Raw genomic sequence first — 114,980 nt, 5'->3', positions numbered from 1 at the left:
CACAGCGAGGTGAGCTCGCGGGTCAGCGCATCGGTGTCGTCGACGTGGGATTTCGCAATGACGACGGCCACCGGGGTCTCGCCCCATTCCGGATCCGGCACGCCTACCACCGCAACCATGTCCACGTCGGTGTGCTGCGCGATGACCCGCTCGATCTCGGCGGGGTAGACGTTGAAACCGCCGGAGATGATGAGGTCTGTGCGGCGGCCGGTGATGTGGAGGTAGCCGTCGGCGTCCAGGTAGCCCAGATCGCCGGTACGCAGCCCGTCGGATTGGAACGTCTCGGCAGTCTTCTCGGGTAGCTTCCAATAGCCGACGGAGTTGGCGGGACTGACGATGACGATCTCGCCGACTTCGCCGGTGGGGGCGTCGCTGCCGTCGGCGTCGATGACGCGAATCGCGCACATTGGTGTCTCCTGGCCGCACGACGTGGCAATGGACGTCCTGCCCGCAACGATGTCGCGGTGGTCCTGCGGCGTGAGAATGGTTGCCTGCCCGCCGCATTCGGTCAGTCCGTACCGCTGCTGTAGGTCGCAGCCGAGCAGGTCCATTGCCTTGCGTGCCAGGCCTGGCGGCACGGGCGCCGAACCGTAGGAGATTCGCCGCAGGCTCGACATGTCCCGTGGGGGACCGTCTTCCAGGATCGCCAACGTGCGGTGCAGCATCGTCGGGATGAACGTGGTGAAGGTGATCGCGCTGCGTTCGATCTCGTCGATGACCGCCTGCGGATCGAAGCGTTGGTGGATCACCATGGTCTGACCCAGGTAGAGCCAGGATACGGTGCGCACCATGCCACCCGCGGTGAAGAACGGGGTGGTGGCCAGCATGACGTCGGACCGGTTGGCCTCGGTCACCAGGTTGGTGTCCGCCGCCTGATAAAGCAGCCCGCGGTGGGTGTGCATTACACCCTTGGCGCGACCGGTGGTGCCGCTGGTGTAGAGGATGACGGCGATGTCGTCCGGCGAGATGTCGCCGCGCCCAGCGCTCGGCTGGGCCTGCGCCAGTGCAGACTCGTAGTCGGTGACCAACTCGCTGAGGCCTTTTTGCGATTGGGCGCCGATGCCCAAAACCAGCCCCAGCCCGCTCAGTTCGCCGAGGAATTTGTCGAGGTGATCGGTGTGGATGATCACAGCGCTCGCGCCGCAGTCGTCGCGGGCGTGGGCCACTTCGTCGGGTGCCAGCCGGATGTTCACCGGCACGGCGATCAACCCGGCCTTGGCGAGCCCGAACGAGATCTCCGGCCATTCGATGCAGTTGCGCGCGATCACCATTACGCGGTCGCCGGGTTCCAGCCCACGCTCGGCGAGGAAGCCGGCCAGCCGCCGGGCCCGCTCGTCGACCTGGGTCCAGGTGTGCACCCGGTCGCCGTCGACCAGGGCGCGCTTGTCCGGGTAGCGGCGGGCGTTGTTGGTGGCGATGTCACCGATCAGCATCAGATGCAAAACCTCATCGGGTACTTGCGACGCGGGGACCCCTGGCTTTAGCCGGGGGAGGAAGCGTCGCGTCTCCTTTCGGTGTTTTGTCGGTGGTGGTGGCTAGGTTGCTGGTGTGGCGCGCTTCCGGTTGGTTCCAACCGCTGAGCAGGAGGTGGTGCTGGCTGAGCATTGTCGTCATGCCCGGTTTGTGTGGAATTTGGCGGTTGAGCAGCAGCAGCATTGGCAGCCGGGTCGTCGCGCGCCGGGTTATAACGAGCAGTGCGCTCAGTTGACCGCCGTCCGCGCCGAGTACGAATGGTTGGCGGCGGGCTCCCAAACTGTGCAGCAGCAGGCGCTGCGGGACTTCGCCCAGGCGATGGGCAACTTTTTCGCCGGGACGCATCGCCGCCCGCGGTGGCGCAAAGCCGGTGTGCACGAGGGATTCCGCCAGGTCGGCGTCAAACCGCACCACATTGAGCGGGTGAATCGCCGGTTCGGGCGGGTGTGGGTGCCCAAGGTCGGCTGGGTGCGCTTCCGGCTCTCGCGGCCGGTCCCTGAGGGGGTGAAGTCCTACCGCGTCACCCGCGACCGCGCAGGGCGTTGGCATATCGCGTTCGCCCACATCCCTGACCCCATCACCGGTCCCCGCGATGGGACTGTGGTGGGCATTGACCGGGGTGTGGTGGTGTCGGCGGCGTTGTCGACCGGGGACCTGCTGCACGCCCCCAGTCTCACTCCGGGTGAGGCGAAACGGTTGACGAAGTTGCAGCAGCGGCTGGCCCGCGCCCAGCGCGGCTCGCACCGTCGGGCCCGCACCAAACGGGCGATCGCCACGCTCAACGCGCGCGAGACTGACCGGCGTAAGGACTGGGTCGAAAAGACCAGCACCGATATCGCGCGACGCTTCGATACCATCCGCGTCGAGGCCCTCGACGTGTCGGCGATGACCCGCAGCGCGCGCGGCACCGTCGAGCAACCCGGCCGGCGCGTCGCGCAAAAGCGCGGCCTGAACCGCGGCGTCCGCCGGAGCGGTTGGGGTCTGCTCGCCGCCCGTTTGCAGCACAAGGCTTGTGGTCGGGTCGAGCAGATTCCGGCCGCGTACACGTCGCAACGATGCTCGGCCTGTGGGCACGTGGCACCGGAGAACCGCAAGAGCCAAGCGGTCTTCCAGTGCCAGGCCTGCACCGCCGGGCCCGTCAATGCCGACGTGAACGCTGCACGCAATATCGCCGCCGGACGGGCGGTGACAGCACGGGGAGACCTCGGCACCAGCCGGTCTGCGAACCGTGAACCTCAACCCTGTTCTCCTGCCGCTTAGGTAGATGGATGGAGTTGGAATCCCCTAGCTTCAGCCAGGGGAGGACGTCAAATCAGGAATGCCAACGTCTCGACGGCTCCGCCCGCGTCGACCAGGTGCACGACCTTGCGGACCAGCCGTGGGCCGCCCGGTGTTCGCCTGACCGTGTGGCGGACGCGGCCGGCCCAGAAACGTTGGCGGATACGGTATTCAAACAGCGAGAAGTTGGATTCGACCGTAATCAGACCGTCGGCATCCTCAATCACCTCACTGTTGGAGATGATGCGCCGCATTACCGACGGCGGCGTTTGGGAGTGCCGGTTGCCGGTGTTGAGCTGAGCGACGCGGCTCTTGATGCGCCGCCGGTTGTCGTTGATGTAGGCCAGCGTGGTCCGCGGGTCGTCATCGGGGTGCATGGGCACCCGATACTCGACGGTGTCGTCATCGTCCGCCCACAGTGCTTCCCACTCGGAGTACCGGCCTTCGTCGGCGAGTCGAGCCTCCAGATACAAGAAGGACAGGATGTCGGCATCGGGCAGTGGCCGCAGCGTGGGGCGGGTCTGGGGCGCCGGCTGTTCCGACTGAGCGTTGACTGTCACGCTCCCGCCCTTCCACCGACGACGGCCGCCCACTGGGAATAGAACCCGCGCTGTGGCGTCTCAGCGCTCTTGTCCCGGTTGATGATTCCGGTCTTGTCGTGCACGTCGTTTTCGCTACCGCGCGCCAGAACAAGCCATTCCGGCAGTTCGGCGGCCAGGCCGGCCTGGTTGCGCATGCCGATCTCGCCGTCGTCGGCGATGAGGAACCCCGCCGGACCCATCGCCCCCTCGGAGCGCCGCAGCGTGCGTTCGTTTAACGCGTCCTGACCAGGTATCAATACCGCGGTGGTGTAGGCCACGGTGCGGTCGGGGGCCTGTGGCTCGACGAACATGACGTTCATCTCCGCCAAGAACAGGTTGGGCCAGATCAGCGTGTGGGGTGGACCCACCACGAGGGCGTCGTGTGCCTGCTCGGGACCGTAGGCCTGCTCCAATGTCTCGACGTAGGAGGCCAGCTTCGCCCGCGGGATCCGGCCGTACCAGACGAATTCCTCGTCGAGCTTGCGGTATTCGTCGCTGTAGTCGATCTCAGAGTGGCCGTTTCCGAGGTCGCGGACCAGCACGTCGACCTTGGTCGGTACGTGTGACACCTTGGCGGGCTTGATGGCGTCGTATACCGAGGCATGCGTGAAGAGCGCGTGGTAGCCGTCGACATTGTTCTCCACCACCATCTTCCAGTTGGCGTGGTGCAGGTGCTTCATCCAGTTGGCCCGCAAGTCGATCTCACGGTTCGGGGACAGGTTGAGCAGTCGATCGATGGCATGTGTCGCGTTGCCGAGGTGCTCGCGCAGCGAGATGCCCTCAGCCGCAAGCGAGGCGAAGACGAAGCCGCCGTAACTGTCGACCCGTGGAGCCTGGGCAAGACCAAGTTCGGAGCGGATCTCGTTGAAGGCCTTCCCATACCCTTCCCGCATCGGAACACCTTGCAGCGCACCAGTGTTGTTGAATGTCCAGCCGTGGTACGGGCACCGGAACGAGTTGGCGTTGCCCTTTTCCGCGTTGCACAGCTTGTTGGCGCGGTGCGTGCATCGGTTGAGCACCACCCGCACGACGCCGTCCTTGCCGCGCACCACGACGACGGGGTCATACCCGATCATCCGGGTGAGGTAGTCGCCCCGTTCACTCACCTCGCTTTCGTGCGCAACGAAGACCCAGCCGGTCTTGAAGATGGTGTCCATTTCCCGGCGGAAGATTTCGGCCGAGGTGTACACCGACCCGTGTACTCGGTCACTCCGGATGATCTTGCTGACGTCGAATTCGTCAAGGGGCGGGGCTGATTCGAGTGTCGTCACTCGTCCTCCAAAATGTCAATGGCTGGAATTGCAATGTCGCCGAGCCGGCGAAAGCCGATGTGAACCACGGTGCCGATGGTCGGAGCCGTGTCCGCGGGGAGTGCGGTGGTCATCACCAAGCGGTGGCCACTCGAAAGTTCGACGTCGACGATGGGGTAGGGCCGTTGCGCACGCACCAAGCCGGGCTCGCGCCGGTGCATCAAGGTGGCCGAATGAACAGTGCCATGCAATTCCACTGTGCGCCAGCCACATTCGGCGGATCCGCAGGAGTCGCAGACTTCCTGTTCAAGGTCGAGCGGCTGAGCACATCCCGCGCAGAAGGGCAGGGCGAGCACGCCGCGGGCTGCCGCTTCGTAGAGCGGTGCCAACCGGACGCCGGCGGTCTGCGGCGCCAGCGAAGGGTCGAGCAGCCAGTCGTGGACTACTTGCGCGGCGGGCTTGACGGCAGCACTCATGTCGCCCGCTCCAATACCAGCGCAGCGTGGTGGTCGACACGGCCGCCGATGCCGCCGACCAGTGCGACCGTTGCGGCCGGAATCTGGCGGTCGCCGCCTGTACCGCGCAGCTGGATCACCGCTTCGGCCAGCGGCGTCATGCCCTGCAGATAGAAGCCGGAGAGCTGCCCGCCACCCGTATTCGTGGGCAGCGTGCCACCCCGGCCGGTGTGGCCGTCGCGCACGAAGGCGCCGGCCGGTACCTCGCCGGTGAGCCGGTACTCATCGAGCAGCATCAAGGTCACGATCGAGAACGGGTCGTAGAGCTCGGCGACGTCGAGGTCCGACCGTTGCATGCCGGCTTGCTCGAGCGCGTCGTCCACGGCCCGGCCGCCGCCCCCGAACCACGACTCGGCGCCTGCACGCCGTCGCCGTACCGGATGGTGGCGGCCAGTGCCGCGGATGCGAAGTCGTTGCGTGCCAACCGAACTGCGGCCGGTCAGCACCACCGCGACCGCGCCGTTCACCGGCCGGGCGCAGTCCAACAGCCGCAACGGCTCCGAGATCATCGGACTCGCGTCGTAACCGGCGTCGTCGAGCGGTTCGCGGTTGACGGCATCGGGATTGCCCCGCGCCCATCCGCGCGCCGTGGTGGCCACGGAGCGCAGTGCATCGGGGGTGGTGCCCGTCACGTGCAGCCACCGTTGCGCCATCAGCGCGTACGTCGGCACCGACCCGAGCAGACCTGACGCACGCTCAAGCCCGCGCACGCCTGAGTTGCCCCCACTGTGGGCGTAGGTCGATCCCGCACCCCGGTCGGCGACCAGCGGCGCGTCGGCGAAGACGCACAGCACGGTGGACGCCTCACCCGTGGTGATCGCGTGGCGCGCACGCTGGATCATGGCGATGGTCGTCGCGCCCTTGATCTCGACGTGCTCGAGGAGGCGCAGGTCCGAGAAGCCGCCCTGCGCGGCGAATCCGACACCCAGCCGGTCCGGCCGAATGCCCTGCGAGGAGCCGACCAGCAGACCGTCGACATCGGCACGCCCGATTCCGGCGTCGGCCAGTGCGGCCGTGCTTGCCCTTGCGGCCAATTCGAGGGGCGCGGCGCCGGGGCGAAGCGACATCTCGGTCATGCCCAAGCCGACCAGGTCGACGGCCGAGGCGCTCACGGCGCTTCCCTGGGTCGACGTTCACCCCGGTAGTTGCCGACGCGCAGCCACTCCTCGCGGTCTTCGGGCGTAGCCAAGGTGAAGCTGGCCAGCTCCAGCGGACACAGAAACACGTGCTCGCCGCCCTCGAGATCCTCGACGAGCAGGCGCGGACCGTTGCCGCTGACGTCCAGCGACACCCGCACGGCCGCGAACTCGTTCACCAGCTCGGCGAGCACGCGACGTCCCGACGGAGTGTCCACCTGCCCAGTTTTACCGCATATGACTGTCAGAATCAATGGAAGATCACAAAGCGCCCGACCCGCGATCGATCATCTTCAGGCTGGCGTAAGTGTTTCTCTACATGCGAACATGTTCTCTGTGGGACCATTATGGAATGTGGAAACAAGGACGACATAAGTTGACAATGCTGTCAGAAACATGATGAGAAGGGCGACATGACCCAATCGCAGGCAACGGAGACCGACGCCGACGGCGTCACCCGGCTGGACACCGAGAACTACCGGAGCCTCTGGATGTATCTCAAGGAGCTGGAATTTCGGCAGGGATTCGTCGACGTGCCGGTCAACGGCGCAATGGTTCGCACGCGATATGTCGAGGCCGGCAGCCCGGACAAGCCGCATGCGATCCTCCTGCACGGCACGGGCGGCCACTGGGAGACGTTCGCACCCAACCTGGCCGCGCTCTCCGAGCACTTCCATTGCGTGGCCATCGACATGGTCGGAAACGGATTTTCCGGCAAGCCGGACTACGACTACGAGATCGCCGTCTACGTGGAACACGTGTTGGGTGTGATGGACCACTTCGGCATGACATCGGCCAACTTCGTCGCCATGTCCCTCGGGGCGTTCGTCGCGTCTGCAGTGACCGTCGGTCATCCCGATCGGGTGGACAAGGTGATCCTGATGTCGCCGGCCGGCCGCGAGGCGTCGGCGTCGAACATGGCGCGCATCCGGGCGGAACGGACCAAGGCGGTCAACGAGCCGACGTGGGAGTCGTTGCACGCCGTGTTCGCACATCTAATTGCTGACGAGAGCAATCGACTGCCCGACCTGATCGGCTTACGCCAAGCGGTATATCGGCGCGAGGACACTCGCAACACCATCGATCGGCTGCTGATCCTTCAGGACGAGAAGGTGCGCAACCGCAACCTGATTCCCGACGACAAGTGGCGCAGCATCACCGCGCCTGTGATGATCGTGGCCTCCGGCAAGGATCACGGCGTGTATCAGGACACCGCACGCACCATCGCCGATTTGATTCCGAACTCCGAGGTGTTCGAGATGGCTACAGTGCGGCACTGGCCGCACTTCGAGGACCCCGAGTCGTTCAATGCCGCAGCCGTCGAGTTCCTGACGCGATGATGAGCGCTCGCGCGAAGCGCATCCGATCATGACCAGGCCGGCCGAGAATGAGCTCGCGGACATCGCACGTCGGCTGTATGAGGCCGAGCAGAACCGCGCGCCGATCCGGCAGCTGTCGCTGGACTATCCCGACATGACGATCGAGGACGCCTACGCGGTCCAGCGGGCGCTCGTCGCGCTCAAGGTCGCCGACGGGCGAGAGGTCAAGGGCCGCAAGATCGGGCTGACGTCAAAGGTGATGCAACGTGCCGTGTCGATCGACGAACCCGACTACGGCGCGCTGTTCGACGACATGTTCGTCGAGGATGGCGGCCGTGTTCCGGTCGGACGCTTCATCCGGCCGCGCATCGAGGTCGAGCTGGCGTTCGTCCTCGGTGAGGAGCTCCGCGGGCCGGGCGTCACTCTCTTCGACGCGCTGCGGGCTACCGAGTTCGTCACCCCGGCGCTGGAGATCCTCGACGCCAGGGTGCAGATGTCGGACCCCGAGACCGGTCACCTGCGCACCATCGTCGACACCATCGCCGACAACGCGGCCGACGCCGGTCTGGTCCTGGGCGGGCGGGTGGTGCGGCCGCTGGACGTGGATCTGCGCTGGGTTGCGGCGTTACTGCTGCGCAACGGCGTGATCGAGGAGTCCGGGGTGGCGGCGGCCGTACTCAACCACCCCGGCAACGGCGTCGCGTGGCTTGTGAACCGGCTTGCCCCACATGGGGTTTCGCTGCACCCCGGCGAGGTGATCCTGTCGGGCTCGTTCACCAAACCGGTGTTCGCCGAGCCGGGGGACACCTTCGTCGCGGACTACGGACCGCTCGGCACGGTGACGGTCTCCTTTGATCGCGAGGCTTCGTGACAAACCGATGGACGGAGCGCATCGCAGCCGGAGCGCCGCGAATCGGCATGTGGCTGGCCTCGGGCAGCGGTTATGTCACCGAGGTCTGCGCGGGATCCGGAATCGACTGGGTGCTCCTGGATCAGGAACACGCGCCCAACGAGCTGAGCACCACACTCGAACAATTGCAAGTGCTCGCGGGATACCCCGACGTCGACGTGCTGGTGCGCCCGCCATCCGCCGACCCGGTATCCATCAAGCGACTGCTCGACATCGGCGCGCAGAATCTCATCGTCCCGATGGTCGATGATGCGGGCGCGGCCGCTGCGGCGGTGGCCGCCACCCGCTACCCGCCGGCGGGCATCCGCGGCGTCGGGAGCGCGCTCGCCCGGGCATCCCGGTGGAACCGCATCTCCGACTATCTGGCCACCGCCGATGCATCGGTGTCGCTGACGGTTCAGGTGGAGTCGCTGTCCGGTCTGGCGCATCTGGGTGACATCGCCGACGTCGACGGCGTGGACGCCGTGTTCATCGGGCCCGCAGACCTGGCGGCCTCGATGGGCAAGCTCGGGCAGCCGGAGCATTCCGACGTGGTGAGCACCATCGAGACCGCGCTGGCGACCATCGTGAAGCACGGAAAGAGCGCAGGAGTCAACGCCTTCAACAAGACGATCGCGCAGCGATACCTCGCAGCGGGGGCCAGTTTCGTTCTGGTCGGCGCCGACGTGGCCCTGCTGGCCCGCGGCGCCGAGAAGCTGGTGGACGAGTACAAGCAGTCACGTTCATGATCGAGCTCGCCACCGAAGTTCGCTGGCACGACCGCCGGTTCAACGTTCCCCTGGAACGCATTCGGTACTCCGAGGAACTCGGTCCGCTTATGGACCCGAAATGACGCCTGAACCGGTCCCTGAGAACTTGGAGGTGTTCGCGGCGATCGCCGAAGCTGCAGGCAAACGCCCGATGGCGCGAACGTAGATAATTCTGACTTGAGTGTCACTCGTGTGGGCGTCTATCGACTGCAGTTCCAACGCGCATGCTGATCGCATTGATCGAGTGCAAGACCTTTGTTTCTGACTGTTGTGTCACCTATAGTTGGGTACCATGGATCTCGACTTCACGGCTGACCAGCTCGAGTTCCGCGATCGGGTCCGAACGTGGCTCGACGAGCACAAGCCGACCGAGCCCCGGCCCCGCGACGACGCAGGCATCCGCGAGTACGACCTGGCTTGGCAGCACACTCAGTGGCAGGGCGGCTGGGCGGGCATTGCCTGGCCGGAGGCGTACGGCGGCCAGGGCCTGTCTCTGATGCAGCAGCTGATCTGGTACGAGGAGTACGCGGGTCGGGGTTTTCCGGGAATCGATGCATGCTTCGTGGGGAACTCGCATGCCGGACCGACTCTGATCACCAGGGCGACCGACGAGCAGAAGTCGTTCCACTTACCGAAGATCCTTCGCGGCGAGGTGATCTGGTGTCAGGGGTTCTCCGAGCCCGATGCCGGATCGGATCTGGCGGCTCTGCGGACCAAAGCCGTCATCGACGGAGAGCACCTGGTGGTGTCGGGCCAGAAGCTGTGGACCAGCTTCGCGACCGTCGCCGACTACCAGGAGTTGTTGGTGCGCACCGACAACACCGGCAGTAAGCACAAGGGCATCACCTGGGTGATCTGTGACATGAGCACACCGGGCATCGACATCCGACCCATCGAGACGATCGAGGGCGGTTCTGAGTTCTGCGAGGTGTTCTACGACGACGTCCGCATCCCGCTGTCCAACGTCGTCGGCGACGTCGGGGAGGGTTGGTCGGTGGCGATGGCCACGCTGTCCTTCGAACGCGGCACCGCGTTCACCGCCAACCAGGTTCGGCTGGCGAAGATCATCGAGGACCTCATCGACTACGCCCGTGACCACGTCGGCCCTGACGGGCGCAGACCCGCCATTGCCGATGATGAGATTGCGCGTCGGCTGGCCAGGGCGCGCGCCTCGGTTGCGTCGCTGCGGGCACTTACCTACACCAACATCTGCGAGGCGATGAAAACGGAGACGCCGGGGCCGCGCGGGTCGATCGTCAAGCTGATGTACGCCGAATTAGCCAAGGAGATCGGCAAGTTGGCGTTGGACATCGTCGGTCCCGAATCCCTTCGGCACTCTTCGCGGTGGGACGTCGACGGGTGGGTCGGTTACTACTACTACAGCTTCTCGCAGGCCATCGGGGGCGGCACGTCTGAGATTCAGCGCAATATCGTCGGCGAACGTGTGCTGGGGCTGCCCAGGTGACCCAGACAGGAGATGACCGTGGATCTGCTTCCAGGACCTGAGCAACTCGAAATCGTGGCGGCGGCGGGAGAATTCCTTGCCGAGCGGCTGCCCGTGGAACAAATCCGCACCAACCGTCACACTGAAGCGGCTGTGCCCGAAGCGCTTTGGCGAGAATGCGCCGAGCTCGGACTGCTCACGCTCGGACTCGATGAGGAGTCGGGCGGCTCGGGGAGGCCCATCGACGACGAAGTATTGCTGTTCATCGAACTCGGCAGGCGGCTGGCACCCGGTCCGTTCCTCGCGGGCACACTCGCCGCCCGGGTCGCGGCCCGCTGCGAGGACGCAGCGCTGGCGGAGCGGATCGGGGCAGGCAATGCGACGGTGGCGCTTGCGGTCCTTCGTGGCGACGGCGGGGCGCAACCTGTTAAGGGCACCTTCGACCTGTTCGAGCCGGCGGGGGCCTCGTACGCGCTGATTGTGGCCCGCGACGGCGCTGCATTGGTAAACATCGAGTCGTTTGGCGCGCTGACGCCGGTGGTCGCGGCGGATCCGGGAACTCGAATGGCCTCCGCCACAGTCGAGTCCGCGGAACCCCTACACTGGTTGCCCGCACAGGACGAATGGATCTGGGCGCGTGCCACGGTGCTTGCGGCTGCCTATCTCACGGGCTTGGCGGCGGCCGCGGCTGCCGCCGCGACGGAGCACGCCAAGACCCGCGAGCAGTTCGGTAAGCCCATCGGCGTGCACCAGGCCATCAAGCATGCGTGCGTCGACATGGAGATCGCCGCGGAGGCGGCGCAGGCGCAGACGTTCTTCGCGGGGATCGCCCTGGCCGAGGGACGCACGGATGCGCTGCTGCAGGTGCTGTCCGCCGCGACGGTGGCCGGCTCGGCCGCAGTCGACAACGCGGCTGCGGGCATTCAGGTGTTCGGCGGGATGGGCTACACCTTCGAGAACAACATGCACCTCTATCTCAAGCGTGCCCACGTAATTCGGCACCTCTTCGCCGAGCCCACCGAGGTGCTTGCCGAGCTGCTCGCCCAGGACCGCGCTCAGTGAGCGGCGCCTCAAGAAACACCGCCATCGCGGGTGTCGCCCTGTCGGACGTTGGGCGGGTCGACGACAAGGGACCCTACGAGCTCATCGCTCAGGCCAGCCGCCGGGCATTGGCCGACGCCGGGCTGACGCCGGCGGACATTGACGGCCTGGCGTCCACCAGTCAGGGCACGCTGCCCCCGGTCGATATCGGTGAGTATCTCGGCCTGCGGCCACGTTGGATCGACTCGACGGCGGTCGGCGGCGCATCATGGGAGGTGATGGCCGCGCACGCGGCGGACGCGATTGCCGCCGGGCATGCCGATGTGGTGCTCCTGACGTACGGATCGACTGCGCGGGCTGATCTGCGAAAGGGCTTGCGGGGCGCCAACATCAACTGGGGTGCGCGCGGACCACTGCAATGGGAGGCGCCATACGGGCACACCCTGATTTCCAAGTACGCGATGGCCGCGCGCCGGCACATGCACGTCTATGGCACCACCATCGAGCAACTCGCCGAGGTCGCGGTGTCGGCGCGGTTCAACGCGGCTGACAACCCCGAGGCGTATTACCGGGACCCCATCACCGTCGACGACGTGCTCGCGGGCCCGATGATCGCCGACCCGTTCACGAAGCTGCACTGCTGCATCCGCAGCGACGGGGGAGCGGCCGTCGTGCTGGTCAGCGCGGAACGCGCCAAAGACCTACGAAACAAACCGGTCTGGGTGCTTGGCTCGGGCGAGACCACCTCGCACATGCTCACCTCCCAGTGGGACGACCTGACCGTCGGCCCGGCGTCGGTCAGCGGACCGCTGGCCTTCGCGCGGGCAGGCGTCTCACCCTCGGACGTTGACGTCGCCGAACTCTACGATGCGTTCACCTACATGCTGCTGCTCACACTCGAGGATCTCGGCTTCTGTCAGAAGGGGGAGGGCGGCGCGTTCGTCGAGCAGGGCGCATTGCGTCTCGGCGGCCAGCTCCCCACGAACACCGATGGTGGCGGGCTCTCGGCCTGCCACCCAGGCCAGCGAGGTCTCTTCCTGTTGGTCGAGGCGGCACGCCAGCTGCGTGGTGAATGCGGACCGCGCCAGGTCCCCGACGCCCGCATTGCCTGCGTCAGCGGAACCGGCGGATGGTTCTGTTCCAGTGCCACAATGATTCTCGGCGCCGAGGAGCCGTAGGTGGCACGCGCACCGCTGAGTTCCGACGTCGCCGACATACGGTCGATGTTGGAGTTCGCGGCCGCCGCTCACGCGGATCTCGAGGCCTACGTCGAGCCGGGAGCGCGAATCACGTTCGCGGAGTGGATCGATCGGGCAAGAGCCATTGCCGCCCAGTTCGTCGAAATTGGAGTGGCCAAGGGCGACGTGGTGGCGCTGTGGCTGCCCTCGGGCATCGACTATGCGACGTGCTACGCCGCGGCGGCGATGATCGGTGCGATCACCACCGGACTGAATCCGCGGCTGGGTCGGCGCGAGCTTGAATCCATTCTGCAGCAAGCTGATCCCACGTTGATCGTCGCTGACGACAGTTGCGGTGCACTACCCGATGGGGGGCGCCGGGTGCTGTCAAGGGCGTCGCTGGATACAGCCACCTCGCGATCGGCACCCCCTGCTGTGGACTTGAACAGACGGGATCCGGTCGCCCTCGTCTTCACCAGCGGGACTACGGGGACGCCGAAGGGTGCGGTGTACGACGCCGACCGGCTGGCAGCGGGTGCGGCGGCGGCCGGCGTCATGAGCGCGCCATACGACCGTCGCCTGACATCCACCCCGTTCGCCCACGCCGGTTACATGTTCAAGCTCTGGGACCAGCTGGTGTGGGGCAGCACCCTGGTGGTACCGCCGACGCCGTGGTCGGCGCAGGGCATGTTCGACGTCCTGCGCGCTGAACGGGTCACCGTGGCAGGTGCCGTTCCAACGCAGTGGGCCAAACTGCTCGAGGTCGACGGTGTGAGCCCAGATACGTTGCCGCACTTACGGATAGGGATCGCAGCCACGGCGCCGGCGCCCCCCGACTTGGTACGCCGGGTCGCCGAGCGCGTCGGAGTTCCGCTCGTGGTGCGATATGCGATGACCGAGTGTCCGACCATCTGCGGCACCGAACCGACCGATCCCCCCGAAGTGCAGTTCCGTACCGTGGGGCGGCCCGCCACAGGAATGGATGTCCGCATCGGCCCCGATGGAGTGGTCGAGGTGAACGGACCCTGCGTGATGCGCGGCTACTGGCGCAACCCGGAGCTAACCGCCGAAGTGCTGCGGGACGGATGGCTGCGCACCGGTGACGTCGGCGTGCTCGGCGAGGACGGGAACCTCACCCTCGTCGGACGCAGTGGCGACATGTATATCCGGGGCGGATACAACATCCATCCCGGCGAGGTCGAGCGGACGATCGCCGGGCATCCCGGCGTGAAACAGGTTGCTGTGGTTGGCCGTTCCGCACCGGTGATCGGCGAGATCGGCGTCGCGTGCGTGGTCCCCGCGGACGGCGCCGCTCCACCGACCCTGTCCGAGCTTCGCGCACACGTCACCAGCGAACTGGCGGACTATAAGGCGCCCGACGAACTGCTCATCGTCGACGAGCTGCCCTTGACGGCGATGCTCAAGCCGGACCGGATAGCTCTGAGGGAACTGATCATTCAGCACGACAGCGACATTCAACGTCGGCAACCGACAAGAGGATAGGACCGTCAATGGGTAGACACGACGGACGGGTGGCGTTCATCACCGGCGCGGCGCGGGGTCAGGGCCGCGCACACGCGGTTCGGCTCGCCTCCGAAGGCGCCGACATCGTTGCGGTGGACATCTGCCGCGACATCGATTCGATGGACTACCCCAACGCCACGCCCCACGAGCTCGACGAAACCATCAAGCTCGTCGAGAACGAGGGCAGACGAATCGTCGCTCACCAGGCCGATGTCCGCGACGCCGACGCGCTGCAGCAGGCCGTCGACGACGGCGTTCGTGAATTCGGCAGGCTGGACATCGTGATCGCCAACGCGGGCATCATCCGCCTCGGCGGCGACGGGGACCGCCGCCAGATCTTCCGAGACATCGTCGACGTGAACCTGGTCGGGGTGTGGAACACGGTCGAGGCGGCGCTGCCCGCGCTTATCGACGGCGGCCGCGGCGGGTCCATAGTCCTGACGAGTTCCAGCGCAGGCCTCAAGGGCATTGGCACCGACCGGGTCGGCGGGCGGGCGTACACCGCCGCCAAGCGCGGTCTCGTCGGACTCATGCAGGTGTGGGCGAACGAGTTCGCGCAGCACTGGATCCGGGTGAACACCATCCACCCCACCGGCGTCGCGACCGGCATGGTGATGAACGAAACCATGGGCAGACTGCTGGAGTCTGGCGACACCGTTATCGAGGCCATGCAGAACGCGTTGCCCATTCAGATCTTGATGCCCGAGGATATTGCCGGTGCGGTGGCCTGGCTGGTCTCCGACGAGGCGAAGTTCATCACCGGGGTGGCCTGGCCGCTGGACGCCGGATTCGCGGTCCGCTGAAACAGGTGCTCAGGGTTGATCAGGGCGCAGCACGATGAACAATCCCTCGGCTTCGGCGCAGAGGGTGTCGCCGTGACGCAGCTCCGCGCGCAGAATCCGTTTGCGTCCCTGCTCGCTGACGAACCAGGCGCGTACTACGAGTTCCTCGCCGATGGGCGTGATCGAGCGGTAGTCGGTGTGCAGATACGCGGTTCGTGCGGGGGCCCGATCACCGCTGCTGGCCAGGCGCCCGAGCACTTCATCGAAGAGCAGCGGAATCGCGCCACCGTGCACCGCACCACCACCGCCGAGAAAGTACCGGCCGAACGTGACGGTGCCCTGCACGCTTTCGTGATCGCCTGCGACGGGAATGAAATTGGGGGACATGGTCTGCCCGCGACCGGGGAGGTCGAGTCTTCTGGCGAATATCTGCCTACGCTCCGGAACGGCGTCGGGGGACAGTCTGTCGGCCCAACTCTTCAGGTCTTTGGCCAAAGCCTCGATGGTCGCTGTGTCCGGAGCGGCGGCGGCCACGTCGTCGAGGAAGTCCCGCAACGCGGCGATCATGTCGCCGTACTCCGGGCCACCGCCCGGGCTGCGGACAGTCGGTTCCTGCCAGGACCGCATCTGCGGGAAACCACCACGCTCGACGGGCTGCTCGGTCACGGTGCTCCTCGGTTTGTCATTTTTCAAGACTAATGCATTGACATTAATCTTAGGCGCTGCGATGCTGGCGTGGCGTGCGTCACAACACGTCGCGAACGAAACTGCCCGCACACCGTAGGAGCGAAAATGCCGGAAGTCGGAACGGGATCGGCTGGTCCACTGGCCGGCCTAGTGGTGGTCGACCTGTCCACGACACTGCCCGGTGCGCAGGCGACGCAGTTCCTCGCCGACTGCGGCGCCGAGGTGATCATGGTCGAGCCGCCCGACGGCAGTCCGCTGCGCGGCCTCGCGAGCTGGCCCGCTCTGCTGCGTGGCAAGCGCAGCGTGACACTGGACGTGCATGACGACGCCGATCTCGACCGGCTGCGGGCGCTGCTGCAGCGCGCCGACGTCATGGTGAACACTATGCGGCCCACAACCGCCGAGCGGTTGGGTCTCACCCACGACGCGCTGTCGCGGCGGTACCCGCGACTCGTGGTGGCAACGATCACCGGATGGGGCTCGACAGGTCCGTTCCGGGATTACAAGGGCTGGGAGGCGCTGGTGATGGCCAAGACCGGCGTCATGCACGAGAAGCGCGGCCTCACCCCGCGACCGGGTCCGGCCTTCGTCACCTTCTCCTATGCGTCCTGGGGCGCGGCGCACGCCGCCGTTCAGGGGGTGCTCGCGGCGTTGATCGAGCGGGAGACCAGCGGGCTGGGTCAGGTCGTCGAGACCAACCTGGTGACCGGAATGGGTTCGATGGATCCGTACAACTGGTTCTACGAGATGGTGCTCGAACGCTATCCGGGCGCCTACGAGCCGATGGATGCCGCCTATGACGACCAGGGCAGGCCGCAGGCGTACCTCATTTACGCGCTGCTGGTGTGTCCGACCAAGGACGGCCGATGGCTGCAGTTCGCCCAGGTGTCACCCAAGCTGATCGGTGCGTGGCTCAAGGAACTGGATCTGCTGGGAGAACTCGCGGATCCGAAGTGGCAGGGCTTCCCCATGCTCCCAACTCCCGAACTCCGCACCGAGTGGTGGGACATGATGATCGAGCGGGTGCGGGGCCGCACGCTCGCCGAGTGGCAGCAGGCCATGGCGGAGAACCTCGACCTCAGCGGGGAGCTGTTCCGGACTCCTGAGGAGTCGCTGGACCATCCTCAAACCGCGCACGAAGGCCGTGCCGTCACCGTGACCGACCCCGAGTTCGGGCCGGTGCGGCAGCCGTCGACCCTCATTCACGCAGAGGGCAGGCCGCTGACCGAGCTGCGGCCCGCCCCACGACTCGGTGAGCACAACGATGCACCGATCGTCGCGGATCCGGTGGAAGCCACGACGATCAACGGCGTCGCTGCGGATCGCCCGCCGCTTAACGGTGTGACGGTGCTGGAGTTCGGCAGCATGTTCGCGGGCCCGTACGGCGCCACGCTGTTGGCCGACCTGGGTGCGCGCGTGATCAAGGTCGAGCCGCTCGAAGGGGACAACATAAGGAGTCTGGTCGCGTTCCCGGAGGCCGGCGGGGGAAAGGTACTGCAGGGCAAGGAGAGTGTCGCCATCGACTTCACCAAGCCGGAGGGGCTCGACCTGGTGTACGAACTCGCGAAGCGGTCCGACATCGTGCTCCAGTGCTTCCGCGGGAAGGCTGCCGAGCGGGCGAAGATCGACGAGGCGTCGCTGCGGGCGGTCAACCCCGACCTGGCCTTTGTGACTACCTCCGGCTACGGGCTCGACGGCCCGTTCGCGCACCGCGCGGCTTACGCACCGTCGGTCGGCGCGGCGTCGGGCCTTTCGCTGATCGACAGCCACGATTCGGGTGACCCACCTGCTGACGTGGACGACCTTCACCGACGGGCAGTCCAGCTTCACGCGGGCGGCACCGTCCCCGCGGTGCAGTCCGACGGCATCGCGGCGCACGGCGTCGGTTCAGCGCTACTCGTCGCGTTGTACGCCAAGCGCCGCGGCATGAAGCTGACGAACGTGGTCACCACCATGCTCGGCACCGTCCAGCAGGCGATGATTCCGTACAACGCGAGCTACGCGTCGCGTCCGGCGGAACGTGCCGCCGATGACCAGTTCTTCGGAATGAATGCGCTCTACCGGATGTACCGCGCGGCCGACGGCTACGTCTTCCTCGCCGCACCGCTGCCGCGCGAATGGCCTGCGTTGGCCAAGGCCATGTCACCCTACGTCGAGCTGCACACCGACGAGCGATTCGCCGACGCCGACGCCCGCGCGGCTCACGACGACGACCTGATCGCTGCGCTGACACCGGTGTTCGCCACCAAGACCAAGTTGGAGTGGGAACACGAACTGACCGCGCAGGACGTCGGATGCGTCGAGGTGGTGGAGGCGAACTCAGAACTGGTGCTTCAGACTGACCCGTACTTCGAGGCCGGCTACGCGGTGGAGGCGGTCAGCCCCATCTTCGAGGAGCACCGTCGTCTAGCGCCGTTGTGTCGGTTCTCGCGATCGCGGACACGGGCGGATGCGGGCTGCACGATCGGTCAGCACACGGACGCAGTACTGCGCGAACTCGGACTCGACGAGAACGCGATCGGCGCCCTGCGGGAGAACGCGGTGATCGGCGGCGGCAGCTAGACCGTCAGGAGTCGTCGGCGGCGATCAGCGCACGGGTTTCGTATGACACCGGTGCGGTCAGCATGCCCACCCAGGTGTCCACATAGTTGTGCAGCTGCGCCTCGCTGACTCCGTGCCCGGATCGGGCGGACGCAGCCAGCACGTTGATCAAGCTGATGTACAGCTGGAACGTCCGTCCGCGCCTGATCCGCTCGGGCAGGTCCTGCAGCGCGGCGTCGACCAACTCCTCCAGCTGCTCCTGGGTCCACTCGTCGTCGACGTGATCCGGCCAATAGTCGCTGCGCGCCCGGGGATCCTCACTGAGCCGAGCCAGGAACGGCACGAACATCTCGCCCGCGGCGATGCTGTTGGCGAGCGGCCGCACCAGCAGCCACACCACGGCGCGGGGATCCGCCTCCTTGCCCTGCTCGCGCATAGTCGCGAGCATCCGCTGTCGATCGGCTCCGAGCGAGGCCTGGCGGTAGGAGACGAGCGCGCGGATGAGGCCGTCGCGAGAGCCGAAGTGGTACCTGATCACGGAGGTGTTGGACTGTCCTGCAGCTTGCTGGATCTCCCGCAACGTCACCGCCTCGATGCCACGCGTGGCGAATAGCCGTTCGGCGACCTCCATGAGCATCACGCGCGTGGATTCACCCGAGGCGTTGCGACGCCGCGTGGCCGCCTGCGAATCGGCGCTCAGTTCGCTCATCGCGGTTCCTCCCGTCCGTCACAGTTCTACCGCTGGCCACGCCGATGTCGAGATAATAATGGACAAGCATTAAAAATGCTGGACTTTCCTGCCCCCTGGCTGGCATCATCAGCAGCAGCGGCTCGGACCCTTGGAGGACTAATGAGCATGATCTGGACGAACTCGGGAGACTCTCACTTTCTGGAACCCGACGACCTGTGGCAATCGCGGTTGCCCAAACGACTCGCCGACCTGACGCCGCGCGCGGAGAAGGATCCCGACGGGGAGTACGAGACCGTCTTTGTCGACGGGCAGATCTTCCGGCGCAAGCTCCCGTCGTCGGCGATGACGGCCTTCTTCGAGGAGAGCATGAAGCCGCAAGGCATCCGCGATGCCAAGGCCCGCATCGGGGACCTGGATAAGGAAGGCGTCTGGGGTGAGGTGATCTTCCCCTCGCTGGGAATGTGGGGTTCGACGTTCCGCACCCCCGAACTGCTCAAGGCGTGCATGCGCGCCAGCAACGAATGGGCGCTCGAGGAGATCTGCGCCGTGTCGCCGCGCTACGTGGTGACCGCGCAGGTGTCGACGCTGGTTGTCGAGGACGCGATCGAGGAGTTGCACTGGGCCGCGGGACAGGGCTTCAAGGCGGTCTTCCTGCCGACCACACCGCACCCGAGCGCCCCCGACTGGCACCGAAAGGAATGGGAGCCATTCTGGGCCGCCGCCGAGGAAGCCCGCATGGTGATCGCCTTTCACATCGGCACCGACCCGGTGGACATGACGGTCGGCGGCGCCAGCGGTGGTGCGGGCATGGTCTACCGCGGACCGGGTGGGGCAGTGCTGAACTATGCGGAGACGACCTTCTCGGGGCAGCGCGCGGCGATGAAGATGGTCGCCTCCGGGGCCCTGGATCGCCATCCCGATCTGAAGGTGCTCATCTCCGAAGGTGGAGCCACGTGGGTGCCGTTCCTTGGCGACCGGATGCTCGAGGGATACCGCCAGCACCATATGGCGGTACGGCCCAAGCTTTCCCGCAGCCCCAAGGAGATCCTCTACAGCCAGGTCTACGCGTCGTTCCAGCATGACGAAACCGCCGTGGCCGCCTTCGACCACATGGGCTACAAGAACGTGATGTTCGGCAGCGACTACCCGCACATGGAGGGAACCTTCGGTCACACGCAGGACACCCTCAAGGGCCTCTTCGACGGCGTGAGCGACGAGACTAGGCTACGGATCACCCAGGGCACTTTCTACGAACTGTTCCCCGACGTGCCGCCGATCCCGGCCGAGAAGTTCTGAGCGCATGTCGAATACGTCGGGCCTACGCGATGTCGCCATCGTCGGCGTTGGCGCCACGCCCTACTACAAGCGTGGCGGCTCGCTGCCCAAGTCGATCACCGAGTTGGCCGGTGAAGCCATCCTGGCCGCCTGCGAGGATGCCGGTGTTCCGGTCACCGACATCGACGGTTTCGCCTATTACTCGGGTGCTAGCGCAGGCTACACCGAGAAGATGGACACCGCTGATTTCGTGGAAACCCTTGGCATTCCCGAAGTTCGGTTCACCGCGGCGCTGACGTCCGGCGGAGGTGGTTCGGCGGGGGCAATCGGGTTGGCGCGTGCCGCGATCGTGGCGGGTGACGCCTCGGTGGTGGTCACGGTGATGGCGTTGCAGCAGGCTAAGCAGCGCCTGGGGTCGGTGTTCTCAGCGATGGACCCGGATCCGATCAACTCGTTCCTGCAGCCGTCGGGCCTTTTCGGACCGGGCCAGCTGATGTCCGTCCTGGCCCGCCGGCACATGCACCTGTATGGCACCCGCCGCGAAGCCTTCGCGGAGATCGCAATGTCGACGCGGACCAACGCGTTGAACCGACCGAAGGCCATGCACCGCCAGCCACTGACGTTGGAGGACTACTTCAACGCCAGGATGATCGCAGAGCCCTTGTGTCTCTACGACTTCTGCCAGGAAACCGACGGCGCCGTCGCGGTGATCACCACCAGTATGGATCGGGCCAAGGACCTCAAGCAGCCGCCGGTACCCGTGGTCGCCGCCGCGCACGGCGGTGTGCGCGATTGGGGCAGAGCGTTCGCGTGGATGGGGATGCCGGACGAATACTTCGCGTCCTCCGGCAACGCGCCCATCGCCAAGCGACTCTATGAGCAGGCCGGCGCCGGGGCCGCCGATATCGACGTGGCGCTCTTGTACGACCACTTCTCGCCGATGGTGCTGATGCAGCTCGAGGACTACGGGTTCTGCGGCAAGGGCGAAGGTGGCGCGTTCGTCGAGAGTGGAGCCATCCGGTTCGACGGCGGCAGCATCCCGGTCAACACCCACGGCGGACAACTGTCTGAGGCCTACATCATCGGAATGACTCACATCCTGGAGGGGGTCGAGCAGATGCGCGGTACGGCCATCAATCAAGTGAAGGACGCCGAATTGGCTTTGGTCACAGGCGGTCCTGCGAGCTTGCCGGTCAGCGGCCTCATTCTGGGGAAGGCAGCGTGAGCACCGCGGCAGCAATTCTGGCCACCACCATCCCCGGCGAGCACGTCCGGATTGCGGTCAACAAAGACACCGAGCCTTTCTGGCAGGCCGCGAAGGAGCGTCGCCTCGTCGCGCCGCAGTGCGCGGAGTGCCAGACGTTCCGGCTGCCCCCGACACCGTTCTGCCCCAATTGCCAGTCCAAGGAAGTGAATTGGGTCGAGCTCAGTGGTGTGGCAACGGTGTACAGCTTTGCGGTGGTGCACGGGTTTCCCGGCATGCCGGACTTGCTGTTGGTGTCTGCGGTCCTCGACCTGCCCGACGCGCCGGGAGCCCGGCTGGTGTCCAATGTCGTTGACGTCGCACCAGCCGACGTCTCCATCGGCTTGTCGCTGCGCGTCGACTTCTCACCCATCGCGGACGGTTGGCTACTGCCGATCTTCCGTGTCGCTCAAACCGATTAAGGAGAGAAACGCCATGTCCGACGACAGTGCGCTTCATGAGAAGCCGCTGGAGTTTCTCACCAGCATCGCCAATACCGGCGGAGACTGCGACGGCCAGGCCATTCTCCCCGTGAACGGTCACTTTCGGTGCACGTGCTCGTGCGGCGAGTGGGACGTGATTGTCGATGACCCGCAGGAAGGCCTGCGCCAGGCGAGGATTCACACAGCTAGCGCGACCGACTAGTTTCTGAGGAGCCGAACGCATGGGTAATCTCGACGGCAAAGTTGTCTTCATCACCGGTGCTGCGCGTGGCCAGGGCCGCGCTCACGCGGTGCGACTGGCCGCGGACGGCGCGGACATCGTGGCGCTGGACATCTGCCGTGACATCGATTCCATCGACTACCCCAACGCCAGCCGGGAAGACTTGGACGAGACCGTCGAGCTCGTCGAGAAGGAGGGCAGGCGCATCGTCGCGCGTCAGGCCGACGTGCGTGACGCCGATGCCGTCGAGCAGGTCGTCGCAGATGGTCTCGGCGAATTCGGTCGACTCGACATCGTCATCGCGAACGCCGGAGTCATCCGGCTCGGCGCCGGTGGAGACCGGCGAAAGGCGTTCCGCGACATCGTCGATGTCAACCTGATCGGCGTCTGGAACACCGTGGAGGCCGCCACCCCCGCACTGGTCGAAGGGGGACGCGGTGGGTCGATCGTGATCACCTCGTCGAGTGCCGGACTCAAGGGCACCGGCACCGACAGGGTGGGAGGGCAGGCCTACACAGCAGCCAAGCGCGGACTCGTGGGCTTGATGCAAGTGTGGGCAAACGAATTGGCGCAGTATTCCATTCGCGTCAACACGATTCATCCGACGGGCGTGGCCACGGGGATGGTGATGAACGACGCGATGGCGGCGATGTTCGAAGCAAACGACCCCGCGCTGTCGACGATGCAGAACGCGTTACCGATTCAGATCCTGATGCCCGAGGACATCGCGAACGCGGTGGCCTTCCTGGTCTCTGACGAAGCCAAGTTCATCACCGGCACTGCTTGGCCGCTTGACGCCGGCTTCGCCGTCCGCTGACCGCCCGAGAGGAAGTAATCGACAATGACGAGTTCCGTTGACGTCGAGCGTCCCAAAGTCGAATTGCGCATCGGTGCCGAACGGTTATCCACCGGCTCGGGAGGTGTGCGTCAGCACATCGATCCTACGACCGGTAGGCCAGACGCCGACGTCCCGATGGCCGGGCTGTCCGAGGTTGACCGGGCGGTGCAGGTGGCGCACGCGGCATATCTGAACTGGCGCCGCACCAAACCCGCAGACCGCCGGCAGCTGCTGATGCGCCTCGCCGATCTCATCGAAGCGCGCTCGGAGGACTTCGCGCGAATGGCCGCGCTGGACAACGGCACACCGATCGCGACCTCGTCGGTCATGCTCCCCGTGGCGGTCGAGTGGACCCGCTACTACGCCGGGTGGGCAGACAAGCTCAGCAGTGAGGTGACCGCGACGCTGCGGGCGGACGGCGAGTTCAGCTACACGCTGGCGCAGCCGTGGGGCGTCGTCGGTGCGATCATCACGTGGAATGGCCCGCTGATCTCGTTGGCGATGAAAGTTCCTGCGGCAATCGCGGCAGGAAACACGGTCGTCATCAAGCCGTCGGAGTTGACGCCCTTCACCGCGGGGCTGTTCGCCGACGTCGCCGCAGATGCCGGGGTTCCCGACGGCGTCATCAACGTGGTGCCCGGTGGGGCCGAAGCAGGCGCAGCGCTTGTCGAACACCCGTTGGTGAAGAAGATCAGTTTCACCGGCGGACCCGAGACGGCGCGAAAGATTTTGCGGTCTTGCGCCGATCAGATCAAGCCGGCGGTGATGGAACTTGGTGGAAAGTCGGGCAACATCGTATTCGCCGACGCAGACCTCGACACCGCATGCGGAATCGGAACGATGATGTCGGTCGGAATACTCAGCGGGCAGGGCTGCGCCTTCCCCACTCGAATGATCGTTGAGCGATCGATCTACGACGAGGTCATCGAGCGGGTGAAAACAATCGCCGGTTTCTTGAAGGTGGGCCATCCGTTCGAGGCCGACACGATCTCCGGACCGGTCGTCAGTCAGCAGGCGCTGAACCGGATCTCGGGAATGGTCGAGCGGGCCATCGCGGACGGCGCGCGCCTGGTAATTGGCGGCGGACGCCTGGGCGGTGAGCTCGCCGACGGGTATTTCCTCGAGCCCACCATCCTCGCCGACGTGGACCCGCAATCGGAGCTGGCGCAGACCGAAGTGTTCGGGCCAGTGCTCTCGATGATCCCGTTCGACGACGAGGAGCATGCGATCGAGATCGCGAACGGCACCCCGTACGGTCTGTCGGGCTACGTCTTCACAAACAATCTGCGCCGCGCGCACCGGGTGGCCGAGGAACTCGACACGGGCGAGGTGCTTATCAACGGCGCCCCTAACCTCGGTTGCACGCGCCCGTTCGGCGGCATCGGCATCAGTGGGATGGGCAAGGAAGGTGGCCGAGCGGGCCTCGAGGAGTTCCTGCATTTCAAGACCGTGAGCATGGCGTGACGGCGGCGACCGATCAGGTGGCCTCCGACGAAGACGTCCTCGACCACGCCAGCGCTTCGCTGACCCTGCACGTGCGCGACCTGGACGCGTCAGTGCGTTGGTATTCCAGTGTTTTCGGGACCCGGCCCGTCCACCGCGGCACCGACACAAGCCTCGACGGCGTCGGCACATCCTTCGCCGTGTTTCTTCTTGCGGGCATGAAGGTGTTCCTGAGCGAAACGGGAGCCGACCACGGGGATTGCGACCACGAATCACATCCGCCCACTCTTGTCTTCATGACGCGAAGGCCACTCGGACCGCTTCGCCACCAAATCGAGAGTCGCGGCGCGCTTTTCAGAGATGAGACCGTGGATGGGTTCCCGGCCGATGCCGACGGCGTCCGTGCGGGTCGCAATGCTGAGTTCCTGTGGTTCTACGACCTCGACGGCAACAAGATGGAGTTTTGCCGAGTTTTGAAGAAGGACTGACGTCATGACGCGGGGGATCGAAATGCGCTGGAGGGGGCTGTCATGATCTTGCCTGCCGACTACATCCCAATGCCCACCGAGCTCAGCCCTCCCACCGGCCCGTCGGTGGGTTTCACCGCCGCAGCCGCCGTCATTGTGGTGGCGTTGCTGGTGTGGTGGTGGTTCTCAGGCGAACGCCGGAGGGGACCCATCCTGCCGTTGCTCTTCGTTGGCATTGCCATATCGGCCATCGTGGTCGAACCGGTCTACGACAACACCCTCCTGTACTGGTATCCGCCGGACAACGCGCTCGGATTGTTCAACACATATGAGCGAACCGTGCCCTTGTTCACCGTGATTGGCTATGCCTGGTTCTTCGGTGGGACGTCTTACATTCTGTGGCGGCTGTTCCAGCGCGGGGTGAGCAGACGACAGATCTGGGGTCTGTTCGGAATCGTGGTCTTTATCGACGCGCTGGCGACCGCCGCGGCAGGCTGGCTTGGGATCAGCGGGTTTTACGGCGACCAACCGTTCATGTTCGGCGGGGTAAATGTGTGGTTCGCCTTCGCCGACGCGACCGGTTCGATCGTCGGTGCAGTGATTCTCTACCTCTTGGTGCCACGGATACAGGGCTGGAAGTGGCTGTGGTTGTTGGTGATCCCGACGATCTCCTACGGCGCTGTTCTCGGCGGCGTGACGTCACCGGTAGTCCTCGGCCTGCATTCGGATTGGACGACGTCGGGCCGATGGCTTGGCGGCGCGGGAACCATCGCACTGTGTTGCATCGTCGCGTATGGGTGTGTTGCGATTGCGGAGAAGGGCTCGTTCTTCAGAGCACTGTCGATTCCGCGCAACGATACGGCACCCGAACCTGCGACCAGCGTTCCGTCGCACTGACCATGCCTGACGCGCCAGTTCCGTTGACGTTCGACGTCACGGCAGCAGTGGGCTCCGGTGAGCAGCTGATGCAGGCGGCGTGGGCTTTTCTTCCCGAGCGGCCCGCCGATGCGCCAGCCGTGCTGGTTTGCCTCGCCGGCGGCACCTACGACAAGCACTACTGGCATATCGACATCGAGGAACATCCTGGCTACAGCTTCGGCGAACACATGGCCGATGCCGGCTTCGTCGTCATCGCCGTCGACCACCTTGGGATCGGCGACAGTACCGATCCGCTTTCGTCCGGACCGTTGGGTTTGGAGTTGCTTGCCAAAGGTGATGCCGAAGTCGCGCGCCAGGTCAGGGAGCGGCTACGACATGGCAATCTGCACGACGACCTCCCGCCGATGACCGTCCCGCTGATCGGCGTCGGCCATTCGATGGGTGCCTGTTTGACAACCATGGTGCAGGCCACCGCCCGTCCATATGACGCCGTCGCACTGCTGGGATACGGCGTGCAGATCACCAATGTGTACGAAAGCACCGCCGACGCACAGGATCTGGAACAGCGGATTCAACAAACCATTGAGGTGTCCTGCCAACTCACGGGGGCCCAGCCCACAGACAGTCACACGTTCGCGCCTCGTTCGTATCTACTTGAATTGTTCTATGCCGGTGAGGTGCCCCAACCGGTCGTCGATGCGGATACCGCGGTGCAGAGCCGGGTTCCGGTCCGAGCAGCCGCCGAGGTGACCACTCCCGGAATGGTCGAGCGCTACGCCCCGCTGGTGGATGTACCCGTGTTCCTGGCCTTCGGCGCGGCGCTCGACGTATCACCGAATCCGTATGCAGAGCCCGCCAATTACACCGGTTCGCCGGACGTAACTCTGTACCTCGTTCCGGGTTCGGGCCACTGCCACAACTTCGCGAGCCACCGCGGACATTTGTGGGACCGGATCGCGCAGTGGCTACGAACTGTCCTGCCCGTCGCCCCTGTTCAGGTTTAGGAGAGCGCAGTGAGCAGAACAGTGACAAGTTGAACGTAGATTCAGGCGCGTTGCTCTCCGCGCTCCAGGGCCGCAGCGGTCGAAGCGGTGCCGCCGCGCATGCCCACCGCATCGGAGGGATCGACCTGTTCACGGAGAAGGCGAAATCGTTTCTACGCAAGGACATTGCAGCGTGCCGGGAGGCAGCGACCGAGGCGTACCGGGCTCACTTCTTGGGTGAGGCATCCCAGAAGTCGCGGTTGGTCAGTATTTTGCCGTCGCGCACAGTCCCCACCGAAGCGCCGTGCAGACCGGCCGGGTGCATGATCCATTCGACGGCGAACTGCTCGCCACTGACCAGTGCTGCGAGAACCTCATAGTTGGCACCGGGCGCGAGTTTCAATGCGCCGTCGACGAAGGCGCGGGCTTCGCTTGCGCCCGTGGCGATATGGCCAGTCGGGACGTCTTCGAGGACGACATCGTCGTCGAACCACGCGCTTATCGCCTCCGCGTCACCGCAATCCCAGTCTGCGTAGTAGCGCTTCACCCAGGACGCGTCGTCGGTCGCTGTCAGTTTGTCGGACACTGTGAGTCTCCTTCTGCGGTTGCCAAGATGCGGCGGATCGCACCTTCGAGCGGTTGACCGTCATCGCGGCCCAGGTCTTCGGCGCCGGCAGCGGCCAGTGCCGGATGGATGGTGTCGCCCTCGGCGCGACCCCGGGTGGCTAGCCATCCGACGAACATCAAGTAGGTGGCGGTGAAGGTCTGCACGGCAACGTCTTCGGTGAACCCTGCGCGGCGCAAGATGTCCAGGGCGGTATCGGTGAGCCGGGTGGCCGCCACCGACGGGCCCGTCGAGGTCAGCGCGTGCACGCCGGTGCCCGGATAAGCGAGGAAGCCCCGGTCCATGGCGAGCACCAGTTCGACATACTGGTCGATCCACGAGGCGTCCGGATCCATCCGCACATCGATCCGCGCGGCGACCGCCTCGACAACGCGATCGGCAAGGTCGTCACCACCGCGTAGGTGGTAGTGAATTGCGGGGGGTGTCACCCCGCATTCGGCGGCGACTTCCCGAACCGTCAACTCTGCCAAGGAACACCGCGCGACGACACGTAGTGCGGCCTCGACGACGTCGACCTTCGAAATAGGGGACGGCTGAGTCCCGCCTCGGCGTCCGATGGGTCATCACCCCTTCTTCCTGGGCGTCGGCGAATCCCATTATGTCATAGTAAATGGGGTTGGTGGGGAGAGGAGTCTGATGAACGCCGATGTTGTGGTTGTTGGAGGTGGGATAGCCGGATGCACGCTCGCGATTCGACTGGCCAACGCGGGCATCGCCGTGAGGGTCCTCGAACGTGAGCAGACCTACCGCGACATCGTGCGTGGAGAGGCCATGGTGCCCTGGGGTTTTCGCGAGGCCGTCGAGGTAGGGGTAGCCGAGACGATATTGCAGGCCGACGGTGTGTCGGTGATGACGAAGATGGTCCCGTACGACGAGGGCTTCAGCGTCGAGCAGGCCCAGCGGCGTTCCAGGGACCTGTCCACAGCGGTCCAGAACGCGCCGGGTGTGGTGGGCGTGGGCCATCCGGAGCTGCGCGAGGCGCTGGCCACGGCCGCGGTCAAGGCCGGCGCCGAGGTTGTGCGCGGCGTTCGCCGGACGGCAATAACGGCGGGTACGACCCCCTCGGTCGGCTACGAGACGGACGACGGCAGGCGAACCGCCATGTGCCGGTTGATCGTCGGCGCCGACGGCAAGATGTCGGCCATCAGGTCTGCGCTCGCGATGACGCTGTTCACCACACACGCCCGGGTCCGGTTGTCGGGCATGCTGGTTGACGACGGGGGAGTGTGGGATCGCACGGAAACCGCCATCTCGGTGGACGGCCGGAACCAGTACATCGTCCTCCCGCGAGCGGACAACCGATTGCGGCTCTACGTCGGTCGCAGTGTCGACGATCCCGCACCCCTGAAGGGGATCACCGCGGTCGGGGAATTCATGAACGCGTTCCGCACGCCAATCTTCCCGAATTCGGATGCGCTCGCCGCTTCCACCCCGATCGGTCCGTGCGCGACTTTTCCGATGAATGACGCCTGGGTTGACGAGCCCGTCGTGCCCGGCGCGGTGCTCATCGGCGACGCGGCCGGCTGGAGCAATCCGGTTACCGCCCAGGGACTCAGTATCAGTATGCGTGACGCGCGGGTGCTGTCGGAGGCGCTGCTGGGCAGTTCCGACTGGACACCGCACGGGCTGGCTGGGTATGTCCAGGAACGACGCCTGCGGATGGGACGGCTGCGCTTCGCCAGTGCGCTGACAGACCTGCTCACTGGATTCGGCATGCCGGATCGTTTGGCCCGTAGGTCACGGATGTTCAAGCTGCTGCACCACCGTCCCGAGCTCGGTGCGGCCCTGGATGCGGTGCACGCCGGGCCGTGGGAAGCCCCGGACGAGGCCTACACACCGGACATCCTGACTACGCTGGCGCTGGCCTGAGCCAACCGCTACAGCTGTCGGAGGTACCGCTCGACCAGGTCGACCGCGGACTGCGGGTAGCTGCGCGCGGTCGCCACATCCAGGCCGTCGCGCACCAACAGCAGCGCAAGCCGGTTGTTGATCAGGGACAATACGAAGGCCGCCACCAGCTGGTAGTAGATGATGTCACCGGTCAAGTTTCCCCCGAATTCCCGGTAACGGCTGACGAATTCGCCGTCGGTCGGCACTCCCGGAGGCCTGGTGAACCCCAGCGACTCGCAGAGAAACGTCTCGAACATGAGCCACCAGCCGAGATCGATGTCGGCGGGCCCGGTGCTGGCTGTCTCCCAATCGAACAGGGCAGCCACCGAGAGATCATCGGCAAACGACATGTTGCCGACGCGCGCGTCTCCCCAGACGATGGTCTCGGCGTCGGTCTCGGGAGCCTGCTCGTGGATCACCCGCAGCGCGCGGGCCAAGGTGTCTGCGCCAACCTTCAGGTCATCGCGGCACCAGTCATACCAATCTTGCAAGGTGAGTAGGTAGCGCTGCAGAGCGGTGAACCCATGGGGACCATCGGCGCGAAGGAACGCCAGGTCGTCCGGGGCATTGACCTGGTGGACCGTCACCAGTGCGCGTAGGCCGTTGTCGCACAGTAATTCCCGATCAGCAGCGGACAAGGCTGCGGTCCAGCCGCGCTTATGCCAGCTCGGGACATCGGACGGCGTGCGGCCGTGTACCCGTCGCATCACATAGAACGGTGCTCCCAGCATCGACGGATCTGTCTCGACGCCGACGATGTGTGGCACTGCGATTCCGTGCCGGCCGAGCCGACGCATCACCTCGGCTTGCCGGGGTGCGTCGGGTGTGGTGAACAGCTGATGATCCTTCGCCTGCATCCGCAACACGAGTTCTGCGGTCTGATGACGCCCTGTCAGATCAGTCCAAGCCGCGGTGAAGAAGACGGTCTTGCCGGAGTAGCCGGCATCGGGACTGCTGAATGACGAGATATCGAAGGTCTTGGCTCCCGCTGGCGCAAGCCGTGGGGGAAGCCATGAATGGAGAGTCTCGCGAACACCCGTGCCGACGTCACCCCGGGCCGGCGTGTATGCCATCGGCGACCCCTCCTAGCACTTTGTGAACACTACTGTCAGAATAGGCGAATGTCAGATCCCGAATCCAGCCGGGTGCCGCTCGGTGCGTACACGCTGCCGGGGCGCGTCGCCGATCCTCGCGCGGCGATAGCGCAAGCGGCGGCGGCGCAGCGGCTGGGTCTACGGACCCTGTGGCTCAGCGAACGATGGGGCACCAAGGACCTTGGCGTTCTCGCGGGCGCTATCAGTCAGGTGACGACCACGATTCGGATCGCGTCCGGCATCACCCACTTTCAATCCCGGCATCCGGCCGTCCTGGCGTCGCTGGCCATGACCGCGCAGGCGTTGTCAGGCGGTCGAATGATCATCGGCGTCGGCCGCTCGGTGGACGCGATGTGGACCGCGGTCGGCCTGCCGCCGTCGACTAACGCGTCGCTGATCGACAACGCCGACATCTTCAGGCGGCTGTGCCGTGGCGAGAAGGTGCGATACGACGGGCCAGCGGGCACCTTTCCGTCGTTGCGGCTCAACGATGTTCCTGATCAGCCGGTGCCGCCGCTGGTACTGGCCGCGATCGGACCCAAGGGCCTCGCGGTCGCGGGCCAGCACTTCGACGGCGTGTTGCTGCACCCGTTCCTCACCCCGGATGCGGTGCGACGGTCGGTGCGGGTGGTCCGCGACGCCGAAAGCGCGGCAGGCCGACCTGAGGGCAGTGTCCGGGTGTACGCCACGGTCGTGGTCGCGTGCGACCTACCGCCGGCCGAGGAGGTCGCGGTCGTCGGCGCTCGCGCGGTGACCTACTACCAGGTGCCCGGATTGGGGGAGCGGTTGGCAGAGGTCAACGGATGGGAACGGGAACCGTTGGCGGGGTTGCGATCCCATCCGTTGCTCGCCGGGATCCGGGGATCGGCGGACTCCGTTCTCACCCGCGAGGAACTCGTGGAGGTAGCTTCGGTGTTGCCCACGGCGTGGATTGACGAAGCGGCGGCGATCGGATCGACGCGCTCCTGCCACGAGGTATTCGATCGGTATCGCGAGGCCGGCGCCGATGAACTCGTCCTGCATGGCAGTACGCCCGATCAGCTCGGACCGTTATTTCCGACGGTTGAAACGGGTTCCCGAGCATGAGTGAAATCAAGGTGATCAGCGACTGGGTCCGCGAAGACCTGGGCGGCGAGGTCGTCTTCATCGAACGGCAGACCCGGTGGCGGCCGAATTGGTTGGTGGACGTCGACCTCGACGGGCAGCGGACCGAACTCATGGTGCGGGGCCAACGGATCGACTCACCGCTGGTGTTCCCGCTACACCACGAGATGACGTTTCAAGATCTCCTGCACCGCAACGATATTCCGGTACCCCGTGTTTACGGCTGGCTCGACACGTTGCCGGCCTATGTGATGGACCGAGTTTCTGGCCGGCCCGACTTCACCGATTGCACAATGGCCGAGCGTGATGCGGTGATGGCGGAATACATGCGGATCCTCGCTCGCATCCACGCGCTGAACGTCGATGAGTTCGAGGCGGCCGGCATCACCCGTGCGTCGGCGCCTACTTCAACACCGGGCTCGGTCGGAATGGCTTCCTTCGAGAAGCTCTACCGGCAGACCAAGCGTAGGCCGGATCCCTTCGTGGAGTTTGCATTGGGCTGGCTGCGGCGAAACCCACTGCCCGCCAACACTCGTGAGGCACCCATAGTGTGGGACTCCGGCCAGTTTCACCATTGTGACGGCAGGATCACCGCGCTGCTGGACCTCGAGATCGGTCACATCGGGGATCCGCTGATGGACCTGGCCGCCTTTCGCATGCGGGACACCGTGCTGAACTTCGGCGACTTCGATACGCTCTACGGCATCTACGCCGACGCGGCCGGGGTCCAGCTCGACATGGCAGCGATCCAGCACCACCACCTGGCGTTCACGCTGACCAATGAGCTTGCCTTCCACGGAGCATTAGCAGAACCGATACTGGGGTCCGCGTACATGACCAATCTGCAGTGGTGTACCGAAACGAACCTGCACTCGGTCGAAGCTTTCGCCGAACTTCTGGGTTACGACCTGGACGAGGCGGTGGATCTGCCTGAATCAGCATATTTCACCAATGAGATCGCCTTCCGGCACCTGGTGCAGACCCTGGGCTCCGTCACGATCGGCGAGCCGTTCGCCCGCTATGAGGTGCGCAACTCGTTCCGATTGGCCAGACATCTGTTGCGCCGCCAGGAGATCGGTGCGCAACTCGACGAGCAGGACCTCGACGACCTGACACCGTTACTCGGGCACCGTCCGACTGACGTCGCATCCGCGGACGGGCAGTTGGAGAATTTCGTGCTGTCCGACGACGGACGGCATGACGAGCCGCTCGTGCAGCTGTTCTATCGACGCTTCCTACGCGCGAACGCGGTCCTTGGGCCAGCAGGATCGGCGATGACCGTTCACCGAAAGGTGCAGCCTTTCAAGGGGATCAGCTCGCCGCACCAAGCCGCTGCAGCATCCCGTCGATGACCTCAATCGCGTCGTCGCGGGCTTGGCGAGGGTCGGGTGCGTTGGCGACGAATTGCGCAGCTTCATCGGCGGCGGCCAACAGTACGTGAGCGAGCACGTCGAGGGGTTGGGGAGTCACCGCACCCTGCTCGACGGCTTTTTCGAGAAGCGCGCGAATCGACCCGAGACCGAACTGAACTTGTAGCTCGCGCCACCTCTGCCAGCCGAGCACGGCAGGGCCTTCGATCATGAGGATGCGCCGGACCTCGCCGGCGAGCGATGACTTCAGGTAGGCACGCAGGCCGGCGCGCAGCGCACTCAAGGCGTCGTCGCTGTCCTCGGGGCGCGGCGCTTGGCTGTCCACCTGTTCCTGGACAGCGAGGAACACCGCAAGGAACAGGGCTTCCTTGTTCGCAAAGTGGTGGTAGAGCGCTCCTCGAGTACCGACGCCGGCGGCGGCGACGATCTCCTCGGTGCCGGTGGCGAAGTAACCCTTCTCCACGAAGAGTCGACGCCCGGCCGCGATGAGCGCCGCCCGGGTGGCCTCGGCACGATCGGCGATTTCCGCGGTGCGGACCGGTCGCTTCTGTGCTTTCGAAGGTTGACCACTGGACATACAGTTAGTATCCTCTACATACAGCCTGTATGCACCGTGCGGTGGCATCAGGTTCGAACGGGTGAAGTTCTCGATTGGCAAAGGTATCCCGCGCAGCGCGCGGTGCCGTGTGCGAGGAGCGAAATATGGGCGAGACGCAGGACAAGGTGCTGATCTTCTCAGCCGATGGGCATGCAGGCGCGAAACGGATGGCGGACTATCTGCCCTATTTCGACCCGGATGTGCGGGACAGCGTCAAGGACCTGCTGTCCGAGGAGGAGCAGGCCTATCGACGAATGCTGGCTCCCGATTTCAGTTCCGGGCCAGGCGAGGAGCCGGCCGAGTTGGACCCGCGCTGGGCGCCTGCGTTCCCGGAACGCTTCGGCGGCTGGGACATCGGCGTACGCATGGAACAGTTGGATCGCGAAGGGGTCGCGGGTGAGATGTTGGTACCGGGGCACCAGTTCTCGTCACTGCCGTTGTTCAGTGTGGTGAACAAACCCTTCGAGGCGAGTTTGCGTGACGCAGGCATGCGCGCGTACCAGCGGTGGCTGGCCGACTTCATGTCCGGCGGCGACGGCCGCCTCTACGGAATGGCGGACCCGGGTACATGCCACGACATCGATGTCTCAGTTCGCGAACTGCATTGGGCGCGTCAGAACGGTTACGTCGCCGTCGGTGTGCCCGGCATCATCGAGGACCCCGCACTGCCGCCCATCGTCAGTGACCACTACGAACCGTTCTGGAAGGCGTGCGTCGACCTCGACCTCACGCTCGCAGTGCATGCCGGATGGGGATTCCCGCAAGGTCGCTATCAGGAGTTCATCTCGGCGTTCGTGGCCACACATCTCGGCGGCGCAGAAGCGAGCCAGATGATGGCCGCTCAGCAGCGACTCGACGGGGAGGCCCGCGAGGCGCTACAGAAGGAGTTCGCCGAGTCCCCGGCGTCGCCGTTCCGGTTGGACTATGGTCCTCGCCGGTTGCTCTGGCAATTGATGATCGGTGGAGTGTTCGACCGGTACCCACAGCTGCGGTTCGTCCTGACCGAGGTTCGTTCGGATTGGCTGCCCACCACGCTGCAGATCCTCGACTCCTGGTACGAGCAGCGGGACACCCCGCTGAAGATGCGACCGAGCGAATACTGGGAGCGTCACTGCTTCGCGACCCCGTCATCGATCCACAAGGTCGAGGTCGAGGCCCGCGACGAAATCGGTGTGAATCGGCTGATGCTGGGAATCGACTATCCGCATCCGGAAGGAATGTGGCCCGACACATGGAACTGGATCAAGGTGGCGTTCGCCGGAGTTTCGGAGAATGAGGCCCGAATGATCCTGGGGGAGAATGCACTACGTGCTTTCCCAGTGGACGGCGAGCATCTGCGCGCGGTGGCAGACCGGATCGGTCCGGATCCGAGCAACCTGTTGAGCGGCGGTGACGAGGTGCCGACTGAACACGTCGAGCACTACCACCGGCGGGGCGGATTCCTGCGCCCCACTGAACGGGTCGATCAGGACGCGATTCTCCGGTTCGCCGACGAGGATCTTCAGATCACTCGTTAGGGATCGTGCTAATTAGTTAAACATTGAACGAATTCAACCTAGAATTCGGTTATGGACCTGAAACTCCAACGCATCGCCGCGTGGGGCGGCATCGCCATGCTCGCCCTGTTCTTTATCTTCTTCATGCTCATCGCAAAGCTGATCCCGCCGCTCTCGCCGACCGCCAGCGCTGCGGCCATCAAAGACTTCCTCATCGCCAACAAGCTGCGTGTACGCGTCGGTCTCGCCTTGAGCCTGCTAGCAGCCTGCGTCGCGTTACCTTGGTTGGCCACCATCTGCCTGCGCGTACGTCGCATCGAAGGCAAGTGGGGAGTGCTGTCGGTGACCCAGATCTTCGCTGGGGTCATCTTCGTACCAGGCTTCCTCTTTCCCATGATGGTGATGGCTGCAGCGGCCTTTCGTCCCGAAGAGCGCGATCCGCAGATCACCCAAGCCCTTAACGACGTGTTCTGGCTGATGTTCGTCGGGATCGTCGGGACCCTGCTGATCCAGGCCTTGGTCTTGACTTTGGCGTCTTTTCTCGATCGGACGGAACCGGAAACATTTCCGCGGTGGTTCGGCTACCTGAACGGGTGGTACGCGCTCCTGGCCTTGCCGGGTGGGGCGGTCATGATCTTCAACGACGGCCCGCTGGCTTGGAACGGGATTTTCGCCTTTTGGGTTCCGCTGGTGGCGTTCTCTGTGTGGATGATCGCGGTGACGGTGGTGTTGATCCAGTCGATCAGTGCGGAGCAGTCGGCGGAGCCGGTGACCGCCGCCGCGTCGTGACCGTCGAAGCGCCCTCGACCACTGCAGCGCGTGCCCGACGGCTCCCTGGCGAGAGTGGCACCTGGGTCTTCCTTCTCGGCGACATGCTGGTCTTCGGTGCGTTCTTCGCCACCTTCATGGTCGAGCGCGACAAGGCGCCCGAACTCTTTGACGCCGCGCGCAAGACGCTCCACCTCGGGGTCGGCCTCGCCAACACGCTGGTGCTGTTGACGAGCTCACTGTTCGTGGTTGTCGCGCTGGGAGCGCTGCGCTCGGGAGCGCATCGGCTAGCGCGCTCAGTCGTGTCGGGTGCGATCGCTTGCGGCGCAACGTTCATTGCGCTCAAGGCCTTCGAGTACTCCTCGTTGGTGGCGGATGGGCACGGAATCGGGGCGAACCACTTCTACCTCTACTACTTCATCCTCACCGGCGTGCACCTGTTCCACGTCTGCGTCGGCATGGGTGTCCTGACATTCCTGCTGACCCAGACTGCGCGGCCCGAGCTCGGTGCGACGCGGATGGCCGTCGTCGAGGGTGGAGCCTGCTTCTGGCATCTCGTCGACCTGCTGTGGATCGTGCTGTTTCCGTTGCTGTACCTGGTGGCCTGATGACCGGTCCGTCGGCCCTCACGTTCGTCCGCAGCCGCGCGGGACTGTCGTGGCTGGTTCTCATCGTGGCGACCCTGGTGTCGTACGCGTTGGGCGCCGACCACGGCACCGGATCGGTGATGGTGGTCGTAGTGCTCGCCATTGCCGCGATCAAGGTCCGGCTCGTCGGGCTCGACTTCATGGAACTGCGCAGTGCCCCAATACCATTGCGCCTGATCTTCGAGGGTTACTGCCTCGGGCTGTGGGCTGTGCTGTCCGGGCTGTATCTGTTCGGTTGAGCCGATGGCAGGCTGGTGGATTCCTACACGTCCCAGGTCAGAGGAAGGGTCGTGAGGCCGAGTTGCCCACCTGTCTCGAGCAGTTGGGCATCGGGGTCGAGGCGGTAGTTCGGGATGCGCTTGTGCCACTCTTCCATCGCGATTTTGAGCTCCCGCCGGGCGAGGTGAGAGCCCAGGCAGCGATGTGGCCCCGCGCCGAAGGCAATGTGATTGTTGGGCTTACGTTCGATGTCGATAGTGCGGGCATCATTGAATGCGGCGTCGTCACGCGTCGCGGCGCTGAGCGGGATGTTGACCATGTCGCCCGCTTTGAACGGGCAGCCCTGGACTTCGATGTCCTCGGTGACCTTGCGGGCCGGGATGACGATCGCGTACGCGCGCACGAATTCCTCGACGGCAGTGGGTATGAGGTCGGGTTGCTGCAGAATTCGTTCGCGGTGATCTGGGGTGCGGGCCAAGTGCAGGAAGATCCAGCCCAACGTGGCTGACACGGTGTCCAACCCGGCCATGAACATCAAGAGGCAGAAGGACAGTAGGTCGGCGTCGGTGACAGGTTCACCGTCGACCTCATAGGTGAGGGCCCTGCTGACGATGTCATCGCGCGGCTCGAGGCGGCGGTCGGCGATGATCGCCGCGAAGCGTTGCATCACCGCCATGGACGCTTCAGATCTCCGGTTCATTCCCTCTTCGTCGTGGGATATGTGCAGGATCGCGTGTTCCCACTCCATGAACTGATCCAGTTCATCGATCGGCAATCCCATCATCTCCAGAAAGATGGTGGTGGGAAATTGCTGGGCGAAGTCGGCCATGAAATCGCACGCCCCTTTGTCGGCGATCGCTTCGATGAGGTCGATGGCACGCTGTCGCACGGCGTCGTCGAGCCGTTCCACCGCTCCTGGAGAGAACAGTGGACCAAGCTGGCGGCGCCACTGCTTGTGTTCGTCACCATCGAGCATCTCGGGAATCCACTTGTATTGCGGATCGGGATCGAGCGCAGTGACGACGCTGTTGGAGAACACTTGAGGGTTCTGCAGGATCGCCAGAATCCCTTCATAATTGACTACTGTCCAGAACCCCGGGCCGAATTCGTTTCGGTACCAAGGGAATTGATCCCGCAGTTCATCGTAAGTGCGCATCCAGGTGCCTGCGGGCCTGGACTCCGTGTAGTCGAAGTTGAGCACAGGGCACTTATCGGTCCGGTTGTCGGTAGTAGTCACGATTGATCCTCTTCCACGTTGTTTCTCACGGTCTTGGCTATCCGTTGCGAATTGCTGCGGCAAGTGTCTGCGGCGCGTCGATCATGACGAAGGTGGAGCAGTCCGGGACCTCGATCAACGAGGCGTTCGGGAAGGCGTCACGCAGGCGGTGTGCATGCTCGAGGGGGAACAGCTTGTCATCGGTACCCCACGCCAGGGTGACGGGCCTGTCGAACGCCTGGATCGCCGGCGCGGCACGCAGCGTCAGCGCCGGATCCAGTGAGGCAGTCACCGTGACGGCGTCGCGCCGGGCCGCGCCGCTGGTGGCGAAGGCCCCGAAGATCTGGCGTTGTCGCTGCGCTGCCGGCGGGTGCTTGGACACCGCCTTGAGGAAGAAGTCCTGTCCGGGTCCGGTGGCCAGCAGACGCAGAATTCCGCCACCCACCGCGGAGCTGAACCGGCACAACTTCACGATCTGCGCGAAGGATCCTGGCGGAAAGTGTTCGTAGCTATCGCAATTGGTGAGCACCAGGCGGGCAATCCGGGTCGCGTCCAGCGTTGGATCACCCAACGACGCAAGAACTAAGCCGCCGCCGGTGTCGTTGGCCACCACGGTGACGTCGCTGAGTTCCAAAGCCTCCATGAAGTGCACGATGGGTCGAGAGGCGGCTTCTGCGCCGAGATCGGCGCCATCGGTCTTCGTACTGTGCGCACCCAACGGCCATGTCGGGGCGATGCAGCGAAAGCCTTCGCCTAGTTCGGCCACGACGTCGTTCCACAGGGCCCCGGTGACGTACACGCCGTGCACGAAAAGGACCGTCGGTCCGGCTCCGGTATCGATGTAATCGACGTCCAGCCCGTCGACACGGACGGTGTGGTCTGTCATTGCGACCTTCCCTCGTTCAGATCGGGAGTTCAAGCGCACGAATGCTGTTCTCCCACGTATAGCGAGCTCGCGCCGATGCGAAGCATGGCGGACGTGCGACGTCCTAAGCACATACTGTATGTATGCATGATCACATGCAATGAGTATGTTCAGATGGGTGCTGGCGTGTCAACGCTTTACCGGAGGTCGAGGGGCGAAATAGCTCGCTTCCCCGCATCACCGTTGCGGCGCGGATGTTCCTAGCCCGGCCAGCAGTTGGCTGATAGCCGCGATGCCCTGCTCGCGGGCGGCCATGGGGTCGGGCGAGTTCGCGATTACCAGCGCGGCCTCGTCCACGGCCGCCAACAGGACGTGCGCCAGGACGATCAGGGGCTGCGCCGGTAGCGAGCCTTCGAGGACAGCGCGTTCGAGCAGTCCGTGAATGGCCCCGACACCGTATCGGCCTTCGAGTTGACGCCAGGTCTGCCAGCCCAACACCGCCGGCCCATCGATGAGCAAAATGCGCTGTACCTCAGGGGTAAGCGAGGCGTCGAGGAATTTCAGTAGGCCGGAGCGCAGCCGCCCGAGCGCGTCGCCAGCGCCGTCCGCGCCGCCGGCTGCGGCGAGCAGATCCTCTTCCACCTGCTCAAAAACCGCTTGGAACAGAGCGCGCTTGCCGCCGAAGTGGTGATAAAGCGCTCCACGGGTACCGACGCCGGATGCGGTCACGATCTCCTCGGTCCCGGTGTCGAAATAGCCCTTCTCGACGAACAGCCTTCGGGCCGCAGCGATCAACGCCGAGCGGGTGGCTTCGGCCTGTACTGCTCGGGGAGTCTTCGCGGCGGTTGCCGACTGTTGACGACGGGGCACGCGCTCAGTATATTCCCATACGGTTTGTAGGTGAAATACCTTCAATCTGTATGTCAAGATCCCTCGGGAAGAGGCTCACCATGACCGATCCGATCCAGCTCGTTGACGCCTTCTGTGGCTTGATGGAGCAGCGCGACGTGGCGGCCCTGAAGCCGTATCTAGCCGATGACGCGGTTTATCAGAACGTCGGGATGCCGGCGAGCGTCGGCGCCGACGCGATCGCCGAAAATCTCGGCCAGCAGTTCGCCGTATTCCCCGATTCCTACGCCTATCAGATGATCAACATCGCCGCCTCGGGTGACACCGTGCTCACCGAGCGTCTCGACATGATCAAGACGCCGGCCGGCGAGGTGGTGGGAGTTCCTGTCATGGGGACCTTCGTGGTGCGCGGCGGCAAGATCGCCCGCTGGACCGACTACTGGGACACCGGCCTGCCGGTCAAGATGATGACCGGCGAAGACATTTCCGACTTGGTGCCCAGCGACTATCTGTCGGTCTAAGGACCGCGATCGCAGGGCAGTCGAGAACCCGTGCTCTGCCCCGCAGACGCAGGTACACGACGACAACAACGCAAGCTGAGAGGAACATGGGCATGGACCGTGACCCCGAGGTACAACGCCTCATCGACGAGGCGGCCATACGCCGCCTGCTGGCGCAGTACCCGCGAGCGATCGACCGGCAAGATCACGAGCTTCTCGCATCGCTGTTTCATCCCGACGCGATCGACGAGCATGGCCCGATCAATGGCCCTGCAACCGATTTCGTGAACTTCATGAAGACCGGAAGCGTGGAGGGCCACCACTGGATGCATCACAACGGAACACAGTTGATCGACATCGACGGCGACGTCGCGCACACCGAGACCTACACCCTGGCGTTCTATCGGGAGCCAGACGACGACGGCAACCGGGGCAACCGCGAAGTTTTTCTGCGCGTCCGGTACCTCGACAAGATCGAACGGCGCGATGGGCAGTGGCGAATCGCTCACCGCAAGGTCGCCTTCTCGCCCTGTCACATACTCACCGTCACCGAGGACTACCCCATGTGGGAGGGCACGATTCTCGAGGGCATGGTCGGCGCCGACGCCAGCTACCACCGCTAGGAGATCGAGAGATGCAGACCACGACAGACCCTCAGCAGTCGGCGGGCTTCTACGAATCGGCGCCGATGGCGCTGGATCGCAGCGCGGGTTGGCGATATGTCCGAGAACGTGGCGACGTCTTCGAAGCCGACGGCATGTGGTACCTGACCAGCCTGGAAGCCGTCCGATTCGCCCAACACCATCCCGAGATCTTCTCCTCGGCAGGCGGATACGACGTCGGCAGCCCGATACCCATGGTGCCGTTGATGATTGATCCCCCCGACCACGCCCGCTACCGCCGCCTCCTCGACCCCATGCTGTCGCCACGCGTGATCAACGGCATCGAGGACAACCTCCGCGAGCAAGCCGCGCAACTGGTGAAACCCCTTGCCGATAAAGGACAGTGCGACGTCATCACCGACATCGCCGAGCTGTTCCCCACACAGGTACTGCTCACCCTGTTCGGGCTACCCGTCGCAGATCGAGATAAATTTCGCGTGTGGTCGGACACCCTGACCTCCGACGCCGCCAAGAGCGAGGCCACACAAGCACAACTCGAGGCCGGCGCGGCGCTCCTCGGGTACCTCCAGGAGCATGTCAGCTCAAAACGGAGCCACCCCGGCAGCGATGACATGATCGGTCACCTGCTGGCCGTATCCGAAGACGAGGGCCTCAACGACCTCGACATACTTGGCATGTGCTTCCTGTTTGTCCTCGCCGCGCTGGACACCACCACCGGTGCCATCGGCTTCACGATGTACCACCTGGCGCGACGTCCCGACCTACGCCGCGCGGTCATCGACGATCCGGCTCTGATCACCCCCCTCGTCGAAGAAATTCTGCGCCTCGAACTGCCCGCTCCAATGGTTCCGCGGCGGACCACCCAGGATGTCGAGGTCGCCGGTGTCACCATTCCGGCGGGATCGAAAGTTCACATCTGTATGGCCACCGCGAACCGGGAAGGCAGCGACGGATCGGCGCCAGACGACATCGACCTGTCCGCGGCCGGACGCGGCCATCTGAGCTTCGGAGGCGGTATACACCGCTGCCTGGGTTCACATCTGGCGCGCCGGGAACTACGCCTGATCGTCGAGGAATTCCACGCTCGAATCTCCGACTACGAGATTCCGGACGGATATGAGCCTCGAATTGCCTGGCCCACAGGGACATACCATCTGGAAAGCCTGCCCCTCGTCTTTGGGCGCGGGAGATGACGAAGCTCCAGATCGACCCGAACAGGTGTGTGGGGCACGGCCAGTGCTACCTCGCCGTGCCTGATCTCATTGAGGACGACGACCGGGGCCTAGCCCACGTCCAAGGGGACGGTTACGTGCCGCCAGATCGACTCGAATCGCTGCAACAGGCACAGAAGCTCTGCCCGGAACGGGCGGTGCTGCTCACCGAGGATGTGCCGGACGCGCGCGAGTCATCTGACCACTGATAAAGGGGATGTGGGCTATGCTGTCCGGACTGTACTTGTTCGGTTGACCGTCAGTGCGACCGAACGCCGAAGTCGATGTCCTGGATGCCTTTGAACGGCGTGAAGTCGTCCTTGCCCAACCATGACGGGCTGGCGCTGTGCCCGGGCTCCGGCCGCGCCCAGTCGACCCACGGCCCCCAGTCCTCGCGGCGCAGTTGCTGTTCGAGCGTCTGCGGATGTCTCTTCGCGGCCGCGGAGTAGCGCCGCCCAAACTCCTTCATCTCGGCCATCACCCAGACGTCCTCCTCGGAACGCCACTTTCCGCCGCCGGCGTACTCGATGAACTGATAGGACGGGAAGTCGATGGGCGGTGCGCCGGGCTCCGGATTGTCGGCACGATTGAACACCTTGTAGGCGACCCGCGGCCCGTCGATGACGTAGAAGATTAGCGGGCTGTAGACCTGCGGCGCGGCACCCATCGTGCCTTCGAGGAATTTGGTGATCTCGTCGGGACCGGTGAAGGTTCCGTAAAAGTGGTCGAAGTAGGTCGCGTCGTCGGTGAACAGGTTTGCCCAGGCCGCCCAGTCCTCGAGCACGGGGCCGGTCATGAAGTAGCGTCGGAACTCTCGCTCGACCTCTTCGATGTCTGCCACGGTCGTTAACCTCCGAGTCGTAGTCCTGTATTGCGGGTGCCGAATATCTCAGTAGCCATGATGGCGCCGAGTTTGCCTGCGTCCCAGCGCTTCTGGCCGTTAGATGCCGATGCTGCCGGATGCCAGCCTTTGAGCAGCTGAAGGTGTTCACCCATGGCCCGTATCACCTGACCGCTGACGTGTCCGGCCTCCGGGCTGGCCAGCCAGGCCACCACCGGGGAGCCGAGCGACGGATCCTTGGGATCGAACTCGTCCTCCGATCGTTCGTCGGGTTCGATGGGCGCCTGCGCTCCTGGCATCGACGCCGACATCCGGGTGCGTCCGCCCGGGCTTATCGCGTTCACGGTAGCGCCGATCGACGCCAACTCGAGGCTCAGCGTCTGGGTCAATCCCACGATCGCCGACTTCGCGGTGCTGTAGTTGGTCTGTCCGAAGTGACCGTGCAAGCCTGCTCCGGAGGTGGTATTGATGATGCGTCCGTACACCTTCCCGCCTGATTCCTTAGATTCCGCACGCCATTTGCGGGCAACGGCGCGGCTGGTGAGCCAGCTGCCGCGGACGTGCACCCGCATCACCAGGTCGAAGTCGTCGACGCTCATGTTCCAGATCGCCTTGTCGCGCACGATGCCCGCGTTGTTGACGACGATGTCGAGGCGGCCGAGCTGCGAGTAAGCACGCTCCACCGCGAGGTCGACCTGCTCCTCGTCGCCCACGTCGCTGAAGTCGGAAACCGCTTTCCCGCCCCGGCTTTCGATAATGGCCACCACCTCGTCGGCAACTTTTCCGGTGCCTTCACCGGACAGACTGGTGCCGAGATCATTGACGATCACGGTGGCGCCGTGCTTGGCCAGCTCAAGCGCGTGACCGCGGCCGATGCCATGGCCTGCGCCGGTCACCAGGGCGACCTTGCCCTCGAGTAGTCCTGTCACTGGTTCTCCTCGCTAGGTGTGAACACCGTCAAGTAGGGACTTTCGGAATCGTCCTCGTCGACCGCACGAAACAACGCCGTGACCGGCATCCCGACCCGCAGCCGATCCGGCTCGACGCCGTCGATCGTCGTCATGAGCCGTGGCCCCTCGTCCAGTTCGACGATCGCAGCTACGTAAGGCAGCCGCTCCTTGAAGGGGGGCAGATCATTCACGTACACAGTCGAATACGTGTAGAGCGTTCCGAATCCGCTGGCCTGAACGGGGTGGACATCCTCGCTCCAGCAGTACGGACAGAACGGTCGCGGGTAGTGGTGGACCTTGCCGCAGGCCGCGCATTCGGTGATCAGCAGTCGACCTTGCCGAGCCGCCTCCCAGTATGAAGCACTTGCGGCGTCGATCGTCGGAATATCTGCTCTTGCCACGGCCGTCACCACCCGGTGAACTCGGTCGGACGCTTCTCGACGAACGCCTGCACGCCCTCCTTGGAGTCGTGCGAGTACGACTGGAGTTCCTGCGCCATCGCCTCCGCGACGAACGCGCCCGGCCGGTCGGTGTCGGGGGAGTCGTTGAGCAACCGCTTGGTGAACGCGATGGCACTGGTCGGTGCGCCGGCCAGCCGTCCCGCGAAGTCGGCGACGGTGGAATCGAAGTCCTCGACGCTCACCACCCGGTTCACCAGCCCCAGCCCCAACGCCTCAGAGGCCGTGAGTCGTTCGCCGAAGAACGTCATTTCCTTAGCCTTCTGCATGCCGATGCGGCGAGGCAGCAGGTAGCACCCACCGCCGTCGACGACGAGCCCGCGTTTGACGAAAGACTCTGCGAAGTAGGCGTTTTCGGTGGCGATCACGAGGTCCGATGCGTAGACCAGGTGTGCGCCCAACCCGGTTGCGGCCCCGTGCACCGCGGCGATCACCGGCTTGTTGCAGTCCAGGACACACGCCACCAACTTCTGGGCCCCGTTCATGATGCGCCGCATGGGCTCCATCACCCGTTTCTCGCCCTGCGCGCGCCGTTCGGCCAGCGAACCCACATCAGCGCCGGAGCAGAAGTGTTTGCCGTTGGCGCGCAGCACCACGACGCGCACCTTCTCGTCGCCGTCGGCGGTGGACAACAGCGCGATGAGCGCGTCCCTGTCGTCGGGCCGGACCGCGTTGGCAGCCTCCGGCCGGTTCAGGGTGATGGTCATGACTCCGTCGGAAATGTCCGACAGGACCGTTTGGGGTGTGCTCACGGTGTGTAGGTCGCCTTCAGATGTTTGATGCCGTTGACGAAATTCGACCTCAGCATGACTGGCTCACCTGCCGCCGTGATGTCGGGGTATCGCGCATAAAGCATCTCGAAGGCCACATTCAACTCGAGGCGGGCCAGGTGAGCGCCCAGGCAGAAGTGCGGACCCGGACCACCGAAGGCGATGTGGTTGTTGGGTTTCCGCGCAATGTCAAAGGTCTCGGGCTCGCTGAACACCGCAGGGTCGCGATTGGCGGCTGGGTACCAGAGGACGACCTTGTCGCCCGCGTTGAAGGTATGGGTGACCTGGCCATCCTCATCGGTGAGCGTCACCCCGTCGCGGGTCACGGTGCGGCGCATGTGGATTACCGGACTGGCGTACCGCAGAATCTCTTCGATGGCTGTCGGCGCCAACTCCTCGTAGTTGGCCAGCAGCCTGTCGCGTTGGTCGGGATGCTCGCTCAGGATCAGCAGGCCATGGGTGAGCGCGTTGCGCGTGGTCTCATTGCCCGCACCGATCAGCAGGATGAAGAACTTGGCCAACTCCTGGGGGGTCAGGTTCTCCTCGTCTGAGGTGACCAGCTTGCTGATCACATCGTCACGGGGATTGGTTATGCGATCTTCGGCGATGCCCTTGAGCAGTTCGATGAGTCGCTCGCTCGTCTCGGTCACCGCCTTCTCGATGCCGGACACGGTCTGGTCGGGAACATACTCGGGGTCCGATGCGCCGAGTACGACGTTCGTGGCGCGCACGATGAACTGCTCGTGCTCGCGCGGCACACCGAGCATGTTGTCGATGATGCGCAGCGGCAGCAGGGTGGCGAACGACGAGACGAAGTCGCACTCGCCCGAGCGCGGCATCTCCTCGAGGATCTCGGCGGTGGTCTCCTGCACCTGGCCGCGGAGTTCGGACAGGATCCGGGGACTGAAGCCCCTCGAGACGATCTTGCGGAGCCGTTGGTGTTCGGGATCGTCCATGTCGATGATCGAGCCCCGGTATTCGCGCATTTCGGCGGTCTGGTCGAAAATCTGGGTGCCCTGCCCGGAAGCGAACTCGGCGGGGCGACGGCTGATGGCAATGACGTCGCGGTGCGATCCGACCGCCCAGAATCCGCGCACTCGCGGGGAGTCGGGACGGTTGGTACGGACGAACACCGGGCCCCCAGCCTCGCGGAGGCGTCGGTACAGCTCCGTCCGGTCGCCTGGCCGCTCCTGCCACCACTGCAGGTCGACCAGCGGGGCGAAGTGCTGCTCATCGATGTCCGTCGCGCTCACAGCATCCGATTCTGGCACTCATGTCACTTTTAGGCAACGTCGCAGTACCGGCCGATATAAGCGGTTGACTTCGAATCGCACTCTTGAACACAGGAGTCATCTAACATTAGCGTCACTACTGGGTCCGGGCGCACCGAACCGGCCGACGGCAAGATTGGGGAGTGCAGATGACATTACGGGTCGGCATCATCGGCGTCGGCTGGGGTGCCCATGTGCAGGTGCCGGGATTCCGGGCGGCCAAGGGTTTCGAAGCCGTGGCACTCTGCGCACGCACTCCGGAGCGCCTCGAACGGGTGGCCACCAAGCTTGGCATCGAAGAGACCTCGACCGATTGGAAGTCGTTCGTTACGCGAGACGACCTCGACGTCATCTCGGTCGCGACGCCGACGACCCTGCACCACGACATGACGCTGGCCGCGCTGGCCGCAGGTAAGCCCGTGCTGTGCGAAAAGCCGCTTGCCGGTGACCTGGATGCGGCCCGTGACATGGTGCGCGCCGCCGCCGAGGCCAACGTGCCCACCGCCTGTTGCTTCGAGAACCGGTGGAACCCAGACTGGTTGGCCGTCGCGGACCGAGTGCGTTCCGGCTTCCTGGGCACGCAGTACCTCGCGCGCGTGAGCCGCAGCGCGTCGTATTGGCATCCGAGCCATCCCCTGCAGGCTCACTGGATGTACGACCGTGAGCAGGGCGGCGGATACCTGGCGGGCATGTTGGTGCACGATCTCGACTTCCTGTGCAGCTTGCTCGGTCGGCCGGTGTCGGTGTGCGCGGAGGTGCGCACCAGTGACCCCACTCGTGAGCTGCCCGACGGTGGGACGCTGCGCGTCACCGCCGACGACACCGCGGCGCTGCTGATGCGCATGGAGTCCGGGGTAACCGCTGTCCTGAGTGTTTCGGTGATGGGCGCCCACGCCGACCACTACCGCCTGGAACTCTTCGGCTCCGACGGCACCATCATCGGTGACGGCGACTTGCGTTCCGCGGCATATCATCTCGGCGCCGCGGCTGACGACGGGCTGAGCCCGCTGACTGTCGACGACCGCGAGCCTGCGCATCCCGAGCGGCTCCCCGGGGGGCTGGCGGGCCATGCCAGCCGGGCGATGGCGCTGATGCTGCAGGACTGGCTGCCCGCGTTCGACGGGGGTCCGAGCGAAGCTGCCACCTTCGAGGATGGACTCCTGTCACTCGCAGTGATCGACGCCGCGCACCGCTCCTCCGAGGGGGGCGGCTGGGAGCCCGTGCAGGCCTGAGGTCCCTAGCAGTTGCGCCAGGCGGCGAGTACGTCCCGGGTCGTCGGTGTGGGACCGAGTAGCCGGAGCGAATGGCGGAGCATGGCGTCGACGAATTCCGCTGGGAGCCCTGATACTCCGTCGCTGAGCACGGCGACGCGGTACCCGAGATTGACCGCCTCGATGGCCATGCCGATGATTGCCTCGTTCACCGACACCCCGCCGATCACGAGCGACTCGATGTCGAGGCTGCGCAGGATGGCGTCGAGGTCGGTGCCGGTAAATGCGGACATGCCATGTCGGCGCGCATGCACGACGTCGGGTTCTAAGGGCGCCAATTCAGCGATGATCTCGGCCGCGGGACTGCCCTCCGCCATGTAGCTTGCGTCGTGTCCGAGCGTCGCGGCCAGTAGCGGAGTATTGATCCGGACGCCGACGTGATTGGCCCGGAACTGCAGGGTGGCATGAATGACCGGCACGTCGAGTTCGCGTGCCTGGGCGCAGAATTCAGCTAGCCTCGTTGGTAGTCGCGCGGCAGCGACCGCACCCGAGAGCTCACGCATTGCCTCTGGCGCCAGGTCGCCGACGATGCCGCGCTGCATCTCGGAAATGATGACGGCCGTGCCTCGGCGGGGGATCAGGTCAGACAATTGCATGCGCGTACCGCGGTCAGCCCGCTGACGGCTCCGCCGGCGGGTAGAGCAGGACGCCGCGGATGTTGGCTCCCGAGTGCATGTCGGCGTAGCCGTCGTTGACCTTCTCCAATGGATACGTTCGGGTGACCATGGTGTCGAGGTCCACCTGGCCGGCGCTGTACAACTCGAGAATCTTGGGGATGTCGGCGCGCGGATTGCCCGAGCCGTACAGCGTTCCGATGATCTGCTTCTCGGTCAGTGTCAGGTCCATCAAATTGGCCCGGATCTCGCGCTCCAACATCGGATGGATGTTGGTGACCACCAGCCTGCCCCGCTTGGCCGTCATCGCGAGGGCCTGGCCGACCAGCTGGCCGTCGCCGACGCCCATCGCGCAGATGAACTTGTCCACGCCGCGGTTCCAGGTGGCCTCGGCGACAACGGCTTTCGCCTCCTGCCAGTCCGCCACCGTGTGGGTCGCACCCATCTTCGCCGCTTCTTCCCGCTTGTACTCCGACGGGTCGATCACGGTTATGGTGCGCGCACCCGCGAGCCGGGCGCCCTGGACCGCCGCTGCGCCTATGCCGCCGACGCCGGCGACGGCCACGGTGTCTCCCGGCCGTACGTCGGCGGCGTACACCGCCGATCCCCATCCGGTGATGAAGCCGCAGCCGAGCAGGCAGGCGAGGTCGAGTCGGTAGTGCTCCGGGATCTTGACGCAGCTCGCCTCGTGGACCACGGTGTGATGCGAGAACGAACCGACGCCGCAGGCTAACGCGAGGTCCTTGTCGCCGATATGGTGGCGGGCGGTTCCGTCGTGAATCTGCATGCCGGAGTAGATCTTTGCGCCAAGATCGCACAGGCTCTGATGACCGGTCGAACACGACGGGCACCGGCCGCAGGATGGAATGAAGCTGAACACCACGTGGTCGCCAGGAGCGAGCCACGACACATGATCGCCGACGGCCTTGACCACGCCGGCACCCTCGTGCCCACCGATGCAGGGCAGGGCGATCGGCATGTCACCAGTGACGAGGTGGTCGTCGGAATGGCACATACCTGATGCATGAAGTTCGACCAGTACCTCGGTCGCCTTCGGCGCGTCGAGCTCGATGGTCTCGATCGTCCACGGCGTGTTGCGCTCGTACAGGACCGCCGCCTGGGTCTGCATGCTCATGGGCACGCCCTTTCTGTCCTCAACGGATGATGGCCTGATATTCGATGAAGCCGGCGATGCCCTCGGGACCGCCTTCGCGGCCGATGCCGGATTGCTTGAACCCGCCGAACGGGCTGGCGAAGTCCAGCACGGCTGTCGAGTTGACCGCCACCGATCCGACCTCGAGCCGTGTCGCAACCGCCGACGCACGCGCCGCGTCGGACGACCACACCGCACCGACAAGTCCGTAGCGAGAGTCGTTGGCGATGGCAACCGCTTCGGCGGCGATATCGTCGCCAACGTCGTCATAGGCGATGACGACCGCGACCGGACCAAAGACCTCCTCGCGGGCGATCTCCATGTCGTTGGTCGCCGCGACGAGCGCCGGGGCGACGTACCAGCCTGGGCGGTCCGGCCGTTCGCCGCCCACCAGGATCGTGGCGCCGTCTTCTCGCGCACGCCGCAGGAAGCCCTCCGCCTTGTCGCGAGCCGCCTCGTTGATCACCGGTCCGATGTCGGTGGACCGGTCGGCCGGATCTCCTACGGTGAGGCCGGCGACCGCATCGGTCAACGCCGTCACGTATTCGCCGTAGCGGCTGCGCGGCAACAGGATTCGCGTCAGGGCCGCGCAGAGCTGGCCATTGTTTCCCATCACGCCGCTGACCAATCCGGGCACCGCGCTCTCCAGCTCCGCGTCGGGCAGGACGATGGCCGCGGACTTACCACCCAGTTCGAGGCTGTATCGGCGGATGCGAGACCCGCACGACGCGGCGATCCGCGCACCCACTGCCGTCGATCCGGTGAAGCTGACCTTGTCGACTCCCGGATGCTCGGTGAGCAGCTCGCCCGTGGCGGCACCGCCGTTGACGACGTTGACCACGCCGTCGGGGATTCCGGCCTGTTCGATCGCGTCGGTCAGCGCGGCGAATTCCAGCGGTGCGTCGGGTGCCGGTTTCAAGACCACCGTGCACCCTGCGGCCAGTGCGGGGCCGAGCTTCAACGCGGCGATGAACAACGGCGTGTTCCATGGCACGATCGCGCCGACCACCCCGACGGGTACGTGGCGCACCTCGACCGTCCCGCCCGTCATCGAGGGACGGGTGGCGAAGAAGGGATAGTCGGCGGTGATGGAGGCATAGGCCTTTAGCACGCCGACGGCGGTGATCACCTGACCGAAGGTGCTCCAGGATCGCGGTGATCCGATCTCGGCGGTCGTCAGGTCGGCCAGTTCACCCTTGCGCGCCTCGAGCGCATCGGCCAACCGGCCGAGTGCGGCGCCGCGCTCGGCGGGAGAGGTGGCGGCCCATGCGGGCAGGGCAGCGCGAGCGGCTGCAACGGCGGCGTCGACGTCGTCTCGCCCGGCGACACTGACGGTCCCCAGCACCTCGCCGCTGGCCGGGGACGTCACGTCGATCGTCTCGGCGGGGGCACCCGTGATCCATTTGCCTGCGACGTAGGTTGCCGCCAACTCGACCATGAAGACCGATTCTGGCACCAATGTCATCTTTCGACAAGCGGCTCATTTGTGCTGTAGACGCCCTATCGGTTTCCTTCCGGTACTTTTTCTGACACTATTGGTCACTATGACTGCACCGTTCGAAGGCGACGCCGATCTGGGCCACGGACAGCCCTGGGAGGTCGTCGTCGAGCGCGGCAAGATCGCCGAGTTCGCCGAGGCCATGCTGAGCGACGAGCCTGCCTACCGCGGCCCCGACGCGATCATTCCGCCCACGTTCCTCACCAGCGCCGCCCGGTGGGCGCCGCCCGGTGTGCGGGTCAGCGTGGGCTTCGACCGCAAGCGCCTGCTACACGGCGAACAGGAGTACGCCTTCTATGGCGACCTGCCCGCTGCGGGCGACGTGCTCACCGCTCAGGAGCGGGTGGTCGGCCGGTTCGAAAAGCCGGGTAAGCGCGGCGGCACGATGCGCTTCGCCACTGTAGTAACCGAATACCGGGATGCCGCAGGAGCATTGGTTGCCGAGGCGAAGGCGACGTTCATCGAAACGGCGGCCGAGAAGTGACGGCCACAACTGCCTTGCGGGTCGGCGCGGAGGCCCCACCACGCGAATTCGGTCCGCTCACCCGTCAGATGTTCGTCCGCTATGCGGGGGCGTCCGGGGACCTGAACCCCATGCATTACGACGACGAACTCGCGCGGTCCGCCGGATACCCGTCGGTGTTCGCGCAGGGAATGTTCTCGGCAGCGCTGCTCGCGGGATTTGCGACCGATTGGATGGGCGCGGGCAACGTGCGCCGTTTCGGGGTCAGATTCCGCGAACAGGTCTGGCCGGGTGACGTACTGACGTGCGCGGGCACCGTCACCGAGATCTGCGAGGAGGGGGACGCTGACCGCCTGTCTGTCGAGTTGACCGTCACCCGCCAGACCGGCGGGGTCGCAATCACCGGTTCCGCACAATTCCTCATACCGCGAAACGCGCCACCGAGTGCCACGTCGAACGCGGATCGGCCATAGGCTTAACCGATCATGTCCGAAGCCTCGATCGTCCGCCGGGCCAGTTACGGCCCGTCCAGCCCCGCCATCGGTGCCCGCGGGGCCAGCACGAGGAGCAAGATCACCGAGGTTTCCCTGGAGTTGTTCGGCCGACTCGGGTACTTCGACACCTCCGTCGATGCGATCGCCAAAGGTGCCGGAGTGTCCCGGGCCACCCTGTACCAGTACTTCAAGGGCAAGGACGAGATCTTCCTTGAGTTGCTCAATGAATGCGGGAGCGCGTTGTTCCGAGTGGCTCGCCGCATCGGGCCGCTCGGGCCGGACGAGGTGGGATTCGACAACCTGAACTGGTGGCTCGGGGAGTGGAGCTGGGTATTCGACAAGTACTCCACGATGTTCGTGCAGTGGACGGCCATCGCCTCCTCGGACACCAAGGTGCGCCCGGAGATCACCCGATTCGTGCGCAGCTACAACCACCGCGTCGCCGAGCGGCTCGGCGCGTCGGGCCTGCGAGGCCTCGACCAGGAAGTGGCGGCCATGACGATGACCGCACTCGTGCACCGCATCAACCTGTTCGTGCACACCAACCGCGCCTACGGCCGTACTGCGAAAGATGCGGTCGACACGCTCTCGGTCTTCCTGCAGCTGATGTTGTTCCCCGACACGCCGCCTGCGGTGTTGACCTCGCTGCGGCTACACGGCAGCACCAACCCGGCCGCAGACGTGGACGCCGTCGAGCTGCCAGACGAACCGACGGTCGAGGGACTTTCGATCAGCGAACGCACCGCCAGTCTCAGCAAGCGGGCCGTCGCCACGGTCACGGCGCTGGCCGAAGCCGGTGCGGCTCAGTTCCGCGCTCGCGGCTACCGCAGCACCAGCGTCGACGACATCGTGGAGGCCGCCGACGTCGCGCGAGGCACGTTTTACAAGTACTTCAGTGACAAGCAGGATCTGCTCGCCGCCGTGGCGGCTGAGATCTACGGGGCCGGAAAGGCTTTCGCAGATAGAATTTCGCACGTCGACCCAATCACGGAAGGGCCGACTCTGCGACACTGGCTAGCCACCTACGTCGAGTTCTACGACCGGTATTCCGGCTGCATCGAGGCGTGGGCGGAGGCTGCCACCGACGACCCAACGATCGTCGGCATCGGTGAGCACGGCCAGGTCCTGATGGACCTCGGCGCGGCGAGAATGCTGATTCGTCGACCTGGTCCATACCCGTTCGATCCATTGGTTTCGGCGCTGATCTTGCGCGCGCTCGTCACCCGGGTGCCGCAGGCGGCGTTGGATCTGCCGGAGCCCATTGACGGCGACGGTCTGGTCGAGCTATTGATCAGCTGTCTTCAGCGCGGGTTCTTCGGTCACACGACCTAACGCACCGGGGGCGGACGCGGCGACGGCCATCCCTGTGATCCATTCCGGAACCGGCTCGTAGGCCAGAGGGTTGACTGGCCTACCGCCACCGGCGGCACCGGCGGCGACCCAGGTCCTGACCTCGTTGGCGCCGGCACCTGCCCGCGTGTGCGCGGAGTCCACGAGTCGAATCAGCGTCGCGGCGTCCCAGGTCGACATCGCCTGCAGCACCTCGGCATCCCAGTCCGGCCGTATCTTGTTGCGCGCATCTGCCATTCCCGCCGCGATGATTCGCGCCCGCTCGTCGTCGCTGAGTTGGTAGGTGTCGACTTCTAGGCTTGGTGGCGAATGGGACAGACCGCCGGTGCCGATGAGCAGCACCCGCTGATTCACCGTGTCGAGGAAACGCCCGACCGCCGCGCCGAAGTCGGCGACTCGCCGACCGGTCGGCAGCGGGGCAGTCGCGCAATTCACCGCAATCGGAATGACAGGCTTGGCATGTAGAGTGCCCAACAGATCCCGAATCGGCTGTGCGAAAGCATGATCCAGTTTGACGTCGCGACACACCGCGACGTCAAATGCCTCACTGAGCAAGTGCTCGCACAGCGCGCGTGCCAACGCCGCCGGCACCGCCAATTCGCCTGCGGGATGGCCGCCCTCCGCGATGATCGAAGCGGACAGTGCAACCCCGAACGTGGGTACCACAGTGGTGAATGCGCGGCGGTGATCGCCACCGAACACGATGACGATGTCGGGGTCGAAGCTGTTCACCGCATCTGCAGCGGTCGCCAGGGCCGAGCGGAATACGGGCCCGAACGCCTTCTCGACGTCGCGCTCCTTGCCCGGGCTGTGGCTCGCGCAGACCACCAACCGACTCGAAGTCATTGAAGTCAGCCCGTCCATATCGCGCCCTCAGGGCAGTTCGCGGCACCGTTGCCTGCTTCATCGGGGTGCTCCTGCGGCACCTCACCATCTCCAATCACGTGGCCCTACCCACGTCGTCATACTCGAATACGTTGGGCGCCAATGTATAAACACATGCCATGGCCCATGCACCTATCGGCGTCGATCCTTGCGCTCAAGCGGCACCGCCTGCCCCGGGACTTGCGGAAGATCGGTGGAAACCTTGGGAAGTTCGTCGGTGGTCAATCCGACCTCGATTCCGATCCGTGCGCCCTGTGGGAAAACTGATGACCTGGTTACTCCCCAAAGTGTGCCATCACCGTCAGATATAGACAACACCCTGCAACATCGGCCAGAGCTCCTTGCACGAAACAGCAAGTTCTGCCAGGAGAATATTGCGAAATATCGTCGGTAGACAGTGTGACACGATTGTCAGACATCGCCGTACCGTTGGCATTGTGACAGTGAACTGCCCCCTTGGATCGGGAACGCGTGTCGCCGACAACGGATTGACCATCCACGCAAGAACAACCTCGGCAGTTCCCACACCAAAGGGAACGGGCGCGAGTCAAGTCGACACCATCGACATCGGCGGCGAGAACCCGCCATTCGCCAACGCCGTGGCCAGCCCGCTGCCGATGGGCCCCAGTTCGTCGAACAACGTCGCGACGCCGGTGGCAACGCCCTCATGGTCGTAGTGCGTTACCGATGCCAGTCCTATGTAGACGCCTTTGGGCAAGCGACTGAGCGAGATCGTGTAGTCGGCGTTGATGAACTGTAGTCCCGCAACGCCCCAGTGGGTTAGCGAACTGGTGACGTCACCGGCCATGACTGCGCGAGTGAAGGGTGACAGCGGCTCGTCATCGACGAGCGTCTTCGTCTCCCGAACCCACGCGAACTTCTGCCCGTTGTGTCTCCACTCGGTGACGCCGACACCCGGACTGCCAGCAACCGGATCGCGACCGTACGCATGCAACAAGAGGGGCAGGTCGTCGGGCACGACGTCGGGCTCGGCGGGGACTGGAGGCATCGCAACAGGCCACGTCCACACCTTGTCCACGGCCAACTCACTGCGACGAAGGTACAGAGCACTGGCCCGTGCCACGGTGGCGTCGTTCTGAGTCATGACCGCGTCGACCAGCCGAAGTCTTCGGCCGTCGCGCACCACCGACGAATGCACCTGTACGGCCTGCAGTGCCACCGGCCTGAGTAGGTCCACCGTCAGCCGGGCGGGTTGCAGATCGATGTCATCGACATGTTGCTCGACCGCACGCCCGAGTAGTCCACCGATGTAGTTACCACTCAGGGAAGGACCCCACGGCCCTCTCGCTAAAGGAGTTGGCACATAGTCTCGGCCGTTGGTGACGAAGAAGCACGCGGGCATAGAGCCGGCCGAGTCCACGGTCATATTAATTTGATACCTCTCGTCGAGCGGTCGCCTGGCGCCGCAAATGTTTTCAGCTCCGCAGTCGGCATCGGGCGAGGAGGATCTCCGCCAGCCGCTCCGGGTGGCTGAACATCAATTCGTGGCAGGCAGCGATCGGGATGACCTCCTGCACGCCGCCGAGCGCGGCCATGCTGGCGTGTTGCGACGTCTGTGAGAGCGCCCGGTCGCGAGTAGTCAGTATCCAGGTGCGCGGCACGTCGTCGGGCATTTCGCTGCGATCTACCGGCTCGCCGGGGATCTTCGGCGACTCGGCAGACAGCAGCGCCATCGTAAGGCGACGTTGTTCGCGAGTCATGCCGTTGCAGAACGCATATCGGGATACGAGGCGTGGAATCTTCATCGGTCGGCCGCCCTTCGCGGCCTGCCGCGCGAAGACGGCCAATGGACCGCGCAACGTGTCCGCGATGGACAGGCCCTGCGGCGGTACGAACGCGGCGGCCAGGATCATCTCCCGCACCCGGGAGGGCCCGAGTTTGGTGACGACACCGGGCACCGTCACCCCGGCCATCGAGTGGCCGACGATTACGATGTCGCCAAACCCCTCCCGCTCGATGTCGGCCACGACGGAGTCGACCCACTTGGCGATGGTGGCAGATGTGAGGTCTCCGGGCGTGCGGCCGCGGCCGGGGAGATCCACGGCCAGGGTGCGCAGTTCCGGTGCCTGGCGGTGCAATTCGGCGACGACGAGATTCCAGCAATCACCGGCATGCTCACCGCCGTGGACGAGGACGAGATCGGGGAGTGGCATCTTCGTCACCGCGTTCGTGGTCGCTTCTTGTTGTTGAGCGAATCGGGATTGGCACCCGCGTTGCCGATGTGGGCGTCGGACGTGTCGTCGCGGGCGGCGATGGCGGCCGCCATCTGCCGGGTGAAGCCGTTCACCCGCTCGGGACGGTTCAGCGCCGCGGTCGCCAGATGGTCATCGACGTGAAATTCGACGGTGGCCAGGTCGGTCTGCTCGATCAGGGACGCTCCTCAAAATTCGATCCGGCGGACACCTCGGATGCATCACACAACGTCTCTACCGGGTTACCGAGCGTGCGTAGTCGTAGGGAACATATAAATGTATAGCTGATTATGGCGCCTCGGCGCATCAAAACGAAGGTGGAATCCAGCTCGTGGGTGCAGAGCCAGTAGACGAACAAGCTCGGGGCTTGTGCACCGGACAGTGACATAGTTAACCTAGTTCTATGCGTCGGGTGCCGCCGGCCCGGCGACACCCAGTTGAATCTGGCAGTCAGCTGGCTGCCACACCGCTCAGCGGAGGGCACGTCGACGGGTTCCCACCACGGACCTGGTGTCCCCTCGAGCACGGCAGCACAGAAGGACGACATGATCGAGAGTCAGCCCAGCGCAGTCTGTCCCGTCAAAGAGTTGGAGATGAACACGGCCGGTAGTCCCGCGCTGACCCACTTCCGCCGGCTAGACGAATGTCAAGAGGACGCGCGTCCGGCATTCCGTAATACCGAGGTCGGCATGGATTACTGGGTGTTCACCGAGAACTCGGTGATCCACGACGGACTCCAGCACCCGGAGCTCTGGTCGAGCAGTGTCATCGTGCCAACCGAACCGGATCCGCCGTACAAGTGGATTCCCGTCATGCTCGACCCGCCCGACCATACCAAGTGGCGCCATCTGCTAGGAGAGTATTTCTCACCCGGGCGCGTTAAAGGATTGCGCGAGGAGCAGCAAAGACTGGCAGGGGAACTGATCGATGGGCTGATTGGCGAGGGCTGCTGCGACTTCGTCGCCCAGATCTCGCGCGTGTTTCCGTCGACGGTCTTCCTGACGATCATGGGCATGCCTATCGACGATCTCGAGAAGTTCCTGGCATGGGAGGACATCATCCTGCATCAGAGCGGGGTGGGCGAAGAGGTCAACGCCGCGCGGCTCGAAGGCATGACGCACGTGATGGGCTACTTCTCGGACCTGATTCAGCAGCGGCGCGAGAACCGTGACCCCGACGCCGACGACATCGTCAGCAAGGCCATCGACTGGGCCATCGATGGTGAGCCGATCAACGACCTGGAGCTACTTAACTGCCTCCTGCTGCTGTTCATGGCCGGGCTTGACACGGTTTCCAACCAGCTGTCTTACGCGATGCTGCACCTGGCCAGTCATCCAACCGACCGCGCCAGGATCCTCGCCGAACCGGAGCTCATTCCGAAGGCGGTCGAGGAGATGTTGCGGGCCTATCCCATCGTGCAGACGGCGCGGAAAGCGACCCAGGACATGGACTTCCATGGGTGCCCAGTCAAGGCGGGCGATATGGCGTCGTTCCCGTTGGCTCTCGCCGGTCGCGACGAGACGGTGTACCCAGACGCGCGCCGAGTCGACCTGGACCGCGGCGTCACCCGTCACCTGTCCTTCGGCGGTGGGCCGCACCGATGCCTCGGTTCGCACTTGGCCCGCCAGGAGATGGTGGTGATTCTCGAGGAGTGGCACAAACGCATTCCAGACTACGAACTGGCCGAGCAGGCGAAAGAGCATGGCGGCCAGATATTCGGTCTGGATTCACTGAACCTGACGTGGCAGTGACGTGAGCGTGCCACGCGCACAGGACAGGATCTGGCACGACATCGGGCTTCCCGCAGAAATCGTCGAACTGCGAGCAGAAGTCCGACTCGCCGTCGAGAAGGCCGTCGCACCCCACGCCGCTGAGATAGGCCAGCGCGAAGAGACCGCGGACAGCTTTCCATGGAAGGCTTTTCGCGGACTTGCCGACGAGGGCGTCTTCGCGATCCCGTTCGGCCCGGAATTCGGCCGTGGGCTGCAGTACCCCTTGCTCGGTACCTGCACGGCGACCGAGGAGATCGCCTATCACAGCAGCAGCATGGCGGGCGTGTACGACGGCCAGTGCATCCTGGTGCCAAAGGCGTTGTCGTTCGGCTCGAGCGAGTTGCAGGCAAAGCTCGTTCCTGGACTCGTCAGCGGTGACCTCGTCTTCGCCTTCGCCACAACCGAACCCGACGCCAGCAGCGATTTGTCCGTCGAGGCGATGCAGACGGTCGCCGAGGAGACCTCCGACGGTTTCGTGGTGACCGGGCGAAAGCGCTGGATCACCAATAGTCCAGTGGCCGCCTGGGTCGCGGTGCTGTGTCGCAGCGGGCGAGGCATGACGATGCTCGCCATCGATCTGAAGAACAGCCCCGGCATAAGAATCGGCACGCCCGACCTGAAGATGGGACACCGCGGCCAGCTCACCGCGGACATCGTCTTCGACCAAGTCGTCGTCCCGCGCGCGAATGTGCTGGGGGAGCCGGGCAACGGATTGTCGGTCGCCCTTGCCACGCTGACCTACGGCCGCATCGGTATCGCCGCTGCTGGAGTGGGCGTCGCGCAGGCTGCCCTCGATCTGGCGGTCGAGCGGATGCGCACGCGCCATGTATTCGGCAAGCCCCTTGGTGCGATGCAACATTGGCAATACCGGCTCGCCGAACGTGCCACTGAGCTCGAGTGCGCGCGAAACTTGTATCAGAAAGCAGCGCTGCGAGTCGATAGCGGTGAGCGTCACGCCGAGCCTGAGGCGTCGATGGCCAAGTCGTTCGCCACCCGGCTGGCCGCCGACCTGGCCCGTGACGCGATCCAGGTCTACGGCGGGTATGGGTTCGCTCGCAAGGTGTCGGAGACGGGTGAGACGTTCCGGCTCGAAGAGCTCTACCGGGATGCGAAGATTCTCGAGATCTTCGAGGGCGCAAACGAAGTGCTGCAGTGGGTGATCGCCCGACAGCTGATCGGCCGAGATGTGACGGGTTAGCGCGCGCATGCGACGTTCGTTGACGTTCGACGTCACCAGAGGCGTCGGGTCCGATGAGGAACTGACTCAGGAGGCATGGCGGTTTCTGCCTCGGCATCCTGCCGACGTGCGTGGCGTGCTGCTCTGTCTCGCCGGGGGTACATACGACAAGCACTACTGGCACATTGACATCGACGGCTACCCCGGGTACAGCTTTGGCGAGCACCTGGCCGACTCCGGGTTCGTCGTCGCAGTGGATCACGTCGGGAGCGGTGGCCGCTCGGCGGCGCCGTATCCGCCGACGCTTAGAGGAGAGCAATGACCAATACCGTCGGATTCCTCGGCGCCGGACAACTCGGAGAACCCATGGTCGAGCGGTTGCTCGGCGCCGGCCACGAGGTGCTGGTCTACGCCCGGCGCGAGGAGGCCCGCCAACGACTGGAGGCGAAGGGTGCAGCGATCGCCGATTCGGTGGCCGGCCTGGCGCGCGGCAGCGACTTCCTCATCTCATGCCTGTTCTCCGACGCGCAGCTGCGCGAAACCGGCGTCGGGCCAGGCGGTTTCATCGCCAACGCGAAGCCGGGCTCGGTGTTCGTGTCTCATACGACAGGCACACTGGCCACGCTCGAGGCGTTGTCGGACGGTTCTCCCACGGCGCCGATTATCCTCGACGCCCCGGTCAGCGGGACCGCGGACGACATCGCCGCGGGTACGTTGACGGTGCTGATCGGGGGGCCGGGCGACGCGGTCTCCGCCGTGACGCCGATCCTGGCCGCCTACGCCGACCCGGTGGTGCCGACCGGTGTGCTGGGCAGCGCGTTGGCGCTCAAGCTGATCAACAACCTGTTGTTCGCCGCCAACGCTCAACTCCTGGCAGCCGCAACCCAACTGGGTGGCCGGCTGGGCGTCGATTCCGACGTGCTGTTGTCCACGCTGCGGGTGTGTAGCGCCAACAGTCATGCGGCCGCCCACGCCCACCGCATCGGCGGGATGGACCGGTTCGCCGAGCTGGCCGGACCGTTCCTGCGCAAGGACATCGCGGCATGCCGCGAGGCCGCCGCCGAGGTGGGCGTGGAACTCGGGTTGCTGGGCACCGCTGTACGGGAGGGTCCGCTGGAGCTCGACGCCGTCGACTCAGCGACCGGAGCAACACCCTGATGACGGGTCGACTCGCGGGCAAGGTCGCATTCATCACCGGTGCCGCCAGGGGCCAGGGCCGCGCACACGCGGTGCGGATGGCTGAAGAAGGGGCCGACATCATCGCCGTCGACCTCGCCGGCCCGTTGCCCGAATCAGTGCGTTACCCATCGGCAACCGCAGACGACCTCGCCGAGACCGTGGAGTTGGTCAAAGCGAAAGGTAGCCGAATCTTGGCTACCGCCACGGACATCCGCGATCTGGACGCGCTACGAACCACTGTGAACGAGGGCGTCGAAGCCTACGGGCGATTGGACGTCATCGTGGCCAACGCCGGGATCTGCATCCCGTCGCCATGGAACGAGATCACCCCAGAAGCGTTTCGCGACATCATCGACGTCAATGTGACGGGTACGTGGAACACCGTGATGGCCGGTGCGCAACGGATCATCGACGGTGGCCGCGGCGGGTCGATCATCCTGATCAGCTCCTATGCTGGGGTGAAGGTGCAGCCCTACATGGTGCACTACACCGCCAGCAAGCATGCCGTCACAGGCATGGCCCGGGCCTTCGCCGCAGAGCTGGGCAAGCACGAAATCAGGGTCAACAGCGTGCACCCCGGGCCGGTCAACACGCCGATGGGGGGCGGGGACATGATCGCCGCGCTGTTTGCCGCGATCGAAACCAACCCCGCTCTCAACAACATGGGGACGCCGTTCCTTCCACAGTGGGCCTGCGAGCCGGAAGACGTTGCGGCCGCGGTGTGTTGGCTGGCCTCTGACGAGTCGCGCTTCGTAACGGCCACCCGTTTGTCGGTCGACCAGGGCATGGCGCAGTTCTGAGTGTTTCGCCTCACTTTCTTCTTCGGTGACGCGTCCAGAGGTCGCGGTGGTGACAGGTATTCGTCGTCACCCGCGGAGCAAACGGATTGGCCGGGAAGGGGCACTAAGGCTCGTCGGCAAGGCGGCGCAGGTCGCCATCGTGTGCCCCAGGAGCTGGTCGTGGCCCCAGCCGCGACGTCACATCGCGATGACGATGCCCTGAGTGAGCGCCACGATGACGCCGAGAACCACGAGAAAAGTTAAGGATCCTCCGACCAGTTTGACGGTCTCGCGCCACAGGGCGGCGTTGCTCTGTGGCGGAAGGAAGAATTCCGCCGGTAGCTCTTTCACATCGAGGTCCCTTCAAATCACGGAACGTAGGGGCTGTCGGCGCCGGTAGCCGCGCGCATCACCAGGAGCGGAACGACAAGGAACACAAAGAAGCTGACCTGGAAAACGACGAACCAGGCACCGAGCCGCAGGAATTCGAACCGCCAGCGCGGGATGGTGACCTCGTAGTTCAGCCACGCGTCGAACTCCTGCTGCTTGGTCGGTTGCACCTGCCTGGTGGCGACGGCGACCGAGCCGGCAGCGACGGTGTCGCCGGGAGGAGGCGGAATGACCTTCGGCACGGTGAATCGATCCAATCGGCAGAATCGCTCGAAGTGGTTGAGGCCACGTATCGGCGGTTTGCCGGCCCAGTAGGCGATCAGGTTGGGCCAGACACACATGATGCCGATCGTCCAGAGCAATGTGATGCGGCCGCCGTTGCCCCATTGGAGCACGGGCCCGATGCCGGGGTCATATGTCCACCAGCCCATCGCCGTCGCCGTGCCCTCGACGACGAAGTCCCAGACGTAGTTGACCGGAATCGCAAGTATCACCATCGATTTGAGCATGCTCCAACCGAACCGGATGGAAACCCATTGGCTGAGCCACAGCACCAGCAGCGCATGTACGCCCCAGTACACCGCGTAGGCGAACGGCATGAATAGCGGATCGTGTGGGGTCTTGACAGGCAGCCACTCGAGCACGTGGTGTTGTGCAAACAACGGACTGTAGAAGAGCATCTGCCCCCAGTCGCCGATGGTCTCCATCCAATACACCGCAAGGCTGTTGAAGAGGAACAGGAACCCCCAGGTCAGGCGTCGGCGACGAATCGCGTCGGCTATTGCCAGCACGATGAAGATGCTCCCGACGATGGGGATGACCCAGTTGAAGAACCACACGCCGGATGGTTCGACGGTCGCGGGTGGTGCCAGATCCGAAGCGGCTGACAGCATCGTTGCCTCTCAACGAGCCAGTGTTGGAGCGGAGTCCAACACGTTTTTGGTACATGTGTAACCTAGTTCACTACATGTCGTTTGTCACCTGAATCTGCAATGGGGGTGCCGCTCCGTGACGACTCGAACGCTGCGGCATCGTGCCAGCGCGGCGGCAGCGAATCTCACCGCGGCGGGCGAGCTTGTCGCCGCAGTCTTGCCGACGCTGCCCGCATCCGGCCCGTCGTCAGCGGCGGATGTCACGGCCGAATGGTTGACGAGACACCTGGCGAGTACGACGCCGGGTGCTGTGGCGCAGCGGATTTCACCGCTGGACGGCACAACGGGTACGACAGACCGTCGGCGCCCTGGCGGTTGAATGGAACGACTCGGGTCGGACAGCGGGACTGCCCGACCGTCTGTTTCTCAAGAGCACCCCGCTGTCTGCAAAGAACCGCACGATGGTGGCGGCATTGGGGATGGCCGTCAACGAGGCACGCTTCTACAACGAGGCCGCCGACGAACTCGGCGGAGTCACCCCGCGCTCCTGGTATGCGCGTGCCGGGGTCGGAGCGCGATTCCTGATCGTTCTCGAGGATATCGTTGCCGCCGGCGGTCGGCCGTACGCATTGGCCGACAGGTGCGACATCGGCCACGCGCAGGGACTGATCGACGCCTTTGCGACGTTGCATGCCCGATTTTGGGAGAGCCCGCGGTTGGTAGGGGATCTGTCGTGGGTTCGAACGTGGAGCACCCGGCCGGGATACGGCGTGTTGAAGATGTTCTACTCGCGAGGCCGCCGCGGGGCACTTCGCCGGGAGCGTCCCGAGGTGACGCCTGCCGTGCGGGCTGTCGCGGCGGCTCTCGACACGCATGCAGATGCCTATTACCGGGAGTTCGAGTCGGGGCCGTTGACCCTCTTGCACGGCGACTCGCATCTGGGCAACACCTTCGTTTGGGCTGACGGACGGTCCGGACTTCTTGACTGGCAAGTGATTTGGCGGGGGCCGGGACTGCGGGAGGTGTCCTACTGGATGACCACCGGCCTGGAACCGGAGATGCGTCGCGGTGTGGAGCGCGATCTCATCGAGCGATACCTGCAGGGTCTGCGTGCCCACGGAGTGAAGGACGTACCGGCGTTCGACACCGCGTTCGACTTATACCGCCTTTTCGCCGCAGAAGCCTGGGATGCGACAGCGATGACGATCAATTGGCCGGGCCTGCAGGCACAGCAGAATTCCGTCGCTGCCTTCCGGCGGGCCTGCACGGCCGTCGAGGATCTCGACACCGCCGCGCTGATGAACCGGCTGTACCGTTAGCAGCCCGGCATCCGATGCCGGACGTTGACTCTATGACAGTGAACTGTCATCTTTGGTTAGGTCATGCCGAAGGAGCTACCAAGTGACGGATCTGAAGTCCTCTAGCCGGACAGAGCCATCGGCCGTCGAGCCTCCGCAGATCAAGACGATTCGGCCAGTGCTGTTCTGGTCGAGTGTCGGCGCCGTGTGCGTCGTCGCTGCCGCCTACGTCTACGTGTCATGGATCATCTCCGGGAACGCATCACCGGTGGGTCCGGGTCCTGATCCGATCCCGGGCGGCACCCGGGTCGCGATCGCGGTCTTCCAGATTGTCTGCCCGCTACTCGCTCTGGTCGCCATCGGCTACGTCGTCCGCAAAAGCCTGCGCGAACGTCAACTCTGCGTCGAAGCCGCCATCGTGATCGGATCGGCGATCGCATGGTGGCACGACCCCCTGATCAACTGGTTTCAGCCGGTGCTGTTCTACAACGCCGGCCTGGTCAACTTCGGTAACTGGACGCAAAATATCCCCGGCTGGCTCAGCCCGGACGGTCGATTGATGGCCGAGCCGGTGCTGATGATCGGAATGATCTACATCTGGATGCCGCTGGCCATGGGCTCGATCGCCCGATGGACCATGGGGCGGGCCCGGTGCCGGTGGCCGATGCTGGGGCCCGTCCGCACGTTCTGCACCGGTTGGCTTGCGGTGTACGTCATCGAGTTTCCGCTCGAGATCTTTGCGGTGCGCCACGGCCTGCTCGGCTATCCGGCGTCGATTCCCGGCGTCACGCTCTGGGCGGGTCAGACGATGCAGATACCGCTCTACGGACCCATCTTGTGGTCGCTGGTGCTCAGTTCCAGCGGAGCGCTGATGTTCTTTCGCAACCGCGCCGGCCAGGTCCGGGTGGAGGCGGGTGTGGAGACGCTGCGGTGGGCCGGACCACGGGTCAGAGGACTGCTGAGGGCGCTCGCGGTGACCGGGTTTCTGCACGCGGTGGCAATCGGTGTGTACGACGTGCCGGTGAACCTCGCCGGCTTCTACGCCGGGCCTACCCAGACCTACCCCAGCTATCTGCGCACGCAGTTTTGCGGACCAGGCACACCTCGACACTGTCCCGACGGCACCCGTTTCGGCGATCGCTAGGTCGCGCTACTTCAGCACCGCGGGCAGAGCGGCGAACTCCTGGCGGATCAGGTCCTCGAGCGAGCGGCCCGGTGTCGACAACCACTGGTTGAGGGCCCGCTCGACCAGCAGCATGCCGACGGCCGCCAAGAGCCGGCATTCGGTGTCGGGTGCCGGCAATCGGCGTCGCTCGGCGATCACCTTGGCGACGGTCTCGGCGTTGGCCTCATGGTTTTTCCGCTCGCGGCCTAGCAGCACGAGCGACGACGCGACAGCGTCGTGGTACTGACCAATCCTTTTACGGATGCGCTTGAGGCCGGGCGCCAGCAACGCGAAGGAATTCGCCAACGCCTCGAAATCTGACACCTTGTCCGGTTGAGCGAGGTAGACCCCGCTCACGGCGTCGATGAAGTCGTACTCGCCGAAGAAAAGCACCGACTCCTTGGTCGGGAAGTAGCGGAAGAAGGTTCTCGGCGAAACGCCCACGCTCTCGGCGATCTGGTCCGTGGTGGTCTCGTCGTAACCGTTGGTGCTGAACAGGTTCAGGGCCGAATTCAGCAGAGCATTGCGGATCCGGTCCGCATGCGCGTCCCGCGGTGATCGATCGCCCCGGGCCATCCGCCATCCCCTTTCAAGTCTGGGTGTCTCGACAGTACAACGACTCTGGGTGCCGGCACATCGTTGACACTCGTTGTGATACCAACGATACTTCCAATATATGACAGTGCACTGTCATAGTGAAATTTGAGCGCTAACCGGCGCGGGCAGAGAGGATCTGGTCTCAATGACCGAGCTCGGCATTACCGGAACGCTGAACATCAACGATCTGCCCTTCACGGAGGACCGCACGCGCGCGTGGCGGGAACTGCGGGAGGCCGGCGAGACGGTGAGTTCTGGCGAAGAGGTCGTGCTCACCAGTGCCGAGGCCGTCGAGTTCGCGGCCAAGCGACCTGAGATCTTCTCATCGGCAAAAGCTTTCGACCGCCTGGGAAGCCCGGTCCCGCTGGTACCGATCGCGATAGATCCGCCGGATCACACCCGGTTCCGCCGAATGCTTGATCCGTTCTTCAGCCCCAAGAAGATGGCCGAGCGTGAGTCCGAATTACGCAGGCAGGCCGGGGAGTTGATTGACGCCATCGTCGCGCGCGGCGAGTGCGATGTGGTGCCCGATCTCGCCACACCGTTTCCTTCCCAGGTGTTTTTGACGCTGTTCGGGCTACCCATGGCGGACCGCGACCGGCTGGTGCAGTGGAAGGATGCGATTCTGCAATTCACCGATCCGAGTAGCACCGAGGCGACCCCGGAGGTGATGGCTCACGCGCTGGAACTGTTCACCTATCTAACCGAGCACATCGCAGAGCGGCGCGCCGATTCGACCGGCGACGACATGCTCACCCAGCTGATACAAGACACCGACGAGGGTGGCATGTCCGACAACGAGATCCTCGGCCTTTGTTTCATGTTCGTGCTGGCCGGGCTCGACACCGTCACCTCTGCGGTGGGGTTTTCTCTGGCCAGGCTCGCGGCCGACACCAAGATGCGCCGCCGTATCGCGAACGACTTCGGGCTCATTCCCGCGTTCATCGAGGATATGTTGCGCGTCGACGGACCTGTTCCTTTCGCGCCACGTGTCACCACCGAGGAGGTCGAGGTGGCGGGCAGGGTCGTGCCGAAGGACACCACGGTCATGCTCAGTTATGGCAGCGCCGATCGTGATCCGCGGCGGTATCAGGAAGCCGATGAGGTTCATCTCGACAGCAAGGTTGTGCACTTCGCGTTCGGACGTGGACCGCACCGGTGTCTGGGTTCGCATCTGGCGCGTCTCGAACTCCGACTCATCCTCGAGGAATGGCACTCCCGCATACCCGAATACACTCTGGCTCAAGGCAAGCCGCCACAGATGCCGTGGCCGACTGGGACGATGTCGCTGCAATCGGTTCCGCTGAACATCAAGCCGTCATCGCGGGGTCAGTAAATCTGACGGTCGTGGCGCGAAGACTCATCCGACCTTCGGGATGATTTCCTCAGCCACCCACTGCATGTGGTCGAGGTAGGCATTCAACCCCTCCAGCTCGGGCGGGTTGACCCAGGTGTCCGTTACGCCGCGCTCGGCCAGCATGTTGCAGTTGTCGATGACCTGCTGGGCGCTCTGGCCAAAATGCGCATTGGGGTCGTCGACGACGGTGTGCTCCTGACCGATGGACAGTACCGCCAGGCTGTAGAACAGGGAGAACGGCCGGTCGTCGAACCCGGGCTGCGAGCGTAGGTAGTCCATCTTGGCGGGCAGCTCGTCGGGCTTGGTCAGCCATGGCGCCCAGCCGTTGCCGAACCGAGCCGCGCGGCGCAGCACCGCGTCGGCGTCCCCACCCATCCACACTGTCGGGTGGGGTTTGGAGATTGGTTTGGGCCCGAATGCGATGTCGTCGAACTTGACGAAGTCGCCGTCAAAGCTTGGCGAATCGCTGTGCCACAACTCGAACATCGCCTCAAGACACTCGTCCGCTATACGGCCACGCTGGGAGAAGGGGACGCCGATCGCGTCATACTCCTCCTTGAGCCAACCGACACCGACAGTGGTCTGGGCCCGACCGCCACTGAGCCAATCGAACGTTGCGATCTGTTTCGCGGCGATGATCGGGTTGTGCAACGGCAAGATCGTGACCATCGACCCAATGGTGATCGTCGAAGTTGCGCCCGCGACGAAGGCCTGGGCAGTGGTGGCGTCGAAGTAGTGGTCCCCGGACAACTCCACATGACCCGTCGGGGTGAGGAAGTGTTCGGGCAGGAACACCATCGAATAGCCCAGCTGCTCGGCGCGTTGGGCAGCTCGCGCGATATCAGCGCCGGTGAGCTGGTGTTCCCACGGCTGCGTGATCGCTGCGACATGCATGCAGTTGGGTAGGTACACGGCGAATCTCATCTGGCACCTTCCGATTTCATGCCCGTTGCGGAGCGTTGACTGAATGATCCGACGCCAGGCCGAGCTACTCGCTCATTATGACAGTCTACTGTCGCCCGTCAAGCACGGGGCTGCCGCGTCCGTAGATTCAAATCTGCTGACACAGCAGCTAGTCTGGTGCGATACTCGTATGCGGATACGACAGCGTACTGTCAAGATATGCGAGCAGGAGAACCATGCATACCGGCCCCGCGGTGCCCTTAACCGATCCGATCCGGGGCAGGAGCGAACCTGATCGCCTCTGGACTCTGACGAACGTTGGCGAAGCGACGCCCGATATCCTCTCCCCGCTGTGCTGGTCACTGTGGGGGACCGGTGTCGAATTCGCTTCCCGCGGCGGCCTCTACGACTTCGGCGTGCTGGGGTCATCGGCACTTCGGGTACCCGACGACCCGAATCAGTGGAGCACCGCCTGCTTCTTTGGCAGACAAGCGATGAACGTCGATCGCGCCCGCGAACTCGCCGGATTGCTGCCCGGAATGACCGGTGACGACTTCGAACGCGACTTGTTGGGCGCAGTGCGGCCCGATGCGGCTCCGACCCGTAGCGACCCCCGCCGGTTGCCGGCAGTCGTCGTCAAGGCGCCGTTGGTGCTGGCGCGCGAGCGGTCTGCTCCGGTCCGTTTGCACCAACGCCAGATGAACTGGTGGCGGGCAACCGTGCTAAATGGACGATGGCCCGATCCGCGGACTCTGCTGACTGATTCGTCGCACCGGTTCAGTGCGGCGATGCGGGTACATGTCCGTACCCGGCTGATCCTCAATGTGTGTCGCGCACAGGTCGAATCGATCGCCGTCAAGGCGGGTCGTGGTGATCTGGTGCCCGCATTGTTGGCCGGGTACGGCGGCGTGATCGAAACCGAATTGGCCGATGACGTGTGGTCGTTGGGGCACCGACGGATTACGGTGGACGAGTTTCTTTCTCGGCACGGGTTCCATGGCCCCAATGAGGGCAATGTGATCGGGCATTCATGGCGGGAGGACCCAGACGCGGTCCTGCGTGCTGCCGCCGCCCACAGCGGCAGGCCCGAGGCCGACCGCCCAGCGGTGCGCGCAGGACGTGCAGCATCGACGCGCCGGCACGCCGAGACCGATTTGCTCTCAACGCTTCCCCCGGCGAGACGCCTATTGGTGCGCCGGCTGCTGGCATTGACTGGGGCACAGGTGCGAGCCGTGGAACTGACCAAGGCCTCATTCCTGACCGCCGTTGATGGATGCCGCGCGGCCGCCGGCGGGTTCGGTGCTGAGCTGGTCGATGCCGGGACGCTGGATCGGATTGACGACGCCTGTTACCTGACTGTGGATGAACTGCTGGCTCCGCTTCCTGCGAACGTGCGCGATTTGGTGGAGTTTCGTCGAAGCCGGCGCGAGGAGTACCGGCGCCTTGAGGTGCCGTCGGTTTTCACCGGGATGCCCGAGGCTATCGAGATGTCGGGCGAACCGCCTCCAGCGGATGCCGTCGTTCACGGAACACCCGCAGGCCCAGGGGTCTTCGAAGGCACCGTAAGGGTGGTGGTCGATGCGGAATCTCACGACACCCTCGACGACGGCGAGGTACTGGTTTGCAAGTTCGTCGACCCTGGCTGGACCGCCTTGGTCTCGCTTGCGGGTGCCCTGGTAACCGACATGGGCAGTCCCGCCAGTCACGGGGCGATCGTCGCGCGCGAGCTCGGTATCACGTGCGTGGTCGGAACGGGGAACGGCACCAGGGCATTACGCAGCGGCGACGTCGTGCGGGTGGACGGGACCACCGGTGAGATCGTGGTGCTGGTCCGGTCTCGGGCCATGGTGGAGAAGTGAGCGTCGAGCCGGGCGCGCTCTCCTCGGGTCTGCCCGTGGCCAAGGAGCAAGTCGTGACCACTTGCCCGCCGGTGTCTTGCTGGACCGAAAATCTGCTGTTCACGCCCTACGACCCTGTGCACGACGTCGGCATGTGGCTGCATCTGGGCACCGTCGCCGACATGTGGGAGATGTGGGAGGACCGTGTCCTCATCGCGCTGCCCGCGGACCAGGGAGTCTTGTCCATGTGGGCGTATCACCGCACTGTGCCCGAGCGCCGGCCCGCAGGAGCCAGCCTGGCCTTCCGCTGTGAAGAGCCGTTCGTCAAGTGGCGCATCACTTTTGACGGATTCTGTCTGCGGTCTACCTATGACGCGATGCGCAGCGCTCCGTTGTCCGACGGGCCTAAGACCCACGTCCGGCTAGATCTGGAGGTGCACGGTGTGACCCCGGTGTGGGACGCCGAGGCCAGTCCGCTGACCGAGTCGGGCGCGGGAATGGCCGAACAGAGCTGGGCCAGAGAACACTACGAGCAGCTCACCCGTGTCGTCGGCGAGGTCACCGTAGGATCGGAGACGTTCCTGTTCGATGGTGGCGGCTGGCGCGATCATTCGCGTGGACCACGCGGTGCCGACACCCTCACCGACTGGGGCGGCCACGTCATCGCCGGGGGAGCCATGCCCAGCGGCCGCGCATTCGGTTTCTGCAGGTACTGGGCCCGAGATGGGCGTACCACGCTGCAGGGTGCTTACGCGGTAACCCACGGCTCACTGCGACACGTGGAACTGGAGGAGATCCCGCCACCGGCGATGTTGCAGCGCGACGGTGAGCAATTTAACTGCAAGCTCGACGGTCAACCGATCACGGGCACCATCTGCTCGTCGCTGTGGCTGTCGATGGCCGAGGGCCTGCCCTACGGGCTGGTGGATCCGGCGCGGGCCTACACCGTCAGCTGGGCCGAGCTGACGTGGGGCGGGGAGACCGGCTACGCCTACCTCGAGAGGTCGAGTCTCACCGCACCGCCGCGTCGTTGACTATGACAGTCGACTGTCATAATGTGGCAAAGGACCCTGGACGTCGAGAAAGGCGTGTGGCGTGGCTTCGAACCTGTTCATAGCTCTTACCAACCCGATCGAAGGCGAAGATGACGCCTTCAACAAGTGGTACGACGCCCAGCATGTGCCCGAGGTTCTCGATGTTCCCGGAGTCGTTGCGGCGCAACGCTACGACATCACCGAACTGAAGGTGCCCGACGATGAGGACCTGCCGGCTCAGTTACCGCCGCCGACGCACCGTTACATGGTGATCTACGAGTTGGACGACGACCCCGAGATCGTCATGGCGCAGTTCCTCAAGCGCGTGATGGCCGGCACGCTGTCATTGGGGGAGTGGCTCGATCTGACCACTGTTTCCCTCACCGGATGGGCGCCGCGCGGCGAACGTGTACTGGCGGAGCGCTAGTGGGCGAGTTGCTCGCGGGCATCCACGCCCAGCGTGCGTGTCGGCGTTTCGATCCGGACGGCAAGGTACCTGACTCCGATGTCGAGCAGATGCTGGCGGCCGCGGTACATGCGCCGAGCGCGGAGAACACCCAGCCTTGGGCGTTCATCGTGGTCCGCGACGAGAGCAACCGTGCGCTGCTAGCGGCTTGGTGGACGGAGACGTGGAACGCGGGCGGCGGCGACTACGTCAGGCATAGCGTTGAGGACAAGGTATTGGTCGCCGACCTTGAATTCGGTTTCAGCAAGGGCGGATTCGCCGCGGCGCCGGTCGTGGTGGTGGTGTGCGCCGATACCGATCGCGTGCCCGAGGTCTACGCACCGTCATCGATCTACCCGGCCGTGCAGAACATGCTGCTCACCGCTGCCGACCTCGGCTATGGCTCGTGTCTGACTACCGGCCTGACCACCTTCGGTGTCGATCGCGTCCGCGAACTGCTGCAACTGCCCCAGAACCTGATCCCAATGGCGGCGGTCTACGTAGGCCCGCCCGCACGCAAGCTCTCGCCACCGCGCCGCCGCCCGGCGACATCGGTGACCCACCGCGAGCAGTTTGGCAACTCATGGTGAACATAACGGAGAACTGCCAATGCCCTTAGCGATAACCGAGGAGCATCGCGCGCTCGCCGACGTGGCGGGCGCGATGGTGGCCGGGCGCGCCGGCACCGTGAGTGCACGCCGGATCCTGCTCGACCGTGACAAAGGCGGTCGGTGGTGGTCTACCGACGGACTCTGGAAAGAGATGGTCTCCACCGGGTGGCTTGGCCTGCACATCGACGAACGGTTCGACGGTCAGGGTTACGGACTGCCTGAATTGACGATCGTGCTCGAGCAGCTCGGTCGCGCCGCGCTGGGAGGACCGTTTCTGCCCACCGTCGCAGTGTCTGCGGTGATCGCCGAAGTAGGGACCGACGGGCAGCGAGAGCGGTGGTTACCGCGGCTGGTGTCTGGTGACGTGATCGCGGGCATTGGCACCAAAGGCGATGTTGTTGTTCACGATTCGAAGGCCTCGGCCGCCGGGGCGCCGGCACTGGCCGAGGCGGGCGCAGACTTGTTCCTGCTGCCCGCGGGCGACGACCTCGTTTTGGTGCAGGCCGGTGACGGCGTCAGTACACGATGCGTCGACTCGGTGGACCGGCTACTTGCACCGGTTGTCGTGGCCAGCCTGAGCTCCGTGCAGGTCGCCGACGTCTTCCCGGCCGCCGCCGGGGCAGCGGTGCGCATTCTTCGGCTGCTGGCCGCGGCCGAAGCCGTTGGCGGGCTGGGTGCGTGTACCGAGATGGCGACGGCCTACGCCGCCGGCCGCGAACAATTCGGCAGGCCTATTGGCTCTTTTCAGGCGGTCAAACACCACTGCGCGAACATGCTGGTGGATACCGAGCTGGCCGTCGCGGCGACCTGGGACGCCGCGCGCGCCGTTGGCGCGGAGGCTGAGCTGGCCGCGACGATGGCAGCCGGGCATGCGCTGACCGCCTATCAGCGGGTGGCGTTGCAGAACGTGCAGGTGCACGGCGGCATCGGCTACACCTGGGAGCACGACGCCCACCTCTACATCAGGCGGGCCACCGTGTTGCAGGCCTTCGTTGGTGACCAGGATGCTTTGCGGGACAAGGTTATCGCGCTGCAAGGCGGCGGAATGCGTCGGCGGCACTCGGTAGACCTACCCCAGGGCGCCGAGCAGTATCGCCAGGCCGCACTGGATTTCCGCTCTGAACTCGAGGCGTCCGACGCCGACGATCGCCAAAGGCTCTGGGCGCGCAGCGGTTACCTGCAACCGCATTGGCCCACCCCGTACGGGCGTGGCGCAGACAGCGTCGAGCAGTTGATCATCGAGGACGCCTTGGGCGGTCTGGACAGGCCGAGCCTCGGACTGGGTGAATGGGTGGTGCCGACGCTGCTCCAGCACGGCAGCAGCGAACAGATCGAGCGATTGATCTGGCCGAGCCTCGAAGGCGAGTTGCGGTGGTGCCAGCTGTTTAGCGAACCTGGCGCCGGCTCGGACGCGGCGGCGGTAGCCACCAAGGCCAGACGGGTCGACGACGGCTGGGTGGTCACCGGTCAGAAAGTGTGGACCAGTGACGCGGTGAACTGCCAGCGCGGGCTGGCCACCGTGCGCACCGATCCGAATGCGCCCAAGCACAAGGGTATTACAGCGATGATCATTGACCTCACCGATCCGGCGGTGCAGATTCGCCCGCTGACCGAGATCACCGGCGAAACGCTGTTCAATGAGGTGTTTTTCGACGACGTGTTCGTGCCCGATCGCAACGTGGTCGGCGGGGTGAATGCAGGCTGGCGCGTGGCGATGGCGGCATTCGGCAACGAGCGAGTGTCGATCGGCGGTGGCTCGGTCACCATGACCGCCGACACGTTGATCGATCTGCTGGCTCGCCACCGGCCCCACGACACCTGCGTCGCGCGTGACGTTGGTGCGCTGTTGATCGAGGCCTACACGCTGGCCACGCTGAACCTGCGGCAGGCTGCGAGGGCTGTCTTCGACGCCGGGCCCGGAATCGAAGGGAACATCGCCAAGCTGTTTGGAGCGGAGCATGCTCAGCGCGTGGCGGAGCTGGGGCTCCGCATTGCCCGTCAGGCCATTCTGCTCGGCGAGGAACCCGAGGTTGTGCACGATTACCTGTTCAGCCGGTGCTTGACCATCGCGGGCGGCACGTCGGAGATCGTCAGAAACCTGATCGCCGAGCGCATTCTCGGCCTGCCGCGCGATCCGGCGCCAAAGTAGATCGGAGAGCCGCATGACCTGTGCCGTCGTCGGGATCGGCCGTACCGAGTATTCCCGCAACTCCGGCCGCACGACCCGCGGCATGGCCGTGGCCGCCTGTCGCGATGCCATCGATGATGCCGGTCTGAGGCCGACCGACGTCGACGGCATCTGCACTTTTATGGCCAACGACTCTGAGCAGCCGATCTTTGTCGGGTGGGCGTTGGGTATCGACGAATTAGCTTGGGCCAATGCCATGTACGGTGGCGGCAACCTGGTGGCCGACCAAATCGCCACCGCCGCTGCGGTGATTGAGGCCGGCATGTGCAAGGCCGTGCTGGTCTACCGGTCACTCAACGGCCGCTCGGGTTACCGGTTCGGTCACGTCGAGGGGCCGATGCAGGTGCAGCATCACGACCAGTTCGACACGGCCTCCGGATTCATGGTGCCGCCGCAGTGGTTCGCGATGTGGGCCCGGCGTCACCAGCATGAATTCGGTTCAACGAGCGAGGATTTAGGTCACATCGCAATCACCCAACGCAACCACGCGGGACCCAACGAGCACGCGCTGCGTCGCGAACCCCTCACTATGGATGACTATCTGGCCGCGCGCTGGATCAACGAGCCGTTCCGGGTACTGGATTGCACATCGGAGGTCGACGGCGCGGTAGCTGTGCTGATCGCCGGCGAAGACATCGCCCGCGACGCGAAGCAGCCCCCGATGTGGCTCGTCGGGTCGTCGAACTCTCAGGGAGGCTCCGGCTGGACCGAATGGGACGACCCCACCGAGATGTACTCGCGCACAGCGGGACCGAAGATCTGGGAGAAGACAGGCCTGAGTCCCTTCGACATGGACGTGGCGTGCATGTACGACTGCTTCACCTACACCGTGATGGCCACCATGGAGGGATTCGGCTTCTGCGAAAAAGGCGAAGTGGGCAAGTTCTTCTCGACCGGACGCGCCACCTACGGCGGTGACGTCGTCGTCAACCCGCACGGTGGGCTGTTGTCCGAAGGTTATATCCACGGCCTCAACCACCACTACGAGGCAGCGCTGCAACTGCGGCACGCGGCCGGCGTGCGGCAGGTCAAGGACGCCCAACTGGCATTAGTGACCGCGGGCGGCGGGCCTTTCGGCGGTGCGAACGTCTACAGCAAGGAGCACCCGTGACGAACACTGCACTAGCGGCGCCGGTTCCAGTACCTGACCCTGATACGGCGTCTTACTGGGAGGGTCTGAAGCTCGGCAAGTTGATGCTGTGCCGCTGCGACGACACCGGCAAGTGGATCCACCCACCGTTGGAACGCAGCCGCCACACCGGCGGCCCCGTACACTTCGAGGAAGTCAGCGGCGACGGCACGATCTTCAGCTACATTGTGGTCCGCCAGGCGCTCGTTCCCGGCCGCGTGCCCCCTTACGTCGTCGGGCTCGTCGAACTCGTGGAGCAGCCGGGCCTGCGGATCAATGCGGTCATCGATGCGGATCCAGCCGATGTCCGAATCGGGCAACCGGTGCAGATGCGCATCGTCGACCTCGGCGACAGCGGTTATCGCATACCTGAATTCGTCATCAAGTAGAGGTAGGCGACCACTATGACAATTGGTCAAAAGCCCGCCGGCACGGTTAACAACCGGGGTTTGCCAGAAGGTACGCACCGGGCGGAACACATGGCGATGCATGTCGTTCCGCTGCATCAGTGTAGTTCGGAGCTAGGGGCCGAGGTAGGCGGCAAGGCGATAGGCCTTGGGGCGCTGACCAAACAAGGTCTGTCGGTTCCCCCAGGGTTTGTAATAACCGTGAGCGCCTACCGCGAGGCCGTTGCCGCCGCTGGAGTGGCGCCACGCATCGCCGAACTACTGACGACAACGGGGACCGACCGGGACAGGTCGGCGGCAATCACCGCGCTATTCGATCAAGTCGCCCTCCCGGAGCACCTCGCTGTCCAGGTTGTGGAGGCTTACGCCCAGATCGGCGGCGGACCAGTGGCGGTACGGTCAAGCGCGGTCGCCGAGGACACGGCCGAGGCGTCGTTCGCCGGTCAGCAAGATACCTATCTGTGGATCGAGGGTGAGCCCGCGCTGCTTGATGCCGTTGTCCGTTGTTGGGCAAGTCTGTATACAACGCGGGCGATCGAGTATCGCCGGCGGTTCAACGTGGCTTCCGATGATGTCGCGATGGCGGTGGTTGTTCAGCAAATGGTGCCGGCCGTGGCGGCGGGGGTGACGATGACGTTGGAGCCGGTGACGGGAGACCGTGACCAGATCTATATCGCGTCAGCCCTCGGCCTGGGTGAAGGCGTGGTCAACGGCGATGTGGAAACCGACAGCGCCTGGGTCGATAAGGCCGCCTTATGCTTGCGCAGGCGGGAGATTGCGCGCCAGACTCGCGCCCATCGGTACGAGTCCGGGGCGGTCAGGATTGTCGATCTCGCCCCCGGCGAGGGCGACGCACCCAGCCTCGATGACGACACGCTGCTACGGGTTGCGCGCCTCGCCCTACAAATTGAGCAGAACGCCGGGTACGCCGTGGACGTCGAGTGGGCCGTGGATGCCTCCGGTGAGGTTCATCTGCTGCAGGCCAGACCGGAGACGGTCTGGAATAACCGATAGCCCCAGCCCGAAGGATGGCGCGAGCCGAACGTCCTGCACCACTACGCCGGTGAGCGCTCGGCCGGCCCACCGATGTTGTGCGCCAACCCTACTCGTGCCGCATCGACCTGGTTCGCGGCGTCCGACCGACGTCTCGGAAACGGTGCCGTTCCTCAGCTCAGCAACTTACCGGTGTCGAGGTCCGAATAGGCCTCGGCGAAGCGGCCAAGCACAGCACGCACGATCTCGACGGAATACATCTGATCGGGCGTAATGGCCCACATGCAAAACCCCCACGCCGGACTCTGCCGATAGGCGGTCCACATCTGCTCGCGATCCGGCACGGATGAGACGCCGGCATCGAGCAGTCGCCCGCGGTAGTTGTCGAGCAGTTCACGCTCGTGCTCGCGACGCGAAGCAGGCGGCAGCGCGCCGATCAATGCGTATCCGACGTCGTGGGACCACGAGCCCCGCCGCACCAACTGCCAGTCCAGTAGCCCCACTCGGCCGTCGGGGAGAACATATGTGTTGCGCGGGTGCGGGTCCCCGTGCAACAGCGTGATCGGATCGTGAGCCACGCGATCCTGCAGGGTCCAGAACGCTGCCTCCATACTGTCCATGTCGGCGCCGGTTGCGTTGAGAAGCTCCCGCTTATAGGGAATGTCGATGAACGCACGGATAATCGCGAATCCATTGGTGCGCAGGAATTCTGCGAACCCTCCGGTGACGGGATGCTGCAGCCACGCCAGGTCGCCGCGCCCATCGAGCCTCGGATTCGCCCAGAACGGGGCGTGCACACGGCTCAACGTCGCCAGCAGCTCGTCGACCTGCTCGACGGGCAGACCGGCCTCCGCGTCGGGCACCCGCGCTCCGCGCATCGTGATGTCTTCGCCGATCACCAAGAACTGTGACGGTCCGTCGAGATGTTCAGCGAAGTAGGTCGTCATGGTCTCGACGTCGAGATCGTCACGAAGATTGCGATAGAACTTCGTCTCGTCATCCAACATAACCGTCCCGCCGCCGCCCTCCGATAGCGACTCGTCGACCGCGGCGGGAAGATCGTGCACCGTGCCAAGTTGTGTCTTGACGAAAAGCTTTGAAGGTAAGCCGGTGTCGTCATCGGCGTAGTCCACGTCGAGGTGGATGTGTGAGGTGGTCCCTTGCCAGGTGGTCCGGACCCGCACGTCGGTGACCGTCACCGCGGGCCGGTGGCGACGCAGCAGCGAGGTCAGAACGGCTGGTGTCAGGTCCGCGGGCGAGCGCAGCGTGACGGGCAAGGCTTGGCTGGTCATCTCACGTCCTCATCGACGGTTTGACAGTTGACTGTCACATTAGCAGCATCTGGCCCAGGGACGTGATCAGTTTTTGACCGGCCGAAACAACGGCAACCACACCCGGCTTTCTTCCTCGCCCGACAACGCGGTCCAGTCTTCGAAAAAAACTTCGACGGCCATCCCGACGCTGATCTCGTCCGGGGCAACGTCGACCACGTTCGAAATCAGCCGTGTATCGGGCTCCTCCGCAAGCTCGACCATCGCCACGATGTATGGCGGATCGAAACCCGGAATCCAGCTCTGGCGGTTGACGGAATACGCCGCGACGGCTGCCCGTCCGGAGACGGGCTCCGGTGCAACGTCTGTGCTTCGGCAACGCCAGCAGGCCGGTCCCGGCGGGTGAAAGAAGTGGCCGCAGCCATGGCAGCGGGTGATCAACAACTCGCCGTTGCGCCCTCCGGCCCAGAACGCATGCGACTCGGCGGTTGGGCTGGGCGCCAATCGCAACTGGGGGCGCTCGTAGGCGCCGTCTGTTGAACCGATCTCGACTGTCATGATCCGACCAACGATCGACCAATGACCAGCCGCTGAATCTGGTTGGTGCCTTCGAAGATCTGGGTGATTTTGGCTTCGCGCATGTAGCGCTCGACACGGTAATCCCTGGTGTAGCCATAGCCGCCGAAAACCTGCACGGCGTCGGTGGTGACCTTCATTGCGGCGTCGGTGGCAATGAGCTTTGCCACCGAGGCGTTGCGCGAGTAGGGCAGTCCGGCGTCACGGCGGCGCGCCGCGTCCAGGTACGTGGCGCGCGCAGAGTCGACCGCGGCTGCCATGTCGGCCAGCAGGAACGCCAGGCCTTGATGATCGATGATCTTGCGGCCGAAAGTCGTCCGTTGTTGGGAGTAGGAAACCGCCTCGTCGAGTGCGGCCTGCGCCAGCCCGACGGCCACCGCGGCGATGCCCAGGCGCCCGGAATCCAGTGCGCTGAAGGCAATCTGGAGGCCCTCGCCCTCGGCGCCGATCCGCCGTTTGGCAGACACGAACGCATTGTCGTAGTGCGCTGTGGTGGTCGGGATGGCATGCAAGCCCATCTTCTCCTCGGGTTTGCCGAACGTAAGTCCGTCGGTGTCCTTTTCGACCAAGAAGCATGAAATGCCTTGTCCACCTTCACCCGTGCGGGCGAAGAGGCTGTAGAAGTCTGCTATGCCGCCATGGGTGATCCACGCCTTGGCGCCGTTGACGCGGTAACCGCCATCGACTGCGGCGGCCTTACAGGTCAGTGCGGCGGCGTCGGAACCGGCCTGCGGCTCGGACAAGCTGTAGGCACCGATCGTGTGACCACCCAGCATGATCGGCAGCCACCGCTGTCGTTGCTCGTCGGTGCCGTACGCGATCAACGGATGGCAGGCGAGCACGTGGACGCTGACAGCCACGGCGACTGCCGCCCACCGGGCGGCCAATTCCTCGAGAACCTGCAGGTATACCTCGTAGGGCTGTCCGCCACCGCCCCATTCCTGCGGGTGCGGCAGTGTCAGCAGCCCAGTCTCACCCAGAGTCGCGAAGACTCCCTCGGGATAGGCCTCGCTCTTCTCATGCTCGTCGACGATTGGATCAAGCACCTTGTCGGCGACCTCGGCGGCCAGTCGAACGAGTTCGCGTGCTTCTGGCGTCGGCAGCAGTCGTTCGATAGTCATGAATGGCTGTCCTGCCACTCGCAGCCCGTGAGCTCAGCCGAGATATCCCACAACCGTCGCGCGCTGTCCGCGTCGCGCGCCTTTTCTCTGAGTTTGGTGGGCTTCGGTGTGCCCCACTGGTGCATCAGGCCGCGCGGCGCAATGTAGGTGCCGTTGGGCAATGTCGTGGTGATCGCCTGAATGGTCGAGCGGGCCCCGTCAGCTGGGCTCTGTGCGATGCGCGGCGAGAGCACTCGGCCCGCCCACTGCAATACTCCCGAGCCGTTACGCGTGATTCCGGTGTCGGTCATGCCGGGATCGGAGGCATAGGCGGTCTTGCCGCGGGCGACCAATTCCAGCACAAACAGCAGGTTCGCCAGCTTGGATTCCCCGTATGCCGACCATGGGTTGTAACGGCGATGGTGATAGTTGAGGTCATCGAAGTGCATGCGAGCGGTGGTGTAGTTGGTGCTGGCCACCGCCACGACCCGGTCGCGGATCCGGTCGCCGAGAAGGCAGGTCAACGCGAAGTGGCCAAGATGATTAGTGCCCATGTGAGCCTCGAAGCCGTCCGCGGTTCGAGTCAACGGCAAGCCCAACACACCAGCGTTGTTCACCAACACGTCGACATAGTCGACGGTGTCGGCGAACTTACGCACGCTGGTGAGGTCGGCCAGGTCTAACTCGCGCACTTGGACGTCGCCGGGCATCGACGAAGCGGCCTCATACGCCTTCGTTGGGGTGCGGCAGGCGATCACCACTTCGTGGCCGGCGGCGGCCATCGCATGGGCGGTCGCCTTCCCGACGCCACTATTCCCGCCGGTGACAATGATCCGCACGCAGCCGGCCCTCCTTTGAGCCTTGGTGACATTTCACGTAAACAGTAAACTATTTATCGTTTTGATCAAATGGCTAGGAGAGACGCGATGGCTTTCCGCCCGACGAGTCCGGTTCACCCACTCGGATGAAGTGGCTGGAGCGAATCTGCGCTGTCCACGAGCGCAGTGAACGTGCAGCGGTCATCGGCGAAGCGGGCTGTGTCACTGGGCGTGAACTGATCGGCATGAGCGTCACAGCTGCGGACCTGCTCGTCGATCTCGACGTTCAGCCAGGTCAGCCCATCCCTGGGTTGCTCACCACCAACGCCGATGCGCTGGCATTGCTGTTCGGCGGTGCCGCCGCCAATCGACCACTCGCTCCGCTCGGACCTAGGCAGACCGCTGCGGAGTTGGCCGAAACGGTGCGCCGGAGCCGCTCGCCCATCCTTCTCGCCGACGCGGCGTTCGTCGAGACGGCCCGGCAGGTCGCCGACGCGGTTGGGATACGGGTGGTGTCAATATCTTCCCTGCCAGTGTCGAGGCGTCCGTTGCATCCGGAACCAGCTCCCACGGCAATCTACCTGCACACCGCGGGAACAACCGGAGTTCCCAAAATGGTCCCGCTCACCGAGCGAGTGCTCGGCGCCCGCGCCGAGCTGCTACGCCGCTTGATCGGAATCGGCCCCGACGATCGCTATGCCACCGGCTCACCGTTGCATCACATCGGGGGACTGGGCAACGTCCTGGTAGCGCTCACGGCCGGGGCAGCGGTTATCCCCACCAACAGGTTCTCCTTCGACTGGTGGCGCAACCTCAAGCAACTCCAGGCCACCCACTGCCTGCTCGTGCCGACGATGATCGAGATGTTGCTCAGCGAGCGGCTGCTCGACGCAGTTCCGCTTAAGACATTGATCTATGGTGCTTCGCCGATCACCGTCGAGACGTTGCGACGGGTCCTTGACGTGCTGCCAGACGTCGCCATGGTAAGTCTCTACGGCCAAACCGAGGGCAGCCCGATCACCAGCCTGAGCCCAGACGATCATCGATTGGCCGCGGTCAAAAATCCCGAGATCCTGTACAGCGTCGGTCGGCCGGTGAGCGGGCTCCGTCTGCGAATCGACGAGCCGGACCGAGCAGGAATTGGCGAAGTGTTCGCCGCCGCGGCGCACCTTTCCGCCCAGGCCGCCGATCGATGGTTGCACACCGGTGATCTGGGTGCGATGGATGCCGACGGTTATCTCCGTCTTTGCGGTCGTCGACACGACATGGTGGTTCGCGGTGGGGAAAACATCTATCCGCTCGAAGTCGAGAATGTGCTCAGCGCTCACCCCGCGGTTGCCGCGGTCGGCGTTGTGGGCGTGCCAGACCCGCGACTCGGAGAAACCTTGGCCGCGTTCATAGTTCCGACAGACTTGGCTCATCCCCCACGGCCCCAGGAGCTAGGGTCCTTCGCCCGGGTCAAGCTCGCCGGCTTCAAGATTCCGCAGTATTGGTATTCGGTCGCCGAGCTGCCGCTCAGTAGTGCCGGCAAGGTCGTTCGCGCCACACTTCGGGCGGCACATCTTGCGCGTCAGGACGATGCATCAACGTGAGTTATCTGTACACGCTGGACCAGGAGGCGGGGGCGTCGCATTCCCGAGGATTTGGCGAAGACGCAACTGTCGGAGCTCTACCCGTTGGCATTTCGCCGAAGGCAATCCCGAACAGCGCCAGCTAGTGGCTGGTCTGGCTCGACTTCTATCGTGAGATCCCTGGACCTTATCCGTTATATAGTTTAACGTCTTGATCTATGCCCATAGCCGTGCGAAACTGGTCGGCTCAACAGGTGGACCGAGGCGCACATCTCATGGGCCTGATTGTGGCGACGCTGGCCATTTGGTTCGAGCCGCCAGCCATGAAGAGTCGGAAATCGCTGGTCGCTTTGATCGTCGGCGCAGTTTCCGTCGGCGGGTTTCTGTTAACGCCACCGCCGCGGGTACATGCCGCTCCCGCACCCGAGGTCGAGTACGTCTACGACGTGGTGGTGCGGCGGCATTACGGATTTCCTGACAACGACGCGCTCAGCTACGGCCACGGAATTTGCGATAAGGTCGGCCGGGGGGAGGGCTACGGGCAAGTCATGGGTGACGTCAAGAGTGATGTCACCCCCAACGACGAGTTCGCGGCTAATTATCTGGTCTCGTACGCGGTCAACTTGCTTTGTCCTGAGCTGATATGGCAGCTGCGGAACTCGGCGGCTGGCTACCAACCGCCGGACGGCGCAGCCGCGGCCGGTACCTATTACTGAGTCCGTCTTCTCGTACTGAGTCAGAGGGTTGACTGTCCCGGCGCTCGACGTGACGTCGGGTGGTCGACACCTTGATTGTAAGGTCCTTCATGACTATTCGATCGCCGCCGTCCTCGGGTACTAATTCCGGTGACCGATCAACACCTTCCGCATCAAGCGCGACGCACCCGCATCCGAACCAGTGACGTCGCCGCAACGATCCGCTAGGTACGGAATTCGCTTCAAAGGTGTTTCCGCCATATCCCTCCCAAGGATCGGCGTAATTTCGCCGCGCGCACGCGAAACAATATCCTGTGTTAGCAGCCAGTTAAACTGCTGCGCACCATCGGCTTTCGGTTACTACAGGCCGGGACGCGATCGAGGTGACGACAATCAGAGTTGTCGGGTGAGGTCTCGGACAGAAGTAGTGCGATTTGAGCGCTTCAAAAGGTCAACGTACAGCGTCAAATTCGCTTTGCCGCACGAAGACTGGTGGCACACTCTAAAAATGCAAGAACGCCGGAAGCGAGGGCCAGGACGCCCGCTCGCCGTGAATGCCGATGAGACGCGGCTGCGGATCATGGAAGCTGCTTTTACAGTCTTCAGCGAACGCGGTTACGACGGCGCAACGTTCCAGGCCATCGCTGAACGCGCTGACTTGACCAGACCGGCCATCAATCACTACTTCTCGAGCAAGCGGGTGCTTTATCGCGAGGTGCTGAGGGCCGCCAACAAATCTATCCTCGAGGCCGTTATTAGTCGGGCAGAATGCGAGAACACGTTTGTGGCACGCCTGACCGCGTTAATCGACGCGGCGGGCAGAGCGAATTCCACGAATGCCGCCGGATCGGCATTCCTAATCACAGCCATACTTGAATCGCAACGTCATCCGGAATGGAAGAGCGTTGAGAACGATTCCGTACGGATCACTCGGGAATTTCTTATGCGCGGTGTCAATGACGCGATCGAGCGCCACGAGGTCGCCGCGGATATCGATGCGCCGGCCTTGGTCGAGACGCTGATGGTCGTGCTTTGTGGGGTGGGCCTATATGCGGGTTATGTCCGTAGCCACCAGGTGACGTCGACCGTCATCGACATGGTCCAGCAACTTCTGGAAGGCGGGCTCTGGCGAACCAGCTGAGAAGATTACTGTCGTGCAGCCACCCACGCTTCCGCGCCAAGCAATGCGTGAAAGACCAATGACCCTCACCGCACTCGCCGCTAATGCCTGCCACAGATCGCCGCGCTGACTTCGTGTGAGCCGGTGGTCATGTTCCCGTTGCCTGCGGTGCTCCTTCGATTGCACACACATCGATGGCAGCAAACACCGGCAGTACCGGCGTAGTTGCGCCAAGACCGCCATGCGTGATTATTGCGCATGGCTCCGTCAACGAGCATGTGCTCAGCGGGCGGGTGACTTCAATCGGGCGTTCTGATTCAAGCGCCTGAACCGCGCGAATGGTGTGTTCGTACATGTGCTGCAGCACCGAACCGGAGTATGTGGGTCTGCTGCCGCAGGGGGGCTGCAGGGACCACTCGGGGACCACACGTAGTGCGCGATGTCGAACGACCTGCGCATGCGTGAACGTCGCATGCGGCGCATTGACGGCGAAAACCGAATGTGACCTGGGCAAACGCACTACCGTAACTTCCTGGGGGTCGAGTGGTCGCAGGTTCAATCCTGTCGGCCCGACCAGAAAGAGGCTCCTGACCTGCGGTGATGGCGATATTCGCTGTGACGGTTGCGTAGGTGCAAATCGCTCTGGGACCACACGCGATGCAAGCGGCGCGCTCGACGGACCCGTGCAGCGGAGTTGCTGCCAGTTCGACCGTCATGCACGCCATGCGCGCCTGTGCACGTTATGCGGCTCGGCCGAGGGCGCGTCCTTGTCCCGAAATTGACCGCTGGTCAAGTGGGGTGGCGCGCTGTTCTATCCGCTCACCTTGCGCGGGTCGGGGAAGCCCATCTTGAGGTAGCCGGGTGCTCGTTTCTTTAGCGATGAGGCGATGACGGGAGTGAGTTCGTCGTGGTAGTCGTGCACGGTTGCGGTGGTCTTCGAGGGGTAGGGACGGGTGAACTACCCCAGGTTTAGTTCCTACTCGGTTGCGAGGGCCGGGGTCGGCTGGCTCGCAGGGTGTGAGGTGCCGGTGAGGGCGGCCTCGTACTCGGCGGGTGGAACGTAGCCGAGGGCTTCGTGCAGGCGTTCCTGGTTGTACCAGGCCACCCATTCGGCGGTCGAGAGTTCGACATCATCGATGCACCGCCAGGGCTTGCCGCGGTTGATGAGCTCGGTCTTGTAGGCGGCGTTGACCGCTTCAGCGAGGGCGTTGTCATAACTATCGCCACGCGACCCGACCGAGGGCGCGATCCCCAGTTCAGCCAGCCGGTCGGTATAGGCCAGCGATAGGTACTGGGATCCGCGGTCGGAATGATGAACCAACTCGGATAGATCGGTATTCGACTGCCACACAGCGTGATTGAATGCTTGAAGCGGGAGGTCTTCGGTGCGCATCGTGGCCGAGACCGCCCAGCCAACGATCTTCTTGGTGCACGCATCAGTGACGAACGCGGTGTAACAGAACCCCTGCCAGGTCCGCACGAACGTGATGTCGGCGACCCATAGCCGGTTCGGTGCAGCGGCCCGGAATTGGCGGTTGACCAGATCGGCCGGCCGGATCGCGGCCGGGTCGCTGATCGTGGTGAACACCGGCTTGCCCCGCTGGGCGCCGCGCAACCCGGCCTTGCGCATCAACCGGCGGGTTTGTTCACGGCCCAGCTGCCAACCACGCCGTGTCATCGCCGCGTGCATCTTCTTGACCCCATACACCGAGTAGTTCTGCCGGTGCACCGCCTCAAGGTCAGCGATCAGCTGCTCATCGCGGATCTCCCGGTCCGACGGTGGTCGGGTCCGCGCGGCCCGATAACCCCGCGAGGTGAGGAATCCGGGGATAGCTGCCCGCAGCACACGGCAGATGAGCTCGACCCCGAACTGATCGCGATGAGCATCGATGTAGGCGATCATTTCGTCGCGGGGCGGTCGAACTCCGCGGCAAAAAACGCAGACGCTGACTTCAAAATCTCGTTAGCCCTGCGCAGTTCAGCGTTCTCGCGCTTGAGCTTACGGATCTCGGCATGCTCAGAACTGGTCATGCCCGGCCGTTCACCAGCATCGACTTGGGCCTTGCGTCGCCACCGACGCACCGACTCCTCCGAAATATCGAGTTTGCTGGCGACAGACTTTATGGCCTCGAACTCCGACACTTCCGAGGCTTCCATCACAGTGTCCAACAACCGCAACGCACGCTGCCGAAACTCCGGCGAATACTGACGGGGCATAGCTTCCAATCCTCCTATAAGGATCGGAACTAAACCTGGGGTAGTTCAGGGTGACGCGACCGATGTATTGCACCAGGCGATTCTTGAAGGTGATTGGCGCGGCCAGGAACAGTGTGTCGAGAGCGCGGCAGTCGAAGCCTTCCCCGATGAACGAACTGGTGCCGACGATGAGGAGTGGATCCGAATCGGGCGTGTGGTTGGCAAGTTGGTCGGCGATCTGGCGGCGTTCGCGAGCCTTCATGCCGCCGCTGAGCACGGTGACAGTTTTTCCGGCGGTACGTAGTCGATCAGTGATGGCGTTGAGGTGCTCGACCCATGTGGTGAGCACCAGGATGTTGGCGCCGGTTTCGGCGGCGGTCAGGACGTCGGCCACGATTTGGTCGAGTCGTGCGTGATCGGCGCCGAGAGCTCGATAGATTTCGGCCATCTTCGAGCCCGTCGCGGCGTTCCGGGGTGGCGGTCAGGCCGAGCCAGTACCGCGCGGCCATGCGGCTCAGGACGCCGAAGAATGCGTTCGCTGCGACGTGGTGGCATTCGTCCACGATTACGAATCCGTAGTTGGCGGTGATTTCCTCGACGTTGTCGCGGCGGGCAAGCGTTGGCAGTAAGGCGATATCAAGAATGCCTGTGGTTTTCGATCGCCCACCGCCGATTTGACCGCACTTGAAACTGAGGTGGCTGCTGATCCGGTCGCGCCATTGGTCGGCCAGGGCTTTGCGATCGACGAGGACCAGAGTGGAGGTGGACCGCGATTCGATTGCCGCGCAGGCTATCACCGTCTTGCCGGTACCCGGTGGTGCGACAAGGACGCTGGTGTCTTGTTCGAGGAGTTGGCGCAGTGCGCTGGTCTGCGCGGTGCGCAACGGCGTACCGCAGGTGAAGTTATGGTTTTGTCCGGCGACGCGTTTATCGTCAATGCGTAGCGTGCTGTCGGCCGATTCGACGAGTTCAGTGAGCAGCGGATGGAGGCCGCGCGGCAGGACGAGATCACCTTCAGCGGTTTCGTCGTAGCTGTAGAGGAACCGCGGTGTGTCCCAAGTGCTGCGGCGAGCACGTTGGCGGGCATCGAATTCCGGATTGCGAATCGACGCGGCATGTTTAATAGCCGAGATCATTGCTGGGCCAAGATCGTTAGCAGTCAAAGTGAGTCGTGAAGTGAACTCGGCGCGCACGATTGCCGCCGGCCGCGGGATGATCCGCGACGACGTCGGCAGCTGCAAACGCCGGACGCGATGGCCGATCTGCGGCTCGGGAAGTTGACGCGCCAACGCGATCACTTCTTTGGTGGACAATCTGGCGATGCTTGACAGGTATGCCCACTGATCCTCGTAGGGCTCAAGGGTAGCGGGATCGAGGAAGACGGTGGTGCCGTGTTGACGGCGCTTACCGTTCATGGGTGCGGCAATCAGATTGCCCACCCCTCGCCCGGTGTGTACGTCCTGGGACGGGAACAAGCGGTCATAACTACTCAGATGCATGCTGCCACGCAGGCGAAATGCCTCACTGAGCAGACTTGTCGCGATGCTGCGGGCGACCGACGCCGAGATCGCATGAGCAAAGAAGATCCACACGTGAGCTCCGCGCCCGGATTGTGATACCTCCAGCGCAGCCGGAATACCATAGGACCGAGCCGCTTTCATGTACGCGAGCGCGTCGAGCATCGCGGCTTCCTTATCGAAATCGGCCGCGACCCACCAGCAGGTGTCGTCATCGCTGAGTGGATATAGGCCGATATGTGTTTCGCCTCGCAGGTGGGCATCAACGACCTCGGGGGTCAGTGGTAGGTAAGGCGCGTCGGCCCGGTTCATACCCTTGCGCCAATATCCTTTGATCGCCGGCATCCAACCTGAACGGCCATCTCGACGATTTTCCCAGCGCAGCGCGTAAACATCGGTGCGACAACGGAACAAATCGAAGAAGAACCGCACCTTATGAGCGGAGCTGGAGCCCATGGTCACCGGTGAGGCCGGCGCACCCGTCAGCGTCGCCTGGTCACTGGAGGCCGCGCGTGCCTGTTCCTCACTCAATTGAAGGAGATGACGCAAACGCGCGTTGTCGGCACGCAGCGTGTCTAACTCACCGGGGAAACTCTCGACACCGCTAACGGCCAACTCCTTTGTGCAGCATACTCTTCGGCGGAAGGGTCTACTGCCGCCAGCGCTCCCCGAGCGCTTTCGCCGCTGTGGATACCTTCATGACCAGACGACGCTCGCGGTTCGTGACGGGGACGAAATGGTAGTGCTCGTAGAAGGATTGCGCCTCGTCGTCTATAGCATCAACGACGATGAGCCGGCCGCCGCCGATTTCCGATGCGGCGACGGCTTTGCCCAGTGCGTCCAGAAGCAGTTGCTCGCCATATCCCTGACCCCGCAGCGACGTGTCGATCGCCAGGCGGGCAATCAAGTATCCGGGTACGCGGGAATAGCCACCGGCCATGGATCCCGAGACGCCGTCGTCGTTGCGTACTACTTCGGTGGGGCAGATGGCGAAATAGGCACTGACTTTCGGTTCGCCGAGCGGGGTCCACACGTAGACGTGCGCGACCCCGCTGCTGTCCGCGCGACGGGCATGGGCGATGAGCCAGGTATTCAGCGACTCCTTACCGCAGTCGAACCCTTCCAGCGTGTGGGCGTCAGCGAGTCGGGCGGACTCGAACACTGTTCAACGCCTTGTGAAGACCGCTGGTTTGCGTGCTGCTGCCGCCAGCCGCGGCGCATCGTCGGCAGCATCCAGCGAGGACATCAGTTTGTCGAACTGTTCGGGCTCCATTGCCGTTACCAGCTCTTGGCGCAGGATGTCTTCGGCCCGTTGCATCGCAGCTTTCCGCACGAACTCCGAGGTCTGCTCATGGACAAGGTTGGCGGCGCGCTGGATGCGGTCCAAGGTCGCTTGCTCCGCGCGAAGCTCGATGCGCTTCGTTTTGACTGCCACAGCGACATCCTTCCCCTCAAGCTATCTCTGCCTGCACTGTCGACTAGCTGATTGTACGGCGGATGTACGTACAGGGCTAGCCACGGCTGCGATCGGCACTGGGGACCACCCAAGGACCACACGCGATGCGCGATGCCGAACGGCCTGCACGTCCATTAACTTGAAGCTCGATGCGATGGCGGCGGAAACCGCCGGCGACCTCGGAAAACGCGCTACCCCACTTCCTGGGGGTCAAGTGGTTGCAGGTTCAAATCCTGTCAGCCCGACACAGGTCTACGAATGGGAGCGCGGCGGGCGCGTCGAACGCCTCGCCCGCGGCGGCCACTGGCCGCGATGAGAGCATGGGCCGGATGATCACCCACACCTGCATGGGCTGCGGCCTCAAAACCCGCTACTCCTACGGGCGCAACTGCGTGGGCTGCGGGCTAGAGACCCGCTGCTCGTACTACGGGGATTGGCCGGATCGGTATCAGCAGGCCGCGGTCGCGCTTGCGGCGCCCGCGAGGATCGTCAGCCTGGGCGAGAAGCATCCGACGGCCGCGTTGACGTTGGGGGTGCCCGGCTCGCTCATCGCCATGGCCGCGGTCGCCGCGTATCCGATGGTGTTCGTGCCGTTGCTGTTCCTGCTGGCCGTGGCTTTGGTGGCGTCCTTCCGCTACGAGGAAGGCCGAAACCCCTCCAAGTAGCAGCGGCCAAACTCAACCCCGTCAGTCCTCACGGTCCGGCTCGGTGAGTTCCGGCGCGTTCTCGCGGGTCGCCATGCCACCTTCGTGGCCGTGGTCCGCGGGGCCGGGGCGGCCGCCCTTAGGCTCGTCGTCATCTTTTTCCGAGTGCTTGCCCATCGCAATCTCCTTCGTCGACCGAAGGACTACCCGCAACGGCGCGATTTGAAGACCTACGGTGCCTTCCGGAGGTCGGCGAGCGAACGCTTGAGCCCGCCGTCCATCCGGATCTGCACGCCCGCCACCGCCACCATGATCGCCGCGGTTACCAGGTGCACCACCGCGTCGGTGACGTTGTTGGGAAACGTGAACACGAACGCGACCCGATGGGAAAAGAAGGCCCAAATGCCCGGCAGCGCACCGGCTATCGCGGCGAGCAGCAGATACAACACCGACCACGACTTGCGCATCGCGAAGACCAGGCCGGGAGCGAACAAGGCGAGGCCGGCGACGGCGTGCCACCCGTTGTAGTCCATTCCGAACAGCTGGACCGTCGGTGCGGTGGGCCCGATCGCGAAGCTGGGATTCATGATGAAGCCGATCACCGCCTGAATGACGTGGAAAACGCAAATGATCAGCAGCCCGACCTGGGCGAAACTCCACCTCACATGGCACCCCCTTGTGCGCGGCAAGATGCCCGAATACTACGTGCTGTAGTAGCGCCTGGCAATGGGGCGCTGGAATCGGCGAGCGTCAGTTCCGCCCGGGAATCTTCATCACCGTCCGCACGATGGGCAGCAGCGACTTCTGCCAGAGGGTCGACGGAATGCCAAGCGGCGGATCAAGATTGAACACGCGTGCGGTCGCGATCGTCTGAGATTCGGTGTACTTCAACAGGCCCTCGGGACCGTGGCGGCGCCCGACGCCGGACTGGCCCATCCCGCCCATCGGTGCGCCGAGGCTGCCCCACGCGAACGCATAACCCTCGTTGACGTTCACGGTCCCCGACCGCAGCCGGGAGGCGATTTGCTGGCCTTCCGCGGACGAGCCCGCCCACACGCTGGCGTTCAGCCCGTACTCGGTGGCGTTGGCCTTCTCGACGGCCTCATCCACGTCGGCCACCGGATAGATCGACACGACCGGCCCGAACGTCTCGTTGGCCGCGCATTCCATCTCCGGCGTGACGTCGGTCAGCACCGTGGGCTCGTAGAACAGCGGCCCGACGTCCGGTCGGGCCTTGCCGCCGGCAAGCACCTTGGCGCCCTTGGCTTTCGCGTCGTCCACATGGTCCGTCACGGTGTCCAGCTGACCCGCGGAGATCAGACTTCCCATGTCGATCGAGAAGTCATACGCGGAGCCCAGCTTCATGTTGCGCACCGCGGCGCCGAACTTGCCGATGAAATCGTCGGCGATGTCCTTCTCGACGTAGATCCGCTCGATGGAGATGCACAACTGGCCCGCGTTCGAGAAGCACGCGCGGGTGGCCGCCTTGGCGGCCTTGTCGAGGTTGGCGCCGCGCGTGACGATCATCGCGTTCTTGCCCCCGAGTTCGGCGGAGAAGCCGATCAGCCGGCGGCCCGCGTGCTCCGCGAGTTGCTTGCCGGTGGCGGTCGAGCCGGTGAACATCAGGTAGTCGCAGTTGTCGATGATCGCGGTGCCGACCACCGAGCCCGGCCCGGGCACGATCGCGTAGAGCGCCCGCGGCAGGCCGGCCTCATAGAGCAGTTCGGCGCACGCGAGCGCGCAATACGGGGTCTGGCTGTCGGGCTTGAGCACCACCGCGTTACCGGCCAGCAGCGCGGGCACCGAGTCCGACGCCGTCAGGGTCATCGGGTAGTTCCAGGGCGAAATCACCCCGACCACGCCCTTGGGTTGATAACCCACCGTGGTCTTGCCGATTCCCGGGAGCAGCGCCTGCACCGTGCGCGGCTTCAGCAGGTCCGCCGAGACCCGCGCGTAGTAATTCGCGTTCGCCACCAGGTCGACGATCTCCTCCTGCGCCGCCCATCGGGCCTTGCCCGCCTCGGCCTGCAGCAGATCCATCAGGAACTCGCGGTTCTCGACGACCAGGTCGCGATACCGGCTGATGACATCGATGCGCTCGCTGACCGGGCGGTTCGCCCAGTCGGCCTGCGCCGCGCGCGCGTCGCCGAACGCGGCTTCGACGTCTTCGGCCGTGCCGATGGGGATGGTGGTCAGCGGCTTGCCGGTGAAGACTTCGTCGATCGTCTTGGTCTGGCGTGCGGTGGCGTCCTTGATCGCGGCCAACTGGCGCAGGCGGTCGAAGACCTCGGCTGACGGTGCGGGCATGTCGTCACCTCTCAAAAGCGCAGGCGTCCAAAACACCAGACTATTGGCTCTGCGATGTCAGGCGTGTCCGGTGCCCGTGGGCTTGTTTTGAGCGGCTATCGCCGTGAGGAAGACGCTGGTGAGTCCGAAGGGTCTGAGAAGTCATGTAGCCTCAGGTATCGACCAACCCACGAGCCGATCAGGCAGGTGCTCTCACACATATGATACGGCCGTCCACCGGACCGGTGGGTACCGGACGCGTCGCCGTGCCGCCCCATACCCGCGGGCCGGTTTTCTAGATCGAGAAGTTCGCCGCTTATCTGACCTCGCGTCGATCCTCGCCACTCGCGCGTAAACCATCCACAAGATCGGACGTGACCCCCTTTGCCGCGGTTCGTAAACCCGCCCTGTCCGCATGCCTCCGTTCAGCCCGAATCTCACTGATTCCATGGCGATTACCGAAGTACCTGAATACGCCCACCTGAGCGATGAAGACCTCGAGAACTTCGCGGCCGCGCTGGACACCATCCGTTGCGACGTCGAAAGGTCGCGCGGCGCCAAGGACCGTGACTACATCCGGCGCGCCATCGCCTTTCAGCGATGCCTGGAGGTCGCGGCCAGACTGACCCTCATCGGCAGCAAAAAGAAGACCGGATGGGCTGTCGGAACCGCAGCGCTCGCGGCGGCCAAGTGCATCGAGAACATGGAACTCAGCCACAACATCAGCCACGGTCAGTGGGATTGGATGAACGATCCGGAAATCCATTCCAGTACCTGGGAATGGGACATGGTCGGTCCCTCGAAGCACTGGCAGTCCTCTCACAACCACCTGCACCACGTGTACACCAACGTCGTGGGCATGGACGACGACCTCGGATTCGGAGTCCTGCGGGTCACGCGTGATCAGGAGTGGGAGCCGAGCGCCCTGGCGCAGCCGTTGCGCGCGGTGTTGCTGGCGCTGGCATTCGAATGGGGCGTCGCGCTGCATGGCCTGTACGCGGTGCGGGATCGCGAGACAACAGAGGCCGGTAGATCTGCCCACAAACGGGCGATGATCCGCAAGATGGCTCGCCAGGCCGCTAAGGATTATGTCTTCTTTCCCGCGCTGGGCCGACGGCGATGGCGCCGCACACTCGGCGCGAACGTGGTGGCCAACGGGTTACGCAACGTGTGGGCGTACGCGGTCATCGTCTGCGGTCACTTCGCGGACGGCGCGGAAAAGTTCACCCCATCGGTTGTGGAGAACGAGACGAAACCCGAATGGTATCTCCGGCAGATGCTCGGGACCGCCAACTTCCGAGCCGGTCCGGCGTTGGCGTTCATGAGCGGAAACCTCTGCTATCAAATCGAACACCATCTGTTTCCCGATCTGCCGAGCAATCGTTACCCCGAGATCGCCCAACGGGTACGCGCGCTGTGCGTCACATACGACTTGCCCTACACCACCGGTCCGCTGCTCCGGCAGTACCTGCTCACCGTCCGCACAATCTGCAAACTGGCGCTGCCCGACCGATTTTTGTCCGCGACCGCAGACGACGCGCCAGAGACAGCATCCGAGCATAGATTTCGTGACGCCGCGGGCCGGCCGCAAGTAGCAATCGCGGACGATGACGTGAGGCGACGCGGGTTGGCGACGGCGATGCTCACCCGCAGTAGACGAGGCCAGCCGAGGGGCCGGACCGCCTAGCGCGCCGAGCAGACCGCAATACCAGGCGGCTTTTGGATTGGCGCGCCGCGTATCTCGACGGACGCACGAACCCCGGGGCCGAGAAACAGCATCGCCCGGCCCCTGGGCCGTGTGAATAGCGGTCAGCCCCAGGGGTTTTCGTGCTCCACCGCTAGACGGCGGTCACTCCCACCGCCTGGGGGCCTTTAGGCCCCTGGCTGATCTCGAACTGGACGCGCTGATTCTCCTCGAGGGTGCGGAAGCCGCTTTCCTGGATCTCAGAATGGTGGACAAATACATCCTTTTCACCGCCGTCAGGGGCGATAAATCCGAAGCCCTTCTCGCTGTTGAACCATTTCACAGTTCCCTGTGTCATACGAACTTCGCTTTCTTTCGGAGCGGATGTATTTAGCTACATCCGGGTCAACCGTAACACAATCCAGCGACAAAATAGCGGGCGTTAATTGCCGGGCATACGGGGGCCCTGTGGCATGCAATCACGCATGGCCGGGGCGGTATCGAGGAAGATCGTCGCCTCAGCGCTTCTTGGTGACCAGCAGGGGTTCCGCCTGCGAGATCTCGGCGGCCTTGCCGCGCTTCGCGGCGCGTTTCTCTTTCAGGGATTTACCCGATTTCTTGCCCATGGTTTGCCGGGGAGATTTATCAGACATCGCGGCCCTTTGATTTGGGGGCCTGGCAGGTCCCGGTTTAACCGAGCGTACACCCCTCCTGCGCGCCCGGGCCTCCGCCACCAAAGCGGCCGCCAACTAATCCGACCTAAATTTCCACATCAAAATAAGTCGCGCCGCCCGCAACATGCATAACCGGCGAAAATGCACCGCGAAATCAGGATAAATCAGGTTTCAGTCGAATCAGGCGCTGATGCGTGCTGTGGCCGACATGGTCTACTCGCGGGCGCCGACTTTTTCCCCGCTGATCATCAGGCTCGCGACGGTCAAGCTGTTGTTCGGGCCGGCCGCGGTCATCATGACGGCGTGCGCATGGTGTTCGTCAGTGTGCGGTGAAACCACCAGGAGGGTGATTCTCTGGCGATTGAGCCCGAGCACCTCGACGGTGTGGACCGGCTGGCGGTGGTACCCGTCGAGCCGTACCGTCTGCGGACCGAACGCCAATTTTGCTGGTGCCGTTGCCCATTCGGCGAGGTTGTAGATGACACGGCCCACCGGACCAAGCCGAACCGATAGCACTGCGAGTAGATCTGGCAGCTCCGCCGTCAGGTCGTCACTGTGCGGCCACCACGCTCCATCGACATACCCGCTGCGGGGCGACTTCGGTTTCAGGCGCAGGCGCGGTGTGTGTAGCGGCGGGGCGTGCCGGCCCCCGGCATTGGTGTGGTCGTCATGCGGCGCCATAGTGACGCTCCCGTCTTGGCCGCCAAGCGGGCCAATCATTCGAATCGACGATGACATGGCTTTGAATCGTCACGTTCGAGGTATCGCCGATGGTCTTACCCTACTCCGGTCGTGTCCGAACGCGAGCGCGAATCGTCATTGCCACCGGCTCGCGAGGCGCTCTCACCGTCGCCGTGGCGCAAACATGCCGTGGCACAGCGGATTTCAGCGTGAATACGATGCCCGGAGTTCCGGTTTGCGGCTGACCTCAGCGGATCGAAACCAGTTGGTCGATCGAGTCGCGGGGCAATTCGCCGTCCACCAGGGCGCTCACCACCAGCCGATCCAGCGTGATCGCGCCTTTGTGGTTATCCAGGAAGGCCGTGTCGGCCGCGTCGCGACCGGTGGCTATGCGCACCAGTGCCTGTCGTGGCGCCAGCAGCGTCGCGTCGACCACCCGCCATTGCCCCTCGACGAAAGCTTCGGCGACCGCGTGGAAGTCCATCGGATTCACGCCCGGCGCGTAGACGGATACCAAGCGGGCCGGCACGCTCACCGCTCGCAGGAGTGCCACGACCAGATGCGCGTAGTCACGGCACACACCTTCGCCGGCGAGCAGGGTGTCCACCGCCCCGTCAATCGGATCGCTCGAGCCGGGTACATAGTTGAGTCTGGTGCCCACCCAGGAACTGACGTGCTCCAGCAGGGCCGTCGAATCGCGGTCGTTGCCGAATTCTGTAGCGGCGAAACCATAAAACTTGTCGGCCTCGGCGTAACGACTCGGCCGCAGGTACATCGACTGGTCGTATTCGGTCACCGGAGCCGGATCGGTGTGCCCCACGATCGTCGCTGCGTAGTCCACGCGCAGCGTGCCGACCTGCGCGTCGAATTTATGGATGCGGTTGCCGTGCAATCCGCTGACCTCCAAGGGCCAGATTCGCTCTCCGTTCAAGACGAAGCGCAGCGACTCGAAGACCTCAGCATGCGGGTGCGGCGCTACGGCAATCTGGAACTCCAGCGTCGTGGCCGCGGTGATTTCGACTTCAATCTCGGCGCCCACTTCTCGTCTCATAGCGAGATAGTGCGCCCGACCCGACCAGATCGCCAGCCGGGCGCCGGCGCGGATGACGCAGCGGCGGTCGGCAGCGAGGCGATCGTCGGCGGTTGAGTGTTTCTACAAACGGGTAGTGGCATAAACGGTGCGCAACCAAGATCAGTTCGATGCGATAGCCCGAGAAATGGTCCAAGGGGTCTCGGGCGTTTGTTGCGTGCTTCTTGATCGCGACCTGCGGATCCGGGCGGCGAGTCGAGGCTACGAGCGCGTGGCGCTGCGGGAACACGGCGAGTTGTCCGGGCAATACCTGTTTGACGCATTCCCCGACAACCCCAAGGATCCGCAGGCGAATGGGACGTCGAACCTTGCGTCGTCCCTGGAAATCGCGATGCGCAGCGGTCACACCCACAAGATGCGGCTGCAACGCTACGACATTCCGGACCCCGCCGCGCCCGACGAATTCCTGCCCAAGGTGTGGAGCCCCACCAACTCGCCGCTGCTCGACCACGGCGAGCTGGTGGGGGTGGTGCACTCCGTGAAGGAAGTCTCCCAAAGCCGGCAGCTCCTTGCCGAGGTGGCACGCGAGGTCGAGCACGGTGACTCCTGGGATCCGGCCGAGCTGCTGCACACATTCGAGGCGGTCAGCGCCGTCGAAGCCCGCCTTCACCTCCAACGCCAGCAGTCGCTGGCTCTCGAGAACAAGCAACTGCTGCGCGCGATCGAGACCCGGGACGTGATCGGGCAGGCCAAGGGCGTGCTGATGGAACGATTCAATATCGACGCCGAACGCGCGTTCGACCTGTTGACCCGGCTGTCGCAGGAGACGAACACCCGGGTCGAGCCGATCGCTCGCAAGCTGGTCCAGACGAAACGCCCGCCGCGTTCGGGCTGAGCCGTCGGCGCGGCCCGACGCACTCGTGGCTCAGACGATGTGCAGGCCCTGGGCCAGCTGTGACACCCCGACCACCGTGAAGAGGATGACCAGGATCTGGCGGTGATAGGTGCGCACCCAGTCGTGCAGCACCCGCAGCAGGGATTGGGTCTTTGCCGGCGTCGCCACATAGCCCACGAGGATCACCTCGACGACGGCGTACATCAGGGCGATGAACGCGACGGAGGCGCCGATCTGCGCGGTGAGCGACGCGCCCGACGCCGCGATGATCGCGACAATGAAGAGGACGCCGTCGACCGGCACCGAGATCAGGCCGATCACCCACGCGACCCACGACGACCCGCTCTCCCATGCGTCGTGGATGCGGCCGAGCAGGCGCCGAAAGGGAGAGCCGTCGTCGCTCGAGACGTCTTGTACGCGGGTCAGCAGCCGCGGCATGGCGATGGGGGCCCCCGAGGCCGACGACGGTGCCGACGATCGGTCGTCCGGGGAGAGTTGCGCCGTCCGCTCGCGCGTCACGAAGCGCACCGTCATCGCCGCCGCAATCGACAGCCCGATCACGCCGAGGCCGATTTGAACTTTCCCGAGGGTCGCCCCCGTGGAAGGAGAAGACGAACCATGCGCAACGTGGCCGAACAAGGGGGTGAAGTTCAGCAGCATCAGGGGGAGCACGAGCTCGGGCACGCATACCGTCAACCCGCCGACCCAGTAGGCGAGCAGGCTCGGTCCCGGCCGTGGCCGCGAGATCATCAGGAGGGCGAGCCCGAGACGAACCGGGTTGAGCGCAGCCAGGATTCCCAAGCCCAGCACTGACCCCCACATGGCCGCAGCTCTACCCGCGCCCGTCGACGCTTAAACGCCGACGGGACGATCCCGGCCCGGCTCCCCGAGGCCGCCGTCCGCCCAAGCTATGAACCGGCTGTGCGTGCTCAATGTTGATCTTGGTCAACGGATTCGGCGAAGCCGGCGGGCGGCCGTGAGATCAATCACAAGCAGCCCGCGCGCGGGTTGTCCGGTCCCGCCGGCCGTCAGGGCTCGGCGAATCGGGACCCGGATGTAGCCAGCGGCGGGTGCGCTTCGCCAACCACGAAACGCAGAGCACCTCTCGTTGAACCAACGCCGCGGCAAACCGGCTCACGACAGCTACGGCGAAGCAAGGTCGCGCCATGTCGATCGTCATGCCGTCGGTATCGGCTTAGCAAGCGTCCGTACGTTTTTGCACGGTGGGGGCGAGCGGTCCGGTCGGCCGGGCATCGATGTCATGCTCCGAACGCTTGCGCCGTGAATATGCTGCTGAGCGCGTGATTGGGAACGCACTTGCGGCAGCATAATCGGATATTTCACGGCGTGCGCCGTCGCGTCGAGCGGACCGACGGGCCGGAAGGCAAATATTTTGCGATTGCGTAAGCGATGTCCGGGTCTGCACGCCGGCAAATCCAGTACTTTCGATAGGGGTGTGTGAAAGGAGGTCCTATGACACACATGTCGCGGCGATGTCGTCGGCAACGGCGCTCACCGTTGTTTTGCTGGACAGCGAGACACGAGTGCAACAATGGCCGCTGTTAATGTCTTACGTAAGAACGCAATTCAAATGTTTCGAACCGCGCGGTCGGGGTACACCGCGAGCGTGAATGGCGACATTGACGGTCGTAGGGCCACCCCGGGTAGGGGGTCTGCCATGGCCGTCATGGCTCAGTTGCCACCGCGTCCAAACTCACGGGCGCCGCGTTCGACCGCATCCGCCGGTCGAGATACTGAACGAGCCTGACGGCTTAATCCTTAAGTGCTGCACGGACGTTCGTGTGGCCTGGCGCGCTTTGGAGTTTTCGTTTCGGTGTTAGGGGGTCCATCCAATGCAGCTCAATCCGTTCGATGACGACGGCGGCAGTTTTTTCGTCCTAGTCAATAACGAAGAACAGCACAGCCTTTGGCCAACTTTCACTACCGTTCCCGCCGGTTGGAGAGTAGTTTTTGGGGAAGCCGACCGCGCCGCATGCCTGCACTACATCGATGAACACTGGCCCGATATCCGGGCGAAAAGCCTCCGCGACACGCCGACCCGCGCCGGTTTGTGATGTTTAGACCGATGTCATATGAAGGACTTCGGTAGAGCTTGGGGGGGTTCAGTGGCGCGTGGTGGTGACCGGGCACTCCCGGTGACGCGAGGCCAGCTCGATATCTGGCTGGCACAGCAGACCGGCCACTTCGATGCGGCGTGGCAGCTGGGCGTGCTGGTCCGTATCGACGGGGCGATCGACCCCGGTCTGTTGCATCAGGCCATGCGGCACGTGGTCAACGAGGCCGAAAGCCTGCGGGCCTCCTTCTTCGAGGCCGATGGCCAGGTCTTCCAGAAGGCCGTCGACTACGACGATGTCGATCTGGTCTTCTACGACCTGACCGAATCGCAGGATCCGGAGCGGGAAGTCCGAGAGACCGCATCATCGATCCAGCGGACGCCGATGCCGCTGACCGGCCCGAAGATCAAATTCGCTTTATTCCGTACGGGTCCCGACCAGTACTACTGGTTCTCGGTGTGCCATCACATCGCCATCGACGGCATGGGCATCGCGCTGATCGGCCGACGGATCGCCGCCGTCTACTCCGCGCTGGCCGCCGGCAAACCGGCTCCACCCGCCTTCTTCGGCTCGTTGCACGACCTCGTGAGCGGCGAGCTGGACTACGAGGCGTCCGCCAAATTCCGTGAAGATCAGGACTATTGGGCCGCACACCGCCCCGCGGGCAACGGGGCCGTTTATCCGGCGCCCCCGGTCGATGACGGGCGTGACCCGTATTCACCCTCTCCGCCAGTGCAATTGGATCAGTCCGTGGTCGGCAGGGTCAAAGAGTTGTCCAAAACGCTGGGCATCCGTCGATCGTCGGTACTCACCGCGGCCTGCGCGCTTCTGGTGCGCGGCTGGTGCGCCGACGGTTCCGACGAAGTCGTGCTCGACTTTCCGGTCAGCCGGCGAGTGGACCCGGAATCGAAGACGCATCCCGGCATGCTCGCCGGCGTGGTGCCCCTGGTGCTCAAGGCGTCGCCGGCCACCACGTTCGCCGACTTTTGCCGGCACGTTGACCAGCGGTCTCGAGAGGCGTTGCGGCATCAGCAATTCCCGACACGCACTCTGGACGGCGAAGGCGACTTCAACGGCCCGAGGCAGGCCCCCAACCGGGTGGTCGTCAACTTCGTCCCGGCCCGCCTCACTCTCAGCCTCAACGGCGTCCCGGCGACCGCGACCTACACCAGCTTCGGGCCGGTAGGTCACTTCGGCCTGTTCTTCCTCGGATTCGGCGACCAGCAGTTCCTGAGCACGGTCGGTATCGGGCAACCGTTCTCGAATTTCGACGTCGCGGATCTGACCGAGCGGCTGCAGCGTGTGCTGGCGACCATGGTCGCCGATCCGGACCGGCGCCTGTCGGCGTTGGATGTGCTCCGGGCCGCGGAGCGCGCCCGCCTGGAAGAGCTTGGTAACAGCGGGGTTTTGAGCCGGCCACCAACCGCGCCGGGATCGGTGCCGGAGCTGTTCGCCGTCCAGGTAACCCGGGCGCCCGAGGCCGTGGCGGTGGTGTGCGAGGGCCGGCCGGTGACCTACCGGGAACTCGACGAGGCGTCCAACCGGCTGGCGCATTTGTTGACCGGCCTGGGCGCGGGCCCGGGGCAGACTGTGGCGCTGATGTTTTCGCGCTCTCCCGAGGCCGTCGCGTCGATCCTGGCGGTGCTCAAAACCGGGGCGGCCTATCTGCCGATCGATCCTTCGTCGCCCGAGTCGCGGATCGGGTTCATGCTCGGCGACGCCAAACCGGTTGCCGCGCTGAGCACCGTCGATCTGGCCGACCGCCTCGACGGTCACGACGTGACGGTCATCGACGTCAACGATTCCCGCATCGACGCCCAGCCCGTCGAGGCGTTGCCGGCACCCGGGCCGGACCATGTCGCCTACCTGATCTACACCTCGGGCACCACCGGGGTCCCCAAAGGCGTTGCGGTGACTCATCGCAACGTGACACAGCTGCTGGGTTCCCTGGACGCCGGCCTGCCGCCGTCGGGGGTGTGGTCGCAGTGCCACTCGTACGCGTTCGACGTCTCGGTGTGGGAGATCTTCGGCGCGCTGCTGCGCGGCGGGCGGCTGGTCGTGGTCCCCGAAGACGTCGCGCGTTCGCCCGAAGAGTTGCACGACGTGCTGGCCGACGAAGACGTCAGCGTGTTGACCCAGACCCCGTCGGCCGTGGCGATGCTCTCGCCGGAGGGGCTTTCGGGGGCGTCGCTGGTGGTGGTGGGGGAGGCCTGCCCGCCCGAGGTGGTGGACCGCTGGGCGCCGGGGCGGGTGATGGTCAACGCCTACGGCCCGACCGAGACGACGATGTGCGTGGCGATCAGCGCCCCCCTGACGAAGGGATCCGGGACCCCGCCGATCGGTTCCCCGGTGCCCGGGGCGGCGTTGTTCGTCCTCGACGGCTGGCTGCGCCCGGTGCCGCCCGGCGTCGTCGGTGAGTTGTATGTCGCGGGCGACGGGGTGACCGGAGGATATGTCGGCCGGACCGGGCTGACGGCGTCACGGTTCGTGGCGTGCCCCTTCGGTGAGGCGGGTGCGCGCATGTACCGCACCGGCGACCTGGCGTGCTGGGGCGTCTCGGGATCCGGTGCAGGCCAACTGCAGTACTTCGGCCGCGCCGACGAACAGGTCAAGATCCGCGGATATCGCATCGAGCTCGGCGAAATCCAGGCCGCTCTCGCCGCGCTCGACGGCGTCGACCAGGCCGTGGTGATCGCCCGCGAGGACCGCCCGGGCGACAAACGCCTGGTCGGTTACGTCACCGGGATCGCCGACCCGGCCGAGGCGCGCACCGCGCTGGCCGAACGGCTCCCCGGCTACATGGTGCCCGCGGCCGTGGTCGTGCTCGACGCGCTCCCGCTGACGCCCAACGGCAAACTCGACACCCGCGCGCTGCCGATGCCCGCATACACGACGGGCGAGTACCGCGCCCCGGCCACCGCGGTCGAGGAGATCCTGGCCGGCATCTACGCCGAGGTGCTCGGGGTGCAGCGCGTCGGCGTCGACGAGTCCTTCTTCGAGCTGGGCGGCGACAGCATCTTGTCGCTGCAGGTGGTGGCGCGGGCGCGCGCGGCGGGCCTGACGTGCCGACCCCGAGACGTGTTCGTCGAACAGACCGTGGCCCGGCTGGCCCGGGTGGCCGGGGTGAGCGACGGGGCGGCGGAGGTGATCGACGAGGGCGTCGGGCCGGTGCTGGCCACCCCGATCATGCGGTGGCTGCAGGGCGCGGAGAAGGCCGGCCCGGTCGACGAGTTCAACCAGACCGTGATGGTGCAGGCCCCCGCGGGGGTGACCGCGGCCGACGTCTCAATCGTGTTGCAGGCCTTGGTGGATCGGCACGCCATGCTGCGGCTGCGCGTCGATCGCGACGACGCCGGCGGCTGGGCGTTCCACATCCCGGAACCGGGGGCCGTGCGGGCCGAGGACTGCCTGCGGTCGGTCGACGCGGTGTCCGATGAGGCGTTGCTGCAGGCCCGTTCGCGGTTGAACCCGTCCACCGGCGCGATGCTCAGCGCGTTGTGGGTCGAGGCCACCGGCCAGTTGACGGTGATCATCCACCACCTGGCCGTCGACGCGGTGTCGTGGTGGATCCTGTTGGAAGACCTCAACATTGCGTGGGCGCTGCACCGCGCCGGCCAGCCGGTGGAGCTGCCGCCGGCCGGGACGTCGTTCGCCCGCTGGGCCACACTGCTGAACGAGCACGCGCGCCACCCCGACGTGGTCAGCCAGCTCAACGCCTGGAAGAAGGTGACGGAGACGCCCGCCGCGCTGCCCGCGGCCCGCCCCGACGTGGACACGTACGCCAGCGCCGGGCGTTTGTCGGTCGAGTTGGACGCCGAGACGACCGGGATGCTGCTCGGCGAGGTGCCGACCGCTTTCCACGCCGGGATCCAGGACATCCTGTTGATCGCCTTCGGGCTGGCGTGGGCGGAATTCCTGGGTGACACCGGCGCCCCGATCGGCATCGATGTCGAGGCTCACGGGCGCCACGAGGAACTCGGCGCCGACACCGATCTGTCCCGCACCGTCGGGTGGTTCACCACCAAGTATCCGGTGTCTCTGGAAGTGGCGGGGCCGGTGGCCGGGTTGCGCTGGGCGCAGGTGGTTTCCGGCGACACGGCGCTGGGCCCGGTCATCAAACACGCCAAGGAGCAGCTGCGCGCGCTGCCGGAGCCGCTGACCTTTGGGCTGCTGCGGTACCTCAACACCGACGTCGACCTCGCGGGGCCCGACCCGTCGATCGCGTTCAACTACCTGGGACGTCAAGGCGCAGCGCCGGATTCGGTGGGCGAGGGCTGGCGCATCAGCCAGGACGGCCTGTCGTTGATCGGCGCCGCCGCCGCGGTGCCCATGCCGCTGATGCACACCGTCGAACTCAACGCCGGCACCATCGACACCGGGGCCGGCCCGCACCTGCACGCCGAATGGACTTGGGCGCCATCGGTTCTCGACGCCACGCAGATCACCCGGTTGAGCCGGCTGTGGTTCGAGGCGCTGTCCGGAGTCTGCGCGCACGTCCGCTCCGGTGGCGGCGGGCTGACCCCGTCGGACATCGCCCCGGCCCGGCTGAGCCAGCAGCAGATCGACGAGCTGGAGCGGCAGCACCACATCTCCGACATCTTGCCGTTGACCCCGCTGCAACAGGGGCTGCTGTTCCACTCCAGCACCGCGCGGGGCGGCGACGACATGTATGCCGTCCAACTGGATTTCACCCTCACCGGACCGCTCGACCCCGATCGCCTGCGCGACGCGGTGCACGCCGTCGTCAACCGCCACCCCCACCTGGCGGCCCTGTTCTGCGAACAGTTCGACGAGCCGGTGCAGGTCATCCCGGCCGATCCCGTGATCGAGTGGCGGTACCTCGAACTCGACGGCACCGGCGACACCGACGAGCGGATCGAGCAGCTCTGCGCTGCCGAACGGGCGGCGGTGTGCGACCTCGCCGGGCAGCCGGCGTTCCGGGCCGCGCTGATCCGCGCCGCGGACCGCCGCTTCCGGTTCGTGCTGACCAATCACCACATCCTGCTCGACGGCTGGTCGCTGCCCATCCTGCTGCGCGAAATCTTCGCCGGCTACTACGGGCAGCGCCTGCCGGCGGCCGGCTCCTACCGCGCCTTCCTCACCTGGCTGGCCGATCGGGACCTCGACGCCTCCCGCGCGGCGTGGGGAGAGTTGTTGTCCGGCTTCGAAACTCCCACCCTGGTCGCGCCCGAGGACCGGTTGGGTCAGGGCCGCCGCGGCTTCGAGAAGTCACGCGTGCCCGCGCAGACCACCCGGGCCCTTGCCGAGTTGGCGCGCTCGCACCACACCACGCTGAGCACCGTGCTGCAGGCCGCGTGGGCGTTGGTGCTGACCTCGCTGACCGGTCAGCACGACGTCGTCTTCGGCACCCCGCGATCGCGGGTCGGCCAGCTGGAGGTCGATGACGCGGAGTCGATGGTCGGGCTGCTGATCAACACCGTGCCGGTGCGCGCGAACATCACCGCGACGACCACCACCGCGGATCTGCTGGCGCAGCTGCAGAACAGCCACAACGACGCGCTCGAACACCAGCACCTGGCGCTCAGCGAGATCCACCGCGTCACCGGTCACGACCAACTCTTCGACACGCTGTTCGTCTACGAGAACTACCCGATGGACAGCGGGATGACGCTGGGTGATGACGGGCTCGCCATCGCAGAATTCACCAACCGCGAGTACAACCACTACCCGCTGACGGTGGAAGCCCTGCCCGGCCGCGAGCTCGGCCTGCACATCGAATTCGACGCCGACGTGTTCGACGCGGCCGGCATCGCGTCGCTCGTCGAGCGCCTGCAGCGGGTGCTGGTCGCGATGACCGCCGACGCCACCCGGCGGCTGTCGTCGGTCGACCTGCTGGACGGCGACGAGCGTGAACTGGTGCTGTCGACGATGTCCGGTGCCGGTGTCGGCGCGCCGGTGGGGGTGGCGCCACAGCTGCTGGCCGCGGCGGTGGCGGCGGCCCCCGACGCGCCCGCGGTGGTCGACGGCGCGCGGGAGCTCTCGTATCGCGAACTCGACGAGTGGTCAACGCGGTTGGCGCGCATGCTGATCGACGCCGGCGTGGGCCCGGAGCGCGCCGTCGGTGTGGCGATCGACCGCTGCGCGGAGCTGGTGGTCGCCTGGTGGGCCGTCGTCAAGGCCGGCGGCATCTACGCGCCGGTGGATCTGGACCATCCGGTCGAGCGGATCGCTTCGGTGCTCGACGCCGTCGACGCGGTGTGCGTGTTGACGTGCGGCACCGACGACGTCGCCGGCGCCGGGACGCGCCCGATCGTGCGTCTCGACGGCCTCGACCTGTCCGGTCGCTCGGCGCAGGAGATCACCGACGCCGACCGGGTCTCGCCGCTGCGCGCCGGCGACACCGCATACCTGATTTTCACGTCGGGTTCGACCGGCGTCCCCAAGGGCGTCGCCGTCGGGCACAGCGGCCTGCTGGGCTGGGCCGCCGCCCAACGCGAGCGGTTCGGCCTGGGTTCGGACGCGCGGGTGCTGATGGTCGCCTCGCCGACCTTCGACGCCTCGGTCGGAGAACTGTTGCTGGCCGCGGGATCCGGCGCTGCGCTGGTGGTGGCGCCGCCGCAGGTATATGCGGGTGAGGCGCTGACCGCGCTGCTGGACCACCAGCGGGTCAGCGCGGCCATCCTGACGCCCACCGTCATCTCGACGCTGGACCGCGCCCGGCTTTCTCGCCTGGACACGCTGGTCGCCGTCGGGGAGGCCTGCCTGCCCGAGCTGGTGGACGCCTGGGCGCCGGGCCGCCAGATGTTCAACGGCTACGGCCCGAGCGAGACCACCATCTGGGTCACCTGTGCGCGGCTGTCGGCGGGCGAGCCGGTGCGCATCGGCGCCCCCATTTCCGGCGTGTGCGCGCGTGTGCTCGACGCGTGGCTGAACCCCGTCCCGGTCGGCGTGGTGGGCGAGCTGTACCTGAGTGGGCCGGCCCTGGGGCACGGCTATCTGGGCCGGGTGGAGTTGACCGCGGAACGGTTCGTCGCGAACCCCTTTGGGGGTGTGGGGGAGCGCATGTATCGCACCGGCGACCTGGTGCGCTGGATGCCCGACGGGACCCTGGACTATCTGGGCCGCGCCGACAGCCAGATCAAACTGCGCGGACAGCGCATCGAATTGGGCGAAATCGAGAACACCCTGCTGGCCTGCCCCCAAGTGACCCAGGCCGCCGTCACCGTTGCGGACACCGCAACCGGCTCGCAGCTGGTCGCCTACGTGACGCTCGATCACACCGCCACCACCGACCGGGACGCCCAGCAGGACGCCGACGATGTCCAGGAGTGGCAGCACCTCTACGACGACCTGTATGGCGCCGACCTCGCGGCCAACTTCGGCGAGGATTTCCGCGGCTGGAACAGCAGCTACACCGGCGATCCGATTCCGCTCGAAGAGATGGCCGAATGGCGTTCCGCCACAGTCGATCGCATCATGTCCCTGCAGCCGCGCCGGGTCCTCGAGATCGGCGCGGGCTCGGGATTGCTGCTCTCCCAGATCGCCCGGCGCTGCGATCGCTATGTCGCCACCGACTTCTCGGCCGTCGCGATCGACAACCTGGCCCGGTCGATGGAGCAGCTGCGGCTGCCGTGGCGCGACCGCGTCGAGCTGCGCACCCAGCCCGCGCACGTCACCGACGGCCTGCCGCGCGGCCACTTCGACACCATCATTCTCAACTCGGTCGTCCAGTACTTCCCGAACGCGGGATACCTGGCCCAGGTCATCGACAAGGCCATGGCGCTGTTGGCCCCCGGCGGTGCGATCTTCATCGGTGACATCCGTAACCACACCCTGCAGGGGGCGTTCCAGACCGCGATCGCGCTGGCGCGCGGCGACGCCACCGACGCGGCCGAAATCCGCCAGCGCGTGCGCCACGCCATGCTCGGCGAGACCGAATTGCTCTTGGCGCCGGAGTTTTTCACCTCCTGGGCCGACTCCCGGCCGGAGGCCGTCGGGATCGACATCCGCGTCAAACGGGGAATGGCCGACAACGAACTGAACCAGCACCGCTACGACGTCGCCATCCACAAGGCACCCGCGGCGGTGCGTTCGGTGGCCGACGAACCCGCCCTGACGTGGGCGCAGTGCGACGGCCTGCGCGGGCTGCGCGACACCCTGACATCGCGGCGTCCCGCCGCCGTCCGCATCACCGACATCCCGCGAGCCGGACTGATCACCGACGTCGCCGTCGAGGCAGCGCTGGCCGAGGGGCTGCCCCTGACGGACGCGCTGTCGGACGCGGCGGCCCGGGCCGGCGCGGGCCCCGACGCCACCGTCGCCGAAGAATTGCACCGCCTCGGCGAGAGCGCCGGATATTACGTCGCCGTCACCTGGGGCGCCCAAGCCGGAACTCTCAGCGCGGTTTTCATCGCCTCCGGCGACCAGGCCGTCCCGCCGCTGACCGATCTCTACCTGGCACCCGACGGGGCCCGCCGACGCACCAGCCATGCCAACGACCCCCGCACCAACACCAAGATCGGCGAGGTGCGCGAACGGTTGAGCGCCTGGCTGCCCGAGTACATGGTGCCGACACACATTGTGGCGCTTGAAGAATTCCCGATGACGTCCTCGGGCAAGCTCGACCGCAAGGCGCTGCCGGCCCCCGATTACCAGGACGCCGATCGTTACCGCGCCCCGTCCACCGCCGTCGAGGAGATCCTGGTCGGCATCTACGCCCAGGTGCTCGGCCTGGAACGGGTGGGTGTCGACGACTCCTTCTTCGACCTGGGTGGCGACTCGCTGTCGGCGATGCGCCTGATCGCCGCGGTCAACACCAGCCTGAACTCCGACCTCGGGGTGCGGGCCGTGTTCGAGGCCCCCACGGTCGCCGAGTTGGCCCTGCTCAGCAGGGGAGACGCCGACCGTCCGGAACCGCTGGTGGCCGGGGAGCGACCGGCGGCGATCCCACTGTCCTTCGCGCAGACCCGGCTGTGGTTCATCGACCAATTCCAGGGCCCCTCAGCGATCTACAACATCACCGTGGCGCTGCGGCTGCGCGGGCACCTCGACGCCGATGCGCTGGCCGCGGCGCTGGCCGACGTCGTGGACCGCCACGAAAGCTTGCGCACGGTGTTCGCTTCGGCCGACGGAATTCCACAGCAGGTGGTGGTGCCCGCCGAGCGGATCGGGTTCGCCTGCGACGTCATCGACGCGCGCCGGTGGCCGGAAGACCGGCTGCGGAAGGCCATGGCGGCCGCCGCCCGGTACACCTTCGACCTGGAGAACGAAAGCCCCCTACACACCGAGCTTTTCACCGTGAGCGACGACGAGCACATGCTGGTGGTCGCCGTACACCACATCGCCGCCGACGGGTGGTCGATCACCCCCTTCGCCCGTGACCTCGGGATCGCCTACGCGAGCCGGTGCGCGGGGCGGGCGCCCGACTGGGCGCCGCTGGCGGTGCAGTACGTCGACTACACGCTCTGGCAGCGCGCGCATCTCGGTGACGTGGACGACGGCGACAGCCGCATCGCCGCCCAGCTGGACTACTGGGCAGACACCCTGGCCGGTCTCCCCGAACGCCTGCAACTGCCCACCGATCGGCCCTACCCGCAGGTCGCCGACCATCGCGGCGCCCGGCTGGCGGTGGACTGGCCGGCCGAGCTACAGCAACAGGTCCGCCGGGTAGCGCGCGAGCACAACGCCACCAGCTTCATGGTGATCCAGGCCGCCTTCGCCGCGCTGCTCGCCAAGATCAGCGCCAGTACCGATGTGGCCGTGGGCTTCCCGATCGCCGGGCGTCCCGAACCCGCCCTCGACGAACTCATCGGCTTCTTCGTCAACACCCTGGTGCTGCGGGTCGACCTAGGAGCTCTAGGCGGGGATCCGACTTTCGCCGAGCTGCTGGCCGAGGTGCGCCGGCGCAGCCTGGCCGCATTCGAACACCAAGACGTGCCATTCGAACTGCTCGTGGAGCGGCTCAACCCCACCCGCAGCATGGCCCATCACCCGCTCATTCAGGTGCTGCTGGGTTGGGAGAACTTCCCGGGAGAGGTCACCGCCCCCGCCGCGGGGCTGACGCTGGGTGATCTGCGAGTCACCCCAATGCCGTTGCACACCAACACCGCTCGCATGGATTTGACGTTCTCGCTGGCCGAGCGCTTCACCGAATCCGGCCAGCGCGCCGGGATCGCCGTGACGGCGGAATACCGCACCGACGTCTACAACGCGGACACCGTCGAGGCGATGATCGACCGGCTGCAGCGGCTGCTGGCCGCGGTCACCGCCGAGCCGGAGCGGCGCTTGTCGTCGGTGGATCTGCTGGACACCGCCGAGCACGCCCGGCTGGCGCGGTGGGGCAACCAGGCGGTGCTGGCCGAGCGCATGGAACCGGTAACGGTCGCGGGACTGTTCGCCGCGCAGGCGGCACGCACGCCGGACGCGGTGGCGCTGACGTTCGAGGACCGGTCCATGACGTACCGCGAGCTCGACGAGGCCGCCAACCGGTTGGCACACCTGCTGGTCGAACACGGCGCGGGCCCGGGGGAGTTTGTCGCGCTGCTGTTTTCGCGCTCTGCCGAGGCGATCGTGGCGATCTTGGCGGTGCTCAAGTCCGGGGCGGCGTATCTGCCGATCGACCCCGCGCTGCCGTCCGCGCGGGTGGAGTTCATGCTGACCGACGCCGCCCCAATGGCCGCGGTCACCACCTCCGACCTGGCCGACAGGTTCGACGGCTTCGACCTGACCGTCGTCGATGTGGCCGACCCCGCGGTGGCGGCCCAGCCGATTACCCCGCCGCCCGCGCCGGCGCCCACCGATCTGGCACACGTCATCTACACCTCCGGCACCACCGGTGTGCCCAAAGGCGTTGCGGTCACCCAACACAACGTCGCGCAGCTGTTCGATGACCTGCGGCTCGGTTTCGCCTTGTCGGCCGAGCAGGTGTGGACCCAATTCCATTCCTATGCGTTCGACTTCTCGGTGTGGGAGATCTGGGGCGCCCTGCTGCACGGCGGGCGCCTCGTCGTCGTACCGGGCGCCGTGGCCCGCTCGCCCGAGGAGTTCCACGCCCTGCTGGTGCGCGAGGGCGTCACGGTGTTGACCCAGACCCCGTCGGCGGTGGGGCTGCTGCCCACCGACGGCCTGGACTCCACGGCGTTGGTGATCGGCGCCGAGCCCTGCCCGCCGGAGCTGGTGGACCGCTGGGCGCCGGGTCGGGTCATGGTCAACGTGTACGGCCCCACCGAGACCACCATGTGGGCCTGCAAGAGCGCGCCGTTGCAGGCGGGGTCGGGATTCCCGCCGATCGGCTCACCGGTGACCCGGGCGGCGTTTTTCGTGCTCGACGAGTGGCTGCGCCCGGTGCCCGCCGGCGTGGTGGGGGAGCTGTATCTGGCCGGCGAAGGCGTCGGCGTCGGCTATTGGCGGCGCCCCGGCCTGACCGCGTCGCGGTTCATGGCCTGCCCCTTCGGCGAACCCGGCAGCCGCATGTACCGCACCGGCGACCTGGTCTGCTGGGGCCGCTCCGGATCCGGGGAGGGCCAACTGCGCTACCTGGGACGCGCCGACGAACAGGTCAAGGTCCGCGGCTACCGCATCGAACTCGGCGAGATCCAGGCCGCGCTGTCCGCGCTCGACGGGGTCGAGCAGGCGGTCGTCGTCGCCCGCGAGGACCGGCCCGGTGACAAACGCCTCGTGGGGTACGTCACCGGGTCCGCGGAGCCCGCCCGGGCGCGCGCCGCCCTGGCCGAGCGTCTGCCCGCGTACATGGTCCCCGCGGCGGTGGTGGTGCTGGATTCGCTGCCGGTGACGGTGAACGGCAAACTCGACGCCCGCGCCCTGCCCGCACCCGAATATCGCAACGCCGATCACTACCGCGCCCCGAGCACCGCCGTCGAGGAGATCCTGGCCGGCATCTTCGCCGAGGTCCTCGGCGTCGATCGGGTCGGGGTCGACGACTCGTTCTTCGATCTCGGCGGCGACTCGCTGTCCACCATGCGCCTGATCACGGCGATCAACTCCGCGCTGGAAACCGATCTCGCGGTGCGCGTCGTCTTCGAGGCGCCCACGGTCGCCCAGCTGGCGCCCCGCATCGCGGAGAGCTCGGGCGGGCTCGAACCGCTGGAGGCGGGGGAGCGGCCGGCGGCGGTCCCGCTGTCGTTCGCGCAGAACCGGTTGTGGTTCATCGACCAATTCCAGGGTCCCTCACCGCTTTACAACATGGCGGCGGCCTTGCGCCTGCGCGGGCGGCTCGACGCGCGCGCGCTCGGCGCCGCGCTGGCCGACGTGGTGAGTCGCCACGAGAGCCTGCGCACCCTGTTCCCGTCGCACGAAGGCACCCCCCGGCAGGTGGTCGTGCCCGCCGAGCGCGCCGAATTCGGCTGGGACGTCGTCGATGCCACCGCATGGCCGGCGGGCCAGGTCGACGACGCCGTCAAGGCGGCGGCACGCCACACCTTTGACCTGGCGGCCGAGATCCCGATCCGGGCGCGACTTTTCACGGTCACCGACGATGAGCACCTGCTGGTGATCGTCGTGCACCACATCGCCGCGGACGGCTTGTCGCTGACCCCGTTGGGTGCCGATCTGAGCGTGGCCTACACCAACCGCAGCGCCGGGCGTCCCCCCGGCTGGGCCGACTTGCCGGTGCAGTACATCGATTACACGCTCTGGCAGCGCGCCCAATTCGGCGACCTCGACGACGGCGACAGCCGCATCGGCGCTCAGCTGGCGTACTGGGAGCATGCCCTGGCCGGCATGCCCGAGCGGCTCGAGCTGCCCACCGATCGGCCCTACCCACCGGTGGCCGATCAGCGCGGCGACAGCGTGGTGGTCGACTGGCCGGCCGAGCTGCAGCAGCAGGTGCGCCGGGTGGCCCGCGAGCACAACGCGACCAGCTTCATGGTGGTGCAGGCCGCCCTGGCCGTGCTGCTGTCGAAGGTCAGCGCGAGTTCCGATGTGGCGGTGGGTTTCCCGATCGCCGGGCGGCGCGACCCCGCGCTCGATCAACTGGTGGGCTTCTTCGTCAACACCCTGGTGCTCCGCGTCGACCTGGCCGGCGATCCCAGCTTCGCCGAACTGCTGGACCGGGTCCAGGCCCAGAGCCTGGCCGCGTTCGAACATCAGGACGTGCCGTTCGAGGTGCTGGTCGAGCGGGTCAACCCCACCCGGAGCCTCACCCATCACCCGCTGGTGCAGGTGATGCTGGCCTGGCAGAACTTCGCCGGCCATGACGACCCGGCCGCCGGCCTGGCGCTGGGTGACCTCGAGGTGACCTCCGTGCCCGTCGAGGACCAGTCGGCCCGCATGGACCTGGTGTTCTCCCTGGCCGAACGGTGGACCGAGCGCGGGGAGGCCGCCGGCATCGGCGGACGGGTGGAATTCCGCACCGACGTGTTCGACGCCACGACCATCGAGGCGCTGATCGGCCGCCTGCAGCGGGTCCTGACCGCGATGACCGCCGACCCCGCCCACCCGCTGTCGTCGGTGGATCTGCTCGACGAGGCCGAGCACGCCCGCCTGAATGAGCTTGGCAACCACGCGGTTTTGACCCGGCCGGCCGGCGACGCGCCGGCGTCGATTCCGGAGCTGTTCGCCGCGCAGGCCGCGCGGGCCCCGGAATCCGTGGCGCTGGTGTGCGGCGACCTGTCGGTGACCTACCGGGAACTCGACGAGGCGTCCAACCGGTTGGCGCACTGCCTGGCGTCCGCGGGCGCGGGCCCGGGACGGGTTGTGGCGCTGCTGTTTTCGCGGTCCGCCGAAGCCGTCGCGTCGATCCTGGCCGTGCTCAAAACGGGAGCGGCCTATCTGCCGATCGACCCGTCCTCGCCGGACGCGCGCATCGAATTCATGCTCGGCGACGCCACACCGGTCGCCGCGGTCACCACCGCCGATCTGGCCGAGCGGTTCGACGGTCGCGACGTGACCGTCATCGACGTCAACGATTCCCGCATCGACACCCTGCCCGAGACGGCCCTGCCGGCGCCGGGGCCGGACAACCTCGCCTACCTGATCTACACCTCGGGCACCACCGGTGTCCCCAAAGGCGTTGCGATCACTCACCGCAACGTCACCCAGCTGCTGGGATCACTGGATGCCGGGCTGCCGGCCGCGGGGGTCTGGTCGCAATGTCACTCGCTGGCGTTCGACGTCTCGGTGTGGGAGATCTTCGGCGCGCTGCTGCGCGGCGGGCGCCTGGTGGTCGTCCCCGAGGCTGTGGCGGCTTCCCCGCACGACCTGCACGACGTCCTGGTCGCCACCGGAGTCAGCGTGTTGACCCAGACCCCGTCGGCGGTGGCCATGCTCTCGCCGGAGGGGCTGGATTCGGTGTCGCTGGTGATGGCCGGCGAGGCCTGCCCGGCCGAGGTCGTCGACCAGTGGGCGCCCGGGCGGGTGATGGTCAACGCCTACGGCCCGACCGAGACCACGATGTGCGTGACGATCAGCGCGCCGCTGGCGGCCGGGATGGGACCGGTTCCCATCGGCGCCCCGGTCCCGGGGGCGGCGTTGTTCGTGCTCGACGACGCGTTGCGGCCGGTGCCGCCCGGCGTCGTCGGTGAGCTGTACGTCGCCGGATTCGGGGTGGCCGCAGGGTATATCGGCCGACCGGGCCTGACCGCGTCGCGGTTCGTCGCCTGCCCCTTCGGCGGGGACGGAACCCGCATGTATCGGACCGGCGACCTGGTCCGCTGGGACGACTCGGGATCCGGTGCGGGCCAACTGCAGTGCCTCGGCCGCGCCGACGAGCAGGTCAAGATCCGCGGCTATCGCATCGAGCTCGGCGAAATCCAGTCCGCCCTGGCCGGATTCGACGGTGTCGCGCAGGCCGTCGTCGTCGCGCGCGAAGACCGCCCCGGGGACAAGCGACTCGTCGGCTACATCTCCGGCAACGCCGACCCTGCCCGGCTGCGCGCCGCGCTGGCAGAACGACTGCCCGCCTACATGGTGCCCGCCGCGGTGGTGGCGCTCGACGCCATTCCGTTGACGCCCAATGGCAAACTCGACACGCGCTCCCTGCCCGCACCCGAATACACGGCCGGCCAGTACCGCGCCCCGACAACGCCCACCGAGGAAATCCTGGCCGGCGTCTACGCCGGGGTCCTCGGCGTCGAGCGGGTCGGGGTCGACGACTCCTTCTTCGATCTGGGCGGCGACAGCATCTCCGCGATGCGCCTGATCGCCGCGATCAACGCCAGCCTGGGCAGCGGCCTCGCCGTGCGGGCCGTGTTCGAGGCGCCCACCATCGCGCAGTTGGCGCCCCGGATCGGCGAGGGCGGCGGCGGGCTCGAGCCGTTGACGGCCGCCGAGCGTCCCGCGGTCGTGCCGCTGTCGTTCGCCCAGAACCGGCTGTGGTTCCTGGACCAATTGCAAGGACCCTCACCGGTATACAACATGGCGGCCGCGCTGCGGTTGGACGGGCCGCTCGACGCCGACGCCCTGGGCGCGGCGCTGGGCGACGTGGTGGCCCGCCATGAGAGCCTGCGGACCGTGTTCGTCGCACCCGAGGGGCTGCCGCAGCAGGTGGTGATCCCCGCCGACAAGGCAGATTTCGGGTGGGAGGTCGTCGACGCCAGCGCCTGGTCGCCCGAACAGCTGGACGAGGCGATCGGTGCCACCGCCCGCTACACCTTCGACCTGTCGGCCCAAATCCCGTTGCGGGCAGGGCTTTTCCGCATCCGCGGCGACCGGCACGTGCTGGTGGCCGTGGTGCACCACATCGCCGCCGACGGCATGTCCCTCACGCCGCTCGTCCGTGATCTGGGGATGGCATATGCCGGCCGGTGCGACGGGCACGGGCCCGACTGGGCGCCGCTGTCAGTGCAATACGTCGACTACACCCTGTGGCAGCGTGCGCAATTCGGCGACCTCGACGACGGCAACAGCCGCATCGCCGCCCAACTCGCCTACTGGGAAGACGCCCTGGCCGGCATGCCGGAACGGTTGCAGCTGCCCACCGACCGGCCCTACCCGATGGTGGCCGACCAGCGCGGCGCCACGGTGGAGATCGACTGGCCCGCCGAGCTGCAACAGCGGGTGGCCGACGTGGCGCGTCAACACAATGCCACCAGCTTCATGGTGATCCAGACCGCCCTGGTGGCGTTGCTGTCGAAGATCAGCACGAGTTCCGATGTCGCGGTGGGATTTCCGATCGCCGGTCGGCCCGACCCCGCGCTCGACGAACTGGTCGGGTTCTTCGTCAACACGCTGGTGTTGCGGGTCGATGCGGCCGGTGATCCCACCTTCGCCGAGCTGCTGTCCCAGGTGCGTCACCGCAGCCTGGCCGCCTACGAGCACCAGGACGTGCCCTTCGAGGTGCTGGTGGAGCGGCTCAACCCCGCCCGCAGCCTGACCCATCACCCGCTGATCCAGGTGATGCTGGCCTGGCAGAACTTCGCCGGGCAGGAAAGCGGCCCCGCCGC

At 65.3% G+C, this 114,980-nt stretch carries 106 protein-coding genes and 1 other annotated feature (2 of these 107 running past the window's edge); of the genes, 58 read left to right on the top strand and 48 right to left on the bottom strand.

Annotated elements, in window-relative coordinates; genetic code table 11:
* A protein-coding gene (locus AC0KS4_RS12630; protein WP_238956023.1) for a class I adenylate-forming enzyme family protein crosses the window boundary here: on the bottom strand, positions 1 to 1,433 show its 5' portion. 121 nt of this gene lie to the left of the window's left edge; only the first 1,433 of its 1,554 coding nucleotides appear in the window; it begins with the start codon at positions 1,431 to 1,433; its stop codon lies off the left edge, out of view.
* Positions 1,434 to 1,548: 115 nt separating this feature from the next.
* Here AC0KS4_RS12630 and AC0KS4_RS12625 point away from each other — a divergent pair, with 115 nt between their 5' ends.
* Positions 1,549 to 2,733, top strand: coding sequence for an RNA-guided endonuclease InsQ/TnpB family protein (locus tag AC0KS4_RS12625; protein ID WP_238956022.1), 1,185 nt, complete (start codon positions 1,549 to 1,551; stop codon positions 2,731 to 2,733).
* A 47-nt stretch (positions 2,734 to 2,780) separates the two neighbouring features.
* Here the strand turns inward: AC0KS4_RS12625 and AC0KS4_RS12620 are convergent, their stop codons facing one another.
* From AC0KS4_RS12620 to AC0KS4_RS12600, 5 genes are read right to left on the bottom strand one after another with little or no spacing between them, the layout of a single operon-like run.
* Positions 2,781 to 3,311, bottom strand: a complete 531-nt coding sequence (locus AC0KS4_RS12620; RefSeq protein ID WP_238956021.1) for an aromatic-ring-hydroxylating dioxygenase subunit beta — start codon at positions 3,309 to 3,311, stop codon at positions 2,781 to 2,783.
* On the bottom strand, positions 3,308 to 4,603 hold the full coding sequence (locus AC0KS4_RS12615; RefSeq protein WP_238956020.1) for an aromatic ring-hydroxylating oxygenase subunit alpha: 1,296 nt from the start codon (positions 4,601 to 4,603) through the stop codon (positions 3,308 to 3,310). The genes AC0KS4_RS12620 and AC0KS4_RS12615 overlap by 4 nt, the downstream gene beginning before the upstream one ends.
* Complete coding sequence (locus AC0KS4_RS12610; RefSeq protein WP_238956019.1) at positions 4,600 to 5,058, bottom strand: Zn-ribbon domain-containing OB-fold protein; 459 nt, start codon at positions 5,056 to 5,058, stop codon at positions 4,600 to 4,602. The genes AC0KS4_RS12615 and AC0KS4_RS12610 overlap by 4 nt, the downstream gene beginning before the upstream one ends.
* On the bottom strand, positions 5,055 to 6,173 hold the full coding sequence (locus AC0KS4_RS12605) for a thiolase family protein (RefSeq protein ID WP_041785632.1): 1,119 nt from the start codon (positions 6,171 to 6,173) through the stop codon (positions 5,055 to 5,057). Before AC0KS4_RS12605 ends, AC0KS4_RS12610 begins: the two co-directional genes overlap by 4 nt.
* 32 nt (positions 6,174 to 6,205) lie before the next feature.
* Positions 6,206 to 6,451, bottom strand: coding sequence for a hypothetical protein (locus tag AC0KS4_RS12600; protein WP_041785005.1), 246 nt, complete (start codon positions 6,449 to 6,451; stop codon positions 6,206 to 6,208).
* Between the two features lie 195 nt (positions 6,452 to 6,646).
* On the opposite strand from AC0KS4_RS12600, the gene AC0KS4_RS12595 reads away from it, so the two are divergent.
* The 8 genes from AC0KS4_RS12595 (at position 6,647) to AC0KS4_RS12560 (ending at position 15,201) form a co-directional block, all read left to right on the top strand.
* Positions 6,647 to 7,573: an alpha/beta fold hydrolase gene (locus tag AC0KS4_RS12595; RefSeq protein ID WP_238956018.1), complete on the top strand. Its 927-nt coding sequence runs from the start codon at positions 6,647 to 6,649 to the stop codon at positions 7,571 to 7,573.
* Positions 7,574 to 7,601: 28 nt separating this feature from the next.
* Positions 7,602 to 8,423, top strand: coding sequence for a 2-oxo-hept-4-ene-1,7-dioate hydratase (gene hpaH / locus AC0KS4_RS12590; protein WP_238956017.1), 822 nt, complete (start codon positions 7,602 to 7,604; stop codon positions 8,421 to 8,423).
* Positions 8,420 to 9,190: an HpcH/HpaI aldolase/citrate lyase family protein gene (locus AC0KS4_RS12585; protein WP_269203792.1), complete on the top strand. Its 771-nt coding sequence runs from the start codon at positions 8,420 to 8,422 to the stop codon at positions 9,188 to 9,190. The genes hpaH and AC0KS4_RS12585 overlap by 4 nt, the downstream gene beginning before the upstream one ends.
* Positions 9,191 to 9,503: 313 nt before the next feature.
* Positions 9,504 to 10,676, top strand: coding sequence for an acyl-CoA dehydrogenase family protein (locus AC0KS4_RS12580; RefSeq protein WP_238956016.1), 1,173 nt, complete (start codon positions 9,504 to 9,506; stop codon positions 10,674 to 10,676).
* Positions 10,677 to 10,688: 12 nt separating this feature from the next.
* Positions 10,689 to 11,717, top strand: a complete 1,029-nt coding sequence (locus tag AC0KS4_RS12575) for an acyl-CoA dehydrogenase family protein (RefSeq protein WP_238956015.1) — start codon at positions 10,689 to 10,691, stop codon at positions 11,715 to 11,717.
* Positions 11,714 to 12,874, top strand: coding sequence for an acetyl-CoA acetyltransferase (locus tag AC0KS4_RS12570; protein WP_064939800.1), 1,161 nt, complete (start codon positions 11,714 to 11,716; stop codon positions 12,872 to 12,874). Before AC0KS4_RS12575 ends, AC0KS4_RS12570 begins: the two co-directional genes overlap by 4 nt.
* Entirely contained in the window at positions 12,875 to 14,377 is a 1,503-nt protein-coding gene (locus tag AC0KS4_RS12565) for a class I adenylate-forming enzyme family protein (RefSeq protein WP_238956014.1), read from the top strand.
* Between the two features lie 8 nt (positions 14,378 to 14,385).
* Entirely contained in the window at positions 14,386 to 15,201 is an 816-nt protein-coding gene (locus AC0KS4_RS12560) for a mycofactocin-coupled SDR family oxidoreductase (protein WP_238956013.1), read from the top strand.
* A 9-nt stretch (positions 15,202 to 15,210) separates the two neighbouring features.
* Here the strand turns inward: AC0KS4_RS12560 and AC0KS4_RS12555 are convergent, their stop codons facing one another.
* Positions 15,211 to 15,807, bottom strand: a complete 597-nt coding sequence (locus AC0KS4_RS12555; protein ID WP_425326368.1) for a PaaI family thioesterase — start codon at positions 15,805 to 15,807, stop codon at positions 15,211 to 15,213.
* A 165-nt stretch (positions 15,808 to 15,972) separates the two neighbouring features.
* On the opposite strand from AC0KS4_RS12555, the gene AC0KS4_RS12550 reads away from it, so the two are divergent.
* Positions 15,973 to 18,429 (top strand): CaiB/BaiF CoA transferase family protein, encoded by a 2,457-nt coding sequence (locus AC0KS4_RS12550; protein WP_041785002.1) that lies wholly within the window; start codon positions 15,973 to 15,975, stop codon positions 18,427 to 18,429.
* Between the two features lie 4 nt (positions 18,430 to 18,433).
* Here AC0KS4_RS12550 and AC0KS4_RS12545 read toward each other — a convergent pair whose 3' ends face one another.
* On the bottom strand, positions 18,434 to 19,117 hold the full coding sequence (locus tag AC0KS4_RS12545; protein WP_014384940.1) for a TetR/AcrR family transcriptional regulator: 684 nt from the start codon (positions 19,115 to 19,117) through the stop codon (positions 18,434 to 18,436).
* A 141-nt stretch (positions 19,118 to 19,258) separates the two neighbouring features.
* On the opposite strand from AC0KS4_RS12545, the gene AC0KS4_RS12540 reads away from it, so the two are divergent.
* From AC0KS4_RS12540 to AC0KS4_RS12500, 9 genes are all read left to right on the top strand, one after another.
* Entirely contained in the window at positions 19,259 to 20,395 is a 1,137-nt protein-coding gene (locus AC0KS4_RS12540) for an amidohydrolase family protein (protein WP_014384939.1), read from the top strand.
* Positions 20,396 to 20,399: 4 nt separating this feature from the next.
* On the top strand, positions 20,400 to 21,599 hold the full coding sequence (locus tag AC0KS4_RS12535) for a thiolase C-terminal domain-containing protein (protein ID WP_238956011.1): 1,200 nt from the start codon (positions 20,400 to 20,402) through the stop codon (positions 21,597 to 21,599).
* On the top strand, positions 21,596 to 22,039 hold the full coding sequence (locus AC0KS4_RS12530) for a Zn-ribbon domain-containing OB-fold protein (RefSeq protein ID WP_238956010.1): 444 nt from the start codon (positions 21,596 to 21,598) through the stop codon (positions 22,037 to 22,039). Before AC0KS4_RS12535 ends, AC0KS4_RS12530 begins: the two co-directional genes overlap by 4 nt.
* A 13-nt stretch (positions 22,040 to 22,052) precedes the next feature.
* The gene (locus AC0KS4_RS12525) at positions 22,053 to 22,262 is read left to right on the top strand and encodes a hypothetical protein (RefSeq protein ID WP_064939808.1); all 210 of its coding nucleotides are present in this window, start codon (positions 22,053 to 22,055) and stop codon (positions 22,260 to 22,262) included.
* 19 nt (positions 22,263 to 22,281) lie between these two features.
* Complete coding sequence (locus tag AC0KS4_RS12520) at positions 22,282 to 23,097, top strand: mycofactocin-coupled SDR family oxidoreductase (RefSeq protein ID WP_064939810.1); 816 nt, start codon at positions 22,282 to 22,284, stop codon at positions 23,095 to 23,097.
* A 24-nt stretch (positions 23,098 to 23,121) separates the two neighbouring features.
* Positions 23,122 to 24,582 (top strand): aldehyde dehydrogenase family protein, encoded by a 1,461-nt coding sequence (locus tag AC0KS4_RS12515; protein WP_238956009.1) that lies wholly within the window; start codon positions 23,122 to 23,124, stop codon positions 24,580 to 24,582.
* A complete protein-coding gene (locus tag AC0KS4_RS12510) occupies positions 24,579 to 25,049 on the top strand; it encodes a VOC family protein (RefSeq protein ID WP_238956008.1) in 471 nt (156 codons plus the stop codon). The genes AC0KS4_RS12515 and AC0KS4_RS12510 overlap by 4 nt, the downstream gene beginning before the upstream one ends.
* A 105-nt stretch (positions 25,050 to 25,154) precedes the next feature.
* On the top strand, positions 25,155 to 25,925 hold the full coding sequence (locus AC0KS4_RS12505; RefSeq protein ID WP_238956007.1) for a hypothetical protein: 771 nt from the start codon (positions 25,155 to 25,157) through the stop codon (positions 25,923 to 25,925).
* A gap of 2 nt (positions 25,926 to 25,927) precedes the next feature.
* Positions 25,928 to 26,911: an alpha/beta hydrolase gene (locus AC0KS4_RS12500; protein WP_338341732.1), complete on the top strand. Its 984-nt coding sequence runs from the start codon at positions 25,928 to 25,930 to the stop codon at positions 26,909 to 26,911.
* Positions 26,912 to 27,116: 205 nt separating this feature from the next.
* Here the strand turns inward: AC0KS4_RS12500 and AC0KS4_RS12495 are convergent, their stop codons facing one another.
* A complete protein-coding gene (locus AC0KS4_RS12495) occupies positions 27,117 to 27,476 on the bottom strand; it encodes a nuclear transport factor 2 family protein (RefSeq protein WP_238956005.1) in 360 nt (119 codons plus the stop codon).
* Positions 27,461 to 28,039: a TetR/AcrR family transcriptional regulator gene (locus AC0KS4_RS12490; protein ID WP_308193080.1), complete on the bottom strand. Its 579-nt coding sequence runs from the start codon at positions 28,037 to 28,039 to the stop codon at positions 27,461 to 27,463. The genes AC0KS4_RS12495 and AC0KS4_RS12490 overlap by 16 nt, the downstream gene beginning before the upstream one ends.
* Positions 28,040 to 28,151: 112 nt before the next feature.
* Here AC0KS4_RS12490 and AC0KS4_RS12485 point away from each other — a divergent pair, with 112 nt between their 5' ends.
* Positions 28,152 to 29,384, top strand: coding sequence for an FAD-dependent oxidoreductase (locus AC0KS4_RS12485; RefSeq protein WP_238956003.1), 1,233 nt, complete (start codon positions 28,152 to 28,154; stop codon positions 29,382 to 29,384).
* Positions 29,385 to 29,392: 8 nt separating this feature from the next.
* Here AC0KS4_RS12485 and AC0KS4_RS12480 read toward each other — a convergent pair whose 3' ends face one another.
* Positions 29,393 to 30,478: a phosphotransferase family protein gene (locus AC0KS4_RS12480; RefSeq protein ID WP_238956002.1), complete on the bottom strand. Its 1,086-nt coding sequence runs from the start codon at positions 30,476 to 30,478 to the stop codon at positions 29,393 to 29,395.
* A 48-nt stretch (positions 30,479 to 30,526) separates the two neighbouring features.
* Between AC0KS4_RS12480 and AC0KS4_RS12475 the strand changes: the two genes are divergently transcribed.
* Together AC0KS4_RS12475 and AC0KS4_RS12470 are read left to right on the top strand one after the other, a co-directional pair.
* On the top strand, positions 30,527 to 31,585 hold the full coding sequence (locus AC0KS4_RS12475; RefSeq protein ID WP_338341731.1) for a TIGR03857 family LLM class F420-dependent oxidoreductase: 1,059 nt from the start codon (positions 30,527 to 30,529) through the stop codon (positions 31,583 to 31,585).
* Positions 31,582 to 32,955 carry a phosphotransferase family protein gene (locus AC0KS4_RS12470; RefSeq protein WP_238956000.1) on the top strand — a complete coding sequence of 458 codons (1,374 nt, stop codon included), beginning with the start codon at positions 31,582 to 31,584 and terminating at the stop codon, positions 32,953 to 32,955. Before AC0KS4_RS12475 ends, AC0KS4_RS12470 begins: the two co-directional genes overlap by 4 nt.
* Here AC0KS4_RS12470 and AC0KS4_RS12465 read toward each other — a convergent pair.
* Complete coding sequence (locus AC0KS4_RS12465) at positions 32,915 to 33,631, bottom strand: TetR/AcrR family transcriptional regulator (protein WP_238955999.1); 717 nt, start codon at positions 33,629 to 33,631, stop codon at positions 32,915 to 32,917. The two genes, AC0KS4_RS12470 and AC0KS4_RS12465, sit on opposite strands and share 41 nt — an antisense overlap.
* A gap of 44 nt (positions 33,632 to 33,675) precedes the next feature.
* Here AC0KS4_RS12465 and AC0KS4_RS12460 point away from each other — a divergent pair, with 44 nt between their 5' ends.
* The 4 genes from AC0KS4_RS12460 (at position 33,676) to AC0KS4_RS12445 (ending at position 36,721) form a co-directional block, all read left to right on the top strand.
* Positions 33,676 to 35,088, top strand: a complete 1,413-nt coding sequence (locus tag AC0KS4_RS12460) for an amidohydrolase family protein (protein WP_238955998.1) — start codon at positions 33,676 to 33,678, stop codon at positions 35,086 to 35,088.
* A gap of 51 nt (positions 35,089 to 35,139) precedes the next feature.
* Complete coding sequence (locus AC0KS4_RS12455) at positions 35,140 to 35,856, top strand: hypothetical protein (protein WP_238955997.1); 717 nt, start codon at positions 35,140 to 35,142, stop codon at positions 35,854 to 35,856.
* 83 nt (positions 35,857 to 35,939) lie between these two features.
* A complete protein-coding gene (locus AC0KS4_RS12450) occupies positions 35,940 to 36,443 on the top strand; it encodes a cytochrome c oxidase subunit 3 (RefSeq protein WP_238955996.1) in 504 nt (167 codons plus the stop codon).
* On the top strand, positions 36,443 to 36,721 hold the full coding sequence (locus AC0KS4_RS12445) for a cytochrome C oxidase subunit IV family protein (protein WP_238955995.1): 279 nt from the start codon (positions 36,443 to 36,445) through the stop codon (positions 36,719 to 36,721). The genes AC0KS4_RS12450 and AC0KS4_RS12445 overlap by 1 nt, the downstream gene beginning before the upstream one ends.
* 23 nt (positions 36,722 to 36,744) lie before the next feature.
* Here AC0KS4_RS12445 and AC0KS4_RS12440 read toward each other — a convergent pair whose 3' ends face one another.
* The 3 genes from AC0KS4_RS12440 to AC0KS4_RS12430 all read right to left on the bottom strand — a co-directional run bounded on the left by AC0KS4_RS12440 (position 36,745) and on the right by AC0KS4_RS12430 (position 39,652).
* A complete protein-coding gene (locus tag AC0KS4_RS12440) occupies positions 36,745 to 37,902 on the bottom strand; it encodes a cytochrome P450 (RefSeq protein WP_238955994.1) in 1,158 nt (385 codons plus the stop codon).
* Positions 37,903 to 37,975: 73 nt separating this feature from the next.
* A complete protein-coding gene (locus AC0KS4_RS12435; protein WP_238957294.1) occupies positions 37,976 to 38,773 on the bottom strand; it encodes an alpha/beta fold hydrolase in 798 nt (265 codons plus the stop codon).
* 246 nt (positions 38,774 to 39,019) lie between these two features.
* A complete protein-coding gene (locus tag AC0KS4_RS12430; protein ID WP_472408514.1) occupies positions 39,020 to 39,652 on the bottom strand; it encodes a TetR/AcrR family transcriptional regulator in 633 nt (210 codons plus the stop codon).
* 80 nt (positions 39,653 to 39,732) lie between these two features.
* Between AC0KS4_RS12430 and AC0KS4_RS12425 the strand changes: the two genes are divergently transcribed.
* The 4 genes from AC0KS4_RS12425 (at position 39,733) to AC0KS4_RS12410 (ending at position 42,174) form a co-directional block, all read left to right on the top strand.
* Positions 39,733 to 40,152 (top strand): limonene-1,2-epoxide hydrolase family protein, encoded by a 420-nt coding sequence (locus AC0KS4_RS12425; protein WP_238955992.1) that lies wholly within the window; start codon positions 39,733 to 39,735, stop codon positions 40,150 to 40,152.
* A gap of 92 nt (positions 40,153 to 40,244) precedes the next feature.
* Positions 40,245 to 40,754, top strand: coding sequence for a nuclear transport factor 2 family protein (locus tag AC0KS4_RS12420; RefSeq protein WP_238955991.1), 510 nt, complete (start codon positions 40,245 to 40,247; stop codon positions 40,752 to 40,754).
* 11 nt (positions 40,755 to 40,765) lie between these two features.
* A complete protein-coding gene (locus AC0KS4_RS12415) occupies positions 40,766 to 41,947 on the top strand; it encodes a cytochrome P450 (RefSeq protein ID WP_238955990.1) in 1,182 nt (393 codons plus the stop codon).
* Positions 41,944 to 42,174, top strand: a complete 231-nt coding sequence (locus AC0KS4_RS12410; RefSeq protein WP_238955989.1) for a ferredoxin — start codon at positions 41,944 to 41,946, stop codon at positions 42,172 to 42,174. The genes AC0KS4_RS12415 and AC0KS4_RS12410 overlap by 4 nt, the downstream gene beginning before the upstream one ends.
* Positions 42,175 to 42,224: 50 nt before the next feature.
* Here AC0KS4_RS12410 and AC0KS4_RS12405 read toward each other — a convergent pair whose 3' ends face one another.
* The 5 genes from AC0KS4_RS12405 to AC0KS4_RS12385 are packed head-to-tail and all read right to left on the bottom strand — an operon-like array spanning position 42,225 to position 46,237.
* Positions 42,225 to 42,806, bottom strand: coding sequence for a YybH family protein (locus tag AC0KS4_RS12405; RefSeq protein WP_238955988.1), 582 nt, complete (start codon positions 42,804 to 42,806; stop codon positions 42,225 to 42,227).
* Positions 42,807 to 42,811: 5 nt separating this feature from the next.
* A complete protein-coding gene (locus AC0KS4_RS12400; protein ID WP_064939830.1) occupies positions 42,812 to 43,735 on the bottom strand; it encodes an SDR family NAD(P)-dependent oxidoreductase in 924 nt (307 codons plus the stop codon).
* A complete protein-coding gene (locus tag AC0KS4_RS12395; RefSeq protein ID WP_081283840.1) occupies positions 43,732 to 44,157 on the bottom strand; it encodes a Zn-ribbon domain-containing OB-fold protein in 426 nt (141 codons plus the stop codon). The genes AC0KS4_RS12400 and AC0KS4_RS12395 overlap by 4 nt, the downstream gene beginning before the upstream one ends.
* A gap of 5 nt (positions 44,158 to 44,162) precedes the next feature.
* Positions 44,163 to 44,966 (bottom strand): enoyl-CoA hydratase/isomerase family protein, encoded by an 804-nt coding sequence (locus AC0KS4_RS12390; RefSeq protein ID WP_238955987.1) that lies wholly within the window; start codon positions 44,964 to 44,966, stop codon positions 44,163 to 44,165.
* On the bottom strand, positions 44,963 to 46,237 hold the full coding sequence (locus tag AC0KS4_RS12385) for a cytochrome P450 (protein WP_238955986.1): 1,275 nt from the start codon (positions 46,235 to 46,237) through the stop codon (positions 44,963 to 44,965). The genes AC0KS4_RS12390 and AC0KS4_RS12385 overlap by 4 nt, the downstream gene beginning before the upstream one ends.
* A gap of 167 nt (positions 46,238 to 46,404) precedes the next feature.
* On the opposite strand from AC0KS4_RS12385, the gene AC0KS4_RS12380 reads away from it, so the two are divergent.
* Entirely contained in the window at positions 46,405 to 47,487 is a 1,083-nt protein-coding gene (locus tag AC0KS4_RS12380) for a Gfo/Idh/MocA family protein (protein WP_238955985.1), read from the top strand.
* Positions 47,488 to 47,492: 5 nt separating this feature from the next.
* Here the strand turns inward: AC0KS4_RS12380 and AC0KS4_RS12375 are convergent, their stop codons facing one another.
* Genes AC0KS4_RS12375 through AC0KS4_RS12365 form a run of 3 tightly spaced genes read right to left on the bottom strand, consistent with a single transcriptional unit; the run spans position 47,493 to position 50,758 of the window.
* Complete coding sequence (locus AC0KS4_RS12375) at positions 47,493 to 48,122, bottom strand: cysteine hydrolase family protein (protein ID WP_238955984.1); 630 nt, start codon at positions 48,120 to 48,122, stop codon at positions 47,493 to 47,495.
* A gap of 13 nt (positions 48,123 to 48,135) precedes the next feature.
* A complete protein-coding gene (locus tag AC0KS4_RS12370; RefSeq protein ID WP_238957293.1) occupies positions 48,136 to 49,269 on the bottom strand; it encodes a Zn-dependent alcohol dehydrogenase in 1,134 nt (377 codons plus the stop codon).
* A gap of 25 nt (positions 49,270 to 49,294) precedes the next feature.
* Positions 49,295 to 50,758 (bottom strand): aldehyde dehydrogenase, encoded by a 1,464-nt coding sequence (locus AC0KS4_RS12365; protein WP_238955983.1) that lies wholly within the window; start codon positions 50,756 to 50,758, stop codon positions 49,295 to 49,297.
* A 79-nt stretch (positions 50,759 to 50,837) separates the two neighbouring features.
* Here AC0KS4_RS12365 and AC0KS4_RS12360 point away from each other — a divergent pair, with 79 nt between their 5' ends.
* The 3 genes from AC0KS4_RS12360 to AC0KS4_RS12350 are packed head-to-tail and all read left to right on the top strand — an operon-like array spanning position 50,838 to position 53,080.
* Positions 50,838 to 51,275 (top strand): FAS1-like dehydratase domain-containing protein, encoded by a 438-nt coding sequence (locus AC0KS4_RS12360; RefSeq protein ID WP_238955982.1) that lies wholly within the window; start codon positions 50,838 to 50,840, stop codon positions 51,273 to 51,275.
* Positions 51,272 to 51,727 (top strand): MaoC/PaaZ C-terminal domain-containing protein, encoded by a 456-nt coding sequence (locus tag AC0KS4_RS12355; RefSeq protein ID WP_238955981.1) that lies wholly within the window; start codon positions 51,272 to 51,274, stop codon positions 51,725 to 51,727. Before AC0KS4_RS12360 ends, AC0KS4_RS12355 begins: the two co-directional genes overlap by 4 nt.
* 12 nt (positions 51,728 to 51,739) lie before the next feature.
* Positions 51,740 to 53,080: a TetR/AcrR family transcriptional regulator gene (locus tag AC0KS4_RS12350; protein ID WP_014384913.1), complete on the top strand. Its 1,341-nt coding sequence runs from the start codon at positions 51,740 to 51,742 to the stop codon at positions 53,078 to 53,080.
* Here the strand turns inward: AC0KS4_RS12350 and AC0KS4_RS12345 are convergent.
* From AC0KS4_RS12345 to AC0KS4_RS12330, 4 genes are all read right to left on the bottom strand, one after another.
* A complete protein-coding gene (locus tag AC0KS4_RS12345; RefSeq protein WP_238955980.1) occupies positions 53,033 to 53,944 on the bottom strand; it encodes a 3-carboxyethylcatechol 2,3-dioxygenase in 912 nt (303 codons plus the stop codon). The genes AC0KS4_RS12350 and AC0KS4_RS12345 overlap by 48 nt on opposite strands.
* 586 nt (positions 53,945 to 54,530) lie before the next feature.
* Positions 54,531 to 55,370 carry a thioesterase family protein gene (locus AC0KS4_RS12340; RefSeq protein WP_238955979.1) on the bottom strand — a complete coding sequence of 280 codons (840 nt, stop codon included), beginning with the start codon at positions 55,368 to 55,370 and terminating at the stop codon, positions 54,531 to 54,533.
* A 49-nt stretch (positions 55,371 to 55,419) separates the two neighbouring features.
* Complete coding sequence (locus tag AC0KS4_RS12335; protein WP_238955978.1) at positions 55,420 to 56,157, bottom strand: alpha/beta fold hydrolase; 738 nt, start codon at positions 56,155 to 56,157, stop codon at positions 55,420 to 55,422.
* A gap of 5 nt (positions 56,158 to 56,162) precedes the next feature.
* Positions 56,163 to 56,291: a hypothetical protein gene (locus tag AC0KS4_RS12330; RefSeq protein WP_275254142.1), complete on the bottom strand. Its 129-nt coding sequence runs from the start codon at positions 56,289 to 56,291 to the stop codon at positions 56,163 to 56,165.
* Between the two features lie 450 nt (positions 56,292 to 56,741).
* On the opposite strand from AC0KS4_RS12330, the gene AC0KS4_RS12325 reads away from it, so the two are divergent.
* The 5 genes from AC0KS4_RS12325 to AC0KS4_RS12305 are packed head-to-tail and all read left to right on the top strand — an operon-like array spanning position 56,742 to position 61,124.
* Positions 56,742 to 57,947 (top strand): cytochrome P450, encoded by a 1,206-nt coding sequence (locus tag AC0KS4_RS12325; protein WP_308193058.1) that lies wholly within the window; start codon positions 56,742 to 56,744, stop codon positions 57,945 to 57,947.
* Position 57,948: 1 nt separating this feature from the next.
* On the top strand, positions 57,949 to 59,166 hold the full coding sequence (locus AC0KS4_RS12320; RefSeq protein WP_238955976.1) for an acyl-CoA dehydrogenase family protein: 1,218 nt from the start codon (positions 57,949 to 57,951) through the stop codon (positions 59,164 to 59,166).
* Between the two features lie 7 nt (positions 59,167 to 59,173).
* Positions 59,174 to 59,467, top strand: coding sequence for a hypothetical protein (locus AC0KS4_RS12315; protein WP_238955975.1), 294 nt, complete (start codon positions 59,174 to 59,176; stop codon positions 59,465 to 59,467).
* Entirely contained in the window at positions 59,464 to 60,303 is an 840-nt protein-coding gene (locus AC0KS4_RS12310) for an NAD(P)-dependent oxidoreductase (protein ID WP_238955974.1), read from the top strand. Before AC0KS4_RS12315 ends, AC0KS4_RS12310 begins: the two co-directional genes overlap by 4 nt.
* Positions 60,303 to 61,124, top strand: coding sequence for a mycofactocin-coupled SDR family oxidoreductase (locus AC0KS4_RS12305; protein ID WP_014384903.1), 822 nt, complete (start codon positions 60,303 to 60,305; stop codon positions 61,122 to 61,124). Before AC0KS4_RS12310 ends, AC0KS4_RS12305 begins: the two co-directional genes overlap by 1 nt.
* A gap of 177 nt (positions 61,125 to 61,301) precedes the next feature.
* Here AC0KS4_RS12305 and AC0KS4_RS12300 read toward each other — a convergent pair whose 3' ends face one another.
* A complete protein-coding gene (locus tag AC0KS4_RS12300; RefSeq protein ID WP_014384902.1) occupies positions 61,302 to 61,454 on the bottom strand; it encodes a DUF7156 family protein in 153 nt (50 codons plus the stop codon).
* 17 nt (positions 61,455 to 61,471) lie between these two features.
* Entirely contained in the window at positions 61,472 to 62,386 is a 915-nt protein-coding gene (locus AC0KS4_RS12295; protein WP_238955973.1) for a spirocyclase AveC family protein, read from the bottom strand.
* Between the two features lie 440 nt (positions 62,387 to 62,826).
* On the opposite strand from AC0KS4_RS12295, the gene AC0KS4_RS12290 reads away from it, so the two are divergent.
* Together AC0KS4_RS12290 and AC0KS4_RS12285 are read left to right on the top strand one after the other, a co-directional pair.
* Positions 62,827 to 63,684, top strand: a complete 858-nt coding sequence (locus tag AC0KS4_RS12290) for a phosphotransferase (protein WP_238955972.1) — start codon at positions 62,827 to 62,829, stop codon at positions 63,682 to 63,684.
* 82 nt (positions 63,685 to 63,766) lie between these two features.
* Entirely contained in the window at positions 63,767 to 64,807 is a 1,041-nt protein-coding gene (locus AC0KS4_RS12285) for a spirocyclase AveC family protein (protein WP_238955971.1), read from the top strand.
* A 6-nt stretch (positions 64,808 to 64,813) separates the two neighbouring features.
* On the opposite strand, the gene AC0KS4_RS12280 is transcribed toward AC0KS4_RS12285, so the two are convergent.
* On the bottom strand, positions 64,814 to 65,404 hold the full coding sequence (locus AC0KS4_RS12280; RefSeq protein WP_014384898.1) for a TetR family transcriptional regulator: 591 nt from the start codon (positions 65,402 to 65,404) through the stop codon (positions 64,814 to 64,816).
* A 166-nt stretch (positions 65,405 to 65,570) separates the two neighbouring features.
* Between AC0KS4_RS12280 and AC0KS4_RS12275 the strand changes: the two genes are divergently transcribed.
* The gene (locus AC0KS4_RS12275) at positions 65,571 to 66,761 is read left to right on the top strand and encodes a cytochrome P450 (protein WP_238955970.1); all 1,191 of its coding nucleotides are present in this window, start codon (positions 65,571 to 65,573) and stop codon (positions 66,759 to 66,761) included.
* 24 nt (positions 66,762 to 66,785) lie between these two features.
* Here the strand turns inward: AC0KS4_RS12275 and AC0KS4_RS12270 are convergent, their stop codons facing one another.
* The gene (locus AC0KS4_RS12270; protein ID WP_238955969.1) at positions 66,786 to 67,706 is read right to left on the bottom strand and encodes a TIGR03619 family F420-dependent LLM class oxidoreductase; all 921 of its coding nucleotides are present in this window, start codon (positions 67,704 to 67,706) and stop codon (positions 66,786 to 66,788) included.
* A 629-nt stretch (positions 67,707 to 68,335) separates the two neighbouring features.
* On the opposite strand from AC0KS4_RS12270, the gene AC0KS4_RS12265 reads away from it, so the two are divergent.
* The 8 genes from AC0KS4_RS12265 (at position 68,336) to AC0KS4_RS12230 (ending at position 76,351) form a co-directional block, all read left to right on the top strand.
* On the top strand, positions 68,336 to 69,544 hold the full coding sequence (locus tag AC0KS4_RS12265; protein ID WP_238955968.1) for a PEP-utilizing enzyme: 1,209 nt from the start codon (positions 68,336 to 68,338) through the stop codon (positions 69,542 to 69,544).
* On the top strand, positions 69,541 to 70,557 hold the full coding sequence (locus AC0KS4_RS12260; protein WP_064939856.1) for a hypothetical protein: 1,017 nt from the start codon (positions 69,541 to 69,543) through the stop codon (positions 70,555 to 70,557). Before AC0KS4_RS12265 ends, AC0KS4_RS12260 begins: the two co-directional genes overlap by 4 nt.
* Before the next feature lie 61 nt (positions 70,558 to 70,618).
* Positions 70,619 to 70,984: a DUF4286 family protein gene (locus AC0KS4_RS12255; RefSeq protein ID WP_064939858.1), complete on the top strand. Its 366-nt coding sequence runs from the start codon at positions 70,619 to 70,621 to the stop codon at positions 70,982 to 70,984.
* On the top strand, positions 70,984 to 71,592 hold the full coding sequence (locus AC0KS4_RS12250) for a nitroreductase family protein (RefSeq protein WP_238957292.1): 609 nt from the start codon (positions 70,984 to 70,986) through the stop codon (positions 71,590 to 71,592). The genes AC0KS4_RS12255 and AC0KS4_RS12250 overlap by 1 nt, the downstream gene beginning before the upstream one ends.
* A gap of 19 nt (positions 71,593 to 71,611) precedes the next feature.
* Positions 71,612 to 73,762: an acyl-CoA dehydrogenase gene (locus AC0KS4_RS12245; protein ID WP_238955967.1), complete on the top strand. Its 2,151-nt coding sequence runs from the start codon at positions 71,612 to 71,614 to the stop codon at positions 73,760 to 73,762.
* Positions 73,763 to 73,775: 13 nt separating this feature from the next.
* The gene (locus tag AC0KS4_RS12240) at positions 73,776 to 74,912 is read left to right on the top strand and encodes a thiolase C-terminal domain-containing protein (protein ID WP_064939864.1); all 1,137 of its coding nucleotides are present in this window, start codon (positions 73,776 to 73,778) and stop codon (positions 74,910 to 74,912) included.
* Positions 74,909 to 75,319 (top strand): Zn-ribbon domain-containing OB-fold protein, encoded by a 411-nt coding sequence (locus AC0KS4_RS12235; RefSeq protein WP_064939866.1) that lies wholly within the window; start codon positions 74,909 to 74,911, stop codon positions 75,317 to 75,319. Before AC0KS4_RS12240 ends, AC0KS4_RS12235 begins: the two co-directional genes overlap by 4 nt.
* Before the next feature lie 15 nt (positions 75,320 to 75,334).
* On the top strand, positions 75,335 to 76,351 hold the full coding sequence (locus tag AC0KS4_RS12230; protein ID WP_308193057.1) for a PEP/pyruvate-binding domain-containing protein: 1,017 nt from the start codon (positions 75,335 to 75,337) through the stop codon (positions 76,349 to 76,351).
* A 152-nt stretch (positions 76,352 to 76,503) separates the two neighbouring features.
* Here the strand turns inward: AC0KS4_RS12230 and AC0KS4_RS12225 are convergent, their stop codons facing one another.
* The 4 genes from AC0KS4_RS12225 to AC0KS4_RS12210 form a co-directional block, all read right to left on the bottom strand.
* Complete coding sequence (locus AC0KS4_RS12225) at positions 76,504 to 77,622, bottom strand: phosphotransferase (protein WP_064939870.1); 1,119 nt, start codon at positions 77,620 to 77,622, stop codon at positions 76,504 to 76,506.
* Between the two features lie 66 nt (positions 77,623 to 77,688).
* Positions 77,689 to 78,159, bottom strand: coding sequence for a Zn-ribbon domain-containing OB-fold protein (locus tag AC0KS4_RS12220; RefSeq protein WP_238955966.1), 471 nt, complete (start codon positions 78,157 to 78,159; stop codon positions 77,689 to 77,691).
* The gene (locus tag AC0KS4_RS12215) at positions 78,156 to 79,298 is read right to left on the bottom strand and encodes an acyl-CoA dehydrogenase family protein (RefSeq protein ID WP_201407110.1); all 1,143 of its coding nucleotides are present in this window, start codon (positions 79,296 to 79,298) and stop codon (positions 78,156 to 78,158) included. Before AC0KS4_RS12215 ends, AC0KS4_RS12220 begins: the two co-directional genes overlap by 4 nt.
* Positions 79,295 to 80,116: an SDR family NAD(P)-dependent oxidoreductase gene (locus AC0KS4_RS12210; protein WP_238955965.1), complete on the bottom strand. Its 822-nt coding sequence runs from the start codon at positions 80,114 to 80,116 to the stop codon at positions 79,295 to 79,297. Before AC0KS4_RS12210 ends, AC0KS4_RS12215 begins: the two co-directional genes overlap by 4 nt.
* A gap of 125 nt (positions 80,117 to 80,241) precedes the next feature.
* Here AC0KS4_RS12210 and AC0KS4_RS12205 point away from each other — a divergent pair, with 125 nt between their 5' ends.
* From AC0KS4_RS12205 to AC0KS4_RS12195, 3 genes are all read left to right on the top strand, one after another.
* Positions 80,242 to 81,687 carry a class I adenylate-forming enzyme family protein gene (locus tag AC0KS4_RS12205; protein ID WP_238955964.1) on the top strand — a complete coding sequence of 482 codons (1,446 nt, stop codon included), beginning with the start codon at positions 80,242 to 80,244 and terminating at the stop codon, positions 81,685 to 81,687.
* Between the two features lie 254 nt (positions 81,688 to 81,941).
* Complete coding sequence (locus tag AC0KS4_RS12200) at positions 81,942 to 82,382, top strand: DUF732 domain-containing protein (RefSeq protein ID WP_014384882.1); 441 nt, start codon at positions 81,942 to 81,944, stop codon at positions 82,380 to 82,382.
* Positions 82,383 to 82,869: 487 nt separating this feature from the next.
* Positions 82,870 to 83,502, top strand: a complete 633-nt coding sequence (locus AC0KS4_RS12195; RefSeq protein WP_064939876.1) for a TetR/AcrR family transcriptional regulator — start codon at positions 82,870 to 82,872, stop codon at positions 83,500 to 83,502.
* A 955-nt stretch (positions 83,503 to 84,457) separates the two neighbouring features.
* Here the strand turns inward: AC0KS4_RS12195 and AC0KS4_RS12190 are convergent.
* From AC0KS4_RS12190 to AC0KS4_RS12170, 5 genes are all read right to left on the bottom strand, one after another.
* Positions 84,458 to 85,638 (bottom strand): IS3 family transposase gene (locus AC0KS4_RS12190; RefSeq protein ID WP_425326349.1). Its coding sequence is split into 2 segments (ribosomal slippage): positions 84,458 to 85,411 and positions 85,414 to 85,638, totalling 1,179 coding nucleotides; the frame shifts between segments, so codons are not numbered across the junction.
* Positions 85,306 to 85,423: a sequence feature (AL1L pseudoknot), on the bottom strand. It overlaps the preceding gene by 118 nt.
* Entirely contained in the window at positions 85,523 to 86,026 is a 504-nt protein-coding gene (locus AC0KS4_RS12185; RefSeq protein ID WP_238957290.1) for a hypothetical protein, read from the bottom strand. The genes AC0KS4_RS12190 and AC0KS4_RS12185 overlap by 116 nt, the downstream gene beginning before the upstream one ends.
* Positions 85,986 to 87,725 (bottom strand): TOTE conflict system archaeo-eukaryotic primase domain-containing protein, encoded by a 1,740-nt coding sequence (locus tag AC0KS4_RS12180; RefSeq protein ID WP_472408513.1) that lies wholly within the window; start codon positions 87,723 to 87,725, stop codon positions 85,986 to 85,988. The genes AC0KS4_RS12185 and AC0KS4_RS12180 overlap by 41 nt, the downstream gene beginning before the upstream one ends.
* A 118-nt stretch (positions 87,726 to 87,843) precedes the next feature.
* Positions 87,844 to 88,356 (bottom strand): GNAT family N-acetyltransferase, encoded by a 513-nt coding sequence (locus AC0KS4_RS12175; RefSeq protein ID WP_238955962.1) that lies wholly within the window; start codon positions 88,354 to 88,356, stop codon positions 87,844 to 87,846.
* Between the two features lie 3 nt (positions 88,357 to 88,359).
* Complete coding sequence (locus AC0KS4_RS12170; RefSeq protein ID WP_023869322.1) at positions 88,360 to 88,629, bottom strand: type II toxin-antitoxin system TacA family antitoxin; 270 nt, start codon at positions 88,627 to 88,629, stop codon at positions 88,360 to 88,362.
* A gap of 341 nt (positions 88,630 to 88,970) precedes the next feature.
* On the opposite strand from AC0KS4_RS12170, the gene AC0KS4_RS12165 reads away from it, so the two are divergent.
* Entirely contained in the window at positions 88,971 to 89,315 is a 345-nt protein-coding gene (locus AC0KS4_RS12165; RefSeq protein WP_308193056.1) for a hypothetical protein, read from the top strand.
* A gap of 21 nt (positions 89,316 to 89,336) precedes the next feature.
* Here AC0KS4_RS12165 and AC0KS4_RS12160 read toward each other — a convergent pair whose 3' ends face one another.
* The 3 genes from AC0KS4_RS12160 to AC0KS4_RS12150 form a co-directional block, all read right to left on the bottom strand.
* On the bottom strand, positions 89,337 to 89,471 hold the full coding sequence (locus AC0KS4_RS12160) for a hypothetical protein (RefSeq protein ID WP_008257331.1): 135 nt from the start codon (positions 89,469 to 89,471) through the stop codon (positions 89,337 to 89,339).
* Between the two features lie 53 nt (positions 89,472 to 89,524).
* Positions 89,525 to 89,959, bottom strand: a complete 435-nt coding sequence (locus AC0KS4_RS12155) for a DUF4383 domain-containing protein (protein WP_225328524.1) — start codon at positions 89,957 to 89,959, stop codon at positions 89,525 to 89,527.
* A gap of 85 nt (positions 89,960 to 90,044) precedes the next feature.
* Positions 90,045 to 91,601 (bottom strand): succinic semialdehyde dehydrogenase, encoded by a 1,557-nt coding sequence (locus AC0KS4_RS12150; RefSeq protein WP_238955960.1) that lies wholly within the window; start codon positions 91,599 to 91,601, stop codon positions 90,045 to 90,047.
* 427 nt (positions 91,602 to 92,028) lie between these two features.
* Here AC0KS4_RS12150 and AC0KS4_RS12145 point away from each other — a divergent pair, with 427 nt between their 5' ends.
* A complete protein-coding gene (locus tag AC0KS4_RS12145; protein WP_238955959.1) occupies positions 92,029 to 93,267 on the top strand; it encodes a fatty acid desaturase family protein in 1,239 nt (412 codons plus the stop codon).
* Between the two features lie 151 nt (positions 93,268 to 93,418).
* Here the strand turns inward: AC0KS4_RS12145 and AC0KS4_RS12140 are convergent, their stop codons facing one another.
* From AC0KS4_RS12140 to AC0KS4_RS12125, 4 genes are all read right to left on the bottom strand, one after another.
* A complete protein-coding gene (locus tag AC0KS4_RS12140; protein WP_225328527.1) occupies positions 93,419 to 93,622 on the bottom strand; it encodes a cold-shock protein in 204 nt (67 codons plus the stop codon).
* Positions 93,623 to 93,782: 160 nt separating this feature from the next.
* Positions 93,783 to 93,917: a hypothetical protein gene (locus AC0KS4_RS12135; protein ID WP_255641019.1), complete on the bottom strand. Its 135-nt coding sequence runs from the start codon at positions 93,915 to 93,917 to the stop codon at positions 93,783 to 93,785.
* Between the two features lie 234 nt (positions 93,918 to 94,151).
* A complete protein-coding gene (locus AC0KS4_RS12130; protein WP_225328528.1) occupies positions 94,152 to 94,619 on the bottom strand; it encodes a DUF5994 family protein in 468 nt (155 codons plus the stop codon).
* Positions 94,620 to 94,866: 247 nt separating this feature from the next.
* Complete coding sequence (locus AC0KS4_RS12125) at positions 94,867 to 95,658, bottom strand: transglutaminase-like domain-containing protein (RefSeq protein ID WP_225328529.1); 792 nt, start codon at positions 95,656 to 95,658, stop codon at positions 94,867 to 94,869.
* Between the two features lie 139 nt (positions 95,659 to 95,797).
* Between AC0KS4_RS12125 and AC0KS4_RS12120 the strand changes: the two genes are divergently transcribed.
* On the top strand, positions 95,798 to 96,544 hold the full coding sequence (locus AC0KS4_RS12120) for an ANTAR domain-containing protein (protein WP_238955958.1): 747 nt from the start codon (positions 95,798 to 95,800) through the stop codon (positions 96,542 to 96,544).
* Positions 96,545 to 96,574: 30 nt separating this feature from the next.
* On the opposite strand, the gene AC0KS4_RS12115 is transcribed toward AC0KS4_RS12120, so the two are convergent.
* On the bottom strand, positions 96,575 to 97,366 hold the full coding sequence (locus tag AC0KS4_RS12115) for a GAP family protein (protein WP_238955957.1): 792 nt from the start codon (positions 97,364 to 97,366) through the stop codon (positions 96,575 to 96,577).
* 1,031 nt (positions 97,367 to 98,397) lie between these two features.
* Between AC0KS4_RS12115 and AC0KS4_RS12110 the strand changes: the two genes are divergently transcribed.
* Both AC0KS4_RS12110 and AC0KS4_RS12105 read left to right on the top strand, forming a co-directional pair.
* The gene (locus AC0KS4_RS12110) at positions 98,398 to 98,619 is read left to right on the top strand and encodes an MbtH family protein (protein ID WP_225328532.1); all 222 of its coding nucleotides are present in this window, start codon (positions 98,398 to 98,400) and stop codon (positions 98,617 to 98,619) included.
* A gap of 18 nt (positions 98,620 to 98,637) precedes the next feature.
* Positions 98,638 to 114,980, top strand: the 5' portion of a protein-coding gene (locus tag AC0KS4_RS12105; RefSeq protein ID WP_238955956.1) for a non-ribosomal peptide synthase/polyketide synthase. 14,962 nt of this gene lie beyond the right edge of the window; 16,343 of the gene's 31,305 nt are visible here — the first part of the coding sequence; its start codon is at positions 98,638 to 98,640; its stop codon lies off the right edge, out of view.

The organism is Mycobacterium sp. NTMscope_MAC_12 (assembly GCF_976985675.1).
This window is presented reverse-complemented; position numbering and strand designations above follow the sequence as displayed.

Bases quoted from the DNA above. Each gene is read 5' to 3' on its own strand.
- AC0KS4_RS12610 (WP_238956019.1), bottom strand. From the start codon at position 5,058: ATGAGTGCTGCCGTCAAGCCCGCCGCGCAAGTAGTCCACGACTGGCTG.
- AC0KS4_RS12605 (WP_041785632.1), bottom strand. From the start codon at position 6,173: ATGACCGAGATGTCGCTTCGCCCCGGCGCCGCGCCCCTCGAATTGGCC.
- AC0KS4_RS12595 (WP_238956018.1), top strand. From the start codon at position 6,647: ATGACCCAATCGCAGGCAACGGAGACCGACGCCGACGGCGTCACCCGG.
- hpaH (WP_238956017.1), top strand. From the start codon at position 7,602: ATGACCAGGCCGGCCGAGAATGAGCTCGCGGACATCGCACGTCGGCTG.
- AC0KS4_RS12580 (WP_238956016.1), top strand. From the start codon at position 9,504: ATGGATCTCGACTTCACGGCTGACCAGCTCGAGTTCCGCGATCGGGTC.
- AC0KS4_RS12575 (WP_238956015.1), top strand. From the start codon at position 10,689: ATGACCGTGGATCTGCTTCCAGGACCTGAGCAACTCGAAATCGTGGCG.
- AC0KS4_RS12560 (WP_238956013.1), top strand. From the start codon at position 14,386: ATGGGTAGACACGACGGACGGGTGGCGTTCATCACCGGCGCGGCGCGG.
- AC0KS4_RS12555 (WP_425326368.1), bottom strand. From the start codon at position 15,807: ATGCGGTCCTGGCAGGAACCGACTGTCCGCAGCCCGGGCGGTGGCCCG.
- AC0KS4_RS12550 (WP_041785002.1), top strand. From the start codon at position 15,973: ATGCCGGAAGTCGGAACGGGATCGGCTGGTCCACTGGCCGGCCTAGTG.
- AC0KS4_RS12545 (WP_014384940.1), bottom strand. From the start codon at position 19,117: ATGAGCGAACTGAGCGCCGATTCGCAGGCGGCCACGCGGCGTCGCAAC.
- AC0KS4_RS12540 (WP_014384939.1), top strand. From the start codon at position 19,259: ATGAGCATGATCTGGACGAACTCGGGAGACTCTCACTTTCTGGAACCC.
- AC0KS4_RS12535 (WP_238956011.1), top strand. From the start codon at position 20,400: ATGTCGAATACGTCGGGCCTACGCGATGTCGCCATCGTCGGCGTTGGC.
- AC0KS4_RS12525 (WP_064939808.1), top strand. From the start codon at position 22,053: ATGTCCGACGACAGTGCGCTTCATGAGAAGCCGCTGGAGTTTCTCACC.
- AC0KS4_RS12520 (WP_064939810.1), top strand. From the start codon at position 22,282: ATGGGTAATCTCGACGGCAAAGTTGTCTTCATCACCGGTGCTGCGCGT.
- AC0KS4_RS12515 (WP_238956009.1), top strand. From the start codon at position 23,122: ATGACGAGTTCCGTTGACGTCGAGCGTCCCAAAGTCGAATTGCGCATC.
- AC0KS4_RS12500 (WP_338341732.1), top strand. From the start codon at position 25,928: ATGCCTGACGCGCCAGTTCCGTTGACGTTCGACGTCACGGCAGCAGTG.
- AC0KS4_RS12485 (WP_238956003.1), top strand. From the start codon at position 28,152: ATGAACGCCGATGTTGTGGTTGTTGGAGGTGGGATAGCCGGATGCACG.
- AC0KS4_RS12480 (WP_238956002.1), bottom strand. From the start codon at position 30,478: ATGGCATACACGCCGGCCCGGGGTGACGTCGGCACGGGTGTTCGCGAG.
- AC0KS4_RS12475 (WP_338341731.1), top strand. From the start codon at position 30,527: ATGTCAGATCCCGAATCCAGCCGGGTGCCGCTCGGTGCGTACACGCTG.
- AC0KS4_RS12470 (WP_238956000.1), top strand. From the start codon at position 31,582: ATGAGTGAAATCAAGGTGATCAGCGACTGGGTCCGCGAAGACCTGGGC.
- AC0KS4_RS12460 (WP_238955998.1), top strand. From the start codon at position 33,676: ATGGGCGAGACGCAGGACAAGGTGCTGATCTTCTCAGCCGATGGGCAT.
- AC0KS4_RS12455 (WP_238955997.1), top strand. From the start codon at position 35,140: ATGGACCTGAAACTCCAACGCATCGCCGCGTGGGGCGGCATCGCCATG.
- AC0KS4_RS12450 (WP_238955996.1), top strand. From the start codon at position 35,940: ATGCTGGTCTTCGGTGCGTTCTTCGCCACCTTCATGGTCGAGCGCGAC.
- AC0KS4_RS12445 (WP_238955995.1), top strand. From the start codon at position 36,443: ATGACCGGTCCGTCGGCCCTCACGTTCGTCCGCAGCCGCGCGGGACTG.
- AC0KS4_RS12425 (WP_238955992.1), top strand. From the start codon at position 39,733: ATGACCGATCCGATCCAGCTCGTTGACGCCTTCTGTGGCTTGATGGAG.
- AC0KS4_RS12420 (WP_238955991.1), top strand. From the start codon at position 40,245: ATGGACCGTGACCCCGAGGTACAACGCCTCATCGACGAGGCGGCCATA.
- AC0KS4_RS12415 (WP_238955990.1), top strand. From the start codon at position 40,766: ATGCAGACCACGACAGACCCTCAGCAGTCGGCGGGCTTCTACGAATCG.
- AC0KS4_RS12410 (WP_238955989.1), top strand. From the start codon at position 41,944: ATGACGAAGCTCCAGATCGACCCGAACAGGTGTGTGGGGCACGGCCAG.
- AC0KS4_RS12380 (WP_238955985.1), top strand. From the start codon at position 46,405: ATGACATTACGGGTCGGCATCATCGGCGTCGGCTGGGGTGCCCATGTG.
- AC0KS4_RS12375 (WP_238955984.1), bottom strand. From the start codon at position 48,122: ATGCAATTGTCTGACCTGATCCCCCGCCGAGGCACGGCCGTCATCATT.
- AC0KS4_RS12370 (WP_238957293.1), bottom strand. From the start codon at position 49,269: ATGCAGACCCAGGCGGCGGTCCTGTACGAGCGCAACACGCCGTGGACG.
- AC0KS4_RS12365 (WP_238955983.1), bottom strand. From the start codon at position 50,758: ATGACATTGGTGCCAGAATCGGTCTTCATGGTCGAGTTGGCGGCAACC.
- AC0KS4_RS12360 (WP_238955982.1), top strand. From the start codon at position 50,838: ATGACTGCACCGTTCGAAGGCGACGCCGATCTGGGCCACGGACAGCCC.
- AC0KS4_RS12350 (WP_014384913.1), top strand. From the start codon at position 51,740: ATGTCCGAAGCCTCGATCGTCCGCCGGGCCAGTTACGGCCCGTCCAGC.
- AC0KS4_RS12345 (WP_238955980.1), bottom strand. From the start codon at position 53,944: ATGACTTCGAGTCGGTTGGTGGTCTGCGCGAGCCACAGCCCGGGCAAG.
- AC0KS4_RS12340 (WP_238955979.1), bottom strand. From the start codon at position 55,370: ATGACCGTGGACTCGGCCGGCTCTATGCCCGCGTGCTTCTTCGTCACC.
- AC0KS4_RS12335 (WP_238955978.1), bottom strand. From the start codon at position 56,157: ATGCCACTCCCCGATCTCGTCCTCGTCCACGGCGGTGAGCATGCCGGT.
- AC0KS4_RS12325 (WP_308193058.1), top strand. From the start codon at position 56,742: ATGATCGAGAGTCAGCCCAGCGCAGTCTGTCCCGTCAAAGAGTTGGAG.
- AC0KS4_RS12315 (WP_238955975.1), top strand. From the start codon at position 59,174: ATGCGACGTTCGTTGACGTTCGACGTCACCAGAGGCGTCGGGTCCGAT.
- AC0KS4_RS12310 (WP_238955974.1), top strand. From the start codon at position 59,464: ATGACCAATACCGTCGGATTCCTCGGCGCCGGACAACTCGGAGAACCC.
- AC0KS4_RS12305 (WP_014384903.1), top strand. From the start codon at position 60,303: ATGACGGGTCGACTCGCGGGCAAGGTCGCATTCATCACCGGTGCCGCC.
- AC0KS4_RS12295 (WP_238955973.1), bottom strand. From the start codon at position 62,386: ATGCTGTCAGCCGCTTCGGATCTGGCACCACCCGCGACCGTCGAACCA.
- AC0KS4_RS12290 (WP_238955972.1), top strand. From the start codon at position 62,827: ATGGTGGCGGCATTGGGGATGGCCGTCAACGAGGCACGCTTCTACAAC.
- AC0KS4_RS12280 (WP_014384898.1), bottom strand. From the start codon at position 65,404: ATGGCCCGGGGCGATCGATCACCGCGGGACGCGCATGCGGACCGGATC.
- AC0KS4_RS12275 (WP_238955970.1), top strand. From the start codon at position 65,571: ATGACCGAGCTCGGCATTACCGGAACGCTGAACATCAACGATCTGCCC.
- AC0KS4_RS12270 (WP_238955969.1), bottom strand. From the start codon at position 67,706: ATGAGATTCGCCGTGTACCTACCCAACTGCATGCATGTCGCAGCGATC.
- AC0KS4_RS12245 (WP_238955967.1), top strand. From the start codon at position 71,612: ATGCCCTTAGCGATAACCGAGGAGCATCGCGCGCTCGCCGACGTGGCG.
- AC0KS4_RS12240 (WP_064939864.1), top strand. From the start codon at position 73,776: ATGACCTGTGCCGTCGTCGGGATCGGCCGTACCGAGTATTCCCGCAAC.
- AC0KS4_RS12230 (WP_308193057.1), top strand. From the start codon at position 75,335: ATGACAATTGGTCAAAAGCCCGCCGGCACGGTTAACAACCGGGGTTTG.
- AC0KS4_RS12225 (WP_064939870.1), bottom strand. From the start codon at position 77,622: ATGACCAGCCAAGCCTTGCCCGTCACGCTGCGCTCGCCCGCGGACCTG.
- AC0KS4_RS12220 (WP_238955966.1), bottom strand. From the start codon at position 78,159: ATGACAGTCGAGATCGGTTCAACAGACGGCGCCTACGAGCGCCCCCAG.
- AC0KS4_RS12215 (WP_201407110.1), bottom strand. From the start codon at position 79,298: ATGACTATCGAACGACTGCTGCCGACGCCAGAAGCACGCGAACTCGTT.
- AC0KS4_RS12205 (WP_238955964.1), top strand. From the start codon at position 80,242: ATGAAGTGGCTGGAGCGAATCTGCGCTGTCCACGAGCGCAGTGAACGT.
- AC0KS4_RS12200 (WP_014384882.1), top strand. From the start codon at position 81,942: ATGGGCCTGATTGTGGCGACGCTGGCCATTTGGTTCGAGCCGCCAGCC.
- AC0KS4_RS12195 (WP_064939876.1), top strand. From the start codon at position 82,870: ATGCAAGAACGCCGGAAGCGAGGGCCAGGACGCCCGCTCGCCGTGAAT.
- AC0KS4_RS12165 (WP_308193056.1), top strand. From the start codon at position 88,971: ATGGGCCGGATGATCACCCACACCTGCATGGGCTGCGGCCTCAAAACC.
- AC0KS4_RS12160 (WP_008257331.1), bottom strand. From the start codon at position 89,471: ATGGGCAAGCACTCGGAAAAAGATGACGACGAGCCTAAGGGCGGCCGC.
- AC0KS4_RS12150 (WP_238955960.1), bottom strand. From the start codon at position 91,601: ATGCCCGCACCGTCAGCCGAGGTCTTCGACCGCCTGCGCCAGTTGGCC.
- AC0KS4_RS12145 (WP_238955959.1), top strand. From the start codon at position 92,029: ATGGCGATTACCGAAGTACCTGAATACGCCCACCTGAGCGATGAAGAC.
- AC0KS4_RS12140 (WP_225328527.1), bottom strand. From the start codon at position 93,622: ATGACACAGGGAACTGTGAAATGGTTCAACAGCGAGAAGGGCTTCGGA.
- AC0KS4_RS12135 (WP_255641019.1), bottom strand. From the start codon at position 93,917: ATGTCTGATAAATCTCCCCGGCAAACCATGGGCAAGAAATCGGGTAAA.
- AC0KS4_RS12130 (WP_225328528.1), bottom strand. From the start codon at position 94,619: ATGGCGCCGCATGACGACCACACCAATGCCGGGGGCCGGCACGCCCCG.
- AC0KS4_RS12115 (WP_238955957.1), bottom strand. From the start codon at position 97,366: ATGTGGGGGTCAGTGCTGGGCTTGGGAATCCTGGCTGCGCTCAACCCG.
- AC0KS4_RS12110 (WP_225328532.1), top strand. From the start codon at position 98,398: ATGCAGCTCAATCCGTTCGATGACGACGGCGGCAGTTTTTTCGTCCTA.